This is a genomic window from Streptomyces sp. NPDC056987 (genome assembly GCF_042673865.1).
Lineage (GTDB): Bacteria > Actinomycetota > Actinomycetes > Streptomycetales > Streptomycetaceae > Streptomyces.
Window position 1 is genome coordinate 90,739 of record NZ_JBHURV010000005.1, and the last position, 113,111, is coordinate 203,849.

A 113,111-nucleotide genomic window follows, 5' to 3' on the forward strand; every position below is an offset into this window, starting at 1 on the left:
AGGTGTTCGGTGCGAACAGCGCGGGGCAGATCTGGACGCGTACGCAGGTGTCGATCGGTGGGGACTGGTCGGCCTGGACTCAGCTCGACGGCGGGTTGTCGCAGGTGGCGGCGGAGACGAACGCGGACGGCCGGATCGAGTTGTTCGGCGTGAACAGCGCCGGCCAGGTGTGGCACCGCTCGCAGTCCGCCCCGGGTGGATCGTGGTCGCCGTGGGTCCAGTTCGACGGTGCGCTGGCGTCGATCGCGGCGGCGCGTAACGCGGATGGCCGGTTGCAGGTGTTCGGTGCGAACAGCGCGGGGCAGATCTGGACGCGTACGCAGGTGTCGATCGGTGGGGACTGGTCGGCCTGGACTCAGCTCGACGGCGGGCTGTCGCAGGTGGCGGCGGAGACGAACGCGGACGGCCGGATCGAGCTGTTCGGCGTGAACAGCGCCGGCCAGGTGTGGCACCGCTCGCAGTCCGCCCCCGGTGGCGCCTGGTCGCCCTGGGTCCAGTTCGACGGAGCCCTGAGGCCGTAACCCGGCCCGGAACCGCACGGAACCGCACGGAACCGCACCGTGCGCGCCGGCCGCGGCGGGGCCCCGGCCGGCGTGCGACGGTACCTCCCACCGTCAGGGAGAGCGCTGGAGACCCGCCGCGGCCGTCAGCGCCTCCAGCGCGCTCGCCTGGGTGCGCCAGTCGGTCTGGTTGGGGCTCGTGCCGGACCAGCGCTGGCCGAGCTGGTTGAGGGGGTCCCGGTCGGTGGTCCAGATCGAATCGGCCTGTTTCCTGATGTACGCCCGGTACGAGGCCGAACCGGTGGCGTCCGCCAGATCGGCGAGGTGCCGCATGAAGATGCCCTTGAACTGCTTCTGGTTGTCGTCGCAGGACCGCGTGCCGGTGTCGCAGGACTCGGTCAGCACCCCGCCGCTGGTCAGCACCGGAGAGGTCGTCGCGGCGTCGGCCAGCCGCCGGGCCGTGTCCAGGTACCGGGCGCTCCCGGTCGAGCGCCACAGCTGGGTGAAGGCGCCGATCGCGAGGCCCTGGTTGTAACTCCACACGGTCTGGCCGTTGTTGCCGCAGCCGCCGGTCAGCCCGTCGTTGACCAGCCCCGAGGAGTTGATCATCCCGCTGGCGAGGTACCAGTCCGCCACCGTGGCCGCGCGGGCGCCCCACACGGTGTCGCCGCCGATCCGGTCGTGCAGCGAGGTGGTCAGCCACAGGTACAGCCCGTTGGTCACGGCGTTCTTGTAGGTGTGTTCCCGGTCCCACCACACCCCGCCGCCGCACGTTCCGGTGTCCCAGTGCTGCCGGACATACTCGGTGATCGTGACCGCCTCGTCGAGGTAGCGCCGCTCGCCCGTGTAGTCGTACGCCGTCAGCCAGGCCACCGCCCACCAGGCCGCGTCGTCGACGGCGCGGCTGATGAAGTGGCCCTCGACCGGGTCCGAACCGCGCCCGCCCGCCGGGAAGACACCACGGTTCTGCTCGAAGGTACGGGCGATCACCCAGTCGTAGTCGCGCCGCCCGGTGCGGTCGGCGAAGTCGACGACCGAGGTGAGCGCGACCGCCGAGTTCCACCAACTGCTCCGCCACCAGCCCTCGTCGGTGTGGTACGAAGCCATCAGCGCGTCCGCCGCCGCGCGCTCCCGGGTCGGCGCGGGCCTGACCCAGGCCGTGCAGCCGCCCTCCTGATGGGCCGCCTCCCGGCCACAGGCACGGACCGCGCCGCCGTACAGGAGACCACGGGGGTCCCGGGTGGCGAACATGACGGTCCGGGCCGAGGCCGCTCCGGCCCGCACGCTCGTCCGGCCGAGGGAGGAGCCCTCGGGCCAGCTCCCGCCGCCGTCCCAGGAGCGGTCGAGCCAGATCTCGTCGCCCGGGCCGCCGTTCTCGACGACACCCCAGGCCATGCCTGTTCGCTGGTCGACATGGAGGCTGACGGCGCGCCCGAAGAGGGTGGCCGGCGGCACGGGGGTGTCGTCGCCCGACGCGGTGGCCGGATCGGCGCCGTCGCACGAGGAGCCGTCGCACACCGTCGGGTACACCCAGTCGGTACAGGCGACGGCGGCGGCGTCGCCGCAGGCGCGGATCCAGCCGCGCCGGTGGCCCACCGGATCGGTGAGGTTGTACATCAGGGTGCGGGTGCCGGTCCAAGTACCGGGGATGCTCGCCCTGCCGAGCAGCGGCTCCCAGGTGGCGCCCCGGTCCCAGGACCGGTCCAGCCAGACCGAGTCGCCGCTCGCACCGTTGTCGATGCTCGCCCAGGCCATGCTGTCCGGGTCGGAGACGTGCAGCCGCAGGATCCGGCCGTTGATGTTCCGCTCCGGCACCGGGAAGGTGTCCTGCCGTGCCTTCGAGGGGTCCAGGGTGTCGCACGCCAGGGCACAGACCGGCGTCGCGGCGCGGGAGACGGCAGGGAGGGCGACGAGGCCGGTCAGGGCCAGGATCAGGGCCAGGAGACCGCCGAGGAGGGGACGGGTCCGCGCTGACATGACGTACCGCCTTTCCGAGAAAGCCGTACGTGGAAGGGAAGGGGCGGCTCTGCACTCCCCAACTCCCCCGAACACCACAGCACCGACCCGGTCGCTTGTCCAGACCTGACGCGGACAACGTTGTCCTCCGCGCGGGAGGCGTGAGCGGCCGGTCCGCCCCTCGGCGGGCCGCCACCGCCCTTCGGCGGCCGGGTACCCTACGGGCCCGTACCGATGAGGTCGGCCCCCAACTCATCGTCCACGCACGCCCCGACCGGCTCCGGCGTCCGCGCGCCGCACGGCCGGCCCCGCCCGAACCGAAGGACATCATGGCTCTCACCGGCACCGGAGACACCGTGGCCGCCGCAGCGGCGGCCGGCCACGCGGCCGCCGCGTTCAACATCATCCAGATCGAGCACGCCGAGGCCGTCATCACCGGCGCCGAGGCGGCGAACGCGCCGGTCATCCTCCAGATCAGCGAGAACGCCGTGCGCTACCACGGCGCCCTCGCCCCGCTGGCCCGCGCCGCCCTGGCCGCCGGGGAGCGGGCCGGGGTCCCGGTCTCCGTCCACCTCGACCATGTGACGGACCACGCGCTGGTCGGGGAAGCCCTCGAACTCGGCCTGCACTCGGTGATGTTCGACGCCTCCACCCTCGACTACGCCGACAACGTCAAGGCCACCGCCGACGTGGTCGCCCGGTGCCACGCGGCGCGCGTGTGGGTCGAGGCCGAACTCGGCGAGGTGGGCGGCAAGGACGGCGTGCACGCCCCCGGTGTACGCACCGACCCGGAGGAGGCCGCCGCCTATGTCGCCGCCACCGGCGTGGACGCGCTCGCCGTGGCGGTCGGCACGTCGCACGCCATGCTCACCCGCGACGCCGAACTGGACTACGGGCTGATCGGCGCGCTGCGCCGGGCCGTTCCCGTCCCCCTGGTCCTGCACGGTTCCTCGGGGGTGTCCGACCCTGGTCTCGTCGAAGCGGTCGGCCGCGGCATGACGAAGATCAACATCTCGACCCACCTCAACAACGCCTTCACCACCGCCCTGCGCGACCACCTCGCCGCCCACCCCGCCGCCGTGGACCCCCGCGGCTACCTCGGGGCGGGCCGGGCGGCCGTTGCCACCGAGGTCACCCGACTGCTCGGCATCCTGCGTCAGGACCGCCCCGCCTGAGAACCCCGATCCGAGAACCCCGGTCCGGTCTTCCCACGGGAGGGCGCCGCCGCCTAGCGTGTGACACATGGAACCGCGGCAGGAGTTGCCCGTACAGCACTTCGACCACTGTCCGTGGCTCTTCGGGAACGAGGCGACCGGGGAACAGCGCCTCGCGCAGAAGGAGCGGCAACGGTCGGTCGGCGGGGACAGCGAGGTCGGCGAGCGGTGCTACGTCGCCGGGTCGGCGGCCGTGTTCCCCGACCGGCTGCGGCTCGGCGACGACTCGTACATCGCCGCCCACGCCTACGTCACCGGCGAGTTGACCACGGGCACCGACTGCACGCTCAACCCGTTCAGCGTCGTCCGCGGCACCGTCACGCTGGGGAACGGGGTGCGGATCGGCGCGCACACCTCGCTGCTCGGCTTCAACCACTCCACCGCTCCCGACCGGCCGGTCTTCCGGCAGCCCCACACCAGCCGGGGCATCGTCGTCGGGGACGACGTGTGGATCGGCTCGCACGTGGTCGTGGTGGACGGCGTGACCATCGGCGACCACTGTGTGATCGGTGCGGGAGCGGTGGTCACCAAGGACGTGCCGACATGGACGGTGGCCGCCGGCAATCCCGCCCGGCCGCTCCGCGACCGGCGGGGCACCGGGGCGGCCTCCCCGGCCCGCGCGCACGGCGCCGATGTCCTGGCCCGGTTCGCCGAAACGGCCCGGGGCCAGGCCGCGGACGTCATCGCCCGGTGCTGGGACGGCGAGCGGTACGCCGACCGGCCCGGGGCCGCCCCCACCGTACGGGCACACTGCGACGCGGTGGAGATCTCCGACCTGCTGCTGGCCGCCGCTCCCGGGCAGCTCGACCGGGGTGAGCACGCCCGGCGGCTGGAGGCGCTGCAGGACCCGGGGACCGGTCTGGTGCCCGAGTTCGGCGCACCGCTCGGCGCACCGCTCGGTGGACCGCTCGGCGCACCGCCGTCCGCGCCGGACGACGACGGCTTCCCCGCCGAAGGGCCCGCGCTCTACCACGTCCTGTCCGTCGGCTACGCCCTCGACCTGCTCGGTTCCTCGTTCCCGCATCCGGTGCGCGGCGCCCGGGAGATGACGGCCGAGCAGCTCGTCGGCCGCCTGGAGCGGCTGCCGTGGCGTGACGGGGCGTGGGGAGCGGGGGCGTGGATCGACAGCTGGGCCACGGCCGCCCACTGGAACCTGCGCCGCCCGGACGCCGACGCCATCCGGCCGGGCGGCCTGGAGGCGCTCTTCGGCTGGCTGCTGACCCGGGCCGATCCGAGGACCGGCATGTGGGGCAGCCCCTCGCCCGCGGACGGATGGCTGCAGGTCGTCAACGGCCACTACCGGCTGACACGCGGCTCGTTCGCGCAGTTCGGGGTGGAGGTGCCGCACCCGCGGCGGGTCGTGGACGCGGTGCTGGAACACGCCCGCGACCTCCGTCACTTCGGCGCGGGCCGGGAGAACGCCTGCAATGTGCTGGACGTCGCCCACCCGCTGTGGCTGTGCACCCGGCAGCTCGGCGGGGACACCAGTGGCGACGACGGCTACCGCTCGGCCGAGATACGGGCCTGGGCCGAGCGGCAGCTGACCGCCGCCCTGCCGCGCTGGCAGGACGGCCGGGGCTTCGGCTTCGGCCCGGGAACGTCCGGGCCGGGACCCGAACCGGGGCTCCAGGGCACCGAGATGTGGCTCGCGATCATCTGGCTCCTCGCCGACCTGCTCGGCCGCTCCGACGCCCTCGGCTACCGCCCCCGTGGTGTCCACCGTCCCGAACCGGTCCACGACGGCCCGCCACGGAGATGACCCGCGCGGTGCGTGGTGTCCGACCGCCCGGGTGAGGGATCCGGGCGGCCGGACACCCTGCGCACCCTCACGCGGCCGAACCCGTCTTCGTGCCTCGTCGTGCCTCGTCGTATCCACGGGTGGTCCGTACATCCCCCACGTGGTCGGGCCATCGGGGGCCTCCCATCGCCACGGGACATGTGACATAGTACTGATGTGCCCGCTCCTCATCGGCCGCTTCGGCCTCTCCGGATCGTCGTCGTGGGCGCCGGCATCGTCGGCGCGGCGACCGCCCGCGCCCTGGCCCGCGCCGGCTGCGACGTGACCGTCGTCGACCGCGGCGCCACGGCCGGGGGCACCTCGGCCGGTGGCGAGGGCAATCTGCTCGTCTCCGACAAGGAACCCGGCCCCGAGCTGCGGCTGGCGCAGCGTTCGCTCGCCGCCTGGGCGCGGATCGAGGACGAGCTGCGCGACGAACTGCCCGCCGGATTCCCCGGTCTCGAACTGGAGCGCAAGGGCGGCCTGGTGGTCGCCACGACCGAGGCCGGCGCGGCGGCCCTGCTGGCGTTCGCGGACACCCAGCGGGGCGCCGGGGTGGTGGCCGAGACGGTGGACGACGCCGGGGCCCATGAGCTGGAGCCCGATCTGACACCGCACAGCACCGCCGCGGTGTTCTACCCCGAGGACCTCCAGGTGCAGCCGGTGGTCGCGACCGAGGCGCTGCTGGCCGCCGCCCGCCGCCACGGCGCCCGGGTGCGGCAGGGCGTCGAGGTGACGGGGCCGGTGCTGTCGTCGGGCCGGCTCGCCGGCGTACGGCTGGCCTCCGGAACCCTGCCCGCCGACGCCGTGGTGCTCGCCGCCGGGCCCTGGTCCGGCCTGGTCGCCGAGCGGCTCGGCGTCTCCCTCCCCGTGCGTCCGCGGCGCGGCACGGTGCTGGTCACCTCGCGGATGCCGGCCCGCGTACGGCACAAGGTGTACGACGCCGACTACGTGGGCGCGGTCGGTTCGGGCTCGGCCGACCTTCAGGTCTCCAGCGTGGTCGAGTCGACCGCCGCCGGGACCGTCCTGATCGGCTCCTCCCGCGAACGCCGCGGCTTCGACGAGCGGATCGAGGCCCGGGTGCTCACCGCGCTGGCCGCCAAGGCACTGCTGCTCTTCCCCTTCCTGGCCGACGCGCAGGCGATGCGCGCGTACGGAGGGTTCCGGCCCTTCGTCCCCGACCACCTGCCGGTGATCGGCGCCGACCACCGGCTGCCCGGCCTGTGGCACGCGACCGGGCACGAGGGCGCGGGCATCGGCCTGAGTCTGGCCACCGCCGACCTGCTGCGCGACCAGCTCCTCGGCGGCGCCGACGGTGCCGCGGAGGAGCTGGCCGCCGAGTTCCGGCTGGACCGTCCCACCCTGCTGCCGCACCTCGAAGGGGCCACCCGATGACGGGGATTCACATCGAGGTCGACGGGGACCGGATCGCCGGCCTCGCCGGCCAGACCATCGCCGGAGTGCTGCTGGCCGACGGGCGGGTGGCCTGGCGGCGTACCCGCGCCGGCCGCCCCCGCGGGGTCTTCTGCGGGATCGGCGCCTGCTTCGACTGCCTGGTGACCGTCAACGGCCTGCGCGACGTACGGGCCTGCCAGCGGCGGGCCGTGGACGGCGACAGGATCGACTTGCAGGAGGACGACCGTGACTGAGGTACTCGTCGTGGGCGGCGGACCGGCCGGCATGGCCGCGGCGCTGGCCGCCCGCCGCCACGGCGCCCGGGTCGTGCTGCTCGAAGCCGGTGACGACGTCGGCGGGCAGTACTGGCGGCATCTGCCGGACGGGCGGCGAGACACAGACGGGCGGGGGGACACGGACGAGCGGCTCTGGCAGCACGGCTGGGACCGCTTCGTCGCGATGCGCGCCGCACTGCTCGGCGACGCCGGCTGCGAGGTCGTGACCGGCGCGCACGTCTGGTCCGTCGACCGGCGTGACGACGCCCCGCCCCTGGTGCACGTGCTCGTCGGCGAACCGGACGGGCAGGGCCGTGAACCCCGTACCTACGACCCCTCGGCCCTGGTGCTCGCCACCGGGGCGTACGAGCGCACCCTGCCGTTCCCCGGCTGGGACCTGCCCGGGGTCTACACCGCCGGAGCGGCGCAGGCACTGGCCAAGGGCGAGCGGGTGGCCGTCGGCCGCCGCGTCCTGGTGGCCGGCGCCGGGCCCTTCCTGCTGCCCGTGGTCGCCGGCCTGTTGCGGATCGGCGCCGAGGTCGCGGGCGTGGTCGAGGCGGCGGGCCCGGCGCAGCTCGCCGGAGGCTGGGCGGCCCGGCCCTGGCGGCTGTTCCCCGCCCGGCGCAAGGTCGGTGAACTGACGGGTTACGCAAGGCAGTTGGCCGCCCACCGGATTCCGTACCGGACCGGCGCGGCGGTCGTCGCGGCGCACGGCACCGAGCGCGTGGCGGCGGTCACCGTGGCGCGCCTGACCCGGGACTGGACACCGGTCCCCGGCACCGCACGCCGGATCGAGGTCGACGCCGTCTGCGTGAGCCACGGCTTCGTCCCGCGCACCGAACTCGCCACCGCCGCCGGCTGCGCGGTCGGCGCGGACGGCGCGGTCACCGTCGACGAACGGCAGCGCACCTCGGTGCCCGGGGTGCTGACGGCCGGTGAGCTGACCGGTATCGGCGGCGTCGACCTGGCGCTGGCCGAGGGCGCGATCGCCGGGAGCGTCGCCGCCGGGGGCGCGCCCGCACCGGGCGCGGTCCGCGAGCGGGCGGCCTTCCGGGAGGTCGCCGCGCGGCTCGCCGCCGCGCACGGTATCCGCCCCGGCTGGCGCTCCTGGGTGGACGACGACACCGTGGTGTGCCGCTGCGAGGACGTCACCGCGGGCACCCTGCGTCGGACCGCGGAGCTGACCGGATCCCGCGGGCTGCGCTCGCTCAAACTGACCACCCGGGCCGGCCTCGGCCTGTGCCAGGGCCGCACCTGCGGCCGCGCGGTCGAGGACCTGCTCACCGGCGCGCACGGCCCCGGCCTGCTCGACCCGGGCCGTACCGCGCACCGGCCGATCGCGACCCCCGTACGCCTGGGCGAACTCGCCGCTTCCCCCAGGACCAGCAACCGAGAGGACCTCCCATGAGTTCCGCACCGACCGACCTGCGCGGGGTGATCGTCGCCACCGCGCTGCCCTTCAAGGAGAACCCCTCCGCCCCCTCCGGGCTGGAGGTCGACTACGACCGCTACGCGGAACACTGCGACTGGCTCATCGGCAACGGCTGCCACGGCGTCGGTCCGAACGGATCGCTCGGCGAGTACTCGGCGCTGACCGACGCGGAGCGCCGCAAGGTCGTCCAGGTGGCCGTCGAGACGGTCGGCGGGCGCGGTGTCGTGGTGGCCGGGGTGCACGGGCCCGGCTGGCACCAGGCCAGACACTGGGCCGAACTGGCCGCCGAGGACGGCGCCGACGGCGTGCTGGCGCTGCCGCCGACGATGTACCGGGCCAGCCGTGAACAGGTCGTCGAGCACTACACGAAGATCGACGAGGTCGGGCTGCCGATCATGATCTACAACAACCCGGTCGACACCAAGGTCGACCTGGTCCCGGACCTGGTGGCCGAGATCGCCGCGCTGCCCCACGTGACCGCGATCAAGGAGTTCAGCGGGGACGTACGCCGGCTCTTCGAGATCACCGAACTCTGCGACATCGACGTGGTGGCCGGCGCCGACGACGTGCTGTTCGAGCTGATGGCCGACGGGGCGGTCGGCTGGTTCGCCGGCTTCCCCAACACCTTCCCCGCCGAGTCGGTGGCGATCTACGACCACATGCTGGCCGGGCGATTCGAGCAGGCCAGGGAGCTCTACCGGCACCTCGTCGCGGTGTTCCGGTGGGACTCGCGCACCGAGTTCGTCCAGGCCATCAAGCTCGGCATGGAGATGGTCGGCCGGTACGGCGGCCCGTGCCGCCCGCCGCGCGGCCCCCTCTCCGCCGAGCACGACGCCCGGGTGCGGGCCGACATGCGGCGGGCCATCGCCGCGGTCGAGGCGCACCGCGCGACGGCGGCCTGAGATGCGTACGTCGCGGCTGTACTCCGCGGTCGACTCGCACACCGAGGGCATGCCGACCCGGGTCGTGACCGGCGGCGTCGGGGTGATTCCCGGCGCCACCATGAACGAGCGGCGGCTGTACTTCGCCGAACACCTCGACCACGTACGGCGGCTGCTGGTGAACGAGCCGCGCGGCCACGCGGCGATGAGCGGCGCCGTCCTGCAACCGCCGACCCGTCCCGACGCGGAGTTCGGCGTGCTGTTCATCGAGGTGTCCGGGTGCCTGCCGATGTGCGGCCACGGCACGATCGGGGTGGCCACGGTGCTGGTCGAGACCGGGATGGTCGAGGTCGTCGAGCCGGTGACCACCATCCGTCTCGACACGCCGGCCGGGCTGGTGGTGGCCAATGTCGCCGTCAAGGACGGGCACGCCGACAGCGTCACACTGGAGAACGTGCCCGCGTACTGCGACCGGCTCGACGAGACCGTCGAGGTGCCCGGCCTCGGTGAGGTCCGATACAGCTTGGCGTTCGGCGGGAACTTCTACGCCATGGTGGACCTCGACGACGTGGGGCTGCCGTTCGACCGCGCGCGCAAGGGCGAGATCCTGAGCGCCGGGCTGGCGATCATGGAGGCGATCAACACGTCGGCGCCCCCCGCACACCCGCTGATCGACGGGGTCGGCCACTGCCACCACGTGGAGTTCATCGCCCCCGGTTCGGACGCCGCGCACTCGCGGCACGCCATGGCCATCCACCCCGGATGGTTCGACCGGTCGCCCTGCGGAACCGGTACGTCGGCCAGGATGGCGGAGCTGCACGCACGCGGCGAGCTGGCGCTGCACCGGGATTTCGTCAACGAGTCCTTCATCGGGAGCCGGTTCACCGGCCGCCTGGTGGGGGAGACGACCGTCGGCGGCCTGCCCGCGGTGCTGCCGACCATCACCGGCCGGGCCTGGGTGACCGGGATCGGCCAGTACATGCTGGACCCGACCGATCCCTACCCGGACGGCTTCGAGTTCTGAGCCCCGGGTGCGGCCGGTCCGTACACGACCACATGCTCCGGCGGTCGGTGACATAGCGGGGGACGTCGGTATCGGTGTCGGCGTCGGGTGGCGTCGGTCTCGACGGGCCCCCGTATCGACGCCGCACCCCCGCACCTGCGACGACCGGTGAATGGGATACTCGGCACTGCGCCGGCCGACGGCGGTCGGCGGGATGTGACATTTTAGTGGTGGGAGGACGGCGCGGATGAGCTCATCAATCATCGGCCCGGTGTCGGTGGGGACGAGCCTGCGCGGCACGGTGGAGGACGCGGTGGCCGCGGCCATCGTCTCGGGTGAACTGGCCCCGGGGACCCTGGTCACCGCGCCGACACTGGCCGCGCGGTTCGGAATCTCCGCCACCCCGGTCCGTGAGGCCCTGCTCAACCTCCAGGGGCGCGGATTCGTCGACGTGGTGCGCAACAAGGGCTTCCGGATCACCGAGGTCAGCGAGCAGGACCTCTGGGAGATCGTGCGGCTGCGCCAGCTCCTGGAGGCGCCGCCGATGCGGGAGATCGCGCGGACGCTGCAGCCGGAGGCCGCCGCCGACCTGCGGCGCCGGGCCCAGGTGATCGTCGACTCGGCCGCCGCCGCCGATCTGGCGGCCTACCTCGCCGCCGACATGGCCTTCCATCTGCGGCTCCTGGAGCTGCATGGCAACCGCCGGCTGGTCGCGATGGTGAAGGACCTGCGGCAGCAGACCCGCATGGTGGGCCTGGCCGACATGATCGGCACCGCCGAGCTGGCCCGTTCGGCGGCCGAACACCACAGCCTGGTGGACCTGTTGGAGGCGCGCGACGGGCGGGGTGCGGAAACGCTGCTCACCGCCCACATCGGCCATGTGCTCGGCTGGTGGAACGGCCGCTCGGAGGAGTGAGACACCGGTGTGACGAGCCCGCCCGGCCGAGCCGGGCGGGCTCGTCGGCGTGCGCCGGAACCGGAATGTCACCCCGGTAAATTCTCGCGGAACCTCTTCTCCCGGGAGGTGTCACATACTACTGTCTCCTCAAGTGACCGGGCTCGCAGTGATCCCGGCCTCTCCGTGGGACCGGTCGTGGGCGCTCCGCTCTGCCCACCGGCCCACCGGATTCGCAGCGCATCTGCCCACCGTTTCCGCACGTAGTCGCTGGTCCGCCGGCCCGTCTCCCGTCCCGCTCCGCCGGACGGCCGGGCTGCCCGCACCCGACCGGAAGGTAGGACCCCTTGAAGAGAACCTCGTCTTCAGCGGCGCTCGCTGGGCTGGCGGCCGGCGCACTCGCCCTTTCGGCATGCACCGGCGGCGGCACCTCGTCCGAAGCCACCGGCGGTGGGAGCGGCGGGACCGCGGTCAAGGGCGGGACCGTACAGGTCCTGCAGTCGACCGACTTCTCCTATCTCGACCCGGCCCGCGGCTGGGACGGCGGCGTCAACGCGTTCTACCGCCTGATATACCGCCAGCTCATCACCAAGGCACCCAACGACGCCAAGGACCCCAACGCGATGGTCCCCGACCTCGCGGAGAGCCTCGGCAAGGTCTCCGCCGACGGTCTGACCTGGACCTACAAGCTCAAGGACGGGATCAAGTTCGACACCGGCGCGCCGATCACCTCCAAGGAGGTCAAGTTCGGCGTCAGCCGTAGCTGGGACCCGGAGATCGGCATCGGCTCGCCGTACCTCAAACAGCTGGTCGACGCCCCGAAGGGCTACCAGGGGCCGTACCGCTCGGGCGACCTGCCGACGATCGAGACACCCGACGACAAAACCATCGTCTTCCATCTCAAGGCTCCCTTCCCCGAGTTCGACGCGGCGCTCTCCCAGCCGGCGGGCACCCCCTTCCCGGTCGGCACCGGCGGGGGCGACTCGTTCATCAAGGACGTCGTCTCCTCCGGCCCGTACGACCTGGAGAAGCTCACCCCGGGCAGCCTGATCCAGCTCAAACGCAACCCGCACTGGGACGCGAAGGGCGACACGGTCCGCAAGGCCTACCCCGACGCGTGGCGCTTCACCGTCGGCGTCGAGGGCGCCACCATCGACGAGCGGCTCATCGCCGGCCAGGGCACGGACGTCAACGCGCTCTCCGGCAGTGTGCAGACGGCCACCGTGGCCCGCCTGCAGACACCGCAGCTCAAGGCACGGACGGTCAAGGCGCCGTCGACCTGTCTCACGTACATGGGTCTCAACACGACGAAGAAGCCCCTCGACAACGTGAAGGTGCGACAGGCCGTCAACTACGCGGTGGACAAGGGCTCGGTGCTCAATGCCAGCGGCGGCAGGCAGTTCGCCACGCTCTCCACCGGCCTCCTGCCGCAGACGGTCTCCGGGTACGTCGACCACAACGCCTATCCGAGCGCGGACAACGCCGGTGACCCGGCCAAGGCCAAGCAACTGCTCACCGAGGCCGGTTACCCGAACGGCTTCACGATGACCCTGGACGTACGCGCGAAAGAGGTCGAACAGCGCAAGGGCGAAGCGATCCAGCAGGCGCTCAAGCGGGCCGGTATCGAGGTCAAGCTGAACGTGATCGACGCGGCGACCTACTACGAGACGATCGGCACCCCGTCGCAGCAGCACGACGCGGCGATCACCGGCTGGTGCCCGGACTGGGCGTCGAGCGCGTCGACGTTCCTGCCGCCCCTGTTCGACGGCCGGAAGATCACCGCCAAGGGCAACCAGAACCTCTCCCAGCTCGACGACGACGCCGTCAACGCCGAGATCGACCGGATCGGCGCGATGACCGACCTGGCCGCGGCGAACAAGGCCTGGGGAGAGCTGGACAAGAAGATCATGGCGCTGGCTCCCTTCGTCCCGCTGAACGTCGAGAACCGCATCTACCTGCCGGGCACCAACGTGGCTGGAGTGATCGCCCCCAGCGGCGACGTCGACTACGGGATCATCGGTCTCAAGGACCCGGCGAAGGACTGACATGACGATCCCGTCAACGGGGGTGCAGGTGCCGGAGGTGTCGGTATCAGGCACAGACGGCACCCCCGGCACCGCCCCCGACCCCCGCCGGAGCGTGGCCCGGAACCTGCTGCGCGACCCGGTGGCCGTGGCCTGCCTCGGCTACATCGCGCTGATCGTGCTCATGGCGGTGTTCGCACCGCTCATCGTCCGGGTCAGCGGCTGGGACCCGTACGAGTTCGACCAGAGCGCCATCGACCCCGACCTCGGCGGCATGCCCGTCGGGTCCTGGGGAGGCATCTCCGGGTCGCACTGGCTCGGCGTCGAGCCCGGCAGCGGCCGGGACATCTTCGCCCGGATCGTGTACGGAGCCCGCTCCTCGATGCTCATCGCCCTCGGCGCGACACTGCTCACCACGGTGCTCGGCATGGTGTTCGGCCTGCTCGCCGGCTACTTCGGCGGCCGGACCGACATGCTGATCTCGCGGGTCATGGAGTTCCTGATGGCCTTCCCCGCGCTCATCTTCATGATCGCCGTGCTCTCCGCGCTGCCCGCGGACGACCGCCAGTACCTGCTGGTCGTGGTGATCTCGCTGTTCGGCTGGCCGTACCTGGCCCGCATCGTGCGCGGGCAGACCATGTCGCTCAAGGAACGCGAGTTCGTCGAGGCGGCCCGCGCGTCCGGAGCCTCCCGCACCACCATCGTGTTCACCGAGATCCTGCCCAACCTGCGCTCGACCATCCTGGTCATGGTGACCCTGGCGATCCCCGGTTACATCGGTACCGAGGCCGGACTGTCCTTCCTCGGTGTCGGTCTGGTGCCGCCCACGCCGTCCTGGGGACAGATGATCTCCAGTTCGGTGGGCTGGTACGCGGTGGTCCCCACGTACTTCCTGGTCCCGGGCGTCTTCCTGGCGCTGCTGGTGCTGTCCTTCATGGTCCTCGGCGACCGCATCAGGACCGCCGCCGAGCCGGGAGGCCGCTCATGACCCGCTACGTCGTGCACCGCGTGCTGGGCATGCTGCTGGTGCTGTTCCTGGTCTGCCTGTTCACCTATGTCATCTTCTTCGCCCTGTCGCCCGACCCCGCCGTACAGATCTGCGGCAAGAACTGCACCCCGGAGCGCATCGACCAGATCCGTGCCAACCTCGGCCTGACCGACCCGTTCCTCAGCCAGTTCCTGCACTTCCTGCAAGGGCTGTTCGCGGGCCGCGACTACGGCAGCGGCCCGTCCGCGGTGCACTGCCCGGCCCCCTGCCTCGGCTACTCGTTCCAGACCTCACAGCTCGTCACCGACATGGTCGTGCAGCGGCTGCCGGTCACTGCGGTGGTCGCCCTCGGCGCGGCCGTGCTCTGGCTGGTCATGGGCGTGATCGGCGGTCTGCTCAGCGCCGTGCGCGAAGGACGGTTCACCGACCGGTTCATCGCCGGACTCACCCTGGCCGGCATGTCGGTCCCGAACTACGTGCTCGCCCTGGCCCTCCAGTACGTGCTCGTGGTGTGGCTGCAGTGGCTGCCGTTCCCGCAGGCCGTCCAGTTCGCCGACGACCCGGGGCAGTGGTTCCTCAACTTCATCATGCCGTGGACGGTGCTGGCCATCGGCTACGCCTCGTCGTACACCCGCCTCACCCGGGCCAACGTCATCGACACTCTGGACGAGAACTTCGTGCGCACCGCGCGGGCCAAGGGCCTGCGACCGGACCTGGTGTGGCGGCGGCACGCGCTGCGCCCGGCGCTCACCCCGATCGTCACCATCGCCGGCATGGACTTCGCCGGCCTCCTCGGCGGCGCGCTGATCACCGAGACGGTCTTCGGGATCAACGGCGTCGGCAAACTCGCGGCGGACTCCATCACCAAGAACGACCAGCCGGTGATCATGGCGGTGACGCTGCTCGCGGCCTTCTTCGTCGTGGTCGGCAACATGGCCGTCGACCTGGTCTACTCGGCGATCGACCCGCGGGTCGGAAGAGGAGCGGCGTCATGAGCGACCTGCTGCGTGTGCGGGGCCTGACCGTCGCCTTCCAGGGTGCCCCGGTGGTCGACGCCGTCGACTTCGCCGTGCCGCCCGGCGGCGCCCTCGGCATCGTCGGCGAGTCCGGCTCGGGCAAGTCGATGACCAGCCTCGCGATCATGGGGCTGCTCCCGAAGGGCGCCACCCGCTCCGGCCGCGTCGAGTTCGACGGCGGCGACCTCACCGCACTGACCGAACGCGGGATGCGCGCCGTGCGCGGCGACCGGATCGCGATGGTGTTCCAGGACCCGCTCTCCTCGCTCAACCCGTACTACACCGTGGGCACACAGATCGCCGAGGCCTACCGCTCGCACCGTTCCGGCGTCAGCCGCCGCGCCGCCCGCGCCGCGGCGATCGAGGCGATGGAACGCGTGCACATCCGCGACGCGGCCCGCCGCGTCGACGAATACCCGCACCAGTTCTCCGGCGGCATGCGCCAGCGCGTGATGATCGCCATGGCGCTCAGCACCGAGCCCAGCCTGATCATCGCCGACGAGCCGACCACCGCGCTCGACGTCACCGTCCAGGCCCAGATCCTCGACCTGCTCGCCGAGGTACGCCGCGACACCGGCGCGGCGCTCATCCTCATCACCCACGACCTCGCCGTGGTCAGCGAGGTCGCCGACACACTGATCGTCATGCGGCACGGCAAGGTCGTCGAGTCCGGCACCGCCGAGCAGATCTTCTGCGACCCGCGGCACCCGTACACCCGGGCACTGCTCGAAGCGGTCCCGCGGATCGACGACGAGATCGGCGAGCTGCAGACCCTGGGAGGCGACACATGAGCTCCGAACCACTGCTGCGGGCCCGGGACCTGGTCAAGGAATTCCCCGTCGCCGGTACGGCCGGACTGCTGCGCCCCGCGCGCAGGTTCACCGCCGTCGACTCCGTCTCCTTCGACCTGCACGCGGGCCGGACCCTCGCCCTGGTAGGCGAGTCCGGCTCGGGCAAGTCGACCACCGCACGGCTCGCGGCCCGGCTGATCGACGTCACGTCGGGCACCGTCCACCTCGACGGCCGCGACATCACCGCCCTGCACGGGCAGGACCTGCTGGAGGTACGCCGCCAGATCCAGGTCGTGTTCCAGGACCCGTTCTCCTCGCTCAACCCCCGGCACACCGTCGAACGGATCGTCACCGCCCCCCTGCGCTACCAGAAACGGCCGATACCCGGCGGCCCCCGGACGGTCGCCCGCGCGCTCATGGAACGGGTGGGGCTCGACCCCGACCACGTCGACCGCTACCCCGCGCAGTTCTCCGGCGGGCAGGCGCAGCGCATCGGCATCGCCCGCGCCCTCGCCGTGAGCCCGCGCGTCCTGGTCTGCGACGAGGCGGTCTCGGCCCTCGACGTCTCGGTGCAGGCCCAGATCATCAACCTGCTGCGCGAACTCCAGCGCGAGGAGGGGTTCGGCTGCCTGTTCATCGCCCATGACCTCGCCGTGGTCCGGCAGATCGCCACCCGCGTGGCGGTGATGACCGGCGGCCGGGTGGTGGAATCCGGTGAGCGGGACGCGGTGTTCGACGACCCGCGCCACGCGTACACCCGTACCCTGCTCGCCGCCGTGCCCCGGATCCGCCCCGAGTGGGACGCGCGCCGGCGCGCCAACACGAGCGGAGCCACCGCGTGAACCCGGTGGAGTACCCCCTGCCCGGCGCCTGGGTCCGCGAGTTCACCGTGGCCGCGCCGCTCGACTGGTCCGATCCCGGCGGAGCGGCCATCGAGCTGTTCGTCCGGGAGTTCACCGACCCCGACCGCCGCCACGACGACCTGCCGCTGCTCACCTATCTGCAGGGCGGCCCCGGCGGCGCCAACCCCCGGCCCGCCCCGCTGGGCGGCTGGCTGCCCGAGGCCCTGACGCACTACCGGGTCGTTCTGGTCGACCAGCGCGGCACCGGGCGCAGTACCCCGGTCGACGGAGCCGACATCGCGGGCTTCCCCGACGCCCGTGCGGCCGCCGACCACCTGCTGTGCTTCCGCGCCGACTCGATCGTGCGCGACCTCGAACTCGTCCGTACCCGGTGCTACGACGGCAGGCGCTGGGCCACCCTCGGACAGAGCTTCGGCGGGTGGATCACCCTGACCTATCTGTCGCACGCGCCCGAGGCACTGACCGCCTGTTACGTCTGCGGCGGGATCCCCGGCACACCGCCCGATCCGGACGAGGTCTACCGGCGTACGTTCGACCGGGTGGCCGGCAAGACCGCCGACTTCTACCGGCGCTACCCGCGGGACGCCGCCGCGGTGGCCGCGATCGCCGACCGGCTCGCCGCCGGTGACGTGACGCTCCCCGACGGCTCGCCGCTGTCGGTACGCCGGTTCCAGACCCTGGGCGGGGAACTCGGCTTCGGAGCCGGCCATCAGCGCCTGCACTGGCTGGTCTCCGAGGCGGTCCGCCGGGACGGCCGCCTCGACGACGCGTTCCTGGAGACCGTGCTGGTCAAGACGTCGAACGCGGGCAACCCGCTGTTCTGGACCCTCCAGGAGTCGATCTACGGCGACGGACCGAACGGCCCCTTCCGCTGGTCCGCCCAGCGTGAACGGGACCGGCGGCCGGAGTTCGCCGGGGACCGCCGCCCGCTGCTGTTCACCTCGGAGATGACGTTTCCGTGGATGTTCGAGGAGATCCGGGCGCTGCGGCCGTTCGCGCCCGCGATGGCCGAACTCGCCGAGCAGCGGGACTGGAGCCCGCTCTACGACCCGGCCCGGCTCGCCGCCAACGACGTTCCGCTGGCCGCCGCCGTCTACGCCGACGACGTGTTCGTCGACGCCGGGCTGCAGCGCGACACCCTGAGCCGGGTCGGCAACGCGGCGACCTGGGTGACCAACGAGTACGAACACGACGGCATCGCCGACGGCCGGGTACTGCGCCGGCTGCGGGAGATGGTCCGCGACCGAGGAGGCGAAAAGCGTTGACCGAGACGACCACCCCGCAGGCCGGCGGAACGGCCGGCCCGCCGTATGCCGGGGGGACCAACCCGCCCAGGGCCGCGGGGACCACTCCGCCGTACGCCGGTACGAAACCGCCGCGGCTGGCCGACGAGAGCCCCGGCTTCCTGGCCCGCATCGGACAGGGCTGGGCCGCACGCGACATCCCGGCACCGGTGAGCCCGGCCGCGGCACGCGCGGCGGCCGGGCACCGGACCCGGCTGAGCGCCCGCCTGCCGGACCGGACCCTCGTCCTGGCCGCGGGCCGCGCGCCCCGCCGTAACGGCGACGCCGACTACCCGTTCCGCGCGGACAGCGACTTCGTCTGGGCCACCTCGTGCGCGACCGAGGGCGCGGTCCTGGTGATGACGCCGCGGCCGGGCGGCCACGACGCCGTGCTGTACCTGCCGGCTCCCGCCCGGCCCGGCGAACGCGACTTCCACGCCAGCGCGGCGTACGGGGAACTGTGGGTCGGCCCCTCGGCGGGGCTCGCCGCCTGGTCGGCCGCGCTGGACCTGCCGGTGCGGCCGATCGGCGACCTCGGCGAGCGGCCCGGCGGCCCGGCGGACGACGTCCGCGCGGTGCTCTCCGACCTTCGCATGATCAAGGACGACTGGGAGATCGGCCAGCTGCGGGAGGCCGTGGACCACACCGTCACCGGATTCGCCGCCGTCGCCGACGAGATCCCGCGGGCCGTCGCCGACGCCCTGGGGGAGCGCTGGCTCCAGGGCACCTTCGACCGGCACGCCCGCACCGTCGGCAACGGACCCGGCTACAACACCATCGTCGGCTCCGGCGAACACGCCCCGATCCTGCACTGGGTCCGCTGCGACGGCCCGGTCCGCCCCGGCGAGACCCTGCTGCTCGACATGGGCGTCGAGGCGAACTCGCTGTACACCGCCGACGTGACCCGGACGCTCCCGGTGGGCGGCACCTTCACACCGGTCCAGCGCCGGGTGCACGACCTGGTCGAGGCCGCGCACCGGGCCGGCATGGACCAGGTACGCCCCGGCGCCACCTACACCGACTTCCACTTCGCCGCCATGGAGGTGCTGGCGCGCGGACTCCACGACTGGGGGCTCCTGCCGGTCTCGGTCGACGAGGCGCTCGCCCCCGAGGGCCAGCAGCACCGCCGCTATCTCGTCTGCGGCATCGGCCACCACCTGGGCCTGGACGTGCACGACTGCGCCTCCTCGACGTACGAGCGCTACCAGGGCGCGCCGCTGCGGCCCGGCATGGTGCTGACGGTCGAACCCGGCCTGTACTTCCACGCCCACGACGAGACCCTGCCCCCCGAACTGCGCGGAATCGGCGTACGCCTGGAGGACGACCTCCTGGTCACCGGGACCGGGCACGAGGTGCTGTCGGGCGCGCTGCCGATCGACGCCGCCGGGATCGAGAAATGGGCGGCCCGATGACCCGCGCGCGTCCCTTCGCCCTGCGCGACGTCGACCTTCTCGACGGGGTGCACTCCCGGACCAGGGACCAGATGCTGCATCTCGCCCGGGTGTTCCCGGTGGACCGGGTGCTCGCCGTCTTCCGGGCCAACGCGGGGCTCGACACCCGCGGGGCGCTGCCCCCGGGCACCTGGGAGGACTTCGGCCATCCCGACGAGCGGGCCTGGTCCGAGGCCGACTACCCGGGACCGGGCGTAGCACCCACGGCGAGCCTGCTGCGCGGGCACTACGCGGGGCACTTCCTGTCCATGCTGTCGCTGTCGTACGCCTCGACCGGCGAGGAACTCCTGCGGGACAAGGCGGACGAGACGGTCGCGGGCCTGGCCGAGGTACGCGACGCGCTGGCGGCGACCGGGCGTTACAGCCATCCGGGGTTCCTGGCGGCGTACGGCGAATGGCAGTTCTCGCGGCTGGAAGACATGGCACCGTACGGGGAGATCTGGGCGCCGTACTACACCTGCCACAAGATCATGGCGGGGCTGCTCGACGCGTACGAGCAGACCGGCTCCCGGCAGGCGCTGGAGATCGCCACCGGCATGGGCCACTGGGTGGCCGGCCGGATCCTGCGGCTCGACCGGGCGCGGTTGCAGCGCATGTGGTCCCTCTACATCGCCGGCGAGTTCGGCGGCATGAACGAGACCATGACGCGGCTGCACCGGATCACCGGAGAGGCGTCGTTCCTGCGCGCCGCCGGGGCCTTCGAGGTCGACCGCGTGCTGGACGCCGCGGTGGCGGGCCGGGACGTGCTCGACGGCATGCACGCCAACCAGCACCTCCCCATGCTCGTCGGACACCTCGACCAGTACGACGCCACGGGCGAGCGCCGCTACCTCGACGCGGTCGTCGCCCTCTGGGACCAGATCGTGCCCGGCCGGACCTTCGCGCACGGCGGCACCGGCGAGGGCGAACTGTGGGGCCCCGCCGACACCGTGGCCGGGTTCGTCAAACGGCGCAACGCCGAGACCTGCGCCACCTACAACCTGCTGAAGATCGCCCGTTCGCTGTTCGGGCACACCCTCGACCGCCGGTACGCCGACTACGCCGAGCGCGCCTCGCTCAACCACATCGTGGGCTCCCGCGCGGACGTCACCTCGGACACCAGCCCCGAGGTCCTGTACATGTACCCGGTGGACCCGGGCGCGCTGCGCGAGTACGACAACGTCGGCACCTGCTGCGGCGGCACCGGCCTGGAGAGCCATGTCAAACACCAGGAATCTGTGTGGTTCCACGCGCCCGGGCAGCTGTACGTGACGAGTTACGTACCCTCGCGGCTGCGCCACGCCGACGGTGAAGTGACCCTGCGGACCCGCTACCCCCGCGACGGGAAGGTGGCGGTCGAGTTCGGCCTCGCCTTCTCCGGCGCACTGCACCTGCGCATCCCGCCCTGGGCCGCCGCCCCCCGGATCGACGGCGTGGAGACACCCGTGCCGGCCGCCGGATTCGTGACACTGCGCCGCGACTTCCGCCCCGGCGACATCGTCGAACTCGACCTGCCGATGCCGCTGCGGCTGGTGCCCACCCCCGACGATCCCACCCTGGTCAGCGTGGAACTCGGCCCCACCGTGCTGCTCGCGCGCGACGACGCCACCACCACCCTGCCGGTCGCGGCGGCCGCCCACCGGCGTCTCGACGGCACCATCGCCGGGCACACCACCGACGGGGACCTGGTCTCGGTGCTCGGCCGGACCTTCGAACCCGCCTGGTCCGGCGGCGCCCACCGGCACCACATGTACCTGCGCCTGGCCGACCCGGAGATCGCCTTCCTGGGCAGCGCGCCCGGGGTGCCCGACCGTCAGGACGCCGACGGCTGGTCGTTCCTCACCGGTCTGTGGGCGGACGGTGGTTACGCCGACGTCGCCGCGTTCTTCACCGCGGTCCACCGGGGGGTGGTGCGGGCGGCCCGCTCCGGGCTGCTGAGCCGGGACGAGGCGGCCCTGGTGCTCCTGGCGGCCGCCGCGAGCACCCTCGACGGCCCGGCCGTGCCGCGCCGCGGGGTCGTCGGCCCGGACGGGGCGGACCCGGTGCGCGTGACCCGGACGGTCCCCGCGGACGGGCGGTCCGCCGAGGACGTCGTCGCCTGGTCGCTCCCGGCCGACATCGGCGCGGGGGATCCGCTGCCGGTGGTCCGGTTGGAGGTGACCGGCGACCGTGCCCCGTCCGGCTGGTACACCCGGGAACCGGGCTTCGCGGTGACCTCGCTCTCGCCCGCCACCCTGGAAGCCGCGGTGGGCGAGGGCGTCTGGCGGCCCGCGACCGGGGTGATCGCCCTGGACCGCGAGGGCCACCACGTGCTCCGGGGCCGGGCCACCGACCCCTCCGGCCGGACCGTCCACGCCACGCGCGAGGTCGCCGTGGACACGCGGCCCCCGTCGGTGCGTGCCGAGGTCCGTCCGCTCGGACCGAGCAACGTCGAGGTGACCCTCCACGCCGACGACGAAGTGTCCGGCGTGGACCGCGTCCAGTGGCGTACCCCGGAGACGTTCTGGGGCGTCTACCAGGAGCCGTTCACCAGGGCGCTGCGCGAGGAGCCGCAGATCCTTGAGTTCATCGCCACCGACCGCGCCGGGAACACCACACCGGTCCAGCGGGTGGCGCTGCCCCCGCTGCCCTGAGAATCCCGGGTGATTTTCCCGAACCGAAGGTTGCCGAAAGGGTTTTCGTACGTCAGTGTCAACAGTAATAGATGCCCCGTCCATCAGTGTCGGCCTGCACGCGCGCACCGGAGTCCTCTGCGTCCACCGCCCTTGTCCGGTGCCCGGGAAAAGGCCCGAAAGGTCGGCGTGGCGCCCATCATCGGCCCCCAACGGGATGGTGTTTCCGTCGTGACGCTTCTGCATGCTCGATTACGGCCACTGTGGCTCGCTGTCGTACTGACCCTCACGCTGGTGACCGGTGCCTCGGTCGCGCCGTCGGCGACGGCCCGCGCGTCGGCGCCCGCCGCGAAGTCCGTCTACATCCCCGCGAGATGGACCCAGACGGGCGAGGTGCCCTGGGCGGCGGACCGGAGCCGGGAGTCCGACAACTTCATCCTGCTGTGGGGCGAGAAGTCGGGCACCAACCCGGTGTCGGCGCCCTCGCCGTACAACTTCGACCCGAACAGCGTCATCACCCAGTTGGAGAACCTCTACCGGTTCTACGTCAGCACGATGGCCTTCACCCCGGAGACCGGGCTGCTGGCACAGCACAAGATCATCGTGATCGTCACCCGGACCTGGAACCGCACCGCGCTGGACGCCTGGGCCAGTGGCGGATCGGTGGACAACAGGGTCGGCGTCATCAACGTCGCCCCGGGCGCCGCGCTGCCCGGTTCGTGGGGGCTGGCGCACGAACTCGCCCATGTCTTCCAGAACTACACGTTCCTGGGCCGCTCCGGCGCCGGCTTCGTCGACCCGAGCGCGGGCACGTTCTGGGAGACCAGTGCCGAGTTCATGGCGATGCAGGCGCTGCCCACCACCGCGGCCGGGGACCTCACCCGCTGGCTGCGCTCGGAGAACCTGTACTTCAGTTCCAGCCGGCACCACTACGGCAACTGGATGCTGGCGCAGTACATCAAGGACCGGGACGGTCTCGCGATGTTCAACCGGATCTGGAACGAGGCGCGCAGCACCGAGCACCCGCTGGAGACGTACCGCCGGATCGCCGGGATCAGCCAGTCCGAACTGAACCGGCGGGTCGGCGAGTACGCCACCCGTACCGTCAACTACGACTTCGGCAACCGCTCGACGCTGATGCCGTTCCTCAACAACGTGTACGGCGCGGGCTTCCTCAACGCGTACAACGGGGGCAACGTCGAGGCCGTCGACCAGGGCCTGGGCCACTACCGGATCAACGCGCGGGTGGCGCCCTCGGACTACGGCTTCAACAAGATCAAGCTCGTGCCCGCGCAGGCCGGGGGGCTCGTGAAGATCCGGCTGAAGGGGCACGCGGAGACCGGCGCGAGCGGCTGGACGTTCGGACTGGTCGCGATGCGGGGCGGCGCGGCACGCTACTCGCCGCTGACCTCGGGCACCGACGGGCAGATCAGCTTCCAGCTGCAGTCCGGCGAGAGCGAGGTCTGGCTGGTCGTCACCGCCACCCCGACCGCGGTGCCGCACTACGGCTTCCTGGACGGCTACACCAAGGCCCGGCGCTTCCCGTACGAGTTCCGCCTCTCCGGCGCCACCCCGTCCGGCTTCGAGCCCGGCCACGTCAAGCCCGCCGCGACCGGCGGCGGACACTGGCACGCCAACGGCGGCGGCTGGGTCTCCAACAGCGCCAATGTCGCCGCCACGGCCTATGTCGGCCCGAAGGCCGCGGTCTACGCCGGTACGGTCACCGGCAACGCCCGCATCGAGGGGCTCGGCTGGGTCAACGGCGGTACCGTCGGCGGCAACGCCGTGGTCAAGGACAACGCCCTGATCCAGGGCGGCGCCAACCTGTCCGGGAACGTCGTCGTCGGCGGGGACGCCGAACTCGCCCTCACCTGCGGCGCGGGCACCTATCTGATGTTCAACCCGGACCGGGGCTGCGACGGCCGCGGCGGCGAGACCGACATCAACCCGTCGTTCACCGCCTTCCCCAGCGCCGACCTGGCGATTTCTTAGGGCGGACCGCCGCCTCGGCGGACCGCGGGAACCGGTGAAGTCCCCGCCGAGGAAAGGCTCTTGATCTGGTGACCGCCGGAATTCCCCCGCTCCCGGCCCGTCCTGCCTCCCCGGGCCGGGAGCGTGTTCCGCCCGCCGTACCCCGGCGGGCCTTTCCGGCGCCGCCGGTCGATATCGGCACCGAAAACGTTTCGGAAAAGCATTGCGATGCCGTCCATGAGCGAAGAAATCCTTTACCGACTCGGACCGGGAGTGAATGCAGATATGACGCACAACGCGATGTCCCGTCGCCGGCTGCTGCGGTACGGAGCGGGGGCCGCCGGTGCGACCCTGGCCGGCGTGGCCGAAGCCGGACCGGTGGCCGCGGCCCCGGCCGGCCCGGTGGGGCCGGTCGGCGTCGGTGGCCGGCCGCGGGTCGACCGCCTCCCGGTTCCCGCGTCGTGGCGGGCGGCCCCGTTCTCCCTCGACCAGGTCGACCTCGGGGCGAGCCTGTTCACCGAGAAACGCGACCGTATCCTCGCCTACGCCCGCGCCTACCCCGTCGACCGCATCCTCAGCAATTTCCGCGCCGCGGCGGGGCTGGACACCGGGGGCGCCGAGCCGCCGGGCGGCTGGGACGACGCGACGGGCAACCTGCGCGGTCACTACAGCGGGCACTTCCTGTCGATGCTCGCCCAGGCGTGGGCGGGCACCGGGGAGGCCGTGTTCAAGGAGAAGCTCGACGCCGTCGTCGCCGGGCTCAAGGAGTGCCAGGACGCCTGGACCGCCCAGGTCGGCCGGCCCGGCACCCCGCTGCCACCGGCCGTATGGTCGACCGGCCGGGCCGGCGGCGGGCTCGAACTCACCGGCGACGGACAGTACGTCGGGCTGCCCGACGCCACAGTGGACGGCCTCGGCACGTTCACCATCGCCGTGTGGGTACGGCTCGCCGAGAAGCGGACCTGGTCGCGGGTGTTCGACTTCGGCACCGGCACCGGTACCTACATGTTCCTGACCGCCGACGACGGCGCGGGCCCCCGCTTCGCCATCACCACCGGCGGCAGCTCCGCCGAGCAGCGGATCCGCGGCGCCGCGCCCGTGCCGGCCGGACGGTGGGTCCATCTCGCGGTCACCCTCACGGGCGGCACGGGGACCCTCTACGTCGACGGCGCGGTGGCCGGCACGAACCCGGCGATGACGCTCTCGCCGGCCGACCTGGGCGCCCCGAAGAACAACTGGATCGGCCGTTCCCAGTTCGGGGACGCGCACCTGGCCGGCACCGTCGACGAGTTCCACCTCTACGACCGTGCCCTCGGCGCGGCGGAGATCGCCACGCTCGCCGCCGCCGAGGGCGGCACGCACGGCAACCTCGCCTGGTACCGGTTCGACGAGACGTCCGGCTCGGCGGTCGCCGACTCCTCGGGCCGCGGCCGGCACGCGGCGGTCGTCACCGGTCCCGGCGGCGCCCCCGGCCCGAGCCATGCCGGTTTCCTCGCGGCCTACCCCGAGACGCAGTTCATCCAGCTGGAGTCGTACGCGACGTACCCGGCGATCTGGGCGCCGTACTACACCTGCCACAAGATCATGCGGGGGCTGCTCGACGCGTACACCCTCGCCGGCAACACCACGGCGCTCGCCGTCGCGACCGGGATGGGGGAGTGGGCGCACAGTCGGCTCGGCGCGCTGCCCCGCGAGCAGCTCGACCGGATGTGGTCGCTGTACATCGCCGGGGAGTACGGCGGCATGAACGAGGTCATGGCCGACCTGTACGCGCTGACCGGCGACACGACGTTCCTGGCCACGGCGCGCTGCTTCGACAACACCGCGCTGCTCGCCGACTGCGTGGCCGGCACCGACAGTCTCGACGGCAAGCACGCGAACCAGCACATCCCGCAGTTCCTCGGCTATCTCCGCCTCTTCGAGAACGGCGGCGGCGAGGACTACCGGAAGGCCGCCGCCCACTTCTTCGACATGGTCGTGCCGCACCGCACGTACGTGCACGGGGGCACCGGCCAGGGCGAGGTCTTCCGCGGACGGGACGTCATCGCGGGCAGCATCGTCACGACGACCAACGCCGAGTCGTGCGCGGCGTACAACATGCTCAAGGTGGCACGGGGGCTGTTCCTGCACACGCCGGACGCCCGGTTCTTCGACTACTACGAGAAGACACTGGTCAACCAGATCCTCGCCTCCCGGCAGGACACCGACAGCACCGACGACCCGCTGGTCACGTACATGGTGCCGGTCGGCCCGGGCGTGCGACGGGGATACGGCAACACCGGCACGTGCTGCGGCGGCACCGGGCTGGAGAACCACACCAAGTACCAGGACTCCATCTACCTCCGCTCACCGCGCGGCGACGTGCTCTACGTCAACCTGTACCTCCCGTCGACCCTGCGGTGGGCGGAGCGGGGACTGACCGTGACCCAGCGCGGCGACTACCCCAGGTCGGACACCACCACCCTGACGATCACCGGCGGCGGCCGGCTCGACCTGCGCCTGCGGGTGCCGTCGTGGGCCCGCTCCGGCTTCACGATCACGGTCAACGACCGGAAGCAGACCGTACGGGTGGGCAGCGACGGGTACGCGAGCCTCGCCAGGACCTGGCGGAGCGGCGACCGGGTCGAGGCCCGCTTCCCGTTCCGGCTGCGGGTCGAGCGGGCCCTCGACGACCCCGGTCTGCAGGCCCTGCTCCACGGGCCCGTCGCACTCGTCGCCAAGTCGGCGAGCCCGGGGGCCCTGCCGATGTCGTGGTACGGGTCCCTGACGCTCTCCGGCGATCTCGCCGCCGTCGCGGAGGCGGGGGAGCGGCCGATGACGTTCACGGCGGGCGGGGTGCCGTTCGAGCCGTTCTACCTGGGCGACACCGACCCGTACCACGCCTACTTCCGCCGGGAGGAGCCGCGGATCGTGTTCGCCGGCACCGACGCGGGCGTCGCGAACCGTGCCGACGCGAGCGGCACGACCTTCCTCGACCGGCTGTGGGCGGGCGCCCCGTTCGCCGACCGCCGGGCGTTCCTGCGGGCGGTGACCGCCGCCGTCCGTGCGGGGGAGGCCGCCGGGCTGCTGAGCCGGGCGGAGGGCGCCGCCGTCACCGAGGCCGCGGCCGCGGCACCGATGAAACCCTGACGTCCGGCGGCCGGCGGGCCGTGAGGTATGAAGAGTGTTCCCGACCGACCGTTCTCCAGGGAGTTTCCGCGTGACGGCAGAGCTCGACGACTACCTCGCCTCCTTCGCGGAGCCGACCGGATATCTCAACTTCGGCAGCTACGGGCCACCGTCGCGCGCCGTCGTGGAGACGATCGGCCGGCTCACGGCGGAGGCGAGCGCCGGTGTCCCCTCGGCGGGACTGCACGCGCGGGACGAGCACGCGCTCGCGGCGGTCGCGCGCCTCACCGGGTTCGACCGCGGCGCGGTGGCGCTGACGCCCAGCACGTCGTTCGGTCTCCTCCAGATCGCCTTCGGCATGCCGCGCGGCGCGGTGCTCGTCAGCAGCGCGGAGTTCCCCTCGAACCTGTACGCCTGGTGGCGGGCGCGGGACGCCGGGCTCATCACCGTCCGTACGCTGCCCGCCGTGCCCGGGGACGGGCTCGCGCCGGTGACGCCCGAACGCGTGGCGGCCTCCCTCACGCCGGACACCGTCGCGGTGGCGGTCAGCGCGGTGGACTTCCGCACCGGGGTCCGCGCCGACCTGGCCGGCCTCCGCGCGGCGATCGGGGACCGCCTACTCGTGGTCGACGGCATCCAGGGGTTCGGTGTCGTCGACCAGGACTGGACCGTGGCCGACGCACTCGTCGTCGGCGGTCAGAAGTGGCTCAGAGCGGGGTGGGGCACGGGCTTCGTGGCACTGTCCCCGCGGGGCCTCGCCCGCCTCCGGCCGGTTCTCGGCGGCTGGACCGGTGTCGAAGACCCCTCCCACTACGACGGCGTGCCCCACGAACCGCTCCCCGGCGCGCAGCGCTTCTCGACGACCAACGGATCACCGTTCGCCTCCGGGGCGCTCGCGACGGCGCTCGCCCAGCTGGAGTCGGTCGGGGTCGCCACCGTGCGGCGTCGTATCGAGGAGACGGCGACCGCCTTCATCGACCGGCTCCTCGCCGCGGACCTGCCGGTGCTGTCCCCCGTCGCACCGCACGAGCGCGCGGGCCTCGTCGTGGTGGGCATCGCGGACGGCGCCGCCCAGGCCGTCCACCAACGGCTCGACGCGGCGAGCGTGACCGCGACCGTGCACGGGGACGACCGCATCCGCTTCAGCATCCACGCGACCACCGCACCGGCCGCGCTCGACGCGGCCCTGACCGTGCTGGGAGCGCCCTCCTGACCACTCCGGGCCGGGTATCCATCAGGAACGCACAGATTCCGACAGGATCATTGATTCGTTTGTGATCGAGTCCTAGGGTGAGGCTGACCCGGTGACCTCACCGTCATCTCCCGTGTCATCTGACGCAGCGTCAAGTTCCTTACGCACACGCCGTATTCGCGCCTTGATCAGGAACGTGGTTTCCCGTTCGCTCCGAGGAAGGTCACGGACATGCCGCACCCGCACGTGTCTCCCACGGCGGTCAGCCGCCGTCGTCTCCTTGAGGGCGGAGCCGCCGTCCTCGGCGCGCTCGCCCTGTCCACGCCGCCCGTACCGGCCTACGCGGCCGGCCGGCGCGAGGCGGTCGCCGGGGCCCCGGAGTGGAACGGCCGCATCAACGTCTTCCGGCTGGGAGCCGAGCCGGCGCACACCACCCTGATGCCGTACGCGACCCTCGGCCAGGCGCTGGCCGCCGATCGCACCCGCTCGCCGTACCGGCTCACGCTGGACGGCACGTGGAAGTTCGCCTACGCCGACCGCCCCGACGACCGGGACACCGACTTCCACCGCACCGACCTCGACGACACCTCCTGGGACAGCATCCCCGTCCCCTCCGCGTGGCAGCTGCACGGCTACGACTTCCCGATCTACGTGAACATCACCTATCCGTGGTGGGGCGCCAACGGCCAGGGCGAGGAGGCGCAGCCGCCGGCCGCCCCCACCCGCTACAACCCCGTCGGCCAGTACCGCCGCACCTTCACGGTCCCGCGCGACTGGGCGGGGCGGCGGACCTTCCTGCACTTCGAGGGAGTGAAGTCCGCCCACTACGTCTGGATCAACGGCGAACTGGTCGGCTACCACGAGGACTCCTACGATCCCGCCGAGTACGACATCACCCGGCACCTCAAGCCGGGCACCAACCAGATCGCCGTCGAGGTCTACCGCTACTCCGACGGCGACTGGCTGGAGGACCAGGACATGATCCGGCTGAGCGGCATCTTCCGCTCGGTCCACCTGTACTCCACACCGGCCGTGCATCTGCGCGACTTCAAACTCGACACCCCGCTGAGCGACGACTACACGGCGGCCGAACTGTCGGTCACCGCCAGTGTGCGCGACTACGGAGGCCAGGGCGCCGGCCGGTACGCGGTCGAGACCCAGCTGTACGACGTCGGCGGGCACCCGGTGTGGAGCCGGCCGCTCCAGCAGACCCTCACGCTCGACGCCGGCGAGGAGACGACCGTACAGGCCGCGAAGGCCGTGCCCGCGCCGCGCCTCTGGTCGGCCGAGCATCCGCACCTCTACACCGCCGTGCTGCGCCTGCGCGATCCGGCGGGCAAGGTGGTCGAGACCCTCTCCCACCGGGTCGGCCTGCGCGAGTTCGCGCTCAAGGACGGGCTGATGCGCATCAACGGCAGGCCGGTCTCCTTCCGGGGCACCAACCGGCACGAGATGCACCCGGTCCACGGCTCGGCGCTCACCCGCGCCGACATGGTCGAGGACATCGGTGTCATCAAGCGGCTGAACATCAACACCGTCCGCACCTCGCACTACCCCAACAACCCGCTGTGGCTGGAACTCGCCGACGAGTACGGCCTGTACCTCGTCGACGAGACCAACCTGGAGACCCACGGCATCCGCGGCGACTACCCCGGCAGCCACGCCGAATGGACCGAGGCATGCGTGGCCCGCGCCCAGAACATGGTCCACCGCGACAAGAACCACGCGTCCGTGGTCATCTGGTCGCTCGGCAACGAGGCGGGCGGCGGCAGCACCTTCAACGCCATGTACGACTGGATCCGCTCCTACGACACCACCCGCGTCATCCAGTACGAGGGCGACGACCGCCCGGGCATCAGTGACATCCGCTCCGAGATGTACGACAGTCCCTCCCGTGTCGAGGCGCGGGCGAAGGACACGGGCGACACCCGGCCGTACGTCATGATCGAGTACTCCCACGCGATGGGGAACTCCAGCGGCAACTTCAAGAAGTACTGGGACCTCGTCCGCCGCTACGACGTGCTCCAGGGCGGCTGGATCTGGGACTTCGTCGACCAGGCCCTGACCTGGCCCACCCCGGTGCGCAAGCTGCTCACCGAGTCCGGGCCCGCCGCCCTGAACGGCGAGGTCATCGCCCCCAGCGGCACCTTCGCCCGCGCCACCGGAGTCTCGGGCGGCACCGTCTTCGCCCGGGACGCGAGCCTCGACCTGACGGGCTCGTTCACGCTGGAGGCATGGGTCACCCCGGGCGTCACCGGCTATCACCAGCCGATCATCGCCAAGGGCGACACCCACTACGCCCTGAAGCAGTCCGGCAGGACCATGGAGTTCTTCATCCACGACGGCGGCCAGTGGGTCACCGCGAGCTGGCCGCTGCCGGACGACTGGACCGGCCGCGAGCACCATGTGGCGGGCGTCTACGACGCCGGGGCCGGCACGCTGACCCTCCACGTCGACGGCTCGGTCCGGGCCACCCGGACCACCCCCCGGGGCCCCGCCGTCAACACCGCGCCGCTGGCCCTGGCCACGGACGTCGACAACCCGACCCGCGAGTTCAGCGGCACCATCCGCCGGGCGCGTGTGTACGCCCGGGCGCTGAGCGCCACCGAACTGGCCTCGGGCAGCCGCGGCCCCCGTGACGAGGGCGTACGGTTCTGGTTCGACGCCGCCACCGTCGGCCTCACCGAGAAGCGGCCCCGCGACAGGACGTTCCTCGCCTACGGCGGCGACTGGGGCGACAACCCCAACGACGGGGCGTTCTCCGGGGACGGCATCGTCACCGCCGACCGCGGCAGCACCGGCAAGGCCGTCGAGGTCAAGCAGATCTACCAGGCGATCAACGCTGCGCCCGTCGGCGGCGACACCGTCACCTCGGGCCGGGTCACCCTCACCAACGAGTACCTCTTCACCAACCTCCGCGAGTTCGACGGCCGTTGGTCACTCCTCGCCGACGGCAAGGTCGTCCAGCGCGGCAGACTGAGCCGCGACCAGCTGGACGTCGCCCCGCTCACCAGCAAGGACATCACGGTCCCCGTCAAGGTCCCGGCGAGGCCGGCGCCCGGCACGGAGTACTTCCTGCAGCTCTCCTTCACCACCAAGGAGCCGGCCAAGTGGGCCGAGGCCGGTTTCGAGACGGCCAAGCAGCAACTGCCCGTCGCCGCGGGCAGTCCGGCCGTGACACCGGTGGCGCTGGAGACCGTACCGGCGCTGCGCCACGAGGACGGCGAGAAGGCCGTCACCGTCACGGGAAGAGGCTTCTCCGTCACCGTCGACAAGGGCACCGGCACCATCACCTCGTACGAGGCCCGGGGCGTCCGGCTGATCACCTCGGGCCCCGTGCCGAACTTCTGGCGGGCGCCCACCGACAATGACCGGGGCAACGGCCAGCACACCCGCAACCAGACCTGGCGTGACGCCGGCGCCCTGCGCGAGGTCACGGCGGTCGGCGTCCGCACGCTGCGGGACAAGGCCGTCGAGATCAAGGTCAGCGGCACACTGCCGACAACCGTGGAGTCGGCGTACACCACCACGTACACGGTCTTCGGCAACGGCGAGATCAAGGTCGACCACACCCTCCACCCGGGCGCGTCGAGCCTGCCCTACCTCCCCGAGGTCGGCACCCTGTTGTTCCTGCCGAGGCACCTGGACCGCCTCCACTACTACGGGCGCGGTCCCGAGGAGAACATGTGGGACCGCAACAACGGCACCGATGTGGGCCTGTACGCGGGCACCGTCGCCGGGCAGTGGACCTCCTACCTGCGCCCGCAGGAGAACGGCAACAAGACCGACGTCCGCTGGGCCGCGCTGACCGGCCGTGACGGGGCCGGCCTGCTCGTCTCCGGCGAACCGCTCCTGGAGGTCAACGCCTCGCACTTCACCCCGGAGGACCTGTCGGGCGGAGTGCGCCACGACTACCAGCTCACCCCGCGCGACGCGGTCGTCCTACGCCTGAACCACCGTCAGATGGGTGTGGGCGGCGACAACAGCTGGGGCGCCCATACCCACGACGAGTACAAGCTCCTCGCCGACCGCGACTACTCCTACACCTACCGGCTGCGCCCCCTCACCGACGTCGGCGAGGCGACGGATGCGACGCGCCGACCGACGGCAGGGGAGTTCTCGTAGGGGCCGGATACGTCGGATACATCGGTCGACTGGCGGCCTCCTGGTCGGAGGGAAATTGAGGGATCCCGTTTCACCTGCGAATTTGTCGACGCCGGAATTCCGATACGTCGGAGGTCTTCCCCTGTCGCCGTAAGGGCCTGCACCATGCCAGGAGGTTCACCACCTGACATGGGAGGCATATACGTGACCCCGACGACAGGGAACGGGATCTCTCGAAGAGGCGCGATCGGCACGGCGGCCGCCGTCGCGGCCGCCGGCTGGTCGGCCGGGTCCGGTGCCGTCCTGGCGGCGCCCCGGGACTCCGCCGGAGCGCGGAGCCTGCACGAACGGGTGGTCAGGGCCGCCGCCCTGCGGTGGCGGCGGATGCCCGGCGACTGGAAGGACGGCCCCTTCCTCGGCAACGGCCTGCTCGGCGCCCAGGTCTACCGGGGCGCGACGCCCAACTCGGTGAAAGTCATGGTCAGTCACGGCCAGGTGCAGGACCAGCGGCCGCAGTGGCGCGCCCCCTACGGCTTCTCCCGCCTGCCCATCGGCCACTTCGACCTCACGCTGGCCGGCGAGGTGACCGGTGTCGACTGGACCCTGGACCTCTGGGACGCCGAACTGCGCGGCACCATCACCACGACCCGGGGCAGCGTCCGCTTCTCGATGCTGGTGCACAACACCCGTACCGCGCTGCTGATCTCCACCCGGCCCAGCGCGGGCGAGGAGGCCGCGGCCTGGTCGTTCACCTGGCTGCCCGCGACCTCGCCGCGCACCAAGGACAAACCCGCCGACTACACCGGCAACCCCGACCCCCGCACCGGCTCCGCGCGGGGGACCGGATACGTGGAACAGCCGCTGATCGCGGGCGGCGGCTGGACCACAGCCTGGCGTGAACGGCGCTCCGGCACCGCCAGGCTGCTTGCCGCACACATCGTCTACCGCTTCCCCGACGACCTGTCGGGCACGACGGAGTCGGCCCTCTCCGAAGTGTCCCGCACCCTGGCCGCGGACCCGGACCGGCTGGTGCGCGAACACCGCGACTGGTGGCACCGCTTCTACCGGCGCAGCCTGCTGTCGTTACCCGACAAACGCATTCAGGACTTCTACTGGATCCAGCTCTACAAGGCCGCCTGCGCCACCCGGGCCGGCGGGCCCTCGATGTCCGAGTGGGGGCCCTGGTACCCGGAGACCGGCGGCAGCTGGACCGCGGTCTGGTGGAACCTCAACGTGCAGATCGCCACTTGGCTGATCCAGGGCTCCAACCACCCCGAACTCGACTCCGTCACCTCCACGTTCAAGGACTTCGAGAAGCACCTGCCGGTCTCCGTCCCGCCGGAGTACCGGGACGGCCGCACCTACGCCCTGGCCCACCCCTCGGACTGGACGCTGCGGCCCGGCGCCAAGACCGTCGGTATCCCCGGCACCTCCACCAAGACCGACAACAACGGCAACCTCATCTGGGCCCTGCACAACATCTGGCTCAGCCACCGCCACACCATGGACATCGGGATCGTGCGCGACGTCCTCTACCCGATCCTCGTCAACGCGGTGAACTTCTACGACCACTTCCTGTACGAGGGCGGCGACGGACGCCTCCACCTGCCGCTCACCCGGTCGCCCGAGTGGGCGGACGCCACCGACTGCACCTACGATCTCTCCCTGCTCCGCTGGGGCTGCGCCACCCTCCTCGACTGCCTGACCGTCCTCCGTACGGACCACCCGCGCGCCGGCCGCTGGCGCGAGATCCTCACCCGGCTGGTCGACTACCCGCGTGACACGACGGGCATCATCATCGGCGCCGGAAAGCCGCTCACCGAATCCCACCGGCACTTCTCGCACATGCTGTGGCTGTACCCCCTCCACGAGCTGACCTGGGACCGGCCCGCCGACCGGGACATCATGCGGACCACGTTCGACCACTGGGTCAAGGACCGTGGCCTGTGGGCGGGTTACAGCTACGCCGTCGCCTCGGTCATGGCCTCCCTCATGGAACGGCCCGAGGAGGCCCTGGACTTCCTGACGTTCTTCACCGACGGCAATGTCGTCCACCAGAACTGGGGCGCCCGGCTTACCCCGAACACCATGTACGTCGAGGACGGCAACCTCGGCACGGAAAGCCCGCTGGCGGCGGCCCAGTCGGTCCTGGAGATGGCCGTGCAGAGCCATGGCGGCGTCGTCCGGGTCCTCCCCTCGGTGTCGTCACGCTGGCCCGACCTCTCCTTCCAGTCCCTGCGCACCCAGGGCGCGTTCCTCGTCGACGCGGACCGGTCGGGCGGCCGGACCCGGTGGGTACGGGTCCACAGCGAGGCCGGCGCACCCCTCGTCCTCGACCACGGCATCGACGGCGCGGTCGACGTACGGGACGAGCGGGGCCGGCGGCTGCGCCACCGGGAGACGGCGCCCGGCCGGATCGAGATCGCGCTCGGACGGGAGGGGACCGCCGTCGTCAGCCCCCGCGGCACCCGCCCGGACCTGAGTCCGCGTGAGGTACCCGCCGTCGGTGAGGCACGGCCCTGGGGGCTGCCGGACTGAACCCCCGGCGCCCGCGACGGCTCGTACGGCCCCGGTACGGCCCCTCCGCCGAAAGGACCCCGCACCCCATGTCGCGCATCACCGCGGTCGACGTCTTCCCCGTGGCCGTACCCTTCGCCCGGCGGTTCGTGCTCGGCAGTGGCACCGTCGGCACCCCGGACCGGGCGGAGCCGGTGATCTTCGTCCGGCTGACCACCGAGGACGGGGTCGTCGGCTGGGGCGAGCAGCGGGCCCTGCCGAGTTGGAGCTATGAGACCGCCGAGACGATCGCCGTGGTCATCAAGCGGCATCTCGCCCCCATCCTGCTCCAACTCAGCCCTTTCGACGTGGAGTTGTTCCACGCGCGGGCGAACCGCCGACTGGCCCCCTCGGTCTCCGGCGGCTTTCCGTTCGCCCGGGCCGCCGTCGACATCGCCCTGCACGACGCGGCGGGCAAACTGGCGGGGCTGCCCGTGCACGCCCTGTTGGGCGGCAGGGTGCGCGACACCGTGCCGCTCTGCTCGGCGATCGGGGTGGGGGAGCCGTCCGCGGTGCGCGAGCACGCGCGGGCCTCCGCCCACTACCCGGCGTTCAAGGTGAAGATCGGCGGCGACCCGGCCGCCGACGCCGCGGCCGTCAGGGCCGTCGCGGAGGTCGCCGGGGGCAAGCCCATCTGGCTGGACGCCAACCAGTCCTACCGGCCGAGCGTACTCAGGCACCTGCTGAGCGCGCTGCGCGGCATACCCGGGATCCACTGTGTGGAACAGCCCGTGCCGAGTACCGACCTCCTCGGCCTGCGGCGGCTGCGGAGCATGATCGACCTTCCGGTCGCCGTCGACGAGGGCAGCTTCACCGCCCAGGACCTGGCGCGCGCCATACGCCTCGACGCCGCGGACCTCGTGGTCCTGAAGATCTGCAAGTCCGGCGGCATCCGCAACGCCCTGAAGACCGCCCAGGTCGCCCTGGCCGGCGGCCTGGAGGTGCTCGGCAGCGGCCTGACCGACTGCGGCATCGGCTTCGCGGCGGCGCTGCACCTGTTCAGTCAGTTGGAACTGGCCCTGCCGGCCGAACTGAACGGACCCGAGCTGCTGTCCGGCCTCTACGTCGACAAGCTGGACATCGTCTCGGCCGTCGCGACCGTCCCCACCGCTCCCGGCCTCGGTGTCGAGGTCGACGAGGAACGCATCCGCGCCGAGTCGACGGACCTGTCCTTCGCCTGACTCCGTGCCTCTCCGCGGTTGGTGCGGGGAGGCACGGCCCTACGCCGGTGCGCCGAGGAACCCGGTCACCAGACGGCGGGCGTAGGCGGCGTCGAGCTGGTCGGGGCGGAAGAGAACGCGGTACATGACGGGGGCGACGACGCGGTCGAGGACCGTCCCGACATCGGGTGTGTCCTCCCCGCGCCCGGCCGCGCGGGCGAGGATGACATCGATCTGCTCGGCCGCGTAGGCCGAGCACTGACCGGCGTTGCCGCCGTCCGGGTCGCCGAGCAGGGCGTCACGGATGTAGGCGCGGCCCGAGGGGGAGGCCATCTCCTCCAGGAACTGCTCGGCCCAGGCTTCGAGATCGGAGCCCAGGTCCCCCGTGTCCTCGGGCGGGGCCTCGGGCCGCAGACGTTCGACCGCGACGTCCGACAGCAACTCCTGCAGATCGCCCCAGCGGCGGTAGACCGTGGAGGGGGTGACACCGGCGCGGCCGGCGATCAGGGGCACCGTCAGCGACTCCCGGCCCACCTCCGACTCCAGTTCCCGCACGGCGGCGTGCACCGACGCCTGCACCCGGGCGCTGCGCCCGCCGGGGCGCGCCATTGGTCTGGGACTCATACAGTCAGCTTAACGCAATTTCATTGCGTCAAGAGGTCGTGGCGCCGAGGCGTGCCTGCTCGTACGCGTGACCCGCCCGCAGCAGCGCGGCCTCACCGAGGGGCCGGCCGAGCAGTTGCATGCCGATCGGCAGGCTCGCCGTGTCATGGCCGACGGGAAGGGACAGCGCGGGCACGCCGGTGATGTTGGCGGGGGCCGAGAGGCGTACGTAGGCGTCGGAGACGCCCTCGGTGGTGCCGTCGGGCCAGGTGATGGTGGACTGGCCGGTCTCCACCGCGGTCGCCGGGACCGTCGGGGCGGCGATCATGTCGACCTCCCTCAGCAGCTCCGCCCACGCCTGCCGCATGAGGGTGCGGGCGCGCTGGGCGCGCAGGTAGTCCCCGGTGGGCAGGAGTTCGCCGGCTTCGAGGAGGACGCGTACGTCCGCCTGGTAGAGCTCGGGGACCGCGCGCAGGGTGCGCTCGTGGTAGGCGGTGGCCTCGGGGACCATCAGGCCCCAGTGGGTGGCCCGGAGATAGCGCGTCATGGGGATCTCGACCTCGACGAGGCGTGCGCCGAGGCTCCGGAGCTGGTCGACGGCGCTCCGGACGGCGGCCTCGACCTCGGGGTCGATGTGGTCGAAGTAGAAGGTGCGCGGCACGCCGATCCGCAGCCCGGTCAGGTCCGTCCCCGCGCCCGGCCGGTAGGCGGAGGTGTCGGGCGTGGCCAGGGAGGCGGGGTCGCGGGGGTCGTGGCCGGCCAGGGCGGTGAGGACCAGGGCCGCGTCCTCGACGGTGCGGGTGATCGGCCCGACGTGGTCCAGCGACCAGGACAGGGACGTGATGCCGTGGCGGGGGACGAGGCCGTAGGTCGGCTTGAGGCCGACGACGCCGTTGAGCGCGGCGGGCACCCGGATCGATCCGCCGGTGTCGGTGCCGAGGGCGAAGGTCGCGCCGCCCGTGGCGACGGCGACGGCGGACCCGCCGCTGGAGCCGCCGGCGATCCGGTTCCGGTCCCGGGCGTTGCTGGTCTGCGGGGTGATCAGACCGTAGGCGAACTCGTGTGTGTGGGTCTTGCCGACCAGGATCGCGCCGGCCGCGGCCAGCCGGGTGGCGACCGTGCTGTCGGCCCGCGCGCGGTGCTCCGCGCGGACCCGGGAGCTGGCCGTGGTGGCCATGCCGGCGACGTCGATCAGGTCCTTCAGCCCCATGGGGATGCCGTGCAGCGGGCCACGCGCGCGGCCCGCCGTGATCTCGCGTTCGGCCGCGCGCGCGGCCGTGCGGGCCTGCTCCGCGGTGACGGTGACATAGGCCCCCAGGAGTGGCTCCACCTCCTCGACGCGGTCGAGGACGGAGTCCACCAGCTCGACGGGGGAGAGCCTCCGCTCCCGGATCGCGTCGGCGGCCGCGGCGAGGGACAGTTCATACGGTTGCATCGGGCTCCTCCGCTTCCGTCTCTTCCACGCGGTAGGCGGCGGCCGGTGGTGTGTCGGCGAAGTCCAGTTCGCGCAGGACCGCGACGACGGAGTGGATGTGGTTGACGGTGGCGGCCACCGCGGCGTGGCGGTCGGCCGGCAGGGGGAGCCCGGCACGGCCGGCCCAGCGGGCCGCTTCCGGTGGTGTGAGGTCATCGGCGGACATGAGCGCCCTCTCCTGTAGCTGCCGGGGGTGAGGCAGTTCCGCTGCAAAAGCTAACAGTTTGCGTTAATGCACTCTAGGTTCTACGGTGACTTAACGCAAACAGGTTGCGTTTGGTGAAGGGTCCCTTGCCCGGCGGCACACCGGGCCGCCCCTCACCACAGCCGGGCGCGCCCCTCACACCGCGCATCGGACGGCGCACTTCGTCCCCACCCCCAGGAAACGAGCGACCATGAACCCTCCACCGGTCCACGGGACCACCGCCCTCCCTTCCTGGACGGTGGGTGACGTCACCGTCCACCGCATCGACGAAGTCCTCCTGCCGCCCGCCGTAGGCACCTGGCTGCTGCCCGACGCCACCAGGGACGTCGTCGACCGGCACGACTGGCTGCGCCCCGACTTCGCCGACCGGGACGGCGCCCTGCGCATCGACAGCCACAGTTTCGCCTTCACCGTCGGCGGGCTGCGGGTGCTGGTCGACACCGGTATCGGCAACGGCAAGACACGGGCCAACCCCGCCTGGCACGACCTGCGGACCGACTACGTCGAGCGCCTCACGGCCGCCGGGTACGACCCGGAGAGCGTCGACCTGGTGATCCTCACCCACCTGCACACCGACCACGTCGGCTGGAACACACGGCGGGTGGACGGCGCCTGGGTCCCCACCTTCCCCCACGCCCGCTACGTAACCTCCCGCGCCGAGCGCGAGTTCTGGGCCGCCCACGCCATGGACGAGCCGCGCGAGCAGATGTTCCGCGACTCCGTGATCCCGGTCGAGGAAGCGGGCCTGCTCGACCTCGTCGACGTACCCGCCGAGGGTGTCGAGGCGGCCCCCGGCCTGCGCCTGATCAGCACCCCCGGACACACTCCCGGTCACCTCTCCGTCCAGCTGATCAGCCGAGGGGAGACCCTGCTGATTACCGGGGACTGCGTCCACCACCCGGTCCAGCTCGCCCACCCCTCCATCGGCGCGTGCGTCGACATCGACCCGGAGCGGTCCGAGGCCTCGCGCCGCGCCCTGCTCGGCTCGCTCGCCGACACCGGCACCCTCGTGCTGGGCACCCACTTCCCGCCGCCCACCGCCGGCCGCGTGATCACGTACGGGGACGCCTACCGGCTCGTACCCGTCCCACCGGCTCCCCGGACGGTCACCCGCTGACCCCACCCGCCACGGACGCGGACAACCCCCGATCACACCGCGGGGTCTCAGGGGTGTGGAGTCCGGCTGTCCGCCCTGACCGTGTCCGTGCCCCAGCTCGCCAGGAGGCGCAGCGCCTCCGCCGCCGCGGAGCCCGGCTCCGCGTGGTACACGCACAGGAACTGTTCCTGGTCGTCCGCGAGATGCATCGTCTCGTACGCGAGGGTGAGGTCGCCGACCAGCGGATGCCGCATCCGCTTCACGCCGTGGCCCTTCTCCTTCACGTCGTGCGTGGCCCACAGCCGCCGGAACTCCTCGCTCTTGACGGAGAGTTCACCCACGAGCGCCGACAGGTCCGGGTCCTGCGGATGCTGGCCCGCGTACAGCCGCAGATAGCTGACGATGTCGGACGCCTTCGAGTCCCAGTCCAGGAACAGCTCGCGGTAGTCGGGGGAGAGGAAGGTGAGCCGAGCCCAGTTGCGCTCCCCGGGCGGCAGCTTGCCCCAGTCGCCGAACAGCGCCGCCGCGGTGCGGTTCCAGGCGAGGATGTCCGAGCGCGCCCCGCTGACGTACGCGGGCACGCCCTCCAGCGACTCCAGCAGCTGCTGCAGCGCCACCCGCACCGGCTGCCGCCTGGCCACCCGGTACTTCCTGCGCTGCTGCTTCGGCTTGGCGAGGTGGGTGAGGTGTGCGTGCTCGGCGTCGGTCAGGCGCAGGGCGCGCGCGATGGCGTCGAGCACCTCCGCCGACACATTCCGCCCGTTGCCCTGCTCCAGGCGTGTGTAGTACGCCACCGAGACCCCGGCCAGCTGGGCCAGCTCCTCGCGTCGCAGCCCCGGCACCCGCCGGTGCCGCCCGTGCGAGGGGATTCCCACGTCCTCAGGCTTGAGCCGGGCCCGCCGGGTGCGCAGGAACTCGCTGAGCTCGGCCCGGCCGTCGAGGCCGTCGGGGAGGGCGGCCGGTCCGTCGGCCGTGGCGGGGATGTCGTCCATGCCTTCCAGTATTCCCCTTCGTACGACCAGGTTCCTGACCCCGCCAGTAGTAGGACCACTGGACGTACGCAAAGCGGTGACCTGGGTGAACAGAGTGCGTGGAGGCACTCTGGGGACATGAACACATCTGTTGCCGCATACGCAGCTCCCAGCGCCAAGGCCCCGCTGGAGCGCACCACCGTCGAGCGCCGCGCGGTCGGCGAGTTCGACGTTCTGATCGACATCAAGTTCGCCGGCATCTGCCACTCCGACATCCACCAGGCCCGTGAGGGCTGGGGCGAGGCCATCTTCCCGATGGTGCCCGGTCACGAGATCGCCGGTGTCGTCGCCGAGGTCGGCCCCGGCGTGACGAAGTTCAAGGCCGGCGACCGGGTCGGCGTCGGCTGCATGGTCGACTCCTGCCGTCGTTGCGAGAACTGCCTGGCCGGGCGGGAGCAGCACTGCGTGGCCGGGAACGTCGGCACGTACAACGCCGTCGGCCGCGACGGCGAGCCCACCTACGGCGGGTACTCGCAGAAGATCGTCGTCGACGAGAACTTCACGGTCCGTATCCCGGACGGGCTGTCGCTGGACGTGGCCGCGCCGCTGCTCTGCGCGGGCATCACCACGTACTCCCCGCTGAAGCACTGGGGCGCCGCTCCCGGCAAGAAGGTCGCCGTGGTCGGTCTGGGCGGCCTCGGACACATGGCCGTCAAGATCGCGCACGCCCTCGGTGCCGAGGTGACGGTGCTGTCCCAGTCGCTGCGCAAGAAGGACGACGGCCTGAAGCTGGGTGCCGATCACTACTACGCCACCAGCGACCCGGCCACCTTCGAGAACCTGGCTGGCACCTTCGACATCATTCTCTCCACGGTGTCCGCACCCCTGGACTTCGGCGCGTACCTGGGCCTGCTGAGGACGGGCGGCGCGCTGGTGAACGTCGGCGCCCCCGAGGAGCCCGTGGCCCTCAACCTGTTTGCCCTGATCAGCGGGAACAAGACCCTCGCGGGTTCGGCGATCGGCGGTATCGCCGAGACCCAGGAGATGCTCGACTTCTGTGCCGGGCACGGTCTCGGTGCCGAGATCGAGCTGATCGAGGCGAGCCGGATCAACGAGGCGTACGAGCGCGTGCTCGCCTCGGACGTCCGCTACCGCTTCGTGATCGACACGGCCACGATCTGAGCCGAGCGGCTGTGCCCACCGGTCCGCGACCGCCCCTGGGCCGGTCAACCGCCGATGATGTCGGTGAACCGCCGGATGTCGATGTTTCCCCCGGAGGCGATGACACCGATCCGCCGGGGGCGGCTCCCGACGCGTCCGGCGAGAAGCGCGGCCAGGGCGGTCGCGCCGCTGGGTTCGAGGACGATCTTCAGCCGTTCGAAGGCGAAGCGCATGGCGCCGCGGATCTCGTCGTCGCTCACGAGGGCGATGCCGTCCACGAGCCGTCGGTTGACGGCGAAGGTGATCTCGCCGGGGGTGGGCAGGGCCTGCCCGTCGGCGAGGGTCCGGGGTACGGGGATGGTGACGCGTTCGCCGGCCTCCAGGGAGCGTTTGGTGTCGTCGCCGCTGTCGGGTTCGACACCGACGGTGTGCGTACCGGGGTACAGGGCCTTGGCGGTGAGGGCGCTGCCGGCCATGAGACCCCCGCCTCCGACGGGTACGACGAGTGTGTCCAGTTCCCCGGTCTCCTCGAAGAGTTCGAGGGCCGCGGTGCCCTGCCCGGCGATGACGTGCGGGTGGTCGTAGGGAGGGATGAGCGCGAGGCCGCGCCCGGCGGCGAGCGCCTCGCCCAGCGCCGTGCGGTCCTGGGTGTAGCGGTCGTACGTGACGATCTCCGCGCCGTATCCGGCGGTGGCCTCCCGCTTCGACGCGGGGGCGTCCTCGGGCATCAGGACGACGGCGCCGGTGCCCAGTTCCCGGGCGGCCAGCGCGACGGCCTGGGCGTGGTTGCCGGAGGAGTACGCGGCGATGCCCCGGGCCAGCTGCCCGGGTGACAACTGCGCGGCGGCGTTGTAGGCGCCGCGGAACTTGAAGGCGCCGACGCGCTGGAAGTTCTCGCACTTGATGAACACCTCCGCACCGACGAGGGCGTCGAGGGTGCGGGAGGTCAGCACCGGTGTGCGGTGGGCGATGCCGTCGAGGCGTACGGCGGCCTCGCGGACGTCGTCGAAGGTCACGGGCAGGTCGGCGGTCATGGGGGCCTCTCGTCCTCTGGTCCTCTGGGCGGGTCGGGGCGGGTGAGCGCGTCAGGCGGCCGGGGCGGGGCGGCCGTACGCCCGACGGCGCACGCCCGGACCCCGCGGGAGCGCCCTCAGGCCCGCTCGACGGGATTGTGCCGGGTCCGCGCGGCGGGACCGGCCTTCTCCGCGCCCCCGTCCTCGGGGAGCAGGCTGGAGATCGGAACCTCGCTCACCCCGCGCTCGGCCAGCGCCCGGGCCCGTACCTCGGCCAGGTGGGTCACATGGTCGAGCAGGCGGGCGCGGGCGCGCTCCGGCCGCTGATCGCGGATCGCCTCGAAGAGCGCCGTGTGCTGCGCCTGGATGAGATCGCGGTCGAGGAGGTCCACGAAGACCGTCGCCCTCGACCCGATCGTGGCGGGCGGAGCCGAACTCGTCGACGTCGAGGTCCCTGATCTGGACCACTACGTGGCCTATACGTCGGTGTACTTCTCCCGTTCCCGCGCCGACATGGACGCGTTCCTGGCGACCCGTCCCGGGATCAAGGCCACCTCCGTCGCCCAGGTGTACGCCGACGGCCTCGCCCACCCCAACCTTGACCTGTTCGCCGGAATCGCCACCGGCCCGGCCCGCCCGGCCGACGACCCTGAGTACTACCAGCGGCTGGAGGCCCGCGAGCGGTTCCAGCGCGACATCATCGGCGTCATGGCCGCGCACCGTCTCGACGCGCTGTGTTTCCCCGATGTGCGCATCGCGGCGCCGACCCACGCCGATGTGCTCGCCTCGCGCTGGACCTGCCTGGAGTTCCCGACCAACACGGTGATCGCGTCCCAGCTCTGGATGCCTTCCATCACCGTCCCGGCCGGATTCACCGAGGACGGTCTGCCCGTCGGTCTGGAGCTCATGGCCCTCCCGTACCACGAGGCGGAGATGCTGGCACTGGCGGGCGACCGGCTCCCGGCGCGCGCCCGACCTGGGGTGAGCGCGGCCCGGGTGACCGCGGCCCGTGCCCCGGGGCCGCCGCGCGCTCCTTCCGGCACGCGGCGCCCGGGGGCGGTACCGGATCACCGTGCTTCGTAGTGGTCGATCTCGGCGACCTTCGCGTGCGACGGGCCGGCCGTGTCGAACCGGTGGCCGAGCCACTCCCTGGCCAGCCGGCGGGCGACCTCGATGCCCACCACCCGCTGTCCCATGCAGAGGATCTGCGCGTTGTTGGAGAGGACCGACCGCTCGACGGAGTAGCTGTCATGGGCGGTGACCGCGCGCACTCCCTTGACCTTGTTGGCCGCTATGGCCACCCCGAGTCCCGTCCCGCAGACGAGGATCGCCCGGTCGGCCTCGCCTCGCGCGATCATCTCGGCGGCCTCGATGGCCACGGTCGGGTAAGGGGTGTGCCCGTCGGCGTTCACACCGATGTCCAGCACCTGGGCCACTTCGGGATCGTCCTGGAGATCGGCCTTGATGCGCTGCTTGTACTCGAATCCTGCGTCGTCCGAGCCGACGACGAGGCGCCAGGCGTTCATGAGGGGGAGTCCGTTCGTCGTGGGCCTGAGCCCCTGGGGCCCTGAGGGCCGGGAGTGTGCGGAGCGGGCAGTTGCCGGGCCGTCGGGTCCCGGTGCCGAGGGGAGGTCATCCGGCCGAGGGGAAGAATCCCGCCACGACCCCGGCGAGCGTGGCGAGGGAGACGGCGCCCGGATCCGGGGTGCCGAGGGACCGTTCGCCGTGGACGCGGGCCCGGCCGAGGCGGGGGAGCAGGCCGGCGGTGGCGTCCGCGGCGGCGGTGGCCGCGGCCGTCGCCTTCGCCCAGGCGGTGGCGGGATCGGCGCCGGACGCGACGGCCGCGGCGAAGGTGTCGGCCAGCGGTACGAGCGCGTCGACCAGGGTCTTGTCGCCCGGCACCGCCTTGCCGTAGGACGTGACCTGCTCGACGGCGCGGTTGAGCCCGCGCACGAGGTCCGCCGCCACGGGGGCGCGGCCGTCGCCCAGTTCACGGCCCACCGCGCGCAGGATGACCGCCCAGATGGCGCCGGAGGTGCCGCCCGCCCTGTCCGACCAGGCGCTCGCCGCCGCGTCGAGCGTGGTCAGCGCGCCCGCGCCCTGCCCGGCCGCCGCGGTGGCGGCGCGGGCCGCGGCGCGGGTCCCGCGGCGCATGCCGATGCCGTGGTCGCCGTCCCCGGCCACCGCGTCGATACGGCCCAGCTCCTCGGCGGTGGCGTCGATCGCGGTGTGCGCGGCGTCGAGGATGTCGGCGATGCGGGCCGCGAGCCGGCGCGACTCCTCACTCGCCTCCGGCGGCGGCCCGGATCCGGTCCCGGCCACCGCGGCTCCGCCGGCCGCCCCGGCCCCCTCCGCGGCCGGAATCCGTACGGACCGCGGCAGCGGGGCGTCGACGCTTCCGGTGCGGAACGCCGGGGTGTCGGCCGCCGCGAACCACAGCCGCTCCAACTCGTCGTCGAGCCACAGCAGGGTCAGCGAGACCCCCGCCATGTCGAAGCTGGTGCAGAACTCGCCCACCTGCGGGTCGGCCACGAACACACCGGCGGTGTCGAGGAGTTCGGCGACGCGCCGGTAGACGACGTACAACTCCTCGTACTTCACCGAGCCGAGGCCGTTGAGCAGGGCGACGACCCGGGCACCACGCGGCCCGTCCGGCAGGGGCGTCTCCTCCCCGGACAGCAGCCGCTCCACGAGGAGTTCGGCGAGCCCGTCGGCCGTCGGCAGGTCCACCTCCGCGATGCCCGGCTCACCGTGGATGCCCAGTCCGATGGCCATCCGGCCCTCCGGGACGGTGAACAGCGGCCGGCCGGCCCCGGGGAGGGTGCAGCCGGAGAAGGCGACGCCCATCGAGCGGGTGCGTTCGTTGGCCCTGCGTGCCAGGGCCTCCACGGCGTCGAGATCGTGTCCGGCGGCGGCCGCCGCCCCGGCGATCTTGAAGACGACGAGGTCCCCGGCTATTCCGCGCCGCTGGTCGGCGCGGTCGGCGGGGGCGCTGAACACGTCGTCGGTGACCCGTACCGTACGGCAGTCGATGCCGTCGGCACGCAGGGCGGCCTCGGCCTCGCCGAAGTGCAGGACATCGCCCGCGTAGTTGCCGTAGGACAGCAGAACCCCCTTGCCCTGCTCGGCGGTTCGCGCCACCGACTCCACCTGGTGCGCCGAGGGGGAGGAGAAGGGATTGCCCACCGCGGCGCCGTGCGCCAGGCCGGGGCCGACGAGTCCCGCGAAGGCCGGGTAGTGGCCCGATCCTCCTCCGACGACCACCGACACCGTCGGCCGCTCGTCCCGCGTCGAGCGCACGACACCGCCCGGCACCCGCCGCACCCACCGGCCGTTCGCCGCGGCGAACCCGGCGAGCATCTCGTCGGGAAAGTCGTCCGGTGTGTTCCACAGTCGCGTCACGTACTCCCCATCCTTCCGTTCGTCCTGTGTTGTGTTTCCCCAACGTAACTGTTGACAAAAAAATGTCAACAAGTACGGTTCTGGCCATGACGAACGGTGTCCCCACCGCGCTCAGCCGCGGCACACTGCGCGAGCGCTGCACCACTTACGTGCGAGAACAGATCATTTCCGGGATGCTCCGCCCCGGCGAACACATCGTGGAGGTGAACCTCAGCGGCGAACTGGGTGTGAGCCGCGGGACCCTGCGCGAATCCCTGCGCCCCCTGGAGGCGGAGGGCCTGGTCGTCGGCGACGGCCGCGGCCACATGCACGTGAGGGAGCTGTCCCCGCAGGAGATCCGCGAGGTCTTCGAGGTCCGCGAAACACTGGAGGTGCTGGCCGCGACCAAGCTGGCCCGGCGCCCCGACCGGCACGAGACCGCGGCCGAACTGCGCGAGCTGCTCCAGCCGCTGAACGAGGCCGGTCTGTCGTTCGGCCGGCAGATCGAGCTGGACCTCGCCTTCCACGCGAGGCTCTGCCGGCTGACGGGCAGCGACACCCTCAACACCGTATGGGGCCGTCTGATCGGCCAGATCGAGATGATCATCATCGCCGCCGGGCCCGCCCGGGCGAGCGGCCGGATGCGCTACGCCGACCACATCGCCATCGTCGACGCGATCGCCACCGGGGACCCCGCGCACGCGGCCTCCGTCGTCTCCGCGCACATGGGCGACTTCTCCCGCCGCTACGCGGGCGACGCCCGGGCCACCCCGTTAGGCCCTGTCTGACAAATCCCGCCTGGCTCGCGACGCCTGGCACGCACACTCGCTGCGTTGTCGGAGTCGCCCGAGTACGTCCTACACGGGCGATCCTCCGCCCTGCGATTGCGCTCGGCGTCCACAGGACGAATCAATGTGCCGAGACGGAGCGAGCGGAGCGAGTGCAGTGCACCAGACGCCGCGAGCCCCGCCCCAAGGGGCGGACGGCGCTATTTGTCAGACAGGGCCCAGCCGGAGAGCAGATCCCTTCCCCCCCCCGAGGCTGAGAGACCGGATACGCCATGCCGACGCTGCCACCCCTGTCCTGTTCCACCATCACCTTCCGCGACCGCGCACTGCCCCGTGCGCTCGACACCATCGCCGGCCTCGGCTTCCACCAGGCCGACCTGGGCGCCCTGGCGGGGCTGTGCGAGCACGTTCCGCCGCGTGGCACCGCCGCCGAGCTGGCCGCCGTCGCGGACCAGGTCCGGGCCACGTCCCTGACCGTCACCGGGGTCAACGCCGATCCCGGCTCCTTCACCACCCGGGCCGACCACACGGCCGTACGGGAGGCGATGTACCGGCTGCTCGACTTCTGCGCCGATGTCGCGAGCCCGCGGCTGGTCCTCACCTGCGGTGAACCCGAGGACCGCACCATCCCGGCCGGGGAACAACTGCGCCGGGTCGCCGACGGACTGGAGCCCGTGCTCGGCCACGCCCGCGAGACGGGCGTGGAACTGACCGTCGAGGCACCCCACTACCTGCGCCTGGTCAACACCATGGCGCGCACCACGGAACTCCTCGCCATACTGGCACCCGGCATCACCCAGGCCTGGGACGTCTCTCACGTCAGGGCCTCCGGCGAAGACCCGGCCGAACTGTTCCCGCACTTCGCCGGGCGGGTGTCGACCGTCCACCTGCGCGACGCCCTGCCCGGGGACATCCGCCGGCCGATGGGCCTGGGCGACATCGACTTCGGCCGGGTGCTGGCCGTCGCCGAGTCGGCCGGCTACCGAGGTCCGCTCGTCCTGGAGCTGGAAACACACGACAGCCCGTTCGCCTCGAAGGAGGAGGAAGTGCGATCCGCGCTGAGCCACCTGGCCACCGCCTGTTCCGAGTCCACCGACCGCACCGCGCCTGCCGCGCCCACCGCGCCTTCCGCGCCCACTACGCGGGCCGAATCCGTCATCCGTACCGTGCCCGGTGCTCCGGCCGTGTCCGCCCGGCCCGGTGGGGAGGTCCGATGAAGGTCGCGTTCGTCGGAGCGGGCGCCATGGGCCTGCCGATGGCCCGGCTCGTGCTGCGCAGACATCCGGTGACCGTGTTCGACCCGGACTCCGCCCGTACCGCCCAGCTCGCCGCCGAAGGCGCACGGGCCGTCGGCAGCGCGGCCCGGGCGGCCCGCGGGGCCGAGGCGGTCGTGGTCATGGTGGCCACACCGGCCCAACTCGAACGGGCCCTGTTCGGCGACGACGGTGTGCACGCCGGTATCGCCGCCGGTGCCACCGTGATCCTGATGAGCTCGGTCGGTATCGACTGCGTGGCCGAGGCGGGGCGCCGGCTGGAGGCCCTGGGCGTCCGGGTGGTGGACGCACCGGTCACCGGGGGAGCGGTGCGGGCCGCGACCGGCGAGCTGACCGTACTGGCCGGTGCCGACCCCGGCGTACTCGACCGCGTACGGCCGGTGCTGGACCTCGTGGCCTCACGGATCGCCCACTGCGGGGACCGGGTCGGCGACGGCCAGGCGGTGAAGCTCGTCAACCAGCTGCTGTGTTCCGTGCACCTCGCGGCCGCGGGCGAGGCGCTGCAGTTCGCGCGTACCCTCGGACTCGACCCGGCACAGGTCCTCGCCACCATCGAGTCCGGTGCCGCGTCCTCGTTCATGCTGAGCGACCGTGGACCGCGGATGCTCGACACCGGCACCCCACCGGTCCTCAGCGCGATCGACATCTTCGTCAAGGACTCCTCCCTCGTCCTCGCCGCGGCGCGGGAAGCGGGCGCCGTGACCCCGCTGACCGAGCAGGCGGCGGCCCTGTTCTCCCGCGCCCGCCGCCAGGGGCTGGGCCGGAACGACGACTCCAGTGTCATCCGCATGTTCCAGAACGCCGCCCAGAACCCGTAAGGAGTCACACCGACATGAAGTACCGGAAGATAGGCGCCAGTGGGCTCGAAGTCTCCGCCGTCACCCTCGGCTGCATGAGCTACGGCGCACCCGACCGGGGCGCGCACGGCTGGAGCCTGCCCGAGGAGCCCAGCCGCGAGTTCGTCAAGCGGGCCCTGGAACTCGGCATCACCACCTTCGACACCGCCAACATCTACTCCCTCGGCCACAGCGAGGAGATCCTCGGCCGCTGCGTCCGCGACTTCACGCGCCGCGAGGAGGTCGTCATCGCCACCAAGGTCCACGGCGTCATGCGGCCGGGTCCGAACGGCGGCGGGCTCTCCCGGGGGCACATCATGGAACAGATCGACGCCAGCCTGCGCCGTCTGGGCACGGACTACGTCGACCTCTACCAGATCCACCGGTGGGACGACACCGTCCCGATCGAGGAGACGATGGAGGCCCTGCACGATGTCGTCAAGGCCGGCAAGGCCCGCTACATCGGCGCCTCGTCGATGCACGCCTGGCAGTTCGCCAAGGCCCAGTACACCGCCCGGCTCGGCGGCTGGACGGGCTTCGTCTCCATGCAGTCGCAGTACAACCTGCTGACCCGGGAGGACGAGCGCGAACTGCACCCGTTCTGTCTGGACCAGGGCGTCGGCCTGCTGCCGTGGAGCCCGCTGGCCCGCGGCAAGCTCACCCGAGCCTGGGACGACACCAGCGACCGGATCAGGACCGACCCCCTCGGCAAGACGCTCTACCAGCAGGCCGAGGCCGAGGACCGCAAGATCGTCGACCAGGTCGCGGCGATCGCCGAGGCCCGGGGGGTCACCAGGGCCCAGGTCGCCCTCGCCTGGACGATGCACCGCCCGGTCGTCTCCTCGCCGATCGTCGGAGCCACCAAACCGCACCACCTCGACGACGCCGTGGCGGCCGTCGGTCTCTCGCTCGACGCGGACGAGATGAGCCTGCTCGAAACCCACTACGTTCCCCACCGGATGGAGGGTTTCTGACCCTCGGCCCACGGAGGAGTCCCCTCCCGGTGCCCCCGGTCACCCCTTCCGGCGCCTTCGGCCATGCTTCCCGGCGGACCCTCCCGGCGTCCGCCTCCCCACCTCCCCCTCGCGTCCGGCTCCTCGACTCCCCGACCCGACGCTCCGTCTTCCCGTCTCTCCCCTTCACCTTTCAACGGAGAAAGGCACGCACCATGCACCACATCGGCAGAGGTCCCTCCCGCCGCTCCTTCCTCGGACTCGGTCTCGCCGCCGCCGGGGCGACCACCCTCTCCCTGGCCGGCTGCGGCACCTCCGGCAGCCCGGGGTCCGCCTCGGTCACACCCCAGGGCAACGTCCCGCTGAAGATGTCCGCCTACGGCTCGAACGTCCGGCAGCAGAAGCTCCAGCGGGTCTTCGAGCTGTACGCCAAGAAGCACGGCGGCACGGTCGGCCTGCAACTGCTCTCCAACGAGGCCTACGCGCAGAAGCTGGCCACCGAGATAGCCGGTGGCGCCGCCGCCGACGTCCTGGCGCTCTTCCAGAACATCGTCGCGCAGTACGCCACGAAGAACGCCCTCGCGCCCCTCGACCGCTACAGCGCGAAGGTCCTGGACCTGTCGCCCCTCGACAAGGAGGCCTCCTCCGGCGGCGTCATCGGCGGCAAGCGCGTGGCCCTGCCGCTCGGCGACAACGCCTACGGTGTGATCTGGGACCGGTCGGCGCTGACCGGCCTGGGCCTGTCGGTCCCCGAACCCGGCCAGACCTGGGACCAGTTCATCTCCTTCGCCAACGACGTGCGGAAGAAGTCCGGCGGCCGCCTCTACGGCACCATGGACGACAGCACCGACTTCAACGGCTTCGAGATCTTCGTGCGCCAGCGCGGCAAGGAACTGTACAAGGACGGCAAGCTCGGCTTCTCCAAGGCCGACATGCAGGCCTGGTTCGAGATCTGGGCGGACCTGCGCAAGAGCGGCGCCGCCCCGCCCGGGGACCTCACCGTGCAGACCTCCACCGGCGGCTTCGGCAACTCACTGCTGGTCACGGGCAAGGTGCCCAACTTCTTCATCTATCCGAACGTCCTGAGCAGCTTCCAGGCCCTGACGAAGAACGAGCTGGCCGTCAGCACCATGCCGATGCCCAGCGCCTCGAACTCCGGTCACTTCGTCAGGGCCTCCAACTGGGTCGCGGTCAACGCCCGTTCGAGCCACCCCGCGGACGCCGTCGCGCTGGTCGACTTCATGCTCAACGACGAACAGGCCGCGAGCGTCCTCCAGGCCGAGTTCGCCGCCCCGCCCAACCTGGAACTGCGCAGGACGATCACGTACGGCAAGAGCGACCGGCTGTTCGTCGACTACGTCGAACTCGTCGCCAAGGAGTTCGCCCGTCCCGTTCCGCCCCTCGACGAGGAGTTCCCCAGCGGTTCCCCGCAGGTGATGACCGCGTTCGTCACGACGAGCCAGGGAATCGCCACCGGGCAGCAGTCCATCGCCGCGGGGACCGACGGCTTCTTCTCGCAGGCCGAGGGATATCTGTCGTGACCATCACCTCCGGGCTTCCCCGCGCGGCCCCGGCCACCGGGGCGAAGCCGGCTCCCACGAGCCGGCGGCGCTCCCAGGGCGCATGGGCACTGCTGTTCCTCAGCCCCTGGATCGTGGGTCTCGTCGTGCTGACGGCGGGCCCCCTCCTGGCCTCCCTCTACCTGTCGTTCACCCACTACGACCTGCTCTCGTCGCCCCGGTGGGCCGGGCTGGAGAACTACACGCGGATGTTCACCGCGGACCCGTTGTGGCGGAAGTCCGCCGTCGTCACCCTCGTGTACGTGGCCGTCGCGGTGCCGCTGCAACTCGCCTTCGCGCTGCTGCTGGCCACCATCCTCAACCGCGGCGTCAAGGCCCTGGGCCTGTGGCGTGCGCTGTACTACCTGCCCAGCCTCTTCGGCTCCAGCGTCGCCATCGCCATCCTGTGGCGCGAGATCTTCGGCGCCGACGGGCTCCTCAACAACCTGCTCGGCCTGATCGGCATCGAGTCCACGACCAGCTGGATCGGCGACCCGACCTGGTCGCTGGGCACCCTCGTCCTGCTCCGGGTCTGGGAGTTCGGCTCGCCGATGATCATCTTCCTGGCCGGGCTCCGGCAGATCCCCGCGGAGCTGTACGAGTCCGCCTCCCTCGACGGGGCGGGCACCGTACGGAAGTTCTTCTCCGTCACCCTGCCGATGCTCACCCCCATCATCCTGTTCAACCTGATCCTCCAGGTGATCAGCGCCTTCCAGGTCTTCAACTCCGCCTTCATCATCGGCGGCGGCCAGGGCGGCCCCGGCAACTCGATGCTCGTCTACACGCTGTACCTCTACCAGGCCGCGTTCAACAACTTCGAGATGGGCTACGCCGCCGCCATGGCCTGGGTCCTGCTCACCATCATCGCGGCGGTGACAGCGGTCAACTTCTGGCTCAGCCGGTACTGGGTTCACTACGCCGACGAACAGTGAGAACGCACCATGACAACCACCACCGAACCCGTCGGCGGGAGCGCACCCCCGGGCGCACCCGCGCCCCGTGCCGCCACCGCCGGCCGACGCACCGTCCGGGCCCTGCTCTACCTCGTCCTCGCCGCGGGCGCCGTCGCGATGCTCTACCCCCTGGTGTGGCTGCTGTCGGCGTCCCTGAAGCCCGCCGACGAGATCTTCGGCTCGGCCGGCCTGCTCCCGCACAGCTGGGACTTCGGCAACTACGTCCGAGGCTGGACCAGCGCCGACGGCAGCACTTTCGGACGGCCGCTGCTGAACTCCGTCGTCGTGAGCCTCGGGGCCGTCGTCGGCAACATCTTCGCCTGCTCGCTGGCCGCGTTCGCCTTCGCCCGGCTGGAGTTCCGGTTCAAGGGCGTCGCCTTCGCGCTCATGATGATCACCATCATGCTGCCCGCACAGGTGACGATCATCCCGCAGTACGTCCTGTACCACGACCTCGGCTGGGTGAACACCTACCTCCCGCTGGTGCTGCCCAAGTTCTTCGCCGTCGACGCCTTCTTCATCTTCCTGATGGTGCAGTTCATCCGCGGCATCCCCCGCGACCTGGACGACGCCGCCGCGCTGGACGGCTGCAACCCCGGCATGATCTACCTCAGGGTCATCCTCCCGCTGCTGACGCCCGCGCTCGTCACCACGGCCATCTTCACCTTCCTGTGGACGTACAACGACTTCTTCTCCCAGCTGATCTACATCTCCCAGTCGCAGCTGTACACGGTCCCCCTGGCGCTGCGGCAGTTCGTCGACGGCACCGGCCAGTCGCAGTTCGGCCCCATGTTCGCGATGAGTGTGCTCTCGCTGCTGCCCACCCTCGCCCTGTTCCTGATCTTCCAGCGGCTGATCGTGGACGGCATCTCCACCTCCGGGATGAAGGGATGACCCGCCCGCCCCGCGGCGCCTGGTGGTCCGGCCGCTGCTACGCGGCGCTCGACACGGCCTGCCGGTACCTGTACCTGAGCCTGCTGTGGACGGTCACCGCCGCGCCTCTGGTCACCGCTCCGGCGGCCGCCGCCGCGCTCGTGGCGACCGTACGGGCCTGGGCCCAGGGCGACGAGGGCCCCGTCGCCACCGCCTATCTCGGCCACCTGCGGCGCTCGGCACGTACCGGCACCGCCGCCTTCGCCATTCTCTTCCCGGTCGCCGCGGTGCTGACCGCGAACGCGCTGATCGTCCCGCACATGGCAGGGCAGCGGCCGTACGCCGCCGTCGCGTCGGCGGCGGTCGCGATCCCCTTCCTGGTGTTCACGGCGAACCTCGTACCCACCCTCGCGGACGGCGCCTCCGGGGTCCGTGACGCCTTCCGCCGCACGGTGGAGCGCGTTGTCGGGCACCCGGTCGCCGCCGCCCTCACCGCCGCCGTCGCCCTGCTCGCCGTCTGCTGCGTCTACGTCCAGCCGTTCGCCGCCCTGCTCATCGCCGCGCCGGCCGCCCGCCTGGTCGTCGCGGCCCACGACCGCCCCGCCGCCCGGACGGCCACCACCTCGTCACCACGTCACCCCGTCACCCCGTAAGGAGAACGACCCGCATGACCTCGATCGACATCCGGGGAACCCACTTCGTCGTCGACGGACGGACCGCCAATCAGGGCCGTACCCTCGACGGCATCCCGCTCGACGGTCTGCTGCTCAACAGCCGCATGATCAACGGTGTGTTCGACGACGCCAATCCCGACACCGTCCACCAGTGGGCGTACCCCGACACCGGGGTGTGGGACGCCGAACGCAACACCCGCGAATTCCTCGCCGCCATGCCGCAGTGGAAGGCGGACGGCCTCGACGCCTTCACCCTCGGCGTCCAGGGCGGCAGCCCCCAGGGCTACAGCGTCGAACAGCCCTGGGACAACGCCGCGTTCACCCCCGAGGGCGAACTGTCGACGGCCTACCGCGGACGCCTGGGAAGGATCATCGAGGAGGCCGACCGGCTCGGCCTCGTCGTCATCCTGGACATCTTCTACCACGGCCAGGACCACCGGCTTCGCGACGAACCGGCCATCCGGCGGGCCGTCACCGAGGTCTGCACCTGGGTGCTCCGGTCCGGCTGGCGGCACGTACTGATCGAGATCGCCAACGAGGTGAACTGGCACCGCCACTACACGCACAGCCTGATCAAGGCCGAACGTGTCCATGAACTGATCGCCCTCGCCAAGTCGATCACCCATGAGGGCCGCAGGCTGCTGGTCAGCACCAGCTTCCTCGCCCACCCGCCCATCATCACCGAACGGGTGCTCGCCGAGGCCGACTTCGTTCTGCTGCACGGAAACGGGACCCCCGCCCCGGACCGGCTGCGGGAGATGACCGAGGAGGTCAGGGCCGCACCGGGGTACACCCCGAAGCCCATCATGTTCAACGAGGACGACCACTTCGACTTCGACCAGCCGCACAACCACATGAAGGCCGCCCTCGCCGCGGGCGCCTCCTGGGGCTACTTCGACCCGGGCTCGGTCACCACCGACCCGCCGCGGCCGACGATCGGCGACTACCACCACGGCTATCAGGCCGTACCGGTCGACTGGGCTGCCGGCACCGAGACGAAGCGGGGCTTCTTCGACACACTCCGCAGGGTCCGCTGACCCCGCCCCGTCACGGCGTGTCCGCGGGCTCCGTCTCCTCGGCGAGCGCGTCACCGACATACCGGCGGGTGAAGTCCGCCATGTGCTCGGTGAGGGTCTCCCGGACGGCGTCCACGTCACCGGTGCGGATGGCCTCGATGATCGGCAGGTGCGCCTCGTAGCGCATCCTGCCGATCGCCCGTTCCTGCCCCGCCGCGATGATCATCATCCGGATCTGGCTGCTCAGCTGGAGCCAGGAACGGCTGAGCGTGCCGTTGCCGGTCAGCTCGCACATCAGGGCGTGGAACCCCAGGTCGGTGTCGATCCGTTCGCCGAACCCGAGACCGGGCTCCCGCAGTTGCCCGACCTTCCGCTCCAGCGCGTCCGCGAACTCCGCACGCCGGGCGCTCCCCGCGAGTTTCGAGGCGGCCAGGATCTCCAGGGCCGTCCGCACCTCGAAGACGTCGCCGATCTCCTGCGCGCTGAGCTTCCTGACCCGCATCCGCCCCTTCCCGTCATTGACGAGCAGACCGTCGGCCTCCAGCGGACGCAGAGCCTCCCGCAAGGTCCCCCGGCTGACCCCGAGCGTGTCGCTGAGCGGTACCTCCCGGACGTGCTCGCCGGGTCGCAGCGCCCCCGAGACGATCTGTTCACGCAGATAGGCGATGGTCCGCTCGCGCAGACTCCGACGATCGAAAGGACCGGCTTCACTCACACTCATGACCAAAGGCTATAACCGCCCCCGTCCGCCACCACCCGGCAGCCACCCGATCCGGCTCCGCTCCCGCACGGCGGACGACCGGGGGAGTCGTCGCGGAAGGGCGAGGCACCCGGTGCACCGAGATCTCACCGCCCCAGGCCCGCGGCCTTGGCCGCGCGTCGGGCGAAGACGCCCTCACGGCGGTCTGCCATCTGCCGCAGCGCCTCCGCGCGATCCCGCTTGGAGAGCCGGTCGAGATACGTGTGACCGAGGAGGTGATCGGTCTCGTGTTGCAGACACCGGGCGAAGTAGCCCGTCCCCTCGATGACGACGGGCTCGCCGTCCTGGTCGAGCCCGCGGACGACGGCGTGATCGGTGCGGGGAACCGCCATGCCCGCACCGGGCACGGACAGGCACCCCTCGACGTCGTCGACGAGCCGGCGGCTGCCCGGATCGGGCGGATCCAGAACCGGGTTGACGAGGTGGCCGACATGCCGGATCCCGTGGTCGTCCAGACAGTCGTAGACGAACAGCCGCAGGCCGATGTCCACCTGGTTGGCAGCCAGCCCGGCGCCGTCGGCCACGTACATCGTCAGGAACATGTCGTCGATCAGCGCCGACAACCCGGGGGAGCCGAACCGGGTCACCTCCTGGCACGAGCGGCTGAGGATCTCCTCACCTACCACCGTGACCCGGCGCACCGAACCCCGTTCCGCCTCCGGCGCCAGAGCCGGATACGAGTCGACGGGGCGGCCTTGCAGACGGACGCGCCGGTCGGCAGGGCGGGACCGTTCATGACGCACAGACACAAGTTGCCTCCCCTTCGGCGCGTGCCGCGGACGCCACGGACGTCACGGCGCCGTGATGCTCCCGCGCACGCACTGCTTGCCAAGTCCTTTGCAAAGTAGCAGACTTTGCAAAGTGACTGAAGATGACGTCAACACCCCGAACGACCGGACACGCGGCACGGGCGGAGAACTGCGCGGAGAACTGCGCGAGCATGAGGTCCGGACGGCCCTGCTGGGCCTGCTCGCCGAAGTCGGCGCGGTCACGGCCACCGAAGCCGCCTCCCGGCTGGGCTACAGCTCCGGCCTCTGCTCGTTTCACCTACGGCAGCTCGCCCGCCACGACTACATCGAGGAAGCCCCGCACCGCGGGGGACGCGCCCGCCCCTGGCGTCTGAAGCGGCCCACGGCCACCGCCGACGGGCCCGCGGAGGGGCGGTTCGACGACCTGGCCCGAGGCCTGGAGGACGAGAGCTGGCAGCGATGGCTGGCCCAGCGGGACGAGGCGCCGTCCGCATGGCGCCACGACGAAGCCTTCAGCGCCGTCGCCTATCTGACACCTGAGGAGATGAGCCGGGTCGCGGACGTGATCCGACGGACCCTCGCGCCCTACCGGGACCGCGAGCAACGCCCCCTGGCCCGGCCGGACAGCGCTCGACCGGTGGCCCTCATCACCCGGCTGTTCCCGCTGCTTCCCCACGCACCGGGCGACGCGGCCCAGGACTGAGGTACCGCCTGCTCTCGGCCTCGGCCTCGGACCCGGCCCCGGTCCTGCCCGTCCCGGTCCCGGTGGCGCACCGGGCGACGCCACCCCATGGTCGCTACCCCATGTTCTCCGGCCCGGCGTCGACGGTGTGATCGAACACGAACATGTGGCCGGGGTAGTGCGTGATCGCGTACTCGGCCTTGACCTGGGGCAGCGCCAGTTGCGGGGTCACCCCGCAGGCCCAGAACACCGGTACGTCACCGGGCATGACGACGGGGGACGGCCCGAAGTCCGGCCGGGTGAGATCGGTGATGCCGAGCACCGCCGGATCGCCGATGTGCACCGGTGCGCCGTGCCCGGCCGGGTAGCGGGAGGTGATCTCGACGGCGCGCGGGACCAGCCCGGCGGGGATCGCCCGCAGACTGACCACCAGGGGCCCGGACAGCCTCCCCGCCGGCCTCGTCGGCACGTTCGTGACGTAGACGGGCGGCGCCGCCGAGTCCTCGGCGTAGCGGACGGGGACCCCCGCCGCACGCAGCGGTCCCTCGAAGGTGTGGCTGCAGCCCAGCAGGAAACCGACGGAGTCCGCGCGCCAGTGGTCCGTGATGTCGCACGGTTCGTCCGTCAGTTCGCCGTGCCGCCACACCCGGTAGCGGGGCAGAGCGGTACGGAGATCCGCCTCGGTGCCGCCGAGGCGGACGACCGGGTCACCGGGCTCGGTGACGGCGATGACCGGGCAGGGTTTCGGGTTCCGGGTGCAGAACAGCAGGAAGTCGAAGGCGAGTTCCTGCGGCACGATCACGAGGTTGGCCTGCTGGTATCCGTCCAGGATCCCGGCGGTGGGCCCGGTCCACCGGCCGTCCGCCACGAGACGGCGGAGCGCTGCCGGGGTGGACGGTACGGCGTCGCGGTGGGTGGGCCCGCGCCCGGTGGCGGTCATGCGAGTGTCTCCTGACTGGATTCCCGGACGGTGCGCAGGGTGAGCAGGGCGATCACCACGGCCACCATCAGCAGGAACCCCGGGGCGAGCAGGTTGCCGGTGGCGGAGATGAGCCAGGTCGCCAGGTAGGGGCTGAGCCCACCGCCGACGATGGTGCCGATGTTGAAGCTGAACGAGAGACCCGTGTAGCGCACCCGCGTGGGGAACATCTCGGCGTACGTCGGGTAGGTGACGGACTGGACGATCGGCATCGGCAGGGCGAGGACCACCATGGCGGCGACCGCGAGCGGGAAGCTTCCCAGGCCCATGACGAGCATGGCGGGGATGACCAGGACCGCGTATCCGGCGAAGCCGACCGTGAGGAGGCGTTTGCGGCCCCACCGGTCGGAGAGCGCTCCGCAGACCGGCATGAGAGCGGCCACGAACAGGCTGATCCCGCCCATGATCCAGAACGTGGAGGACTTGGCGTAACCGAGCTCGGTGGTGAGGTAGATGTTCATGAAGATCAGGCCGACCCAGTAGCCGCAGTTGGAACCGATGGCCAGCAGGGTCACCTTGAGCACCGGACCGCGGTGCCGGGTGAGCACCTCGGTCAGCGGCGCCTTCGGCGTGGCCTGTTCCGACTTCTGCGCGAGGAAGGCCTCGGAGTCCTCAAGACGCTTGCGCGCAAACAGCGCGAGGGCGACCAGCGGGAGCGAGAGCAGGAAGGGGATGCGCCAGCCGTACGCGTCGAGCTGACGCTCGCTCAGTACGGTCGTGGTGAGGCCCGCCACCAGCGCCGCCGTTCCGCCTCCGAGGGCCACGCCGACGGGGGTGAAGGCTCCGAAGAGTCCGCGCTTGCCGTGCGGGGCCGATTCGGCGAGATACGTGGCGGAGCCGGTCACCTCGCCGCCCGCGAAGAACCCTTGCGCCAGCCGTATCAGGAGGAGCGCCACGGGCGCGGCCACACCGATGGTGCCGGCCGTGGGCAGCAGCCCGATGGCGGCGGTGGCGCTGCCCATCCCCACCACGGTGAGGATCAGCACGGGTTTGCGCCCGACCCGGTCGCCGAGCCTGCCGAGGACGATGCCGCCGAGCGGCCGCATCAGGAACGCGCTGCCGAACACCGCCAGGGTGGCCAGCAGGGTGGCCGTGGGGTCGTCGCCGGGAAAGAAGTGCGGGCCGATGACGACGGCCAGGTAGCTGTAGACGCCGAACTCGTAGTACTCGATGGCGGTACCGGCCGCCGCCGCCATCGCCGCCCTGCGGGGCGCCGAGGCCGACGGGCCTGCCCCGGCCCCGGGGTCCGAGGTGTTCCCGGGTGCGCTGGAAACCGTTGATACGCTCGTCATGGGGGTCCTCCGGATCTGACATGTCCTATGGCTGGGATGTGGTGTCAGTCGTGCGGGTCGTACGGATGCGGTGCGTACCGCGGACGGACGGGCCGTACGGCACGGGGGCCCGCACGACGGTCGTCAGCGGGACCAGTCCTCCTGCTGATGACCGTCGTCCGATGCCGGGCCCCGGTCCGTCCCGGTCCGTCCCTGTGACGGATCAGACGGCGAAGAGCTGGTTGATGTCGGCGAACGCCTTGAACTCCATCGCGTTGCCGGCCGGGTCGAGGAAGAACATCGTCCACTGCTCGCCCGGCTCACCCTGGAACCGGATATAGGGCTCGATCACGAAGTCGGTGCCCGCGGCGGTGAGCCGGTCGGCGAGTTCCTTGAACTCGGCGACGGGGAGTACCAGCCCGAAGTGCGGTACCGGTACCTGGTGGCCGTCCACGGGGTTGGTCCCGGCGATGGCGTCCCGGTCGGTCCCGGAGGACCCGTCACCGACCTGATGAGTGACCACCTGGTGGCCGGCGAAGTTCCAGTCGATCCACTTGGTGTCCGAGCGGCCCTCGCTGAAGCCGAGCACCGTGCCGTAGAACACCCGGGCGGCTTCGATGTCGTCGACCGGGACGGCCAGGTGGAAGGGGGGGAGGGCGGTGGGCTGAACGGTCATGTCTCTTCCTTGGTTGACGTGTGACAGTGGTGGTGTGCGGTCGGTCCGAACGTGCGGTGTGCGGTCGGTCGGAACGTGCGGTGTGTGACGGCTGCCGGTGATCTCCTCTCTCTTCGCCTCAGTACACCGGGGTGAGCCGGAGCTCGTCCCCGGGCAGGGTCTGGCCGACGAGGTCGATGTCCGCGTCGGTGACGACTCCGATGACCGGGTAGCCGCCGGTGACCGGATGGTCCGAGAGGAACACGATCGGCTCGCCGGAGGGGGGTACCTGGATGGCGCCGCGCACGGTTCCCTCGCTGGCCAGGTCGACCGGGCCGACGGAGAGCGGCGGACCGGTCAGACGGGCGCCCACCCGGTCGCACTGGGCGGAGATCCGCCACGGCGTCGTGGTCAGCGCGTGCCGGTCGGCGGCGCTGAACAGGTCGTGCCGCGGGCCCCAGCGGAACCGGGCGGTGACCCGGCCTCCGCAGGGGACGACGCTGAACGCCAGCTCCAGTGGAACCGCCGGGACCGGGGCCGCCGGGCCGAGTCCGTACTCCGTGCCGGCGGTGACCGGCGCGGGGCCCAGGCCGGTGAGCGAGTCACGCGAGGCCGACCCCAGCACCCGGTCCGTCTCGATCCCCCCGGAGACGGCCAGATAGCTGCGGCAGGCGGCCCAGGGGCGTCCGATCCGCAGTACGGATCCGGCGGGCAGCCGCACCAGCGGGCCGTCGAGGGCCGGTACGCCGTCCACCGTCACGGGCGCCGGTGCTCCGGTGATGGCCACGTACCGGGGCGCCGACAGGGTCACCGCCAGGCCGCCGACGGTGACTTCGAGCGCGGGTGTGTTCTCCGGGTTGCCGGCCAGCCGGTTCGCGAGCCGGAAGCTGCGCCGGTCGGTGGGGCCCGACGCCGGGACGCCCAGATGCGCGAGACCGGGCCGGCCGAGGTCCTGGACACTGGTGGCGACACCCGCCTCGACCACGGTCAGTACCGCGGCGTCGTCCGGGGCCGTCGGGCCGCCGCCGAGGGTGTCCCGCGCGGTGCCGGGCTCCGGGACCGCGCCGGTCCGGACGGGCGCGCCGGAGCTTCGGCCGGGGCGGAGAGCCGTGCTCATGACGCGACCGCCTCGAAGACGACCCGGTCGCCGACCGCGAGCCGGTTCGGCGGTTCGGCCGCCACGTCCCACAGCCGCGCGGTGGTGACACCGATCTGGTGCCAGCCCCCGGGCGTTCCCCCCGGGTATACGACCGTCTGGTTGCCGGCGATCGCCACCACCCCCGCGGCCACCCTGGGCCGGGGGCTGGACAGCCGCGGCAGCCGCAGGCTCTCCGGTACGCCGTCCAGGTAGGCGAATCCGGGAGCGAAGCCGAAGAACCCGACCGCATGCTCGCCGGCGGTGTGCAGGCGCGCGATCTCGTCCGGAGTCATGCCGACGAGCTCGGCGACCGCGGCGAGATCCGCTCCGTCGTACCGGACGGGGATCACCACCGTTTTCCCGGCGGCCGGCCGGGTCCGCCGGGCGCCGGTCGCGTCGAGCACACCGTGCAGCCCGTCGGCGAGCCGCCCCATCCCGGAGGCGGTCTCGGCCACCACGAGGACGGTCGTCGCCGCGGGCACCACCTCGCGAAGTTCCGAGGCCCAGGACTGACCGCGGATCGCGGTGGCGACGTCCGCGGGGCGGCGCCCCGCGCACTCGATCAGCCAGCCGCGGTCGCCCGCACGCCTGAGGACCGGCCGGGCGGGCGTCACGGCCGTGCCTCCGCGCGCTCGGGGACGAGGTCTCCCGGCGTACCGACCGTGATCCCGCCCGAGGCCAGGCTCGTCCGTACCGCGGCGGTGAGGGCGACGGCGCCCGGGGTGTCGCTGTGCACGCACAGCGCCGACAGCCCCTCGCCGTCCGGGGCGATCCGTACGGCCTTGCCGGTCACCGAGACCACCGTGCCGGTCTGCGCCATCCGCAGCGCCCGCCGGGCCGCCTCCGCGGGGTCCGTCACGAGGGCGCCCGGCGCGGAGCGCGCCACGAGAAGTCCCTCGTCGGTGTAGCCGCGGTCGATGAACCCCTCGGCCAGCGGCCGCAGTCCGGCCGCCACGGCCCGCTCCCAGAGGACCGTACGCGGCTGGCAGAGCAGCGGCAGTCCGGGGTCGTACAGGGCGACCGCGTCCACGAGGGCCGTCGCGTGCCCGGTGTGCCGGGCCGCCGCGTTGTACAGCGCGCCGTGGGCCTTCACATAGCTGATCCGGCTGCCCGCCAGACGCGCGAAGACTTCCAACGCGCCTATCTGGTAAAGGATTTCGTTGACCAGTGTGGCCGGCGGCACGTCGATGAAGCGCCTGCCGAAGCCCGCCAGGTCGCGGTAGGAGACCTGTGCGCCGATCGCCACGCCCCGCGCGGCGCTCGCCTCGCAGGTCCGGCGCAGGATGTCGGGGTCGCCGGCGTGGAACCCGCAGGCGACATTGGCGGCCGTGACCTGGTCGAGCAGGTCTCCCTCGTCGGCCGGGCCCCAGATCCCGAACCCCTCGCCCACGTCCGTGTTGATCGCCAGCGCGGTCACCGGGCCGACTCCGCCCAATAGGTCTGCATGTCCGAGCCGCTGTTCTCCCAGGCCGCGTGCAGGCCCTGCTGCCCCCCGTCGATGTGCGCGACGATCTGCCGGGAGAGTTCCTCCGCGTCGCCGTCGGCCAGCGCCTGGACCATCGCCGCGTGCTCCTGCTGGACGCGGCCGTAGGCGCACGTGCCGTGCACGTAGAACCGTGAGTACGGCTCCAGGCGGTGGTACATCCCCGAGATGATCTCGTAGCGCAGGGGCAGCCGGGACAGCCGGTACATGTCGAGGTGGAACGCCAGGTTGGTCCGCGACCAGGAATCCGCGCCGGTTTCGGCCACCCGTTCCATCGCGTGGGCCATCTCGTCGAACCGGCTGATGTCACGCCGGGACACCCGTTCGGTGACGTGCTCGGCGAAGCTCGGCTCGACCAGCCGCCGCAGGTTGTAGATCTCGTCGATCTCGTCCAGGTCCAGGGCCGTGACGAAGGTGCCACGGCCCGGCGTGGTGCGCAGCAGCCCCTCGCTGGCGAGGGTGCGCATGGCCTCCCGGAGCGGGATCCGGCTGACTCCGAAACGGTCGGCGAGTTCATCCTGGACAAGGCGGTGCCCCGGCGGATAGACACCCTCGACAATCAGCTGCCGCAGCTTGCCGGTGAGAGCGTCGGCGCCGTTCACATCGGCGCGCAGGGCTCGGTCATCTCGACTCATATGCTGTGTATACAGTGGATGCACAGCAGGGGGAAGAGCTTCGACCAGAGGCAATCCCGGTTTTACCCAACGGAAACTCGCCACCCGCATGAGGGCGCGGGCCCCCGCTCTGTGCCGCCCCGCCGCCGGGCCGCGGTGCCGGAGCCGGCACCACCGGTGCCGATGCCGGCCCGGGCGGAACGTCAGTAGTAGCGGAACGTCAGTAGAACTCGACCGTGTTCACCACGTTCTTGAGCGGATGGCCGTCGAGGAGCCGGGTGGCGTTGTCGGCGAAGAGGTCGGCAACGCCTTCCTCCTGGTCAGCCGAGAGAGCGGCGGTGTGCGGACTGATCAACACGTTGGGCAGGGACCACAGAGGGCTCGTACGCGGCAACGGCTCGACCTCGAACACGTCGAGCGCGGCGAAACCGATCCGCCCGTCCCGCAGGCCCGCGACGAGGGCCGACTCGTCGACGACGCTGCCCCGGCCCACATTCACGAAGGTGACACCGGGTTTGACCCCTGCCAGGAACCGTTCGTCGACCAAGTGTGTCGTCAGGTCGGTGCCCGGCAGCGCACACACGATGGCGTCCATCTCACCGATGACATCACCCAGCGCGTCCGGGGCGACGAACCGTTCGACGTCCGGATGCGCGGCACCGGCCTTCCGCGACATGACGGTCACGCTCGCGCCGAGCAGCGAGAGGCATCGGGACACTTCCCGGCCGATTCCGCCGAAGCCGAGGACGAGCACCTTGTAGCGGGAGATCGGGTGGGAGATCCACCGGTCGCTCCATTCGCGTCGCTCCTTCAGCCGCTGCAGCCGGGGGAGGTCCTTCGCTCCGGAGAGGATGCCGAGCAGGGCGAACTCGGACAGGGGCGATCCGTGCACGCCCGCCGAGGTGGTGAAGGCGACCCGCTGGAGGTCGTGCGGGCCGAGGCCCGCCGCCCCGACCTGCTGACCGCCCCCCGCCGATGTCGCGTGCACCCAACGGAGCCCCGGGTTCGCTCGCACGGCACGGGCGAGCTCCCCCGGATCGCCGCCCGGGATCCCCAGCAGCGCGTCGGCCGAATCGAGCAGGGCGTGGAATCTCTCGCGCTGTTCGGCGGTTCTCAGGTACCCGGGATCACCCGAGAAATCGGCTCGGTGCCGCATGCGGGGGAGCAGCGCGGGATCGACCAGCAGGGTCACGCGTGGCTCGCGCTCCACGATGCGCCGGCAGGACTCCTCGTGGAGAGGGTTCGCGACAGCTACGCGAAGGCGCTTGTGGCCGGGCGCGATCCGCTCCGTGGCCGACGTTGTGTGTTCGTTCACGAGCCGTTTCACTTTTCGCTGAAGAGTCGCTGCGCGCGCTTCCACGCCTCGACAGAGGTTTGCATATGGACTTTCATGGCGTGCCGGGCCCTCTCCGGGTCGCGCTGTTCGACCGCCCGCGCGATGTCCGCGTGCTCCTCGGCCGCGAGCGACACCGCTCCGGGGAGGTGGTCGGTCAACTGGCGTGCGTTCAACAGGAGATCGCCCACACCCTCCAGCACGTTGCGGAACGCCACGTTGTGACTGGCCACCGCCACCGCCGAGTGGAAGGCCACGTCGGCCCGGTAGGCCCCTCGGCCGTCCCGGTGGGCACGGTTGTAGTCCTCCAGGGCCGCCGCGATCGCCTCAAGGTCCTCCGGTGTGGCCTCGATCGCCGCGCGCTCCGCGATCTCGGTCTCCAGTACACGCCGAAGCTCGTAGATGTCCCCGACGGCCTCGCCGGCCAGGAGCGCCGAGATGGTCGTCGCCTCGACGGCCTCGTCGATCGGCACCGAGGTCACCCGTGCCCCGACGCGGGGGCGGACATCGAGGTAGCCCATCGTCACCAAGGACTGGACGGCTTCCCGGACGGTGTTCCGCCCCACTCCGTAGTGCGCCATCAGGTCTTTTTCCCCCGGTACCTTCGAGCCCGGTGGCAGCTGACCACTCTTGATCTGGAACAGCAGATCGTCGGCGATGGATGTCGAGAGATTGCGTCGGGTTGCCTTGACGCGAGGTTCGGCCACGTGCTCTACTCCCTCTCATTCATCCTACAAATAGGATTGTTCGGCTCAGTGTAGCGGAGCGCCGCAGAGGCAAACCAGAGGGACGCCTGGTGGGTGGGGAGCCACCCAAGTGATCGAGAGGTGCAAGACAATGATGTCGACACGTGAACGACGTACCTTCCGTGTGCTGGCGGCGATCGGAGTGGTCACGGCGCTGACCGCCGGGGCCACGGCCTGCTCCGGCTCGGAGGAGACCGGTGCCGGCGCCACGCAACTCGACCCGTCGCTGGGCAAGTCGGCCACGGGGGACGTGACGGTCTGCGGACCCACGGACGCGTCCGGTGTCTGGAAGGCGACGATGGAGGCGTTCAACAAGGCGCACTCCACGATGACGGCCCGTTATGTGGAGCTCGGTTCCTCGGCCGACGACCAGCTGCAGCAGATCAATCAGCGCATGCAGACCAAGTCGACCCAGTGTGATGTCCTGCGCCTGGATGTCGTCTGGACCGCCCAACTGGCAGCTCAGGGCGGGCTGGCCGACATGAGCAAGGTGATGGAGCCCAAGCTGGACAAGCTCATCCCCTCCACCGCCAGCACACTGCGCTACAAGGACACGTACTGGGGCGTCCCCTTCTACTCGAACGCTGGTCTGCTCTACTACCGCACCGACGAGGCGAAGGCCCCGCGGACCTGGCAGGAGCTCTACGGGTACGGGGAGAAGGACGCCGCGAAGGGGTTCCTCTACCAGGCGGCGCAGAGCGAATCACTCACCGTCAGCTTCCTGGAGCTGCTCTACAGCGCGGGCGGCGACGTGCTGGACAAGGACGGCAAGGTGGCCGTCGATTCGCCGAAGACCGTCGACGTACTGAAGTTCATGCGGGACGGCATGGACAAGAGTGCCTCCCCGAAGTCGGTGCTGACCTACGACGAGGACGCGACGCGCCTCGCGTTCGAATCCGGCGCCGGGGCGACGATGCGCAACTACCCCTACGCCTACGCGGCCGGTCAGAAGTCGGGCATCGCCGGCAAGTTCGCCGTGACGCCCCTGCCGGGATGGAACAAGCCGGGCGCCGGGGTCGGTGTGCTCGGCGGCAGCAACCTCGGCGTCAGCGCCTTCTCCAAGAACGAGGCCGGCGCCGTGGCGATCATCGACTTCATGACCAGCGAGAAGTGGCAGGAGAGCATCGCCGTCAACAACGCGCTCGCTCCCGTCACCGAGGCGGCCTACCGGTCCGCCCGGGTCCAGAAGGCCATGCCGTTCTCGCAGGAGTTGCTGCAGGCGCTGAAGAGCGCGAAGAGCCGACCGGTGTCACCCGTCTACCCGCAGATGTCGCAGGCGATCTACGAGGCGGTGGGGAAGGTGCTCTCGGGATCCTTGTCCCCCGAGGACGCGGCATCCACGATGGCGAAAGAGATCGACGCGGCAACGAGGACCTTCTGATACACCATGCAATTCCTCAGATCCTCCAAGCACTGGGCCGCGGATTCCACCGAACGGCGGCTCGCCGGCCGTATGGTGGCGCCGGCTCTGATCCTCATGGCGGCCATCGCGGGATACCCCATCCTCTACGCGATATGGCTCTCCCTGCACCAGTACAGCATCATCACACCGGGGCTCTCCCGGTTCGTCGGCCTGGCGAATTACACGGAGCAGCTCACCTCGCGCGCCTGGTGGGACGCGGTGGGCCACACGTTCCTCTTCACGGCGATCTCGGTCCCGCTCGAACTCGTCATCGGAACGGGAATCGCCCTCCTGCTCAACATCGCGTTCCGGCTCAGAACACTCCTGCGCAGCGTCGTCCTGCTTCCCTACGCGATCCTGACCGTCGTGAGCGCCATCACGTGGCGGACCATCTTCGATCCGAACCTCGGCCTCGTCTCCACACTGCTCAGCTCGATGGGCATCACGGGCAACAACGTGGTCTGGCTCGGGCAGGACGGATACGCGATGACCGTGGTGGTCCTGGCGGACGTCTGGAAGACGGCGCCCTTCGTCGCCCTGCTCGTGCTCGCCGGCCTTCAGGTCATCCCGGCCGAACTGCGCGAGGCGTCGCAACTCGACGGCGCGGGTGCCTTCCGGCACTTCTGGAGTGTGACGCTACCCCTGCTGTGGCCGGCGATCGCACTGGCGATGATCTTCCGAACGCTCGACGCCCTGCGCGTCTTCGATCTGCCGTTCGTCCTGACGCGTGGCGCGCACGGAACGGACACGATGTCCATTCTCGCGTATCAGACCCTGCGAGGAAAACAGCTGATCGGTGAGGGCTCCGCCGTATCGATCCTCACCTTCGTGATCGTCATGCTCGTCTCGTTCGTCTACATCCGTTTCGCCGGCGGCAACATCCGATCGGTCGTCAAGGGAGGTTCGCGATGACCCACGCGGTCGTGGACGGGCAGCCGCCCGTACGCCACAGGTCCCGGCGGCGCCGTGCCGAGCGCAACCCGTTGGTGTGGTGTGCCGTCGCGGCCGTCATGGTCTTCTCGCTGGTGCCCTTCTACTGGCTCATCAACACGTCACTGAAGACCGGCGCCGACCTCTCGACGGCGAGTCTCTTCCCTCCCCACCCGAGTTTCGACAATTTCACGTCGGTCCTCGGCGATTCCCAGTTCCTCAGGGCCCTCGCCAACTCGGGAATCGTGGCCACGGTCTCCACGGTCCTCGCGCTCGTCGTCGCGTCGTTCGCCGCGTACCCCCTCGCGCGTCTGAAGATGCGCGGCAAGTTCCTCATCCTGAGCGTCGTACTGTCCGTGACGGCGTTCCCCGGCATCGCGATCGCCGCCCCGATGTTCTCCCTGTGGAACGACCTCGGGCTCTACAACACCCTCGTAGGGCTGATCATCCCCTATCTGACCTTCACGCTGCCGTTGTCGATCTACACCCTCGTGACCTTCTTCAAGGAAATCCCGGTGGAACTGGAGGAGGCGGCCTACATCGACGGGGCCACGCCTTTCCAGGCGTACTACAAGGTCATCCTTCCCCTCGCGGTGCCCGGCATCGCGACGGTGGGAATCCTCGCGTTCATCTTCGCCTGGAACGAGTTCCTGCTCGCCGCCACACTGACCTACAGCCCCGAGGCGCGCACGGTTCCGGTCGCCATCGCCTTCTTCAGCGGATCGAGCGAGTACGAGCAGCCGCTCGGCACGATCAGCGCCGCCTCGCTGATCATATCGATCCCGCTCATCCTGCTGGTCCTCGTCTTCCAGAAGAAGATCGTGTCCGGCCTCACGTCGGGAGCGGTGAAAGGATGAACCCTCGGATGCACGAGGCGAACAGCAGCGGACAGTGGTGGCGGGAAGGGGTCCTCTACCAGGTGTACGTACCGTCGTTCCAGGACGGCAACGCCGACGGATTCGGCGATCTGTGGGGTGTGGAACAGCGCCTGGACCACATCGCGGCACTCGGCGTGACGGCCGTCTGGCTGAGCCCGGTCTACGGGTCGCCTCTGCTGGACTTCGGGTACGACGTCTCCGACCACACGCGGATCGGCGAGGTGTTCGGCGATCTGGCGGTCTTCGACCGGGTCGTCAAGGGTGCGCACGACCGCGGACTCCGCGTCGTTCTCGACTACGTACCCCAACACACCTCAAGTGAGCATCCGTGGTTCCGCGACGCCCTGTCGGGCCGTGACAGCGCACACCGGGACTACTACATCTGGCACGATCCGAGCCCCGACGGGGGCCCGCCCAACAACTGGGCCTCCGCCTTCGGCGGACCCGCCTGGACGCTGCACGAGCGGACCGGACAGTACTACTACCACGCGCATCTCCCGGAACAGCCGAGCCTCAACTGGCGCAACCCGGAGGTCAAAAGGTCGATGTTCGACGTCATGCGGTTCTGGCTGGACCGAGGCGTCGACGGATTCCGGGTGGACGCCGTGTGGCGCCTCATCAAGGACGCGCGACTCCGTGACAACCCGGCGGACGACGGCGGTGACTCGTTCGAGATCGGCGGGGCGGCCGCGCACACCACGGTCCGGCAGGTCCAGAAATACACCGCCGACCAGCCCGAACTACCGGGCCTGCTCGCGGAGATGCACGCGGTCACCGACGAGTACGACGACCGGATGCTGATGGGGGAGTTGCACCTCAAGCTCGAACGCGTGGCCGCGCTCGGCAGCCGCGGGCTGGACCTCGCGATGAACTTCTCCCTCATCGACGCCCCGTGGAACGGCCTGGACCTGGCGGACCTGATCCGGCGGTACTACGCCGCCCTCCCCGCCGGCTCGCAGCCCAACTGGGTGCTGAGCAACCACGACAGGTCCCGCCTCGCCAGCCGTATCGGGCCCGAACGCGTCCCCGGGGCGCTCGCTCTGCTGCTCACCCTCAAGGGAACACCGACCCTCTACTACGGTGACGAGCTCGGCCTGCCCGACGTCCACGTCGACAGTGGGCAGGCGCGCGACTGTGCCGAACTCCGCGCGCCCGGACTCGGACTCGGCCGGGACCCGCAGCGTATGCCCATGCCGTGGAGCGGGACCGCGGCGCACGCCGGATTCACCGCCGGTGACGTTGAACCGTGGCTGCCGATCGCCTCCTGGGCGCCCTCGCTCAGCGTCGAGCGGCAGGAAACCGACCCTCGCTCGGTCCTCACCCAGGTCAAGGAGCTTCTCGCGCTCCGGCGGGAGCTGGCCGCCCTGCGCCGGGGAGCCATCACCGTGCTCTCCTCCGACCCGGAGTATCTCGTCCACCTCCGCGGTGACGGCGACGCCTCGGTGCTGGTGGTGGTGAACCTCTCCGACCGCCGTCGAAGCGTCCCCTTCCCCGGCTCCAGGACCACCCGCTGGTCGTCCCACTCGGCCGTCGGAGAGCGGGACTTCCTGGACGGAGTGGTCGACCTCGCACCGTTCGAGGCGCGACTCCTCACCGTGGGCTCTCCCGTCACCGCGGCAGGGTGAGCGTGAAGACCGTTTCCGTGTCCGGAGTGCTGGCCACGGAGACCGTGCCGCCGTGGGCTTCGGTGAGCTGGCGGACGATGGCCAGGCCCAGGCCGCTGCCGCCGGTCCGGCGGCTGCGGGACTTGTCGGCACGCCAGAAGCGGTCGAAGACATGGGGCAGGTCGCCGGCGTCGATGCCGGTGCCGGTGTCGGCGACCTCGATCACCACGTGGTCGGAGGTGTGGCGGCAGCGCAGGGTGACACTGCCGCCGGGAGGGGTGTGCCGGACGGCGTTGGACAGCAGGTTGCCGATGGTCTGGCGCAGGCGCACGGGGTCCGCGGAGAGGACGGGGGCGCCCTCGGTGTGCGTGGTGCCGAGGTCTTCCGCAACGACCGCGCCGGCGCCGCCGGCTACGCGGGCCTGACCGTCCTGGCCGGCAACGCCGATCTGCTCCGGGCGATCAACGGAAAGGTGGCTTCGGGCCGATTCCTCAGCGCGGACACGGAGAAGTTCCCCACCGCCGTCCTCGGCTCGGCCGCCGCGTCCAGCCTCGGCATCCCGAAGATCACCGCCGGGCGGCCCGCCCCGCAGATCTACATCAACCGGCGCTGGTTCACGGTCATCGGCACCCTGGAGAAGACCCCGCTGTCGCCGGACATCGACCGCTCGGTCCTGGTGGGCTGGGATGCTGCGCGCAGCCTGCTCAGGTTCGACGGCCACCCCACCGTGATCTACCTCAAGGCCAGGGAGTCCGAGATCGAGGCCGTACGCGACGTGCTGCCCGCGACCATCAACCCCGAACTGCCCGGCCTGGTCCAGATCAGCCGCCCGTCCGACGCACTGGCCGCCAAGCGGGCCACCGAGAGCACCTTCTCCGCGCTCTTCCTCGGCCTCGCGGGGGTGGCCCTGCTCGTCGGCGGCATCGGCGTGGCCAACACCATGGTCATCTCCGTCCTCGAACGCCGCCGGGAGATCGGACCGCGCCGTGCCCTGGGCGCCAACCGCGGCCAGTTCCTCACCGAATCCGTTGTCCTGTCCGGGCTCGGCGGCCTGGCCACCGCCGCCTACGCCGCCCAGCAGGGCTGGGAGCCGGTCATCCCGCTCGGCTCGGTGACCGCCGGATTCGGCGGCGCGATCCTGATCGGCATGCTCGCCGGCGTCTACCCGTCCCTCCGCGCCGCCCGCCTGACCCCCACCGAGGCCCTCGCGACGGCGTAGCGGGCGGCTCGGGTGGGCCTGCTGTCAACGGCGCGGACCACGGCCGCGCCCGGACCCCCATCGGCCCGGCCGGCCAGGTGGAAAGCGTTTTCCTCCCCGTCGCCCCCTGTTTCCACATGAACTCGGCTTGGCTCCAGCGGTCGGCGGCGTCTGCGCCCCTACCTCCCCGACATGCGTCCGCACCGGAAACAGCCCTGTCGCCTCGGTGAATCCCTTTCTTTCCTTATGTGGTCCACACATGGATGCACGAGGGTAGCTGTACTGAGTTCAGTTCGACTACCCTCCCCGCACATCGGCAGGGATCGGTCCTTGCCGCAGGAAAGGAGAGCCGGATCATGAGTGCGACTCAGCGGTCCGCCGCGCCAGGGGCGGAGGCCGCGTCGTTCGATCCGCGGTCGGTACGCCGTGCGATGCTCGCCGGCAGTATCGGCACCCTGATCGAGTACTACGACTTCAGCGTCTACGGCTATCTCGCCGTGGTGATCGCTCCGCAGTTCTTTCCCAGCGACAACCCAGCGACCTCCCTGCTGGCGGCGCTTCTGGTGTTCGCCACCGGACTCGTGGTACGTCCCATCGGCGGGGTCTTCTTCGGCTGGGTGGGCGACCGGATGGGACGGCGCAAGGCTCTGGTCTCCTCGGTGCTGGCCATGGGGGTGGCCAGCAGTATCACGGGGCTGCTGCCGACGTACGAGCAGATCGGCGTCACCGCGGCGGTGCTGCTCTTCCTCATGCGCGTGGTGCAGGGCATCTCCTCCGGCGGCGAGTCCGTCGGCGCCTACACCTACATCTACGAGTCGGCGCCGCCGAAGCGCAGGTCGTTCCTCGGGGCGGTGACCCCCATCGGGTCCAACCTCGGGTTCATGTTCGCGGCCGCCACGGCCGGGGCGATCTCCGCGCTCACCACCACGGAACAGATGAACTCCTGGGGCTGGCGACTGCCCTTCCTGATGGCCATCCCGCTCACCCTGATCTGCCTCTGGGCCCGGCTGCGCATCGAGGACACCCCGGAGTTCCAGAAGGCCGCGGAGGCCGCAGACATCCCCACGGCGCCGATCCGCGAGGTTCTGGCCACGCACCGCACAGCGCTGCTGCAGTCCATCGGTCTCTCGATGGCGCAGGGCGGTGCCATCTTCCTCGGGCTGACGTACATCGGCATCTACATGACGACCGAACTCGGTTACGACTCCACACACGTGTACTGGGTGAGTGCGGGCGTCGTCCTCGTCACGGTCCTGCTCATGGTGCCCGCGGGCTGGCTGTCCGCGCGGTTCGGCTGCCGGCGCGTCCTGATGGTGGGGCTGATCGGGTTCGGGGTGACGGCCTATCCGGCGTTGATGCTGATGGGCCGGCACAGCCTGGTCCTGGCGGGCGCGGCGTACCTGCTCTACATGGCCAGCAGCGCCCTCGTACAGGTTCCCGCGGCGAGTCTGTGGCCACACCTGTTCGAGCGCCGGGTCCGCTACACCGGCATGGCCATCGGGTACAACGTCGGTACCGTCCTCGCGGGCGGAACGGCCCCCTACATCGCCGCCTACCTGGTCGACCGGACGGGCAACCTGCTCTCGCCGGCGTTCTTCGTCATGACGGTCTGCCTGATCGGCCTCGGAACCCTGCTCACCGTCCGCAAGGACCTGTAGCGGCTCCCGGCCCGCCGCGCCCGTTCCGGGCCGGCCTTCCGCGGTACGCCGGAATCCGTACACCGGCGTGCCAGGGAGGGCCGGCCCGATGCGTACGTCGGGCCGGTGGCGGCCGACGGGGGCAGGTCAGCCGGCCGCGGCCTCGCCGTGCCCGCCCACGCCGATGGTCTGTCCGCCGTCGATGAGGAACTCGCCCCCGGTGGTGAAGGAGGCGTCGTCGCAGGCGAGGAAGAGCACCATACGGGTGACCTCGGCGGACTCCCCGATGCGCGGCAGCGGCTGATGGGCGAAGAGCTGCGGCGAGGCGCTCTCGCCCATGGGCGTCCGTATGACGCCCGGGTGCACGGAGTTGATCCGTACCCCGCTGCCCGCCATGTCCAGGGCGGCCGCCTTCGTCATGCCCCGCACGCCCCACTTGCTCGCGACGTAGCCCACGGCGCCGGCGAACCCCGTCATTCCGGCCGCCGACGAGACATTGACGACGGCTCCCGCGCCGCGTTCGCGCATGCCCGGGAGGAGGGTGTGCATACCGAGGAAGGCGCCCACCAGGTTGACATCGAGGGTGCGCCGGAAGTGTTCCGGCGACTGCTCCTCCACACCGCCGAAGTGAACGATCCCCGCGTTGTTGATCAGCACGTCCACGGGGCCGAGGCTCTCCTCGGCGGTACGCAGGGCATGCTGCCAGGCGTCCTCACGGGTGACGTCGAGATGGACGTACCGCGCGCCGGGCACCTCCCTGGCCAGGGCTTCTCCCTCGCCGTCCAGTACGTCGCCGATGAGGACCCGGGCGCCTTCGGCGGCCAGGCCCCGAACATGGGACGCTCCCATGCCCCGGGCACCTCCGGTGACGATCGCGACCTTCCCCTGGAAGCGCATGACGGACTTCCCTTCTGCAGTGCGTGATCGGGTGAGCGGCGCAACAGAGTAACAGAGGTGAAGTAGATTCAATGAGGTCAATGAGCGAGATCTGCCTGGATGGACAGCGGGAAGAGGCCTGTTGCCCGGGGGCTGTTCGGTCGGTCTCGATGTCACCATCTGAATTAACTTCATTTTCAGACACTGTGCGCCGCGCCGCCCATGACGCCCACGCCGTCTGCACCGGCCCGCCGCTGTGTTATCGCCCGCGACCCGGCGGGGTCGCCCGCCTCAATTACTTAACCATCCGGATGGTACATTTACTGCGCTCGGGTCGCGCCCCGACACCTTGTCGCGCCACCGGAATGCCTACGTCAGGAAGATGTCCATGCCCACAGAAACGGATCCCGCCGCCGCGGCCCGCTGGACCACCCAGGTACTGCGCGCCACCGCGGCACTCGCCCTGCTCTCCACACTGACGCAAGGGCTGCTGGCCGGCTTGTTCGTCACCGGAGACGTCGGACTGCTGACGGTGCACAACGTGCTCGGCAGTGTCATTTCCGTCTTCGCTCTCGTCCAGTTCGCTCTGGCCCTCGTCGAGCGCCGGGTCCGAGGGCGGCGGGGCGAGGCGAACTCCTGGCGCCTGACCGTGCTGACCGGCCTGTTCCTCGTGCTGGTCTTCGCCCAGATCGGCCTCGGCATGTCCCGTCTCGTCGCCCCGCACATGTTCCTCGGGGTGACCGCGGCGGCGCTTGCGATGCTCGTACTGTTCGTCGCCCTCACCGAGGGCGGCCCGGCGCCCTCCCGGCGGACCGCCCTGACGGGGGAGACGCTGTGATGCGAGTACGCGCGTTGAGCCGGCGCGGCTTCCTCGGAGTGGCGGGCGGCACCGCTGCCGCGGCGGTGACCGGCAGCGCCGTCGGTACCCGGCTCGCGGGACGGGAGGAGGCCGGCAGCCTGCTCGTGAGCACGGCGGAACTCCCCGAGCCGTTCCAGGTGCCGCTGCCCGTACCCCGGCCGGCCCGCCCGGCGAGCACCACCGGCGGCGTGGACCGCTACGAGATGGTGCAGCGGAGCGCCGACGTGGAGATCCTTCCCGGGCTCCGCACCCGGGTGTGGGGGTACGACGGGCAGTTCCCCGGCCCGACGGTCGTCGGCCGGTCAGGGCGCGGGGTGCTGCTCACCGTACGCAATGAACTGCCGGTGCCGACCTCCACGCACCTGCACGGCGGCGTCACACCGCCTGGCTCCGACGGGTATCCCACCGACATCGTCGTACCCAGGGGGTGGCGGCAGCCCTCGGGGCACTCCGGGCACGCGGGGATGCGCATGCCGGCCGACGCCTGGCAGACCACCGAGCTGGCCAAGGACTACGACTACCCCATGGACCAGCAGGCGGCGACGCTCTGGTACCACGATCACCGGATGGACTTCAGTGCTCCGCAGGTCTGGCGCGGCCTCGCCGGCTTCTTCCTCGTCCACGACGACGAGGAGGAACGGCTGCCCTTGCCCGCAGGCGAGCGGGACATCCCCCTGATGATCTGCGACCGGGCCTTCGACCGGGACGGCTCCTTCCTCTACCCGTCGATCGATCCGTCCCTGAAGGGTGAACCTGGAGTCGAGGACGCCTACATGGACGGTGTGATGGGCGATGTCACCCTCGTCAACGGGGCCCCGTGGCCGGAACTGGAAGTGGACGCCGTCCGTTATCGCTTCCGTCTGCTGAACGCCTCCAACGCCCGGCGCTATCGGCTCGCACTGCGGCCCGGCGGGCCCCTCGTCCAGGTCGGGAGCGACACCGGACTGCTCGAAGCCCCCGTACCGCTGGACTCCGTCACGCTCGCTCCCGCCGAACGCGCCGAGATCGTCATCGACTTCTCGCGCTGGAAGCCCGGTACGGACGTACGCCTCGTCAACACCCTGGCCGACGGCCGGATGCGAGATGTTCTGCGCTTCCGGGTGACACGCACGGCGCGTGACACCACCCGGGTGCCTTCGCGGCTCGCCGAGATCGAACCCCTGGACCAGGCCCGGGTGGCGGCCTCCCGGACCTTCGACTTCCGTCTGACCCGTTCGGGAGGCTCCCACGCCTGGACGGTCAACGGGCACCGCTTCTCCACCGACCGCGTCCTGGCGGCTCCGAAGCTCGGCACGGTCGAACGATGGCGGTTCACCAGCGACTTCCACCACCCCGTCCACCTCCACCTGGCCCATTTCCAGATAGTGGCACGCGGAGGCCGGGCACCGGAGGCGCACGAGCGGGGCTGGAAGGACACCGTGGACGTCCGGCCCTACGAGACGGTGGACGTCCTCGCCCGCTTCAGCGGCTACCGGGGCCGCTACATGTTCCACTGCCACAACCTGGAACACGAGGACATGGCCATGATGGCGAACTTCCGCGTCATCTGATCACCGGCCCGGCGGTGAACCGTCCGGCTACGACTCGGCTCGCCGGCGCGACTGGTCGAAGAGCCAGTCGATGACGACGTCGTTCTCGTACGTCTGTGCCCAGGCCCCGTGGGGGCTCACCGGTGTCGTGCCGGCCGGGTAGCTGGTGAACAGCGTATGGCTGCCCGTGCGGCGGGCCTGGCGCAGCAGGGCCCGGGAGTGGGCCTCGAATTGCGCCTTGGGCAGGTCGTTGCCCCACTGCCCGCGGGTGACCTCGGCGCCCGCGTTCTCCAATGCGTTCATCAGCGTCCAGGTACCGGGCTTGCCGAAGCGCCCCTCCTTGTAGGGGACGACAGGGTCGTCGACGGAGTGGTCGGCCCACAGGGGGATGTGCGTGATCCTTTCCATGACGGAGGAGTCACCCCAGCCGGCGGTGGCGAGGGCCGCGGCGTACCTGCCGGGCTGTTTCGGGAGCAGGCTGAGGATTCCCCGCGCGCCCGACGACAGACCGACGAGGTAGAGCCGGTCCGCGTCGACCGGGTACGCGGCCGTCATGGCGTCGATGAGCTCGACCAGCGCGCCCTGCACCTTGGCATCGGTCCAGTCCGTGCCGTCCGGGCCGTCCATGGGGCGGGGCAGCGGGATCTGCGGGGCGAGCACGAATGCCGGGTTCCTGCGCCGGCGTTCAGGCTTGGCGAACGTGACCGCGATCCGGTTGGCGGTGAGCTGGGTCATGTTGTTGTCGGCGACCTCGCCGCCGCCGTGCAGGGTGACCACGAGCGGGTACCGGGTGCCCGCCCCGGGGCGCCGTAGGTACCCGGTCGGCTGATGGAGGCGGAAGTCCAGCTCGAACCCGGTCGAGTCGGTGAACGATCCGGCGGTGAAGTCGTCCACCACGGGGGTGCGCACTCCGTCGTTCCGGATGGCGAACGGATGCGCCGCGAGTACGGGGCCGCCGCCGCGCACCGTCACATCGGCCGCCTGCCTGACCGCGTAGGCGCGGTCGAGCGGAAGCGGATCGACCGCCCCGCCCGCCCGCGCGTTGGTGTCGCCGGGGTCGAGTTCGATGATCAGGTGGTCTCCCGGGCGCCCGGGGGCGGCCCGGTCGTCCACCTCGGCCGTGGTGTTCGGATAGACCCGGGTCACCGTCCGGGCCGCGGTCTTCCCGCCCACGGTGGCGGTGACCTGGAACGCGGAGGGCGGGATCACACCTCCGCGCGGATCGATGGGTGCCGCGTACCGGATGGCGACCGCTGTCACCAGCCAGTTGTGCCTCGGCGTCACCCGGGTCAGCAGATCGCACCGCAGAACCGGATTCAGCCCGGACGCCGTCGACCGGTCCGCCGCCGCGGCGTCGGCCGCCGCCGCGGCAGCCGCAGGAGGTACCGCAGCCGCCGTGACGGCGCCTGCGCCGATGGTGAGGGCCGTACGTCTGGTGAACCGTGGCATGAGTCCTCTTCTCGTCATCCGGTGGCCTGGGCTTTCCGCGCGGGGAGGCGCGATGGGCGGAAGGGCGGGGCGGATGTGCTACGCGAGAGTTTCCGAGTGACAGCGGATCGGCGTCCAGCATCAAACCGGCATATATTCATGCCGGATGCGTATCAAATCCGGCGCGAGCGGCGTGGCGGCCGGTGTCGGAACGGGCTCCGGCTGGGGCGTCGTACGGCCCGACGGCCGCCCGCCTGCGGGCAGTTGAGGAACGGTCGTCCGATCCGGCCCGTTGGACGGGTATGGAGCTGAGTGTGCGAGTGGGACATCAGGGGAGCGGGCCAGGAGCGATCACCCCGGACGGCTGCGCGGTCGAGCTGTACGCGCGGTTGCCGGTCGGGGCCGAGCCGGACGTCGTCGCGGCTGCCGTGCCGGCGGGTGCCCGCATCCTGGAACTGGGCTGCGGTGTGGGACGCGTGACCCACCCGCTTCTGGAGCGAGGGTTTGTGGTGACCGGGGTGGACGAGTCCCAGGAGATGCTCGACCGCGTCCGTGACGCGCGCACGATATGCAGCCCGATTGAGGACCTCGACCTGGGCGAGACGTTCGACGTCGTGATGCTCGCATCGTTCCTTGTGCACGCCGGAGACGTAGAAGTGCGGCGTGCGCTGCTGCGCTCCTGCGTCCGGCATGTCGCGGCGGACGGCTGCGTGCTCATCCAGCGAGAGGGTGACGATTGGCATACCAACCTGCCGCGTGAGCGCGTCGATCCCAGCGGTTTCACGGTACGGATCGTGTCGGCGGAACCGACCGGCGACGGGGCGAACTCGGTCCACGCGGAGTACGAGTTCCCGGACGCCACCTGGACACAGACGTTCCTGTCCCGACCGCTGACGACGCAGCAGTTCGAGGAAGCACTCGCGGAGGCGGGCCTGAAGGTGGACACGTACGTGACCGACGACCGGACATGGGTGCGGTCCCGCCTCTCGGACCGGAGGTAGTCAGCTGAGCTGGAGCACCGGGCCTGCCCCGGGCGGCCTCCGGTCACACTCGGGACGCGTTCTCTTCCGCGGCCACGGTGACGACGATCTTGCCGACCTGGGAGCCGGCTTCGAGGTAGCGGTGGGCGTCGACGATGGCGTCCAGGGGGAAGGTCCGGTCGATGACCGGGGTCAGCTCGCCTCTGGCGAGCCCGTCCCGGACGAATGCGACGGCGGAAGCCCGGCGCCGGGCATCGGTGGTGATCTCGAACAGTTCGAAACCGCGGATGGTCAGGTGCTTGAACAGCACGGTGCCCACGTCCAGTTGTACGGGCTCGCGGTCCAGAAGGCCGTAGACGACGATGACGGCCTCGTGGGCGGCTGCCTCGACGAGGTCGGCCAGTGCGGGGCCGCCGACCGGGTCGAAGATCACCCGGGCGCCCTCACCGCCGGTCAGCTCGCGCACGCGAGTGACGACGTTCTCCTCGGCGGTGGCGATGACCGCGTCGGCGCCGGCGTCCAGCAGCCGGCGGCGTTTGGCGCCGGTGCGGGTCAGCGCGATCGCGCGCGCCCCGGCCTTGTGCGCGATCTGGATCGCGGCCAGCCCCACACTGCTGGACGCGGCGGGGATCAGCACGGTGTCCCCGGGGCGCACGGCCGCCAGGTCGACCAGCCCGCCGTATGCGGTGATGAACTGCATCCATACCGAGGCCGCCTCCTCGAAGGACAGGTTCCCGGGGTGGGCGACGACGGCGTGGGCGGGGGCGAGGACGAGTTCACCGTGCACGGGGTAGTCGGTCATGGTGAACGAGGGCACCACGCTGACCGCGTCGCCCACGTGCAGGCCGGTGACACCAGGCCCGAGGGCCTCGACCACGCCGGCCGCCTCGTAGCCGAGACCTGACGGGAGGACCGGGTCGATGCCGTACCGGCCCAGTCGGAACATCGACTCCGCCCTGTTCAACCCCAGCGCCCGGGTGCGGATGAGGACCTCCTCTCCCGTGGGCACCGGGTCGGGTACCTCCTCCAGCCGCAGGACCTCGGGCCCGCCGGTCCGATGGAAGCGGACAGTACGGCTCATGATCTGACTCCTTGAAGATTCAGGTGGCATATCCGGGTTGCCCGCCGAGCTTCCGGGGGCACCTGCACGAACGGCAGGTGTTTCTCGGTGTCATGCGCGACGTCGGACCGGCCTCGGCCTGGCGCGTGGATTCTCTCGCGGTGGCGCGCTCCCGGGCTCAGGACGCGCCGTCGTGGCGAACGGTGACGACGATCTTGCCGACCTGCCCGTTGGCCTCCAGGTAGCGGTGGGCGTCGGCGATGTCGGCGAGGTCGAAGGTCCGGTCGATGACCGGGGCGAAGGATCCCGAGGCGAGCCCCGCGTTGACGAACGCGACCGCGCGACGCAGGCGCTCGGCGTCCGTGGTGATCTCGAAGAGCGTGTAGGTGCTGCTGGTCAGCGCGGGGAACGACTGCGCGTTGGGCAGCGGGGTGGGGCGAGCGTCCAGGGCGCCGTACACGACCAGGCTGCCGCCGGGGGCGATGCACTGGGCGAGGGTTTCGACGCCCGGGCCGGCGATCGGGTCGAAGGCCAGACGGACCCCCTCACCAGCGGTGATCTCCTTGATACGGGCGGGGAGGTCCTCGTCGTCGGTGACGATGACGTGGGCCGCGCCGGCGTCCAGCAGACGCTGCTTCTTGCCGGCGCCGCGGGTGGTGGCGATGGGGATCGCCCCGACATGACGGGCGACCTGGACAGCGGCGAGGCCGACGCTGCTGGAAGCCGCGGTGATCAGCACATGGTCGCCCGGACGCACCCGGCCGCTCTCGGCGAGGGGGCCGTAGGCGGTGATATAGGCCATCCACACCGCCGCTGCCTCGACGGGACCGACGTGCGCGGGGCGGGGCACGACGGCCGAGGCCGGGATGACGACGTGGTCGCCGTAGGTGCCGTACTCGCTCTGCAGGAACGCCGGCACGACGGAGACCGGGTCGCCCTCGGCGAAGCCGTCCACGCCCTCGCCGACCGCCTCCACCACGCCCGCGGCCTCGTAGCCGAGGGGGGGAGGGGAAGACCGGCTGGTAGAAGTAACCGCCCTCGCGGTACATGATCTCGGCGCGGTTCAGGCCGATCGCGTCGACGCGGATCCGCACCTCTCCCGCGCCGGGAGCGCCCACCTCGACCGTACGGAGGGTCAGGACCTCAGGGCCGCCGAGCCGGTCGAACTGTACGAGCGTTGCCATGGTGCGTCCATCCTGGGAGCGGGGATCAGAGACGGGCACCGGATCAGCCCGGCGCCACCACCCAGCCTGCACCTGAGTTCGACGTGCGTCAAATTTTGAGGACCATCGAAATAAGAGTGCCGGTCCGCCGTGCCGAGGGCCTTGTCTGTTCGACGGCTCAGGCCGGGCCCGCCGCCTCCTCCGCGGTGGAGGCGGTCACCACGGCCGAGAGCAGGCCGGGGAAGCGCTGCTCCATCTCGTCCGTGCGCAGTGTGTTCATCTTTGTCGTGCCCACGTAGTACTGGCGGATCACGCCCGCCTCGCGCAGTACGTTGAAGTGGTGCGTGAGCGTCGACAGCGACACCGGCGCGTCGAACGTGCCGCAACTCATGTCCGCGCCCGCTCGGGCCAGTTGGAACACCACCGTGCGCCGCACCGGATCCGCCAGCGCCTCCAGGGCCTGTTGCAGGGAGACGTCCGACAGGTCGGGGTGTTCCACCGTCCGGGCGGTGGTACGGGGGCGGGCCACGGCAACTCCTTGGGCAGGCGCATCGCGATACGGCCATAGTACGACCGGCGTCAAAGTCCCGGTGCCCGACTCCTCGGGACGCGTGACGGCCGCTCCGGTGGGTTCGCGCACCGTCGCGTCCCGGAGACGGAATCGGAGCTCCACGCGGTGTTCACCAGCTGATTCCGGCCGCCACGGGGCGGTGGTCGCTGCCGGTGGCCGGCAGGACCCACGAGCTCGTCGGCTCCACGCCGCGGACCAGGATCTGGTCGATCCGCGCCACCGGGAACGTCGCCGGCCAGCTGAAGCCGAAGCCGTCCCCTGCCGTGTCCTGGACCGAGTTCATCCGCGAGGTGATGCCGGCGAAGGCGCGGTCGTCCAGGGTGCCGTTCAGGTCGCCGAGCAGCACCACCCGCTCACTCCGATCTGCGGCGACGGCCTTGCCGAGCGCCTGCGCGCCGCGATCCCGGCTGTCCGTCCAGAAGCCGTTCCTGGGAAACACGCGTACGGAGCCCAGGTGGGCCACGTACACCGCCAGCGGACCCCGGTCCGTGGCCACCGTGGTGCGCAGCGCCCGGTTGTAGGTCATCTTGACGTCGGCCGGCTTGGTGTCCGCCAGTGGCCCGTAGTCCATGCTGATGTCGACCGGTTGGGTGTCCGACAGCGGCAGCTTGCTCCACAGCCCGACCGTGCCCCGCACCGTGTGGTACGGGTACGCCTTCTCCAGCTCCTTCTCGTACAGCGGCTTCGCCTGCGGGGTGATCTCTTCCAGGGCCAGCAGCTCCGCTTCGGAGGCGGCCAGGTCGCGGGCTGTGCCGGCCGGGTCCGGGTTGCCGGCGCCGACGTTGTGGCTGACCACGGTGAGGTCGCTGCCCGGCCGGGACTTGTCGTCGAGCAGCCCGCCGAAGAGGCTCAGCCACACCGTGACCGGCAGCAGCAGCGCGGCCACCGCGGCGGCGGAGCGACGCCACAGTGCCCCGGCCAGCAGCACCGGGATGAACAGGCCGAACCACGGCAGGCAGGTCTCCACCAGGCTGCCGAGGCCCCCGCGGTCCGTGATCCGCGCGTGCAGCAGCATGACCAGGCCGAGCAGCAGCGCCAGCGCCGCGAGCACCGGGCCGCGCTTCCAGGGCCCCGGCCGGAATGCGAGGCGGAGCGCCCGGCGGACGCCCGTGCGCCGGGTCCCGCCGCCGGCGTCTCGTATCCCGGCGCCGCCCTGTCCGGTCTCCGCCGTGTCCACTCGCGCCATCGTCTGTCCTCGTTCACTGCCGGTCACTGCTGCGTCCTCGGGGCCTGGGGAAGTCGGTATACATACGCGGGCAACGACGATCGCTCGCAGCGGTGCGCGATCCGCCGGCGATCACGGTCGTGACGATCACCAGGCCGACGGCAAGGCGCGACCGGATCCGGTGGGCCGTTGTTCGCGCCGGTGGTGGGGGCCGAGTCATGCCGCCAGTCAAGGCAGTACGGTGTTGCGGGCACGTATGCGGTTCTCGATATGCCGACGATATGGACCGGCTCGTAGCATCGACACCATGCGTGTGTTGATCGTCGAGGACGAGCCCTATCTGGCGGAAGCCATCCGTGATGGTCTGCGCCTGGAAGCGATCGCGGCGGACATCGCGGGTGACGGCGACACCGCTCTGGAACTGCTGAGCACCAACACCTACGACATCGCCGTCCTCGACCGCGACATCCCCGGACCGTCCGGTGACGAGATCGCCACACGCATCGTCGCCTCCGGCAGCGGCATGCCGATCCTCATGCTCACCGCAGCCGACCGTCTCGACGACAAGGCCTCCGGGTTCGAACTCGGCGCCGACGACTACCTCACGAAACCCTTCGAGCTCCGAGAACTCGCGCTCAGGCTCAGGGCGCTCGACCGCAGACGGGCCCACAACAGGCCTCCCGTACGAGAGATCGCGGGCCTGCGGCTGGACCCGTTCCGCAGAGAGGTCTACCGGGACGGCCGCTATGTCGCGCTGACCAGGAAGCAGTTCGCGGTGCTCGAAGTTCTCGTCGCTGCCGAAGGCGGTGTCGTCAGCGCGGAAGAACTCCTGGAACGCGCGTGGGACGAGAACGCCGACCCGTTCACCAACGCCGTACGCATCACCGTCTCGGCACTGCGCAAGCGTCTCGGCGAACCCTGGATCATCGCCACCGTGCCGGGTGTCGGCTACCGCATCGCCACCGTACCCGGCACCGGACGCGAGGGAGGAGACCGTGGATAGGGCCCCTGGAGTGAGCGTTCGCCTCAAACTCACCCTCAGCTACGCCGGATTCCTCACGATTGCCGGCGTCCTCCTGCTCGCCGCGGTGTGGGTGTTCCTCCTGCGTTACGTCCCCGAGCGCGCGCTCATGGTCTCCGCCGACACCCCCACGCACGGTGTATTTCCCATCCGGTCCAACCTCCTGCGCGTTTTCGCTCCGAGAGCAGCCGCGGTGTTGGCATTCCTGCTCGCGTTCGGTCTCGTGGGAGGGTGGCTTCTCGCCGGCCGTATGCTCGCCCCCCTGACGCGCATCACCGGCGCCGCACGCGGAGCCGCTACCGGATCGCTCTCCCACCGAATCCGGCTTCAGGGTCGCAAAGACGAGTTCCGTGAACTCGCCGACGCCTTCGACACGATGCTCGCACGGCTCGAAGCGCACGTCACCGAACAGCGGAGATTCGCAGCCAACGCCTCTCACGAGTTGCGCACCCCGCTGGCGATCTCCAAGGCACTTCTCGACGTGGCCCGCACCGATCCGAACCGCGACGCCGACGAACTCATCGACCGTCTCCACGCCGTCAACACCCGAGCGATCGACCTTACGGAGGCGTTGCTCCTCGTCAGCCGCGCCGAGCAGCGGTCATTCACCCGGGAACCCGTCGACCTGTCCCTCGTGGCGGAAGAGGCCACCGAAACACTTCTCCCCCTCGCGGAGAAGCACGGCGTCACCATCGAGACCCGCGGCGACATCACCCCCACGATCGGATCGCAAGCGCTCCTGCTGCAGCTGGCCATGAACCTCGTGCACAACGCGATCGCCCACAACCTGCCTGAACGGGGCACCGTATGGGTGGACACCAGCAACCGCCCCGGAACAGTGGTGCTCGCTGTCGAGAACACCGGTGAGAAGCTCACCCCGCAGCTGGTCTCGACACTCACCGAACCGTTCCGGCGCGGCACCGAGCGTATACACACCGATCACGCGGGCGTCGGCCTCGGCCTGGCCATCGTCAAAACCATCACCCGGGCACACGACGGAACACTCACCCTCACCCCGCGCCCTGCCGGCGGGATCCGCGTCACCGTGGAACTGCCCGCGGCGGCGGCCGGGCGACCGCCGGGCGGCCTCGCCCGCTGACGTGCGGCGGGCGTCACGCGTCGGGGACGAGTCCGGCGAGATCGAGGACGGTCTTTCCGCGGCGCGGGCCCGTCGCCGCGGCGCTGTGTGCCTCGGCCGCCTGGCCGGCCGGAAAGACCGCGTGGACCGGTACACGGAACAGTTCCCGTACAGCGAGGTCCGCGGCGATCGCGAGCCCGTGGCACCCGTCCGGCTGACCGCCGTACCGACCGAGAGAGAGGCGCACCCCATGGTCGGGGCCCGTGAAGTCAGCGAGCGTGACCACCGACTCCGCTCCGCCGGTGAGTGTGACGAGTTCGTCGAGTGAGCCGGCCCCGGCCACGTCCAGGGCGTGGTCGACGCGCGGGATGCCCAATGCGCGGACCCGTCCGGCCAGCCCAGGTCCGTAGGGGACGGGGACCGCACCGAGGCCGGTGAGGAAGTCGTGACCGCTCGGGTGGCCGGTTCCGAGTACGCGGGCCCCTCGCGCCACCGCCAACTGGACGGCGATACTTCCGACGCCGCCCGTCGCGCCGTCGATCAGCAGCGTCGTGTCCGTTCCCTCGGCCAAGCCCAGCAGGTCCAGGGCGCGGGTCGCCGTCTCGATGCCCGTCGCCGCGGCGCCCGCTTCTTCCCAGGACAGAGCGGTCGGCTTCGCCGCCCAGAACGACAGCACCGCACACTGCGCGCTCGCCCCGCCCAGCCGGGCGACATCGACGGCGCCGAACACCTCGTCACCGACTGCGTAGCCCTCGACGCCCGCGCCGACCTCGTCGATCACCCCGGCGGCGTCCACCCCCGGTATGTGAGGCAGAGCCAGACCGTCGCGCGAGGGCGAGTCACCCGCCCGCAGCGCGAGGTCGACCGGTGACACCCCGGCGGTGCGGACCGCGATGCGCACCTCTCCCGGACCCGCGTGCGGCTCGGACGCGGACCCGATGCCGAGCACGTGAGGGGGACCGAACCGGTCGAACTGCACTGCGCGCATGATCACCTCTCCGGCCCGGACCTTCCGAGCGCCGCTCCACGGTAGACATGGATACGGAACAGGTGCTCCGGATCGGTCCGAAGCGAGAGACAGGGGAAACACAGTGACTCGGAAAACACGAACGGACGCGGAGCACAACCGCCGGCGCATCATCACGGCCGCCCGAGCCGCCTTCGCCGACAAGGGGCTCGACGTGCCGATGCGAGAGATCGCCCGCCGCGTCGGCCTCGGCATCGCCACGGTCCACCGCCACTTCCCCACACGTGCCGACCTCATCACCGCGGCGCTGGCCGAGCACGTCGCCGCGTGCCGCGCGGACATGCGGACCGCCCTCGACGAGCCGGACGCCTGGCGCGCGTTCAGCGGTACCGTCCGCCGCTTCGCGGAGCACCGGTTGCAGGACCGCGGGCTGAACGAGGCTCTGTTCGGCTCCCACCCGGCGGCCGCCGCCTTCGCCTCCGACCGCCGCGAGCAGGCACAGGCGCTGCACCAGCTCGTCGATCGCGCCCGCGCGGCCGGCGTCGTCCGCCCCGACATCCGCATGGACGACGTGCGCGTCTGCCTCGCCGCCATAGCCTCCTTCCGCCCCACACACCCTGCCACCGGCCTCCACCGCCTCGTCGATCTCCTCCTGACCAGCCTGACGCCGGACGGGCACCATCCCTCGGCCACAGCGCGCACGCCGCAGCCGGCGCCCCCGGCCACCTCACCCGCCGCAACGCCCTCCGGCACGGAGCCTCTCCCCACATATTGATCAGTCGTAGCGGCGTGCGTGACCACACTGTGCACGCCGGAACCGTTCAGTTGGCAGGGTTTTCGAGTGCCGGCCCGGCGATTTCCTGGGTGCCGATGATCGAGAGCAGGCTGAGGAGGTCGGCGCTGTCCGTGCCGAAGGCGGGGGTGAACCAGAGCAGTCGCTGCCGGCCGTCCTCGCTGAACAGATTGAGGCAGTTGACCTCGATCAGGCCGATTACGGGGTGGTTGAGGCGCTTGCGGTCGTCCCGCCTGAACGCCACGTCGTGGTCGGCCCACAGTGTGGCGAATTCGGCGGAGGCGTCGAGCAGCAAACTGACCATGGAGCTGGCTTCGGTGTCCTTGGCGTCCCGCCGGGCGGCGGCAGCGCGTAGATCGGCGACGAAGGCGCGGGACTGGGCCCCGTGATCGGCTTCGGGGTAGAGGCGCCGGGCGTCGGGATCGGTGAACCACCGGTGGACGAAGCTGGCCCGAGCGCCCCGGAACCCGGATTGATCTCCGAGCAGGGCCACCGCGAGCGGGTTCTGCACGAGAGTGACATGCAGGTCGGTGATCACCTGCGCCGGTGTCGATGTCAGGCGATCGAGGAGATCGAGCATGCCGGGGTGCACGTGCGAGGCGGCTCCGCCCCGTACGGGCATCGGGCGCTCCGCAAGGCGGAACAGATAGTCGCGTTCGTCGGCGCTCAGGCGCAGGGCCCTGGCGAGCGCCGCGAGCATCTGCTCGGAGGGCTGGGATCCGGCTCCGCGTTCGAGTTCGTTGTAGTAGTCGACCGACGCCCCCGCGAGCTGGGCGACCTCGTCACGGCGCAGCCCGGGTACGCGGCGCCGGGGCCCGGCCGGCAGCCCGACGTCGCCCGGGCGGAGGCGATCACGCCGCGACCGCAGAAAGGTGCCCAGTTCGGTGTACTTCGCAGAACCCATGCACCCCATTCTGCGCTCGGCCAGGTCACGGACCCAGGGGATGACATCCCCTGGTTGCCCTGGTCAGGACCGCGCATCGTGGAGGACATGACTACGAACCACCAAGCTCACGCGTCGGCAGCAGCATCGGCAGCCTCCCGGGTTGCCGTAGTGACCGGCGGATCGCGCGGCATCGGCCGGGCCGTCTGCGAAAGGCTCGCCAGGGACGGGCTGGCCGTCGTGGTGAACTACGCCCGCGACGCGGCGGCCGCCGAGGAGACGGTGGCAGCGATCACCGCCGCCGGTGGCCGGGCAGTGTCCGTACGGGCGGACGTGGCGGACGAGAACGCCGTCACCGCACTGTTCGACCGGGCGGAGCAGGAATTCGGCGGCGTCGACGTCGTCGTGAACGCGGCCGGCCGACTCGCCCTGTCACCCATCGCCGACCTCGACCTCGCGGTACTCGACGCCGTGCTGCGCACCAACCTCCGTGGCACGTTCGTCGTGGCCCGGAGTGCCGCCCGGCGACTGCGTGCGGGTGGCTCGTTCGTGGCGTTCTCGACCTCCGTGGTGGCCACCCAGTTCCCCGCTTACGGCGCGTACGCGGCGAGCAAGGGCGCTGTCGAGTCGATCACGCTGATCCTCGCCCGTGAGCTGCGCGGCCGGGACATCACCGTGAACACCGTCGCGCCCGGCCCCACGGCCACGGATCTGTTCCTCGACGGCAAGACACCCGAACAGATCGAGCAGCTCGCCAAGACCCCGCCCCTGGAGCGGCTGGGCACCCCGCAGGACATCGCCCGCGTCGTCGCCTTCCTCAGCAGCGCCGAGGGGCACTGGATCAACGGCCAGATCCTGCGGGCCAACGGAGGCATGGTGTGAGCGGGCAGCCGCAAGCGTGGCGCGATCCCCCCCCCCGGCCGTCCTACGACCACCGACACCGGCACCAACAGATACGTCCGCGCCCGCAAAGAGCCCACTCCCAGGAGAGACCACTATGCCTTTCGCCAACTTCAAGGTCCCCGCAGGCACCCTCACCGCCGAGGACAAGAAGAAGATCGTCGAGCGCACCACCGACCTGTATGCGGAGATCTACGGTGAGCGGGCCCGCCCCACCACCGTCGTGCTCGTCGACGAAGTCGTCGACGGCGGCTGGGGCGTCGCCGGCGACATCCTGACGGCAGCCATGCTCAACGGCGACGTCTGACCCCGGGCACCGCAGGATCCCGTGATCCGCACGGGGCGCCCGTGGTCATCACCGCAGCACAACGGATATCGCTGACCGGTGCTGATACGCCTCGGCGATGTCCCGTGACGCAGGCTCTTGGGGCCGGCCGGGGACTCTGCTGAGAGGGCGGCAGATGGTGGGGCCGCTCGTCAAGCTCTCGCGTGTGCCCGGCTGTTCCCTCTACGCCCGGGACGGGGGACCCTGGTCGGTGGGGAGGTGAGCGTCTCATGGTCGACGACGGACAGCGGCTCCTGGTGATCAACGTGCCCGAGGTGAGGTTCTACCCCGAGCCGCTGGGCCGGACGGGGTGCTCGTACCACCCCGTCGGCCGCTCGCACCAGGGCATGCTCGGCTGGACCGCCGTCCGGGGCACCCGGGCCGAGCAGGACGAGTGGCGGGCGGCCGCGGACCAGTTCTCCGCCGCGGTCCGGGAGGCGGACGGTGCGTACCGGGCGGTCGTCCGGGGAAGAGGCCGCCACCTACCGGGCGCGGCGCGGCGGAAGGAGCGGGCGGCGGAGCGGTTCCGTGAAGCGGCGGCAGGTGCCGAGGAGCGCTACGCGCCGGTACGCGCGGAGATCGAGCGGCGCCTGGCCACCGAGGCGGAGCAGGCGCGGCGGGAGCGGGAGGAGAGCGAGCGCCGCTGGGCTGGCGAACGGGCGGAAGCGGAGGCGCGACGCCGGGTAGCCGAGGCCCGTGTGGTCCGCTGCTACGACCTGGCGCGGCGGCAGGTGTGGGGTTGGGCGGTCGCCGGTGACGAGGAGCGGGGTGGGACGGAGATCTTGGCGTACCGGCACGACGTACCTACCGGGCAGCCGTTGCCGGCTTCCTCGCGTCAGTCCGCGCAACCGCTGTCGGCGTGCTCTCTGGAGCGGGAACTGTACAGACTCCGGGAGGAGTTGGGCCTGACGAACGTGCGATGGGAGGAAGCGGCGATGGAGCGCGTGGAGGGGGAGTGCTCGACTCCGGACGACCCCATACCCTTCGAGGTCTGGTGGGCCACCGTCACCGTGCGCCACTGGCGCTCCCCGCAGCAGGTGCCGCCCCCGCCGCCCCCGCCGGCTCCGCGCCGTGCGTACGGCTCCCACGGCAGCGACTACGGAGGCATCGGAGGGGACCACGGCGGTGGTGGATACATTGGAGGCTTCGGCGGCTACTGAGCCTCCGGTCCGCCGGAGCTGCCACCCCGAGCTCGCGCAACTCCGCGCGGTGAGATCCGTCCCCGCGTCATCGGCGTCCCCGTACGAGTCCCTCCGCCCGGCGCACTCACTCTCACGCTCAGCCCCAACGTCTGGCCCCGCCCCGTCCACCTTCCCCTCTCGCCGACAGCCGCTCCCAGCGCAAGCGAGCCCGGAAGTCCCGACGACGAGGCTCGCACACCGCACCCTGAGGAGCAGGATGATTTCAGAGAGTTCCCGCGAGACGCGGAACGGTACTGGGCCCGCCGGGTTGCCGCAGCAGACGGGAACCCGCCGGATCGCGTGGAACGCGGTGCCGCAGGATGTCGCGGCCGGCATCGAGCGCCTGCTCGGTGCCGAGGTCGTCGCGGCGGCCGGGCAGCCCGGTGGATTCTCGGAAGGCGTGACTTCGCTGCTGACGCTGACCGACGGTCGCCGGGTGTTCGTGAAGGCGGCGAGTGCGGAGCATGCTCCGGCGGTGTCCGCCTTCCACCGCAGGGAGATCGCCGTCACGCGGCAGCTCGCCACCGCGTGGACGCCCAGGCTGCTGGACGCCTACGACGATGGTGTCTGGGTTGCGGGGGTCTACGAGGAGATCCGAGGACGGCTGCCCGCGCAGCCCTGGCGCGCCGCCGAACTCGACCGGGTCCTCGCCGCACTCGCCGAGCTGACCGAAGCCTTGACCCCGTCGCCGGTCGACCGCACGCTGCTGTCCGAGCCGCGACTCGGTGGCTGGCAGGCACTGGCCGAGAAGGGCGGCCCGCCGGTCGACCAGCTGCGCAGGATGGCCCCCTGGGCGGCCGATCACCTCACCGACCTGGCCGACCTGGAGGCACAAGCCCCACAGGCCCTGGCGGGCGGAACGCTGCAACACGGTGACCTGTACCCGTTCAACATCATGGTCCACGACCAGCAGGTCTACGTCGTCGACTGGCCGCACGCATGGATCGGCGCGCCGTTCTGCGACACGGTGACGCTGCTGTCGAGCGCCTCGCTCAGCGGCGCGGACCCCCAGGAACTCGCCGCACGCCATCCCCTCACCCGCACCGCGGACAGGGAGCGGATCGACGTCATGCTGGCCGCGCACTCCGGCTTCCTGCTCCGGATCGTCGCATCTGCAGGAGCGGAGGCGGACCGGAACCTGGTGGAGATGATGAGCGCGCTGGGACTGGCTTCCCTCCGCTGGCTGCAGAGGCGGAGATGAGAGCCGACATGAGGAGTTCGGGTCCCACCGTCGGCTGACTGCCGTGTTCCGGACCCGGCAGGACGAGCCCCGCTGCGGGTGATGGCTGAGCCGGGCAGATCAAGAGCACTTGCTCAGGATGTCAGGGCCCTTCGCAACAGGGAAGCGCGGGCAAGCCGAGCGTCGCGCGGTGCTTCGGACACTCCGGGATCGGGCATCTGGAAGGCATCTCCGTCGAAGCGTGGGATGACGTGGACGTGCAGGTGGTGAAGCACCTGACCGGGTATGTCGTTGTTCTGCGTGATCGTGGTTCCGACAGCTCGGTAGGCGTCTTTCATCGCGGTCGACACTCTCGCGACGACTTCAAAGACTTCCTGCAGAAGGTCACTTCGGGCCTTATGCAGGCCGGTCACGTGAGTGAGCGGCAGCACCAGGGTGTGACCTGGGTTGTTCGCCCGCTGCATGAGGGTGGGGATGACGAAGACGTTCTTCGACCGGTAGGCGACCAGGTCCGCGTCGATCTCGCCTTGGCCGATCAAGCAGAAGGGGCAGTCACTCACTCGGAAACCTTCCGTCCTCGCCTCGTTCGAACGCGGCTGCTGCGACAAGCCGTATCGCGGAGTCTGGCAGGTCACTCCAGGCTCGGGCATACCGTTTTCCTGGTCCTCGGCCAACTCCTCGCAAGAGCTGCGCGTGGGGGGGCATGCCGCCTCCGGGGCCCGGACCGGTTGGTCCGTTGCCACGTGTTCCGGGCCGTGGCGGGGGATTCATCAGGGTTTTTCCATGGTTCGTGCGAAGGACATCCTGTTCACCCCGGCCGGAGTATGAGCCGGCGTTGATTCCCATGAGGGGTACTTCGAGCACGAGAAAGGTCACATCATCGTGGAGCGACGTAAGTTCACCGCCGCGCTGTCCGCGGCGGCGGGCGCACCGGTCCTGTTCGGGGCCACGCCGGCCTACGCCCGGGACGCCGCGCACCACCCGGGCGTTGGCGGGACCCGCCTTGAGCGGGACATGGTGACCGCGCTGGCCGGGGAGCTGGAGGACGGGGCCACGGCGCGGCGTGTGGCACCCTGGAGTTACGACATCGGCTTCGACTGGTCCCCGCCCACCGCGCGGGTCGAGACGTTCGACTTCCTTGTCGGCTACGCGTTCGGTAACCGTGCGCCCGCGGGCGGCGGGGATCCGGCCAAGGTGCTCTACGAGCCGGGTCCGGTGAACGAGCAGCTTGCCGATACGATCGCCCGTATCAGGGCGAGGCGTACCGTGCCGGTGTTCGCGCAGTGGGAGATCGCGCGGTTCCTGGAGTCGAAGTACCGGATGTCCCAGGTTGTTTCCATCGAGCCGGAGATCGCGGCGGACGGCACGATCACGTATCTGAGCACCGACGGGGTCGCCGCGCAGATCGAGCAGGCGCGCAAGGGGAACCCTGGTGGTCTCGGGAGGGCCGGCGTTGTCGGATTCCGTGACCACGTCAAGCGCTGTGTGCTGACCACGCGGGGGCGCAACATGGAGGCGTTCGCGCCGGAGGGCTTCGAGATGCCGGGCACCTACGATCCCGAGTCCGGGCAGATCTGGACGAGGCGCCGTGACCTCTATCTGGTGCACGACATGACCGCGCAGTGGACGATGCTGAAGACGAGGCTGGGGGCGGAGCTGTATCCGAACGGCTGACGGGCCCAGCTCACAGGGGGAGTGTTCTTCACCTGGTGATGCATTCCCGCGGTAGTTGCTGGACCTGTCACCAGATGAATGGTCCGCCTCCCATCACACCCGCGCGCCTGGCGGCGTCTTCGATGATCGTCAACCGGTCCAGGTGGCCCGGAGCGGGCGGGCGGCATTACCTCGTACGTAATCGACGCTTCCGGTGTGGCCGGGCACTCTTACGGAACGGGAACTCGGGCGGCGCACTCCGTCCGAGTTCCACTTCCTCGACCAGCCCGTGTGACCTCGATGGAGGCCGATTCGCCATGTCCGTAACCCTGCTCGCCGGAATTTCCCGCACCACTGAGCCACAGGCGATGCTGCGCCGTTTTCTCGCTCTCGACGCCACGGTCACCGGGGTCAACGGACTGGCGTACGTCACGGCGTCCGGGCCGCTCGGCCGGCTGCTCGGGATCGACGGCACTTTCCTGTTCGGAGTGGGCGTTTTTCTCACTCTGTTCGCGGCTGGGGTCGGTTTTCTCGCGAACCGTCGGCAGGCCCCGCGGCTACCGGTGAAGGTCGTCGTCGAGGCGAATCTGCTCTGGGCCGTCCTCAGTGTCGCGGCGCTGCTGCTCTGGTTCGAACCGACCACGGCCGGTGCGGTCTGGATCCCGGTGCAGGCGCTGACCGTCGCCGGTTTCGCCGTCCTGCAGTGGTCCGCGCTGCGCCGGATCTGACACCGGCCAGGTCATGGACCGTACGGAATCCCGCGCTTCGGAGACGGGCAGTTCGCGCAGGCTCCTGTTGCGCAGCGACGTGGTCCACCGCAACGCGCTGACAGGGCCGGCCAGCGACAGCTCCGGAAACCGGCGAACCAGACTGGTCACGGCGATCTCGTTCTCCAGCCGTGCGAGGGAAGCACCGGGGCAGTAGTGGGGGCCGTGGCCGAAGGCAAGGTGCCCACGAGTGTCACGCGTGGGAGCAAAGGTCTCGGGCGTGACGAACCGGTCCGGATCGCGGTTGGCCGAGGCCCAGGCCAGCCAGACGCGTTCCCCCTTGCAGATGGCCGCCTCGCCGATCCGTGTGTCCTGGGTGGCGAACCGCCGGACGGCCAGCATCGCGGGGGAGTTCCAGCGCAGCGCCTCTTCCGTGACCCGGTCCATGGCCAGTTCCCCGCTGCGCAGAGCAGCGAGGTGAACGGGGTGGGAGAGGAGGGCCAGCACGGTGGTGGAGATCAGGCCGGCGGAGTTGTGGTAGCCGCCGAAGAGGAGAAGGAAGGCCATGGAGACCAGCTCTGCCCTGCTCAGGCCGGGGCCGCCCGGGTGGGTGTGTTCGTCGATGAGCGCGGACAGCAGGTCGTCACCGGGAGCATCCTGTTCGCGCTGGATTTTGCGCTCGATGAGATCGGCGAGGAAATGGTGCATCTCCCTCATGGCCTCACGCGACCGCACAGCGGCGTCGGGCGCCGGACTGAGCAGTGTGTCCGTCCAGCTCCGGAAATCCGTGCGGTCGTTCTCCGGGATGCCGAGCAGGTTGCTCATCACAGTGAGTGACAGTGGTGTGGCCAGGTCGGCCACGATGTCCGCATGGCCGCCGCGTGCGGCCATGCGGTCCAGGAGCTGATCGGTGACTGCCTGAATGGACTGCCTGAACTGCTCGGTTCGTTGTCCGGTGAACGCGCTGTTGACCAGAGAGCGGAGCCGGGTGTGGGTCGGCGGGTCGGTGTTGAGCAGATGCGTGTCCAACTCGGATGGCATGGAATCACCGTGGCGGCCGGCGGTCCCCGCGTGGACCTTGTTGAGCGAGAGCCTCGGGTCCGCTGCCGAAGCGCGTACGTCGTGGTAGCCGGTGACCAGCCACACCGGTGCTCCGTCCGGGGCAAGAGCCCGCAGGGGCGCGGGTGTACCGCGTAAAGCAGCGTACGAGGCGTGGGGATCTGCCTGGAAGGACTCGTCGAGGAGCACCGGGGGCCGGGCGTCGGGCATAGGAGTGATCCCTCGTCAACTCGAAGGTGATGTCATGGGTGAGGGCACTGCGCTGACGCCAGGACGGTGGAGTGGAGAAGGACTACGTCCCCTCCTCCGCTTCACCAGCGCGTAGCTCGTGACTCAGCGCGTCACGCGGTAGCGGAGGTAGGCCACTCCCGAGTCGAAGGTGCGGGTCTCGACGAGTTCGAGATCCACCCGGCGCTCGCTCCGGGGAAAGAACGGGATGCCACCGCCGACCAGCACCGGGTAGACCCTGAGCCGGTACTCGTCGATGAGCCCCGACGCCGCGGCCTCGGCGGCGAGCCCCGCGCCGCCGATCGCGATGTCGCCCGCCCCCGGCTCGGCTCGCAACCGCTCGATCTCCTCCGCCGGACCGCCGAAGGCCAGGCGGGCATGGCCCTGCACCGCCGACAGCGTGGTGGAGAACACCACCTTGGGCAGCGGCTTCCAGAGCGCGGCCCACTCAAGCCTTGAGTCGTCGAGCGACGGATCCTGGTCGGCGGTCTCCCAGTACAGCATCGTCTCGTACAGTCGCCGTCCCAGCAGGTGGACGCCGACCTGCCGGATCTCGTCGATCCAGGAGCGGAAGACCTCCTCGTCGGGTGTCGTCCAGTTGAAGCCGCCGTCCGGCCCGACGATGTAGCCGTCAAGTGAGACGTTCATCGAATAGGTCACGCTGCGCATCAGAAGTCCTCCTCGGTAACTGGTTCGAGAGTACGACCGTCGGACGCCGCAGGACTCATCGCGGCTCGCGGGATTCCCCGAGCTCGGACGCGGTGGGATGTCCGCGGGCATGGCCCGCCACTTGACGCCTTTGCCGACCAGGTAGGGGATCGCATCGAGTATCGCCCGGTGGCAGTACATCTCCGGCGGGCTGGACGCCGGAGCGCCCGGCTCATCAGATGGCCGGCCGCCTCTGGGACAGCGACTGTGACGTGATCGCGAGCGAAGGCCTCAAGAACCGCAGCCTGGTCTGGTCAAGGCTCCCGCACCCGAGCCCGGCCCTGACCAGGGGATGAGGCCGCCGACGTCATCGGTGGCCTGATCACCGCGGCTGGCTCGTTGTGCAGGCCAAGCACACGCGCGGTGGAGGGAAAGTGGGGTCATCAGTGATGTACGCGGTGACAGAGACAGCAGGCCCGGCGCACCGAGCCGACCACGCCGCCGTCGTCGTCAACAGGCAGTTTCCCCTCCGACGTCAATGTCCTGGAGACGTGGTGTTCGACGAAGACGGGTCGCTCGTCCCGCTGCTGAAGTTCCTTGTCCATGTCTCGTGCCTGATGCTGTTCGGGGGATTGCGGCGAGTCGTCGCCGATCTCGCAGCGCGGCACGGAACGGCGCAGGAGCCGTAAGGCCACCGGTCGTTCCGCATGCCGGGCTGAATCGGTGACGATCTCGCTGCCGGGCTCAACAGTGCAGTTCGGTTGGGTGGTTCGGGACTGCGAAAGCAGCATCCGGAACCGACCGGAATGCCGCGAGCCTGGGCTTGCTCACGTCGCGGCAGTGATGGTCGCGCGGGTGGTGCACGGGCGACTTGATGGTGTTCAGGGGGTGTTCACCAGGTTACGGGTAGCTCGGTGACGCCACCGGTGAGGGTGGTGCGGACCTCCAGTTCGTCGATGTCCTTGGCGAGGCGGAGGTCGGGCATGCGGCGGGCGAGGGTGGCGAAGACGATGCGCAGTTCCACGCGGGCCAGGCTGGCGCCGATGCAGAAGTGCATGCCGTGGCCGAAGCCGAGGTGGGTGTGTTCGGCGCGGTCGGGGTCGAACGTCTCGGCGGCGGTGTAGACGGACGGGTCGCGGTTGGCGGAGTTGACCGACAGGATCACGGCGTCACCGCGGCGGATGGTGACGCCGGCGACGTCGACATCGGTGTGGGCGTAGCGGAGCAGGCCGAGGTCGCCGGGCGCGCCCATGCGCATGATCTCCTCGACGGTGGCGTTCACCCTGCCGGCCGGGTCGGCGGTCAGCGCCCGCCACTGGTCGGGGCGGGTGAGCAGGAACAGCGTGCCCAGGCCGATGCGGTTGACGGTGGTCTCGTGCCCGGCGAACAGAAGCCCGACGCAGAGCCGGACCATCTCGTCGTACTCGTAGTCCGGGTCGGTGCTCTGCGCGCGGACGAGGTCGGAGATGACGTCCTCGCCGGGATGTGTGCGCTTGGTCTCCGCGAGAGCGGTCATGTAGGCGTTGAACTCGTCCCGCGCGCGGTGAGCCTCCTCGCCGATGGCGTAATTGGCCATGCGCTCCGACAGTGAGGCGAAGTACGGGTGCTCGCTCTCGGGCACCCCGAGCAGCCGGCAGATGACCGCGACCGGGAGCGGGAAGGCGAGTCCGGCATGCAGGTCGACGACGCCGTCAGGGGCGGCGGCGTGCTCGGCGAGCAGTTGGTCGACACAGCCGTCGACCAGGTCTTGGACATGCTCGGAGAGCATGGTCATCCGCTTGGCCGAGAATGCGGGGGTGAGCAGTCGGCGCATCCGGGTGTGGTCGGCCTCCTCGGTGTCGTGGTTGCCCGAGGGGCCTTCCTGGACCGCGGCGCTGGTGATGCGTGACGCCCGTTCCGGTTCGGGGTGGGAGCGGCCGAGCCGCTTGTCGCCGAGTAGGTCGCGGACCTCCGCGAAGCGGGTGACCAGCCAGGCGGGATCTCCGGCCGGTGTGGTGACCGGTGCGATGGGCGCCTCCCGACGGAGCACCTCGTACAGGGGAGCGAGATCGAGGACGTTGGGGCGGGTGAAAGGCAGCTGCGGACGCTCGGCGGCAACGCTCATGGCTCTCCTTCGGTGATCTTCCCGTAGCCCGACCGTAACATTTTGTTGGCAGTCACTGCCAATAAAGTTCAGGCCAATCCCCACGCCGACAGGCGTGTCTAAGATCGCCCGATGGAGGAATTCAGACAGAGCGGCGGCCACGCACCTCGCCGAGGGCGACCGCCGGTGAGCGACGAGCAACGCAAAGCGCAGCGCCTCGATATCTCCCGCCACGCGGTTCGGCTTTTCGCCGAGCAGGGCGTGGCCGCCACCTCGGGCGAACAGATCGCGCGGGCGGCCGGAGTCTCCGAACGCACGCTGTGGCGCCACTTCCGCGCCAAGGAAAGCTGCGTGGAGCCGCTGCTGACGAAGGTGGTCGACGCCTTCCGTGAGGTGTTGCACGCTTGGCCGGCCGAGACGGACCTCACAGAGCACCTGCGAGCGGCGTACCGGCCCCTCTTCGAATCTTCGTCCAGCGCGGACATCGAGGCAGTTCACGCCGTGGTGCGGCTGACCCGTGACGAACCTGCGCTGCGTGCCGCCTACCTCATGCTCCGGGAGCGCGCGGAGGACACATTCGCCGAGGTGCTGGCGGAACGGTTGGCTATGCCTGCCGAATCGTTTGAGGTCCGCGCGCGGGCCGCGGCCGTGGACGCCGTACTCAAAGTGGCGGCCGACCGGCTCGCCGACGACACGGCGGACACCGGTATCACTCCCGAAATCCTGCGTCGGCACCGTGAACAACTCGCCGGCGCACTCAGTCTCATCACCCATGGGATGTCGAACAGGCAGGGCAACTGACACAGGCCAACGGGCACGCAGGGACGCCACCACCACGCTCACCGACGGCCGCGGCCAGTAGTAATGCTCATCCGGCCGCCCCCTGCGGACTGCTGCTCATGCACGAGCCGTCACACCCCTGCCCCGACGCCCCCTCCCCGCTGACCGGCTTGCCCACGACGCCTACCGGAGGGCAACGCGTACGGCGTCTGCGGAGGGCGGCGTCGCGGCTGCTGCCTGACCGCATCGCTGGCACCGTGGCTCACCCGGCCCGTGGCGCCTTCCGGCTGGTTACGGCTTGGCGTCGGCTCCCTGGCGGCGGGCCCTGACGTGCTCGGGGAGGAAGCGGTTGAGGAACGCCTGCCGTTTGGTGGCTTTGTCGCCTCCGACGGCGTGGTCCTTGCCGACGTGGGCATGGCGGCGGAGATGGAAGAGGTGATCAGGATGCGTCCCTTGCCCCGGACAGCATGCCGGGCACCACGTGCTTGGCGAGGTGGACGACGGCGTTGACGTCCAGGACGACGAGCTTGAGTTCGGCGTCGATGTCGGTGGCGAAGGCGCCGCCGATGTTCATCCCGGCGTTGAGGAGGGCGACGTCCAGGGGTCGGCCGATCTCCTCGACCTGCTTCCACAGGTTCTCGACGCCGTCGTAGGCGCTCAGGTCGGCGCGGAGCGGGTGGACGGTGGCGCCCAGGGCGCGCAGTTGTTCGGCGACGGTGTCGACGGAGTCGCTGCGGCCGGTGCTGATGATGTCGTAGCAGCGGGTGGCGAGCGGCGACCATTCCGTTCAACCTGACCGGGCCCCCAGCCCTGTCCATGCGGTTCGGCACGCGCAGCGACGGCATGCCGATCGGTGTGCAGCCGGCAGCCAACTGGCACTCGGAGTCGACGATCCTGCACATGGCATCGCTGCTCGAGTCGCTCAGACCGGTCCGTGACCAGCACCCCACCATCTGACAGTCACGAAAGGCCACACCCGGGCGCCTCCAGGGACGCGACAACCATCCTGCCCCTCGAAGCGCCCGGACCGGCGGCGGCTTAGTGATCGTCGCGTGGCCGGGCAGTTCGCTGGAGGGTCGGTCGTTCTCCGAGCGTCCCGGCGGTGCCGGTGGGCGTCGAGGTATGCGTGTTCGTCCCGGTGCGGATCGAGGCTGAGCCACCTCTCGCCCGGCTGACGCCGTCTGAGTACGGTGCGCATCTGCTGGTGAGTAGCAGGGCGGCTGTGCCGGACCTGCAGACCGTGTTCGATCAGGGCATGAACGCAACCACTGCTCCTTCTGCGACGCCTCCGGCCCCGGCGACGGCCACGGGAAGGGACCGCTCCCGCCTCTGGGCCGGTCTGTCGGCCGCGCTTTTCGTCCCGGCCGTCCTGGCGGCAGGCCTGCTGCTCTTGTCATCTGAGCGGGTGTCGGGCTGCGTGACGTACGGGGTGCAGTGCGCCAAGGGGCTGCCCGGGTGGCTGTTCGTCTGGAGCGCCTGCATCGGTGCCGTGGCGTTCGTCGTCGCCCTGGCCGCGCCTGCCCTGCGGGTACGGCAGGTCGCGCTCGCTGCTCAACTCTGCGCGGAATGCACGGCGTTGCTGGTGATCCTTAGCTACTACGCATGAGCGGCTGTCCACATCCGTACTGCTCTGGGGGAGGGCCGGCAACTCAGAAGCGGACCGGATCGACCATGCGCGTCTGGAGGCGGGCGAGGATCCGGCGTCGGCGCGGCGGTCGAGGGGGGGCTGGGCAGGCCGGACCGCCGGTGTCGGCGATCCCGGGCTTGATACTGGTGAGCCTTCCTGCGCGTCGCACCACAACTGCTCCGCCTCCCTTGCATGTCGCGGCCGTTCCCGAACTCTGGAACGGCGTGCCCTCGCACGGGTGCCGCCGTGTACCGGCACGGGGCGGAGCCGCTCGGGGTGTCACCCCGGAACGGCCGAGGCGGCGTGGTCGCGGGCCTGATTTCCAGGACATCCGCACGGAGTGTTGAGCTGGGCGAGCGCTGATGGTGACGCCCGCACTGGTCCTCGGCAGCAGGCAAGGAGGCCTCCCACCGGTGTTCTCGGCCCGGAGGCTCCACACACGGGTTCGTCGGCTCTCGTACGCTTGCTTCACTCCGCGGAGTGAAGTCGGCCCAGAGGAGGCGTACTTCGGCCCCGTCATCTTCGGTGTCGTCGTGGTCCACCTCGACGAGGAGCGCATGCCACTGCTCAGTCTGCGTCCGCCGGCCGCGGTTCGGTCATCGTCGCCCCTGTCTCCCCGGGGCCCCGGCCCCTGCACCAGCCCGGAACCGGTCGTCTGTCTGATCCGGAGCGAGACTCCGCAGGAACGCGAGGTCGCCCGCGACCAGCGGATGCCCTACCACCAGCTCCTTGAGGACATGGAGCGCAAGGAGTGCGCCATGCGTGCCGAAGGGCGCTCGGAGGAGGACATCGCTCGCACCTTGGTCCAGATGCGCAACGGTGCCAAGGGCGTCGTACGCGCCGGCATGACCCGGGAACAGGTCGCGGAACTGGAGGCACGTAACCAGAAGAAGTACGGCAACCCGCTCGGCCCGACGGCGGGCCAGCTCTACGTGAAGTACGGCTCCTGGGAGAAGGTCACCGAAGCCGCCACCCGTTCGAGCAGGGCCGTGGACCACGAACTCGTGTGGAATTCTGCCACTGCCCCTGCGAGGTACTCCAGGCGGCCTGACTGGGCGGGAGCTGACGGAGTGCCGCTTCACCAGAGCGTGGGCCCGGGGCGGGGCCGGGGAACTCTGGATGGCGGGCGAGCTCACCGACGACGCGTTCGAGGGTCACTTCATCGACGACGTCATCGTGCAGGACTTTTCGATTACTGAAAAGGTGTCATCGTGCAGCGCGGACATCCTGTGCCGCGGCGGTACCGAGATATCTCACTTCCGGGCCCGGTGCGTACCCCTGCCCTTGCCGGGGCGCTGGTCAGGCCTGGGAGGTTGGGCGGTCCGGATGGGCCGGAACTTGTAATTCTCTGTCCCGCCGAGTGGTCACGGAAGGGCATTTTCCGTCGGAGGAGAGCGAACCGCGGCACGAACCGACCGCGGGTTTATCAAAGTTCGGTCCGGAGCCGGGCATTCTGATTCTTTCGGGAGCGGGTGTGCGACTTTCCGCGGTACAAGGGAGAGATGACGCCGGTCGAAGAAGTACGGGACGAGTTGAAGCACCTGCTGGGCCGTTGTGAGCGCTGGCTGCGCGCGGAGGAGGGTGTCCGCGACCTCCTCCCCGACCGGGAGGGACTGGCCGGGGACATCGCCCGACTGGAAGCCCTGCGTACCCGCGCCCTGTCGACCATGCTCAACGTGGCCCTGCTCGGCCGACAGTCATCCGGTAAGAGTTTCCTGATCAGCGGCGTGCAGGGCGGACTGGAGTACGTTCCGATCACCGACGAGGACGGCATGCCCTCGGCCGAGTACCTCGGAGTCCTTCCGTCGTCGGCGCGTCCGACCACCGCCTGCCCCAGCACCGTCATCCCTGTCGGTGAGGGCCGGTCGGACGGGTTCGAGGGCAGGGCTCTGCTGCGGGTGCGCTTCGCGGGGGGTGAGGTGGAGGAGATCGGCGTTGACCTGCCTCCCGCCGTGGTGGGCGCTTACGGAGCGGCCGACGGCGACGTCACCAACCGCATGCGCGAGCACATCAACCGCCGTGTGGAGGCGATCGAGGTGCTCCTCTCCGAGTGCCGTCTGCCCGTCAAGCTCTTCGACCTGCCGGGCTCGGAATCGCCGATCGAGGAGCACGAGTTCATCATGCGCGAGGCGTGGGGGGAGGCCGACTGCTTCGTCTACGTGAGCCACGCGACCTCGGCCCTGACCTCCAACGAACTCCAGCTCATCAGGGACCTTTACGCTCACCACATGCACGGCAACGCCGCGAAGCGGGTGCTGTGGGTCCTCACGGGGATCGACCTGGCCACCCAGCGGGAGCAGGGCCGGGCTGCCTGGAAGAGTGTGCTGGCCACCAACAACGAGTATCTGAGCACGCACTTTGGGGGCGAGGGCGGACGGTTCATCGGAGAAGGCTTCCTGCCGGTCTCGGCCGCCTGGGAGGTCGAGGCTGACTACAAGGACGCCCACGGCGAGGACGGAGGCTCTCTCAGGCGCCTCAGCGGCATGGAAACGCTGCGCGACCGTCTCCGGGAACTGATGGAGTCCGGCGCCGGGAACGTGCACCTGCTCAAGGTGGCCGACGAGGCGCGCTGGCTGGTCCGCCGCCGTCAGCGCGATGTCGCCGACACGCTCGACACTCACCAGGTGGCCGTGGGGGACCTGGAGGCGCAGCGGGACGGACTCCGCGACCGTGTGGAGGGCGCGGAGCGTTCCCTGGAAGGCATTCGGACAGAACTCGACCGTGAGATGCAGCGCAGGATCCGCGCGGCGCAGAAGCCGTTCGGCGAACTCGCCGACGAACTCCACCGGCAACTCGACCCGTTGATCGACGAGGGCAATCTGAGCGCCGAGCACGTCAACGAGATCGATGTGCGTCAGGTCCAGGTGTTCAGCCGCTGGATGACCGCGCCCGAGGGCCCCGCGACGCTCTGGGAGATCGAGTTGCGGAGCCTCGACGGCAACGCCCGCCGGCTGCTGCGGGCGGACCTCGGACTGGAGACCGACGCACACCTGGTCACACCCGAACCGCTGGACACCAGCCACTTCCCGATGCGGACGGACGGTCGCCGGCCCCTGACCGTCTACGGCCTGGTGCAGACCGTGGCCAACACCGTCAGCGTCGCCGGTCCCATCGCGGGCGGCGCCGTATGGCTGACGACCAGCCTCAGCCTCGCCACCATCGCCGTTCCGGCGGGAGCGGCCGTGGTCGCGGCCATCGCCATCGCCAAGGTCACGGACCTGGTCAAGGACCGCGAGTCCAAGGTCCACAAGGCGCGCCAGGAACGCAAAGACATGATCGACGAGCAGGTGAAGCAGGCGCGCGTCGCCTTCGAGGACGTCGCGCGAAGCCAGGGACGGCTCCTGGTCGACGCGGTCGAGAGCCATCACGTACGCCACCAGGCCCGGCTGAGGTCGACACTGGCCCAGATCATGGAACGTATCAACGCGGACGACACTGCCCGCAGCCGGGCCGTGATCGACCGCCTGGCACCCGTCAACGAGGACGGCCGGAACCTGGTCACCGCGTTGCAGGACCTGAGTGACGGCCTCAGGACCGCCCCGGGCACCGGTCGCTCATGACTCGCCCAGGATCTGTCGGGCCCGTACGCGAGAGCGGCCGACACCGTGGGGGAGGGGTTGTCCACGGGCCCCGGGACCACTGCTCGGGCTCGGCCCTGGCGCTCATCGCGAGGTCGATCCGAGCGCCGGGGTTCGGGTGAGCCAGGATCACCACCACGACGGCCGGCTCGGGAAGTCCGGCCCGCTGGAGGGCGTGCCGGGGCGGACCGTCACCGCCGCCGCCAACGGCGGGCAAACGCGGCGGCAACGGTGTCGGCAGGGCCGGGTTGCGGGCGACGCCGTCCAACGCGGACGCGTGGAACGCGACCATGATTCCCCCCATGCCTCAGTCGACCCGTCGGCTGCTCCGCGACCGTGATCCCCCTGAGGTGTTTGCCTGCCCCGGTGGGCGGCTGACGGGATATCGGCCGATGACAACGCCCTCGTCCGGGTGGCGCTGGTGGTCGTGTCTTCAGCTGTAGTCGTCGGGGTGGTCCTGCATCCAGACGTTGATCCGGTCGCGGACACCGATCAGTTGTGTACGGTGCGTCTCCAGGTTCTCCGTGGAGGTGTCGCCGTTGAGCGTCGTGCGGAGGCCCGCGATCCACTCGATGGGCTCGGGGAAGTGGCCCGGGCCTTTCGGGTCCGCCTTCATCGCCGCATCGAGACCCGTCACTTCTTCGTGGACCCTGCCCAGGAAGTACGCGCAGTCTCCCGAACCTGGTGTGCACGTGTCATTGAGCGTGGCCTGGAGGCCGGCGAAGGCATCACGGACCAGTTCCGGCCCCGGGGTGACGGCGGCGTTCTCCTGCGCCGTGGTGTCCGCCGGCGCCGGGGCGGATGAGGAACGGGCGGTCTCCCGCGTCCCGACGCCCTGGGCGGTGTCGTCCGCGCCCGCGGAACAGGACAGCAGACAGGCCGCGGTCACCGCGGTGAAGATCGCTGTACGCCGGACACGCCGAATCTGCATGAGGCCCCCCTCGTAGTGATCACAGCAACTCTACTGCGGGCAGGGGAGCCAGGTCTTGCGGGTGATCCGATGCATCCGCCACGGCGGCAGTATCCAGAGGACCAGGCCGGTCTGCTCGCCCGATTCTCCGAGGACTACGCCGGCGCGGTGCCCGGGATCCGGCACCGTGCGCCGCAGGTGTCGGTGGCCTGACGCGGGCCAGAGGCCATCGTCGATCCGGTCGGCCGTGCGGGGCCGGGCCTTTGGCCAGCTCCTCCTCGGGTACGGCGAACAGCGCGTCGCTCAGTTCGGACGGGCCGCCAGGCCACGGGGCCCGAACCGCGTCCTCGCCGGTCTCCCGCCACGCCCGCCGCCACCGCTGGACGGACCGCACGTTGACCCGTAACGCCTTCGCCATCTCCGTGCTGCCCCGCCTGGCAGCGAACATCCCGGCTGCTTCCGTCCGGGACCGCTCACGGAATGCCTGCTCCTCCGGGGTCGGGCCCCACCCTGCGGATGCCCCGTACAACCGGCACACCACGGCGATCAGCAACAGCCGGCCCCTACGGCACAACCTGCCTTCAAGGTCGGTAGGCATGAGGTGCGTGTGTCCGGTCGCCTGGACGGCAACGGAGGTTGCTTTAGGTTCCCACCAGAGCAGCCACGAGGCGGGTCATCTCGGTCCGCGGGTCGGGTGCGCCCGGCCAACTGGTCATCAGGAGATGGTGAGCGGTCCCGACGATGGCGAGGGCCGCGATGGACGGGGCGACCGTGTCCGCCAATCGGTCGAGTCGGTGCTCGGCTTCGAGGTAGCAGGTGATGGCCTCCTGGATTGTGGTGAAGCCGGGCGCCCCGGCTTTCAGGGCCTCGCGGATACGCAGGGCGGCGCCGGGGCGGGTCATGGCGAGGCTCGAGACGGCCGGGCCGCCGGAGTGGAGCAGCACGAGGACGACGGCGTTGAGGTTCGCTGCCACCGAGCCCTGCCCCGCGAGCCCCAGGAGTGCTTGTGCCTTCGCGGCTGTACGTGCGAACCGGTCGAGGCAGAGTTCGGCCACGAACTCGTCGAGCCCGGCGAAGTGCGTGTGCAGCAGCCCCTTGGCGCAGCCCGCCTCGGTAGTGATCGCCCGACTGGTCAGCGCGCCGGGCCCGTCCTTCGCAAGGACCCGCTCTGCAGCGTCGAACAACCGCTCGCGTACGTCCGGTGTCGCCACTCCGCGCGGTGACATGGGCCTCTCCCGTAACTACTACTGCCGTTGTCGGTGGGTGCATCCCCTCCGTAACCAAGTGCATCTTAGCGAGGATTGCGGGTTTGGGCATCTGCCCATACCGTATGGGCAGATGCCCATTCTCCGTCGCCGCATCAGGAGGCACCCATGCCGAACGTCGTCAACACCGAGCAGGCGCAAGCGTGGAACGGCCCCGAAGGAACCCACTGGGCCCGCAACCAGGACCGCTGGAACGCCGTGAACGAAGGTTTTAACGAGCCGCTGCTCGACGCCGCCAGGATCGCCGGGGACCACCAGCTCCTCGACATCGGCTGCGGTACCGGGCAGACGACGCGGCTCGCCGCGCTCAGGGCGTCCCGAGGGCGTGCGCTGGGCCTCGATCTGTCCGGCCCGATGCTGGACGAGGCACGCACCCGCGCGGAGCGCGAGAGTATACCCAATGCCGTCTTCGAACAGGGAGACGCCCAGGCGTATCCCTTCGAGACAGGCGCGTTCGACACCGTGCTCAGTCGCTACGGAGTGATGTTCTTCGCCGACCCTGTCGCGGCGTTCAGCAACATCGGCCGGGCGCTGCGACCTGGCGGGCGCCTGGCGTTCGTCTGCCCGGCCGATGCCGCGCTCAACGGCTGGGTCGGGGCGATGGAATCCCTGCGCGACCTGCTGCCGGTCGGCGACTTCGGCCGTCCGGGGCTGCCCGGCATGTTCTCGCTGGCCCTCCCGGACCGAGTCCGCCAAGTCCTCGCGGCGGCTGGATTCGCAGGCATCACCATCAACCAGGCACAGGCGTACGGGACGTGGGGGAGCGGAGCCGAGGACGCGGCGGAGTTCCTGCTGCGCACGGGCCCTGGCCGCCACCTGATGGAGCAGGTCGACGCGGCGACGCGGCTCCGCGCCCGCCGGACCCTGGAGGACCATTTGCGCACTCACGAGACAACGGACGGCACGGTCCGGCTGCGCAGCACGTCATGGCTGGTCACGGCGGACCGCCCGGCCTGAGTGAGGACCGCGACCAGCCCGGCGGCATCTGACCCCGCGCATACCCGGCCGGACGGATCCCAGGAAGAACCGGATCGGCCGAGATCACTGTTCGGCAAGGGGCCTCATGGGCCCCCAGGGGCCAGGATCCGGATCGCGGCCAGGCGCGGGCTCGGCTCCCGGGAATGCTGGAGGGCAGGAATCGGACCGGCGCGCAGCAGAGAGGACGTGCCGCTGCCGGACGGCCCGAACATCGCGGCGAACCGCCGACGGCCCACCAGGCGGTTCTGGGGGTGACGGTCGGTGAGTGTTGTGTGGTGCAAGTCCGGGCGCTGCGTGGTGTGGTGGAGGGGCCGGCTGGATCACATGCCTGGCGTGCCGGTGCTTCCGTCACCCTGGTACGACACCTGTCCCAGTCGCAGCGCCCACCGCGACTGTGGACCCTGCACCGCTGCGGTCAGACCCCGTTGTCCGCCGCGGCGCTGCGCGGACTGCTCCGAACGGCTGCCTACGAACATCCGGAACTGCGCGCAAGCAGTGTCGAATTCATCGAGGGCAGGACACCGTACGCCGACGTCGTCGCGGAACTCCTGGGGGGTCTGGGGCTGCTCACCGTCCCATGGCTCGCCCGCCACGGCGCCGGGCGGATCGTGACCATCGGCCGCTCGGCCCCCACGCCCGAGACCGAGAGGCGACTGAGTGAACTGGCCGCCACCGGCACCGACATCCTCGTCCTGCACGGTGACATCGCCGATCCGGGCCTGATCCGCCGGGCGCTTGCCATGGCCGGTGACGCAGGGTGCGCCGTGCGCGGGGTGATGCACGCGGCCGGTGTCATCGAGGACGCCACCCTCGCCACCCTCGATGACACCTTCTGGAACGCGTGTGGCGCGGCAAGGCAGAGGGAGCCTGGGCCCTGCAACGGGCCACCGAAGACCTCACCCTCGACTTCTTCGTCCTCTACTTCTCGGTCGCCTCCCTGATCGGCTCCCCGGGACAGGCCGCCTTACGCCACCGCCAACGCCTTCCTCGACGGCCTGGCCGCCCACCGTCGCGACCCTGGCCTGCCTGCGACCGGCATCCACCGGGGCGCCTGGAGGGACGTCGGCCGCGGTCAGCACCTGGCCGAGCGCGGCTTCCGCACCCTCTTGCCCACCGACGGCGTCGACGCACTGGAACGCATCCTCACAGCCGGCCACCACCAGGTCGCCTACTCCCCGCTGGACATCGCGCAGTGGACCGCTCCCTACCCGGCCCTGAGCACCTCGACCCTGCTCGCCCCACTCCTCACCGGTCAGGAAGCCACGCAGGACGAGACAGAGGTACGTGACCGACTCCTTGGCGCCGAGGGTCCGGCAGCCCGCCAGGACATCCTGGAGACTTTCTCCATCGACTTCGAAACCACGCAGGTACCCGAGACCGAACGAGGACTTCGCCGTATGGTGAGCCGTCTGAAACGGCAGCTCAAGGACCAGCGTGCCCTGATGGAGGAACTACGACGCCGGAACACCCGACTCGCGTTGGCGGCGGCAGTGCTCACCCAGGCAAGCCAAACCCTGCCTCCCCCCGCGCAGTGGGACAACGTCGTCACGCGGCGGCCGGATACCGCCCCCTCAACAGGGGCAGCGGGCAGGACATCGGACACGGTTACAGGTGTCGGCGAGTCGAAAGCATGGCGGGCGCGAGCGGGGACGGGCTTCTCTGCCGCACTGGACGGATACCGATCGCCGGTCCGTTCGGAGGAGGTCAGCCGGCTGCCATGAGCGCGCGTGAGGCGGCGACGACGCCGCCGTCGACGAGCAGGTCGGTGCCGGTGATGAAGTCGGCCTGCGGGCCGAGGAGGAACGCGGCTGCGGACGCGATGTCGTCCGGTGTGCCCGGGCGCTTGGCCGCGGACATGTCGATCATGGCACGTATCGTCTCGCCGCTCTCTCCGTCCAGTTCCTGCTGTCCCATCGGCGTGGAGATGGCGCCCGGGCTGATCGAGTTGATCCGCGCATGCCGCTCGCCCCAGACGGCCGCCGCCGCTTGGACACGCAGCGCGTTGGCCCGCTTGGCCAGGGTGTACGCCGCACCGGGGCTGCCGACCACGTCAGGGGCGAGGAACGGCAGGTCGAGCAGCTCTCGTGCCGCAGTGTCGGCCAGTGCCCGCTCCTGTCCGGCCGGAAGCGGGGACTGGAAGTGGCCGGCCATGCTGGCGATGACGACACCGGCACCCCCGGGAGCGACGACCCGGACGAACTCGTCGAGCATCAGAGCCACCCCGAGGAGGTCCACCCGCAAGATCGCCTCCGTCGGCGCCTGCGCCGGGGACAGCCCGGCGGTGTGGACGACGTGGGTGACCCGGCCGAGCGCGTCGGCCGCGCCGGCGAGCGCACGCACCGAACCGTGGTCGGAGACGTCGACCACCTCGGAGGTGACCTCGTGCCCCTCGCCGCGCAGCAGATCGGCGGCGGTGCGGAGCGTGGCCTCGTTGAAATCGGCGAGCAGTACTTTCCGGCCGCTGCCCACCCTGCGGGTGATCGCCTGTCCCATGCCGCCCACGCCGATGACGACCGCAACGTCCTTCTGCATCCGAAGCTCCTCGTGCCGCATTTTCGAGACGTTCCGTATTGTATTCATGGCGTGTCCGCCGTTGTCTATGCTCAGCGCTATGTCCGGACAGCAGCGGGGGCGCCCTCGTAGTTCCCATGCTCATCAGGCGGTGCTGACCGCGACCCTGGAGCTGCTCACCTCCGGCGGCTATCAGCGGCTCACCATGGAGGCCATCGCGGCTGAAGCGGGGGTGGGCAAGCAGACCGTTTACCGATGGTGGCCGTCGAAGGCCGCCATCGTCGCCGAGGCCGTCCTCTCCGGACACCTGGCCACGGACGCGAGCCCACTGGCCGAGACCGGGGATGTCCTGACCGACCTGCGCGACTGGCTGAGCGGACAGCTCGCCCGGCTGACCGACCCGAGCAGCACGGCACTCCTGCGTGGCCTGACCGCGGCCGCCGCGGAGAGCGACACCGACGCGGCGAAGCTGTACGAGCAGTTCACCGGCCCGTTCCGGCAGTACTTGGTGCAACGGCTGGCGATCGGTGTCCGGCAAGGTCAACTGCGGCCCGACGCCCGACTGGACGCGGCAGCCGATCTTGTCATCGGCGCCCTGATCTACCGGACACTCACCCACGGCAACCTCTCCGGACAGGGCGGCGCGGACGACCTCATCGAGGTTCTCTTCGCCGGCCTGGGGCTGCGGGCGGGAGTCACTCCGACGTCTCCGGGATGAGACATCGCAAGCTCACCGGTACAGAGCGAACAGGCCGTCCAAGACGCGGACGCGGTCAGGTCTGCGAGAGCGCGTCGGCACCCGCTGGGCAGATATGTCCGCACCGGGAGCCACCCGTCGCGCGGGTCGTGGCGGAAGAGGGTATCTCCCACGCCACGGCATACAAGTGGATCCGTCGCTGTCGAGCCCGGGCAGAGCCGGGGCTCTCCGGCTGATCCAGCATTCTCCGCACGGCGTCGGGGCGGAGCACCGGCTACTCCATCTGGAAACCGGCCGGCCCGCGCACCGCGGCTGCGGCGAGCTCCATGACCCGGGCGGCGGGCACGGGCATCGCCGGGTGCCTCCTTGATCCAGGCGGGGAGACGGCTTCGGCTTGCGCGACGCCGAAGGCATCGGCGCCGAGGATCACCTCAAGCACACGCGACCGCCCCAGGAGCCGCGGCAGGTACGGCGATCGCCCGCCTCCCGGAAAGATGCCAAGGCTCACCTCATTTTGCGAGAACAGCGCTTTTCAAGCGCCGCGAACCGCAGGTCGAGGGCCGCGATGAACTCGATGCGGCCGCCCCGTGCCCGTCCGGCGACCTTCGCGATGGTCACCTGCGGCAACGTCCGGTAGCTCTCGTGCAGCTCCTCGGTGAAGTTCAGCGTGCCGTCCTGGAGCACCTGCTCCAGGACGGTCGTGTCGGCCATCTCCACGTGGGCGGAGAAGTAGTCGGGATCGGCGCTGTCGAACACGATGACGCCCACAGTGTTTTCGGTCCGGACCTCGGCGCTGAAACCTGACGTCAATGTGAGGGGCAAGCGTTGCCGTCCTCGTTCGCCTGCGGGTCCGGTCGAAATGGACACCACCACTCCCGGCGGGCGCCTGATCTTCCACGTCTTCGCCGGTTCACCCGCGAACTCATCGCCGCCGGCACCCATGAGGGCCTCGCCGCCGCCCGCGGCAATACCGGCGGACTCTCCCCACTGTCGTTCCGCGCCAGGTGGCCCGTGCTGCGGGGCGGCCGAGCGGGACCTGGCCTACGGGTGGCGCGGCCTGCGGGGTGCACCGGGTGGCGCTTCGGCCGTGTCCGCGGGTGTCCGGTGGGTGCTCCAACTGGCCAGGATGCGGAGCTTGTCGAGGTCGTTGTCGGTCCGGCCGGCGTAGATGAACAGGACCTGGTCCTGGTCGCCGGGGAGAGTGAGGGCTTCGTAGGTGATGTCGAGGCGGCCGACGACGGGGTGATGGAACCGTTTGGTGCCCCAGGTGCGTTCCACCACACTGCGCTGGGCCCACCAGGTGACGAACTCGGGGCTGGTCGCCTTGAGCTCGGTGACGAACCGGGCTGTCTGCGCGTCGTTGGGGTAGCGGCCGGCTTCGGCGCGCAGGACACCGACGACTTCGGAGGTGACCTGCGCCCAGTCGAGGTAGAGCTCGCGGGCGGCGGGGTCCGTCAGCAGCCAGCGCAGGAGGTTGCGGTCGTCGGCAGGGCGCTGGTTGAACGGGGTCAGCAGCGCGTCCAGCAGGGCGTTGGACGCCAGGACCTCGTTGCGGCGGCCGAGGACGAAGGACGGCTGGTCGTGCAGGCCGTCCAGGATGCGCATCAGGTCCGGGCGCACCTGCTGGCGCGGCGCGGGCTCCCTGGCCGCGGTGTGCCGCGGCTGCGGGCGCAGCAGGTCGCGAAGGTACTGGGTCTCGGCCTGGGTCAGCCGCAGCGCCTCGGCGATGGACAGGATGACGCCCTCGGAGGCGCTGGTCAGCCGGCCCTGTTCGAGTCGGGTGTAGTAGTCGACGCTGACGCCGGCCAGCTGCGCGACCTCTTCGCGGCGCAGCCCCGGCACGCGTCGGCCGGTGTGATGGGGCAGTCCGACCTGTGAGGGCCGCACCGCGTCTCGCCGGGTGCGCAGGAACTCTTTGATCTCCTCGGCTTTCTTCGCCATACGTTCGAGTGTTCCCCGGCCCGTGCGGTGGATCCACCGGTGAAGGGGGGCAGGTCTTTCCCGGTCAGGAGCGGCCCCCGCTGTGGCCTTGGCCTGGTGCTTCGTGGCGTGTCTCAATGGCTGGGCGGTCACCCCGGCGGCACCGGCACCGCCCACGGCCTCCAGATCTCCACCATCAGCCCCGGCGTCATCGACACCGGGTGGACGGACAAGGTCACCAACGAGGAAGGCAAGCAGACGTCACCGTCAACGACATCGTCATCCACCCCACCCACCAGGACCGGTGACCACCGAGGCCGACTGGATACCCGCTCCAGGCCGGACCCGGCGGGCAACCCCTGCGGCCGCCCCGCCAACTACCCCACACCCGCCACACCACCACCGAACGGAGCACCCCGTGAACAGTCCCGTATCCGCCAAGCCGCTGGCCCTGGTGACCGGAGCCTCAGCCGGCATCGGCTACGAACTCGCCGCCCTCTTCGCGATCAACGGCTTCGACCTGATCGCCACCGGCCGCAGCGACACGACCGAGCAGGCAGCCGTCGATCTCGCCCGGCACGGTGTCCAGGTCACCCCCGTCCGCGCCGACCTCGCCCAGGCCGAGGGCGTCGAGACGGTATGGCAGGCCGTGGAGAAGACCGGCCGCCCCCTGGACGTGGCCGTCCTCAACGCCGGACGCAGCATCGGTGGCGCATTTCTCGACACCGACCTCGACGACGAGCTCGCCCTGATCGACCTGAACGTCACCTCCGTCGTCCACCTGGCCAAACACGTCGCCCGCCACATGGCCGCCAACGCCCGAGGACGGATCCTGATCACCTCGTCGCTGTCCGCCACCCTCCCCACTCCCTACGAAACCGTCTACGGGCCCTCACGCGCCTTCACCCGCATGTTCGCCCTCGGCCTGCGCGAAGAACTGAAGGAACACGGCGTCAGCGTCACCACCCTCATGCCCGGCGCCACCGACAGCGAATTCCACGCCCGCGCCGGAATGAACAACACCGCCTTCGGAACCGGTGCGAAGAAGAACAGCCGCAAGGACGTAGCCCGCCAGGGCTTCCTCGCCCTGATGGAAGGCAAGGCCGAGATCGTCGGAGGCGACGCCGCCACCAAGCGCACCGCCCTCAAACACCGCTTCATGCCCGAAACACTCAAGGCCGCACGACACGCGC

Annotated in this window: 100 protein-coding genes and 8 pseudogenes (1 of these 108 running past the window's edge); 65 read left to right on the plus strand and 43 right to left on the minus strand. The window is 70.8% G+C overall.

The annotated features are described in order from the left end of the window. Positions 1-521 (plus strand): tectonin domain-containing protein (locus ACFTZC_RS07950; protein ID WP_382887903.1); only part of this gene is annotated, 521 nt, incomplete at its 5' end. A gap of 93 nt (positions 522-614) precedes the next feature. On the opposite strand, the gene ACFTZC_RS07955 is transcribed toward ACFTZC_RS07950, so the two are convergent. Beyond that, positions 615-2,477, minus strand: coding sequence for a glycoside hydrolase family 76 protein (locus ACFTZC_RS07955; protein ID WP_382887904.1), 1,863 nt, complete (start codon positions 2,475-2,477; stop codon positions 615-617). Between the two features lie 308 nt (positions 2,478-2,785). On the opposite strand from ACFTZC_RS07955, the gene ACFTZC_RS07960 reads away from it, so the two are divergent. The 22 genes from ACFTZC_RS07960 to ACFTZC_RS08065 all read left to right on the plus strand — a co-directional run bounded on the left by ACFTZC_RS07960 (position 2,786) and on the right by ACFTZC_RS08065 (position 36,447). Then, the gene (locus tag ACFTZC_RS07960; protein ID WP_382887905.1) at positions 2,786-3,631 is read left to right on the plus strand and encodes a ketose-bisphosphate aldolase; all 846 of its coding nucleotides are present in this window, start codon (positions 2,786-2,788) and stop codon (positions 3,629-3,631) included. Between the two features lie 67 nt (positions 3,632-3,698). Beyond that, positions 3,699-5,429, plus strand: coding sequence for an acyltransferase (locus tag ACFTZC_RS07965; protein WP_382887906.1), 1,731 nt, complete (start codon positions 3,699-3,701; stop codon positions 5,427-5,429). Positions 5,430-5,624: 195 nt separating this feature from the next. Next, positions 5,625-6,842 carry an NAD(P)/FAD-dependent oxidoreductase gene (locus tag ACFTZC_RS07970; protein WP_382887907.1) on the plus strand — a complete coding sequence of 406 codons (1,218 nt, stop codon included), beginning with the start codon at positions 5,625-5,627 and terminating at the stop codon, positions 6,840-6,842. After that, entirely contained in the window at positions 6,839-7,096 is a 258-nt protein-coding gene (locus ACFTZC_RS07975; RefSeq protein WP_382887908.1) for a (2Fe-2S)-binding protein, read from the plus strand. Before ACFTZC_RS07970 ends, ACFTZC_RS07975 begins: the two co-directional genes overlap by 4 nt. Then, positions 7,089-8,525, plus strand: a complete 1,437-nt coding sequence (locus tag ACFTZC_RS07980) for an NAD(P)/FAD-dependent oxidoreductase (RefSeq protein WP_382887910.1) — start codon at positions 7,089-7,091, stop codon at positions 8,523-8,525. Before ACFTZC_RS07975 ends, ACFTZC_RS07980 begins: the two co-directional genes overlap by 8 nt. After that, complete coding sequence (locus ACFTZC_RS07985) at positions 8,522-9,451, plus strand: dihydrodipicolinate synthase family protein (protein ID WP_382887911.1); 930 nt, start codon at positions 8,522-8,524, stop codon at positions 9,449-9,451. Before ACFTZC_RS07980 ends, ACFTZC_RS07985 begins: the two co-directional genes overlap by 4 nt. Before the next feature lies 1 nt (position 9,452). After that, a complete protein-coding gene (locus ACFTZC_RS07990; protein ID WP_382887912.1) occupies positions 9,453-10,454 on the plus strand; it encodes a proline racemase family protein in 1,002 nt (333 codons plus the stop codon). 226 nt (positions 10,455-10,680) lie between these two features. Then, entirely contained in the window at positions 10,681-11,349 is a 669-nt protein-coding gene (locus ACFTZC_RS07995) for a GntR family transcriptional regulator (RefSeq protein ID WP_382887913.1), read from the plus strand. Between the two features lie 326 nt (positions 11,350-11,675). Beyond that, positions 11,676-13,373 carry an ABC transporter substrate-binding protein gene (locus ACFTZC_RS08000; RefSeq protein WP_382887914.1) on the plus strand — a complete coding sequence of 566 codons (1,698 nt, stop codon included), beginning with the start codon at positions 11,676-11,678 and terminating at the stop codon, positions 13,371-13,373. A 1-nt stretch (position 13,374) separates the two neighbouring features. Continuing rightward, entirely contained in the window at positions 13,375-14,340 is a 966-nt protein-coding gene (locus ACFTZC_RS08005; RefSeq protein WP_382887915.1) for an ABC transporter permease, read from the plus strand. Continuing rightward, complete coding sequence (locus tag ACFTZC_RS08010) at positions 14,337-15,335, plus strand: ABC transporter permease (protein WP_382887916.1); 999 nt, start codon at positions 14,337-14,339, stop codon at positions 15,333-15,335. Before ACFTZC_RS08005 ends, ACFTZC_RS08010 begins: the two co-directional genes overlap by 4 nt. Continuing rightward, positions 15,332-16,147, plus strand: coding sequence for an ABC transporter ATP-binding protein (locus ACFTZC_RS08015; RefSeq protein WP_382887917.1), 816 nt, complete (start codon positions 15,332-15,334; stop codon positions 16,145-16,147). Before ACFTZC_RS08010 ends, ACFTZC_RS08015 begins: the two co-directional genes overlap by 4 nt. Beyond that, positions 16,144-16,989 carry an ATP-binding cassette domain-containing protein gene (locus ACFTZC_RS08020; protein ID WP_382887918.1) on the plus strand — a complete coding sequence of 282 codons (846 nt, stop codon included), beginning with the start codon at positions 16,144-16,146 and terminating at the stop codon, positions 16,987-16,989. Before ACFTZC_RS08015 ends, ACFTZC_RS08020 begins: the two co-directional genes overlap by 4 nt. Continuing rightward, positions 16,986-18,275, plus strand: a complete 1,290-nt coding sequence (locus ACFTZC_RS08025) for an alpha/beta fold hydrolase (protein WP_382887919.1) — start codon at positions 16,986-16,988, stop codon at positions 18,273-18,275. The genes ACFTZC_RS08020 and ACFTZC_RS08025 overlap by 4 nt, the downstream gene beginning before the upstream one ends. Beyond that, positions 18,272-19,705: an aminopeptidase P family protein gene (locus ACFTZC_RS08030; RefSeq protein ID WP_382887920.1), complete on the plus strand. Its 1,434-nt coding sequence runs from the start codon at positions 18,272-18,274 to the stop codon at positions 19,703-19,705. The genes ACFTZC_RS08025 and ACFTZC_RS08030 overlap by 4 nt, the downstream gene beginning before the upstream one ends. Then, positions 19,702-22,356, plus strand: a complete 2,655-nt coding sequence (locus ACFTZC_RS08035; protein ID WP_382887921.1) for a beta-L-arabinofuranosidase domain-containing protein — start codon at positions 19,702-19,704, stop codon at positions 22,354-22,356. Before ACFTZC_RS08030 ends, ACFTZC_RS08035 begins: the two co-directional genes overlap by 4 nt. Before the next feature lie 210 nt (positions 22,357-22,566). Then, entirely contained in the window at positions 22,567-24,327 is a 1,761-nt protein-coding gene (locus ACFTZC_RS08040) for a DUF6055 domain-containing protein (RefSeq protein ID WP_382887922.1), read from the plus strand. Positions 24,328-24,591: 264 nt separating this feature from the next. Then, positions 24,592-27,435, plus strand: a complete 2,844-nt coding sequence (locus tag ACFTZC_RS08045; RefSeq protein ID WP_382887923.1) for a beta-L-arabinofuranosidase domain-containing protein — start codon at positions 24,592-24,594, stop codon at positions 27,433-27,435. Between the two features lie 70 nt (positions 27,436-27,505). Continuing rightward, a complete protein-coding gene (locus ACFTZC_RS08050) occupies positions 27,506-28,627 on the plus strand; it encodes an aminotransferase class V-fold PLP-dependent enzyme (RefSeq protein ID WP_382887924.1) in 1,122 nt (373 codons plus the stop codon). Positions 28,628-28,837: 210 nt separating this feature from the next. Beyond that, positions 28,838-32,731, plus strand: a complete 3,894-nt coding sequence (locus ACFTZC_RS08055) for a glycoside hydrolase family 2 TIM barrel-domain containing protein (RefSeq protein WP_382887925.1) — start codon at positions 28,838-28,840, stop codon at positions 32,729-32,731. 183 nt (positions 32,732-32,914) lie between these two features. Further along, positions 32,915-35,248 (plus strand): glycoside hydrolase family 95-like protein, encoded by a 2,334-nt coding sequence (locus ACFTZC_RS08060; RefSeq protein ID WP_382887926.1) that lies wholly within the window; start codon positions 32,915-32,917, stop codon positions 35,246-35,248. Positions 35,249-35,316: 68 nt separating this feature from the next. Beyond that, entirely contained in the window at positions 35,317-36,447 is a 1,131-nt protein-coding gene (locus tag ACFTZC_RS08065; protein ID WP_382887927.1) for a mandelate racemase/muconate lactonizing enzyme family protein, read from the plus strand. A 39-nt stretch (positions 36,448-36,486) separates the two neighbouring features. Here the strand turns inward: ACFTZC_RS08065 and ACFTZC_RS08070 are convergent, their stop codons facing one another. The 3 genes from ACFTZC_RS08070 to ACFTZC_RS08080 are packed head-to-tail and all read right to left on the minus strand — an operon-like array spanning position 36,487 to position 38,669. After that, positions 36,487-37,050, minus strand: a complete 564-nt coding sequence (locus ACFTZC_RS08070) for a TetR/AcrR family transcriptional regulator (RefSeq protein WP_382887928.1) — start codon at positions 37,048-37,050, stop codon at positions 36,487-36,489. 28 nt (positions 37,051-37,078) lie between these two features. Beyond that, positions 37,079-38,464, minus strand: coding sequence for an amidase (locus ACFTZC_RS08075; protein WP_382887929.1), 1,386 nt, complete (start codon positions 38,462-38,464; stop codon positions 37,079-37,081). Beyond that, positions 38,451-38,669: a hypothetical protein gene (locus tag ACFTZC_RS08080; RefSeq protein ID WP_382887930.1), complete on the minus strand. Its 219-nt coding sequence runs from the start codon at positions 38,667-38,669 to the stop codon at positions 38,451-38,453. The genes ACFTZC_RS08075 and ACFTZC_RS08080 overlap by 14 nt, the downstream gene beginning before the upstream one ends. A 229-nt stretch (positions 38,670-38,898) precedes the next feature. Here ACFTZC_RS08080 and ACFTZC_RS08085 point away from each other — a divergent pair, with 229 nt between their 5' ends. Then, positions 38,899-39,825, plus strand: coding sequence for an MBL fold metallo-hydrolase (locus tag ACFTZC_RS08085; protein WP_382887931.1), 927 nt, complete (start codon positions 38,899-38,901; stop codon positions 39,823-39,825). Between the two features lie 47 nt (positions 39,826-39,872). Here the strand turns inward: ACFTZC_RS08085 and ACFTZC_RS08090 are convergent, their stop codons facing one another. Next, positions 39,873-40,796, minus strand: coding sequence for a helix-turn-helix domain-containing protein (locus ACFTZC_RS08090; protein WP_382887932.1), 924 nt, complete (start codon positions 40,794-40,796; stop codon positions 39,873-39,875). 117 nt (positions 40,797-40,913) lie between these two features. Between ACFTZC_RS08090 and ACFTZC_RS08095 the strand changes: the two genes are divergently transcribed. Continuing rightward, the gene (locus ACFTZC_RS08095; protein ID WP_382887933.1) at positions 40,914-41,957 is read left to right on the plus strand and encodes an NAD(P)-dependent alcohol dehydrogenase; all 1,044 of its coding nucleotides are present in this window, start codon (positions 40,914-40,916) and stop codon (positions 41,955-41,957) included. Between the two features lie 44 nt (positions 41,958-42,001). Here the strand turns inward: ACFTZC_RS08095 and ACFTZC_RS08100 are convergent, their stop codons facing one another. Together ACFTZC_RS08100 and ACFTZC_RS08105 are read right to left on the minus strand one after the other, a co-directional pair. Continuing rightward, positions 42,002-42,970, minus strand: coding sequence for a threo-3-hydroxy-L-aspartate ammonia-lyase (locus ACFTZC_RS08100; protein WP_382887934.1), 969 nt, complete (start codon positions 42,968-42,970; stop codon positions 42,002-42,004). 116 nt (positions 42,971-43,086) lie between these two features. After that, positions 43,087-43,341, minus strand: coding sequence for a hypothetical protein (locus ACFTZC_RS08105; RefSeq protein WP_382887935.1), 255 nt, complete (start codon positions 43,339-43,341; stop codon positions 43,087-43,089). Between ACFTZC_RS08105 and ACFTZC_RS08110 the strand changes: the two genes are divergently transcribed. Further along, positions 43,316-44,032 (plus strand): amidase family protein, encoded by a 717-nt coding sequence (locus tag ACFTZC_RS08110; RefSeq protein WP_382887936.1) that lies wholly within the window; start codon positions 43,316-43,318, stop codon positions 44,030-44,032. The genes ACFTZC_RS08105 and ACFTZC_RS08110 overlap by 26 nt on opposite strands. Here the strand turns inward: ACFTZC_RS08110 and ACFTZC_RS08115 are convergent. Next, a complete protein-coding gene (locus tag ACFTZC_RS08115; RefSeq protein ID WP_382887937.1) occupies positions 44,017-44,475 on the minus strand; it encodes a ribose-5-phosphate isomerase in 459 nt (152 codons plus the stop codon). The genes ACFTZC_RS08110 and ACFTZC_RS08115 overlap by 16 nt on opposite strands. A gap of 106 nt (positions 44,476-44,581) precedes the next feature. Continuing rightward, positions 44,582-46,351 carry a dihydroxyacetone kinase family protein gene (locus tag ACFTZC_RS08120; protein ID WP_382887938.1) on the minus strand — a complete coding sequence of 590 codons (1,770 nt, stop codon included), beginning with the start codon at positions 46,349-46,351 and terminating at the stop codon, positions 44,582-44,584. An 86-nt stretch (positions 46,352-46,437) separates the two neighbouring features. Between ACFTZC_RS08120 and ACFTZC_RS08125 the strand changes: the two genes are divergently transcribed. The 9 genes from ACFTZC_RS08125 to ACFTZC_RS08165 all read left to right on the plus strand — a co-directional run bounded on the left by ACFTZC_RS08125 (position 46,438) and on the right by ACFTZC_RS08165 (position 55,277). After that, the gene (locus ACFTZC_RS08125) at positions 46,438-47,118 is read left to right on the plus strand and encodes a GntR family transcriptional regulator (RefSeq protein ID WP_382887939.1); all 681 of its coding nucleotides are present in this window, start codon (positions 46,438-46,440) and stop codon (positions 47,116-47,118) included. A 272-nt stretch (positions 47,119-47,390) separates the two neighbouring features. Next, a complete protein-coding gene (locus tag ACFTZC_RS08130) occupies positions 47,391-48,335 on the plus strand; it encodes a sugar phosphate isomerase/epimerase family protein (protein ID WP_382887940.1) in 945 nt (314 codons plus the stop codon). Beyond that, the gene (locus ACFTZC_RS08135; RefSeq protein WP_382887941.1) at positions 48,332-49,210 is read left to right on the plus strand and encodes an NAD(P)-dependent oxidoreductase; all 879 of its coding nucleotides are present in this window, start codon (positions 48,332-48,334) and stop codon (positions 49,208-49,210) included. Before ACFTZC_RS08130 ends, ACFTZC_RS08135 begins: the two co-directional genes overlap by 4 nt. Positions 49,211-49,224: 14 nt before the next feature. After that, positions 49,225-50,202, plus strand: a complete 978-nt coding sequence (locus ACFTZC_RS08140) for an aldo/keto reductase (protein WP_382887943.1) — start codon at positions 49,225-49,227, stop codon at positions 50,200-50,202. Positions 50,203-50,396: 194 nt separating this feature from the next. Continuing rightward, the gene (locus ACFTZC_RS08145) at positions 50,397-51,722 is read left to right on the plus strand and encodes an ABC transporter substrate-binding protein (protein ID WP_382887945.1); all 1,326 of its coding nucleotides are present in this window, start codon (positions 50,397-50,399) and stop codon (positions 51,720-51,722) included. Then, the gene (locus ACFTZC_RS08150; RefSeq protein ID WP_382887946.1) at positions 51,719-52,672 is read left to right on the plus strand and encodes a carbohydrate ABC transporter permease; all 954 of its coding nucleotides are present in this window, start codon (positions 51,719-51,721) and stop codon (positions 52,670-52,672) included. Before ACFTZC_RS08145 ends, ACFTZC_RS08150 begins: the two co-directional genes overlap by 4 nt. Positions 52,673-52,681: 9 nt before the next feature. Further along, positions 52,682-53,587: a carbohydrate ABC transporter permease gene (locus ACFTZC_RS08155; RefSeq protein ID WP_382887947.1), complete on the plus strand. Its 906-nt coding sequence runs from the start codon at positions 52,682-52,684 to the stop codon at positions 53,585-53,587. Further along, on the plus strand, positions 53,584-54,219 hold the full coding sequence (locus ACFTZC_RS08160; protein ID WP_382887948.1) for a DUF624 domain-containing protein: 636 nt from the start codon (positions 53,584-53,586) through the stop codon (positions 54,217-54,219). The genes ACFTZC_RS08155 and ACFTZC_RS08160 overlap by 4 nt, the downstream gene beginning before the upstream one ends. Before the next feature lie 14 nt (positions 54,220-54,233). Next, a complete protein-coding gene (locus ACFTZC_RS08165) occupies positions 54,234-55,277 on the plus strand; it encodes a hypothetical protein (RefSeq protein WP_382887949.1) in 1,044 nt (347 codons plus the stop codon). Between the two features lie 10 nt (positions 55,278-55,287). Here the strand turns inward: ACFTZC_RS08165 and ACFTZC_RS08170 are convergent, their stop codons facing one another. Next, a complete protein-coding gene (locus ACFTZC_RS08170) occupies positions 55,288-55,977 on the minus strand; it encodes a GntR family transcriptional regulator (RefSeq protein ID WP_382887950.1) in 690 nt (229 codons plus the stop codon). 125 nt (positions 55,978-56,102) lie between these two features. Continuing rightward, positions 56,103-56,765, minus strand: coding sequence for a peptide deformylase (gene def, locus ACFTZC_RS08175; protein WP_382887951.1), 663 nt, complete (start codon positions 56,763-56,765; stop codon positions 56,103-56,105). 112 nt (positions 56,766-56,877) lie between these two features. On the opposite strand from def, the gene ACFTZC_RS08180 reads away from it, so the two are divergent. Then, positions 56,878-57,468, plus strand: coding sequence for a helix-turn-helix domain-containing protein (locus tag ACFTZC_RS08180; protein ID WP_382887952.1), 591 nt, complete (start codon positions 56,878-56,880; stop codon positions 57,466-57,468). A gap of 94 nt (positions 57,469-57,562) precedes the next feature. Here ACFTZC_RS08180 and ACFTZC_RS08185 read toward each other — a convergent pair whose 3' ends face one another. The 9 genes from ACFTZC_RS08185 to ACFTZC_RS08225 form a co-directional block, all read right to left on the minus strand. Next, positions 57,563-58,387, minus strand: coding sequence for a putative hydro-lyase (locus ACFTZC_RS08185; protein ID WP_382887953.1), 825 nt, complete (start codon positions 58,385-58,387; stop codon positions 57,563-57,565). Beyond that, entirely contained in the window at positions 58,384-59,718 is a 1,335-nt protein-coding gene (locus ACFTZC_RS08190; protein WP_382887954.1) for an MFS transporter, read from the minus strand. Before ACFTZC_RS08190 ends, ACFTZC_RS08185 begins: the two co-directional genes overlap by 4 nt. A 202-nt stretch (positions 59,719-59,920) precedes the next feature. Then, positions 59,921-60,373: a VOC family protein gene (locus ACFTZC_RS08195; RefSeq protein WP_382887955.1), complete on the minus strand. Its 453-nt coding sequence runs from the start codon at positions 60,371-60,373 to the stop codon at positions 59,921-59,923. 118 nt (positions 60,374-60,491) lie between these two features. After that, positions 60,492-61,469 (minus strand): biotin-dependent carboxyltransferase family protein, encoded by a 978-nt coding sequence (locus ACFTZC_RS08200; RefSeq protein ID WP_382887956.1) that lies wholly within the window; start codon positions 61,467-61,469, stop codon positions 60,492-60,494. Beyond that, positions 61,466-62,104, minus strand: a complete 639-nt coding sequence (locus ACFTZC_RS08205; protein WP_382887957.1) for an allophanate hydrolase subunit 1 — start codon at positions 62,102-62,104, stop codon at positions 61,466-61,468. The genes ACFTZC_RS08200 and ACFTZC_RS08205 overlap by 4 nt, the downstream gene beginning before the upstream one ends. Further along, a complete protein-coding gene (locus ACFTZC_RS08210) occupies positions 62,101-62,907 on the minus strand; it encodes a LamB/YcsF family protein (protein ID WP_382887958.1) in 807 nt (268 codons plus the stop codon). Before ACFTZC_RS08210 ends, ACFTZC_RS08205 begins: the two co-directional genes overlap by 4 nt. Next, complete coding sequence (locus tag ACFTZC_RS08215; RefSeq protein WP_382887959.1) at positions 62,904-63,608, minus strand: GntR family transcriptional regulator; 705 nt, start codon at positions 63,606-63,608, stop codon at positions 62,904-62,906. The genes ACFTZC_RS08210 and ACFTZC_RS08215 overlap by 4 nt, the downstream gene beginning before the upstream one ends. A gap of 199 nt (positions 63,609-63,807) precedes the next feature. Then, positions 63,808-64,902 carry a D-2-hydroxyacid dehydrogenase gene (locus tag ACFTZC_RS08220; protein WP_382887960.1) on the minus strand — a complete coding sequence of 365 codons (1,095 nt, stop codon included), beginning with the start codon at positions 64,900-64,902 and terminating at the stop codon, positions 63,808-63,810. Between the two features lie 8 nt (positions 64,903-64,910). Further along, positions 64,911-65,627: a FadR/GntR family transcriptional regulator gene (locus ACFTZC_RS08225; protein ID WP_382887961.1), complete on the minus strand. Its 717-nt coding sequence runs from the start codon at positions 65,625-65,627 to the stop codon at positions 64,911-64,913. A 130-nt stretch (positions 65,628-65,757) separates the two neighbouring features. Here ACFTZC_RS08225 and ACFTZC_RS08230 point away from each other — a divergent pair, with 130 nt between their 5' ends. Genes ACFTZC_RS08230 through ACFTZC_RS08245 form a run of 4 tightly spaced genes read left to right on the plus strand, consistent with a single transcriptional unit; the run spans position 65,758 to position 70,501 of the window. After that, positions 65,758-67,047: an ABC transporter substrate-binding protein gene (locus ACFTZC_RS08230; RefSeq protein ID WP_382887962.1), complete on the plus strand. Its 1,290-nt coding sequence runs from the start codon at positions 65,758-65,760 to the stop codon at positions 67,045-67,047. Positions 67,048-67,053: 6 nt separating this feature from the next. Then, a complete protein-coding gene (locus tag ACFTZC_RS08235; protein ID WP_382887963.1) occupies positions 67,054-67,980 on the plus strand; it encodes a carbohydrate ABC transporter permease in 927 nt (308 codons plus the stop codon). Continuing rightward, positions 67,977-68,855, plus strand: a complete 879-nt coding sequence (locus ACFTZC_RS08240) for a carbohydrate ABC transporter permease (RefSeq protein WP_382887964.1) — start codon at positions 67,977-67,979, stop codon at positions 68,853-68,855. Before ACFTZC_RS08235 ends, ACFTZC_RS08240 begins: the two co-directional genes overlap by 4 nt. Before the next feature lie 8 nt (positions 68,856-68,863). Beyond that, positions 68,864-70,501, plus strand: coding sequence for an alpha-amylase family glycosyl hydrolase (locus ACFTZC_RS08245; protein WP_382887965.1), 1,638 nt, complete (start codon positions 68,864-68,866; stop codon positions 70,499-70,501). On the opposite strand, the pseudogene ACFTZC_RS08250 reads toward ACFTZC_RS08245, so the two are convergent. After that, positions 70,485-70,853: pseudogene (locus ACFTZC_RS08250) on the minus strand (sensor histidine kinase); the annotation flags it as partial. The gene ACFTZC_RS08245 and the pseudogene ACFTZC_RS08250 overlap by 17 nt on opposite strands. On the opposite strand from ACFTZC_RS08250, the gene ACFTZC_RS08255 reads away from it, so the two are divergent. Then, positions 70,845-71,699, plus strand: a complete 855-nt coding sequence (locus tag ACFTZC_RS08255; protein ID WP_382888109.1) for an ABC transporter permease — start codon at positions 70,845-70,847, stop codon at positions 71,697-71,699. The pseudogene ACFTZC_RS08250 and the gene ACFTZC_RS08255 overlap by 9 nt on opposite strands. A 335-nt stretch (positions 71,700-72,034) precedes the next feature. After that, positions 72,035-73,336 carry an MFS transporter gene (locus tag ACFTZC_RS08260; protein WP_382887966.1) on the plus strand — a complete coding sequence of 434 codons (1,302 nt, stop codon included), beginning with the start codon at positions 72,035-72,037 and terminating at the stop codon, positions 73,334-73,336. 126 nt (positions 73,337-73,462) lie between these two features. Here the strand turns inward: ACFTZC_RS08260 and ACFTZC_RS08265 are convergent, their stop codons facing one another. Beyond that, complete coding sequence (locus ACFTZC_RS08265) at positions 73,463-74,212, minus strand: SDR family NAD(P)-dependent oxidoreductase (RefSeq protein WP_382887967.1); 750 nt, start codon at positions 74,210-74,212, stop codon at positions 73,463-73,465. Positions 74,213-74,579: 367 nt separating this feature from the next. Here ACFTZC_RS08265 and ACFTZC_RS08270 point away from each other — a divergent pair, with 367 nt between their 5' ends. Then, the gene (locus ACFTZC_RS08270) at positions 74,580-75,029 is read left to right on the plus strand and encodes a hypothetical protein (protein WP_382887968.1); all 450 of its coding nucleotides are present in this window, start codon (positions 74,580-74,582) and stop codon (positions 75,027-75,029) included. Next, complete coding sequence (locus tag ACFTZC_RS08275) at positions 75,029-76,600, plus strand: multicopper oxidase family protein (RefSeq protein WP_382887969.1); 1,572 nt, start codon at positions 75,029-75,031, stop codon at positions 76,598-76,600. The genes ACFTZC_RS08270 and ACFTZC_RS08275 overlap by 1 nt, the downstream gene beginning before the upstream one ends. A 27-nt stretch (positions 76,601-76,627) precedes the next feature. Here the strand turns inward: ACFTZC_RS08275 and ACFTZC_RS08280 are convergent, their stop codons facing one another. Continuing rightward, entirely contained in the window at positions 76,628-78,028 is a 1,401-nt protein-coding gene (locus ACFTZC_RS08280) for a phospholipase (protein WP_382887970.1), read from the minus strand. Positions 78,029-78,309: 281 nt separating this feature from the next. On the opposite strand from ACFTZC_RS08280, the gene ACFTZC_RS08285 reads away from it, so the two are divergent. Next, the gene (locus ACFTZC_RS08285; protein WP_382887971.1) at positions 78,310-79,008 is read left to right on the plus strand and encodes a class I SAM-dependent methyltransferase; all 699 of its coding nucleotides are present in this window, start codon (positions 78,310-78,312) and stop codon (positions 79,006-79,008) included. 43 nt (positions 79,009-79,051) lie between these two features. Here ACFTZC_RS08285 and ACFTZC_RS08290 read toward each other — a convergent pair whose 3' ends face one another. From ACFTZC_RS08290 to ACFTZC_RS08305, 4 genes and pseudogenes are all read right to left on the minus strand, one after another. Next, positions 79,052-80,068 carry a zinc-dependent alcohol dehydrogenase family protein gene (locus ACFTZC_RS08290; RefSeq protein ID WP_382887972.1) on the minus strand — a complete coding sequence of 339 codons (1,017 nt, stop codon included), beginning with the start codon at positions 80,066-80,068 and terminating at the stop codon, positions 79,052-79,054. A gap of 157 nt (positions 80,069-80,225) precedes the next feature. After that, positions 80,226-81,231: pseudogene (locus tag ACFTZC_RS08295) on the minus strand (zinc-dependent alcohol dehydrogenase family protein). Between the two features lie 157 nt (positions 81,232-81,388). Beyond that, a complete protein-coding gene (locus tag ACFTZC_RS08300; protein ID WP_382887973.1) occupies positions 81,389-81,739 on the minus strand; it encodes an ArsR/SmtB family transcription factor in 351 nt (116 codons plus the stop codon). A gap of 151 nt (positions 81,740-81,890) precedes the next feature. Beyond that, entirely contained in the window at positions 81,891-82,967 is a 1,077-nt protein-coding gene (locus tag ACFTZC_RS08305) for an endonuclease/exonuclease/phosphatase family protein (RefSeq protein ID WP_382887974.1), read from the minus strand. A 286-nt stretch (positions 82,968-83,253) separates the two neighbouring features. Between ACFTZC_RS08305 and ACFTZC_RS08310 the strand changes: the two genes are divergently transcribed. Together ACFTZC_RS08310 and ACFTZC_RS08315 are read left to right on the plus strand one after the other, a co-directional pair. Continuing rightward, entirely contained in the window at positions 83,254-83,949 is a 696-nt protein-coding gene (locus tag ACFTZC_RS08310) for a response regulator transcription factor (RefSeq protein WP_382887975.1), read from the plus strand. Continuing rightward, positions 83,942-85,066 (plus strand): sensor histidine kinase, encoded by a 1,125-nt coding sequence (locus ACFTZC_RS08315; RefSeq protein WP_382887976.1) that lies wholly within the window; start codon positions 83,942-83,944, stop codon positions 85,064-85,066. The genes ACFTZC_RS08310 and ACFTZC_RS08315 overlap by 8 nt, the downstream gene beginning before the upstream one ends. Before the next feature lie 13 nt (positions 85,067-85,079). Here the strand turns inward: ACFTZC_RS08315 and ACFTZC_RS08320 are convergent, their stop codons facing one another. After that, entirely contained in the window at positions 85,080-86,033 is a 954-nt protein-coding gene (locus ACFTZC_RS08320; RefSeq protein ID WP_382887977.1) for an NADP-dependent oxidoreductase, read from the minus strand. 103 nt (positions 86,034-86,136) lie between these two features. Between ACFTZC_RS08320 and ACFTZC_RS08325 the strand changes: the two genes are divergently transcribed. Then, positions 86,137-86,787, plus strand: a complete 651-nt coding sequence (locus ACFTZC_RS08325) for a TetR/AcrR family transcriptional regulator (protein WP_382887978.1) — start codon at positions 86,137-86,139, stop codon at positions 86,785-86,787. Between the two features lie 46 nt (positions 86,788-86,833). On the opposite strand, the gene ACFTZC_RS08330 is transcribed toward ACFTZC_RS08325, so the two are convergent. Continuing rightward, positions 86,834-87,718, minus strand: coding sequence for a helix-turn-helix transcriptional regulator (locus ACFTZC_RS08330; RefSeq protein WP_382887979.1), 885 nt, complete (start codon positions 87,716-87,718; stop codon positions 86,834-86,836). 78 nt (positions 87,719-87,796) lie between these two features. On the opposite strand from ACFTZC_RS08330, the gene ACFTZC_RS08335 reads away from it, so the two are divergent. The 4 genes from ACFTZC_RS08335 (at position 87,797) to ACFTZC_RS08350 (ending at position 91,295) form a co-directional block, all read left to right on the plus strand. Beyond that, on the plus strand, positions 87,797-88,570 hold the full coding sequence (locus ACFTZC_RS08335; protein WP_382887980.1) for an SDR family oxidoreductase: 774 nt from the start codon (positions 87,797-87,799) through the stop codon (positions 88,568-88,570). 115 nt (positions 88,571-88,685) lie between these two features. Further along, positions 88,686-88,895 carry a tautomerase family protein gene (locus ACFTZC_RS08340; protein WP_382887981.1) on the plus strand — a complete coding sequence of 70 codons (210 nt, stop codon included), beginning with the start codon at positions 88,686-88,688 and terminating at the stop codon, positions 88,893-88,895. A 248-nt stretch (positions 88,896-89,143) separates the two neighbouring features. After that, positions 89,144-90,073 (plus strand): hypothetical protein, encoded by a 930-nt coding sequence (locus ACFTZC_RS08345; RefSeq protein WP_382887982.1) that lies wholly within the window; start codon positions 89,144-89,146, stop codon positions 90,071-90,073. A gap of 238 nt (positions 90,074-90,311) precedes the next feature. Further along, on the plus strand, positions 90,312-91,295 hold the full coding sequence (locus ACFTZC_RS08350) for a phosphotransferase family protein (protein ID WP_382887983.1): 984 nt from the start codon (positions 90,312-90,314) through the stop codon (positions 91,293-91,295). A 113-nt stretch (positions 91,296-91,408) separates the two neighbouring features. Here ACFTZC_RS08350 and ACFTZC_RS08355 read toward each other — a convergent pair whose 3' ends face one another. Next, positions 91,409-91,948: an HIT family protein gene (locus ACFTZC_RS08355; protein WP_382887984.1), complete on the minus strand. Its 540-nt coding sequence runs from the start codon at positions 91,946-91,948 to the stop codon at positions 91,409-91,411. Positions 91,949-92,156: 208 nt separating this feature from the next. On the opposite strand from ACFTZC_RS08355, the gene ACFTZC_RS08360 reads away from it, so the two are divergent. Next, positions 92,157-92,948 carry a hypothetical protein gene (locus ACFTZC_RS08360; RefSeq protein WP_382887985.1) on the plus strand — a complete coding sequence of 264 codons (792 nt, stop codon included), beginning with the start codon at positions 92,157-92,159 and terminating at the stop codon, positions 92,946-92,948. Between the two features lie 296 nt (positions 92,949-93,244). Then, positions 93,245-93,655: a hypothetical protein gene (locus ACFTZC_RS08365; RefSeq protein WP_382887986.1), complete on the plus strand. Its 411-nt coding sequence runs from the start codon at positions 93,245-93,247 to the stop codon at positions 93,653-93,655. 138 nt (positions 93,656-93,793) lie between these two features. On the opposite strand, the pseudogene ACFTZC_RS08370 reads toward ACFTZC_RS08365, so the two are convergent. Further along, positions 93,794-94,903, minus strand: a pseudogene (locus tag ACFTZC_RS08370) (cytochrome P450); the annotation flags it as partial. Positions 94,904-95,026: 123 nt separating this feature from the next. Next, positions 95,027-95,590, minus strand: coding sequence for a dihydrofolate reductase family protein (locus ACFTZC_RS08375; RefSeq protein ID WP_382887987.1), 564 nt, complete (start codon positions 95,588-95,590; stop codon positions 95,027-95,029). Between the two features lie 327 nt (positions 95,591-95,917). Here ACFTZC_RS08375 and ACFTZC_RS08380 point away from each other — a divergent pair. Beyond that, positions 95,918-96,120 (plus strand): annotated as a pseudogene (locus ACFTZC_RS08380) (restriction endonuclease); the annotation flags it as partial. A 341-nt stretch (positions 96,121-96,461) separates the two neighbouring features. Here the strand turns inward: ACFTZC_RS08380 and ACFTZC_RS08385 are convergent. Next, the gene (locus tag ACFTZC_RS08385) at positions 96,462-97,673 is read right to left on the minus strand and encodes a cytochrome P450 (protein WP_382887988.1); all 1,212 of its coding nucleotides are present in this window, start codon (positions 97,671-97,673) and stop codon (positions 96,462-96,464) included. A gap of 165 nt (positions 97,674-97,838) precedes the next feature. Between ACFTZC_RS08385 and ACFTZC_RS08390 the strand changes: the two genes are divergently transcribed. Then, positions 97,839-98,453, plus strand: a complete 615-nt coding sequence (locus tag ACFTZC_RS08390; RefSeq protein WP_382887989.1) for a TetR/AcrR family transcriptional regulator — start codon at positions 97,839-97,841, stop codon at positions 98,451-98,453. Positions 98,454-98,871: 418 nt separating this feature from the next. Here ACFTZC_RS08390 and ACFTZC_RS08395 read toward each other — a convergent pair whose 3' ends face one another. Continuing rightward, positions 98,872-99,183, minus strand: a complete 312-nt coding sequence (locus tag ACFTZC_RS08395; RefSeq protein WP_382888110.1) for an SDR family NAD(P)-dependent oxidoreductase — start codon at positions 99,181-99,183, stop codon at positions 98,872-98,874. A gap of 26 nt (positions 99,184-99,209) precedes the next feature. On the opposite strand from ACFTZC_RS08395, the pseudogene ACFTZC_RS08400 reads away from it, so the two are divergent. The 3 genes and pseudogenes from ACFTZC_RS08400 to ACFTZC_RS08410 form a co-directional block, all read left to right on the plus strand. Next, a pseudogene (locus ACFTZC_RS08400) lies at positions 99,210-99,389 on the plus strand (amidase); the annotation flags it as partial. A gap of 298 nt (positions 99,390-99,687) precedes the next feature. After that, positions 99,688-100,038, plus strand: a complete 351-nt coding sequence (locus ACFTZC_RS08405; protein WP_382887990.1) for a hypothetical protein — start codon at positions 99,688-99,690, stop codon at positions 100,036-100,038. 1,523 nt (positions 100,039-101,561) lie between these two features. Continuing rightward, positions 101,562-103,619 (plus strand): hypothetical protein, encoded by a 2,058-nt coding sequence (locus ACFTZC_RS08410; protein WP_382887991.1) that lies wholly within the window; start codon positions 101,562-101,564, stop codon positions 103,617-103,619. A 451-nt stretch (positions 103,620-104,070) separates the two neighbouring features. Here the strand turns inward: ACFTZC_RS08410 and ACFTZC_RS08415 are convergent, their stop codons facing one another. Genes ACFTZC_RS08415 through ACFTZC_RS08425 form a run of 3 tightly spaced genes read right to left on the minus strand, consistent with a single transcriptional unit; the run spans position 104,071 to position 105,773 of the window. Beyond that, a complete protein-coding gene (locus ACFTZC_RS08415; protein WP_382887992.1) occupies positions 104,071-104,568 on the minus strand; it encodes a hypothetical protein in 498 nt (165 codons plus the stop codon). A gap of 19 nt (positions 104,569-104,587) precedes the next feature. After that, positions 104,588-105,145, minus strand: a complete 558-nt coding sequence (locus ACFTZC_RS08420) for a helix-turn-helix domain-containing protein (protein WP_382887993.1) — start codon at positions 105,143-105,145, stop codon at positions 104,588-104,590. 43 nt (positions 105,146-105,188) lie between these two features. Next, positions 105,189-105,773 (minus strand): TetR family transcriptional regulator, encoded by a 585-nt coding sequence (locus ACFTZC_RS08425; protein WP_382887994.1) that lies wholly within the window; start codon positions 105,771-105,773, stop codon positions 105,189-105,191. 147 nt (positions 105,774-105,920) lie between these two features. On the opposite strand from ACFTZC_RS08425, the gene ACFTZC_RS08430 reads away from it, so the two are divergent. Then, positions 105,921-106,769: a class I SAM-dependent methyltransferase gene (locus ACFTZC_RS08430; protein WP_382887995.1), complete on the plus strand. Its 849-nt coding sequence runs from the start codon at positions 105,921-105,923 to the stop codon at positions 106,767-106,769. Between the two features lie 104 nt (positions 106,770-106,873). On the opposite strand, the gene ACFTZC_RS08435 is transcribed toward ACFTZC_RS08430, so the two are convergent. Then, positions 106,874-107,002 carry a hypothetical protein gene (locus tag ACFTZC_RS08435; protein WP_382888111.1) on the minus strand — a complete coding sequence of 43 codons (129 nt, stop codon included), beginning with the start codon at positions 107,000-107,002 and terminating at the stop codon, positions 106,874-106,876. Positions 107,003-107,398: 396 nt separating this feature from the next. Between ACFTZC_RS08435 and ACFTZC_RS08440 the strand changes: the two are divergent. The 3 genes and pseudogenes from ACFTZC_RS08440 to ACFTZC_RS08450 form a co-directional block, all read left to right on the plus strand. Further along, a pseudogene (locus ACFTZC_RS08440) lies at positions 107,399-107,691 on the plus strand (KR domain-containing protein); the annotation flags it as partial. 73 nt (positions 107,692-107,764) lie between these two features. Next, positions 107,765-107,839: pseudogene (locus ACFTZC_RS08445) on the plus strand (hypothetical protein); the annotation flags it as partial. A 57-nt stretch (positions 107,840-107,896) separates the two neighbouring features. Next, a complete protein-coding gene (locus tag ACFTZC_RS08450; RefSeq protein ID WP_382888116.1) occupies positions 107,897-108,511 on the plus strand; it encodes a hypothetical protein in 615 nt (204 codons plus the stop codon). On the opposite strand, the gene ACFTZC_RS08455 is transcribed toward ACFTZC_RS08450, so the two are convergent. Next, positions 108,495-109,322 carry an SDR family oxidoreductase gene (locus ACFTZC_RS08455; RefSeq protein ID WP_382887996.1) on the minus strand — a complete coding sequence of 276 codons (828 nt, stop codon included), beginning with the start codon at positions 109,320-109,322 and terminating at the stop codon, positions 108,495-108,497. The two genes, ACFTZC_RS08450 and ACFTZC_RS08455, sit on opposite strands and share 17 nt — an antisense overlap. A 79-nt stretch (positions 109,323-109,401) precedes the next feature. On the opposite strand from ACFTZC_RS08455, the gene ACFTZC_RS08460 reads away from it, so the two are divergent. Then, positions 109,402-110,019 (plus strand): TetR/AcrR family transcriptional regulator, encoded by a 618-nt coding sequence (locus tag ACFTZC_RS08460; RefSeq protein WP_382887998.1) that lies wholly within the window; start codon positions 109,402-109,404, stop codon positions 110,017-110,019. Between the two features lie 253 nt (positions 110,020-110,272). Here the strand turns inward: ACFTZC_RS08460 and ACFTZC_RS08465 are convergent, their stop codons facing one another. The 4 genes and pseudogenes from ACFTZC_RS08465 to ACFTZC_RS08480 form a co-directional block, all read right to left on the minus strand. Continuing rightward, positions 110,273-110,437 carry a hypothetical protein gene (locus ACFTZC_RS08465; RefSeq protein ID WP_382888117.1) on the minus strand — a complete coding sequence of 55 codons (165 nt, stop codon included), beginning with the start codon at positions 110,435-110,437 and terminating at the stop codon, positions 110,273-110,275. Positions 110,438-110,443: 6 nt separating this feature from the next. Continuing rightward, positions 110,444-110,506, minus strand: a pseudogene (locus ACFTZC_RS08470) (hypothetical protein); the annotation flags it as partial. Next, positions 110,503-110,940, minus strand: coding sequence for an enoyl-CoA hydratase-related protein (locus tag ACFTZC_RS08475; protein WP_382887999.1), 438 nt, complete (start codon positions 110,938-110,940; stop codon positions 110,503-110,505). The pseudogene ACFTZC_RS08470 and the gene ACFTZC_RS08475, both read right to left, overlap by 4 nt. 99 nt (positions 110,941-111,039) lie before the next feature. Further along, complete coding sequence (locus ACFTZC_RS08480) at positions 111,040-111,939, minus strand: helix-turn-helix transcriptional regulator (RefSeq protein WP_382888000.1); 900 nt, start codon at positions 111,937-111,939, stop codon at positions 111,040-111,042. A gap of 397 nt (positions 111,940-112,336) precedes the next feature. Between ACFTZC_RS08480 and ACFTZC_RS08485 the strand changes: the two genes are divergently transcribed. Then, positions 112,337-113,111, plus strand: partial view of an SDR family NAD(P)-dependent oxidoreductase gene (locus ACFTZC_RS08485; RefSeq protein ID WP_382888001.1) — the 5' portion only. The gene runs 23 nt beyond the window's last position; the window shows 775 of its 798 coding nt (coding positions 1-775); its start codon is at positions 112,337-112,339; its stop codon lies beyond the right edge, outside the window.

Coding starts and splice junctions, on each gene's coding strand:
- ACFTZC_RS08160 (WP_382887948.1), top strand. CDS start 53,584: ATGACCCGCCCGCCCCGCGGCGCCTGGTGGTCCGGCCGCTGCTACGCG.
- ACFTZC_RS08335 (WP_382887980.1), top strand. CDS start 87,797: ATGACTACGAACCACCAAGCTCACGCGTCGGCAGCAGCATCGGCAGCC.
- ACFTZC_RS08230 (WP_382887962.1), top strand. CDS start 65,758: ATGATGTCGACACGTGAACGACGTACCTTCCGTGTGCTGGCGGCGATC.
- ACFTZC_RS08010 (WP_382887916.1), top strand. CDS start 14,337: ATGACCCGCTACGTCGTGCACCGCGTGCTGGGCATGCTGCTGGTGCTG.
- ACFTZC_RS08075 (WP_382887929.1), bottom strand. CDS start 38,464: ATGCAACCGTATGAACTGTCCCTCGCCGCGGCCGCCGACGCGATCCGG.
- ACFTZC_RS08405 (WP_382887990.1), top strand. CDS start 99,688: ATGAACGCAACCACTGCTCCTTCTGCGACGCCTCCGGCCCCGGCGACG.
- ACFTZC_RS08385 (WP_382887988.1), bottom strand. CDS start 97,673: ATGAGCGTTGCCGCCGAGCGTCCGCAGCTGCCTTTCACCCGCCCCAAC.
- ACFTZC_RS08045 (WP_382887923.1), top strand. CDS start 24,592: ATGACGCACAACGCGATGTCCCGTCGCCGGCTGCTGCGGTACGGAGCG.
- ACFTZC_RS08310 (WP_382887975.1), top strand. CDS start 83,254: ATGCGTGTGTTGATCGTCGAGGACGAGCCCTATCTGGCGGAAGCCATC.
- ACFTZC_RS08110 (WP_382887936.1), top strand. CDS start 43,316: ATGAGATCGCGGTCGAGGAGGTCCACGAAGACCGTCGCCCTCGACCCG.
- ACFTZC_RS07995 (WP_382887913.1), top strand. CDS start 10,681: ATGAGCTCATCAATCATCGGCCCGGTGTCGGTGGGGACGAGCCTGCGC.
- ACFTZC_RS08475 (WP_382887999.1), bottom strand. CDS start 110,940: ATGGGTGCCGGCGGCGATGAGTTCGCGGGTGAACCGGCGAAGACGTGG.
- ACFTZC_RS08435 (WP_382888111.1), bottom strand. CDS start 107,002: ATGTTCGGGCCGTCCGGCAGCGGCACGTCCTCTCTGCTGCGCGCCGGT.
- ACFTZC_RS08020 (WP_382887918.1), top strand. CDS start 16,144: ATGAGCTCCGAACCACTGCTGCGGGCCCGGGACCTGGTCAAGGAATTC.
- ACFTZC_RS08140 (WP_382887943.1), top strand. CDS start 49,225: ATGAAGTACCGGAAGATAGGCGCCAGTGGGCTCGAAGTCTCCGCCGTC.
- ACFTZC_RS08085 (WP_382887931.1), top strand. CDS start 38,899: ATGAACCCTCCACCGGTCCACGGGACCACCGCCCTCCCTTCCTGGACG.
- ACFTZC_RS08155 (WP_382887947.1), top strand. CDS start 52,682: ATGACAACCACCACCGAACCCGTCGGCGGGAGCGCACCCCCGGGCGCA.
- ACFTZC_RS08460 (WP_382887998.1), top strand. CDS start 109,402: ATGTCCGGACAGCAGCGGGGGCGCCCTCGTAGTTCCCATGCTCATCAG.
- ACFTZC_RS08280 (WP_382887970.1), bottom strand. CDS start 78,028: ATGCCACGGTTCACCAGACGTACGGCCCTCACCATCGGCGCAGGCGCC.
- ACFTZC_RS08420 (WP_382887993.1), bottom strand. CDS start 105,145: ATGCCTACCGACCTTGAAGGCAGGTTGTGCCGTAGGGGCCGGCTGTTG.
- ACFTZC_RS08415 (WP_382887992.1), bottom strand. CDS start 104,568: ATGCAGATTCGGCGTGTCCGGCGTACAGCGATCTTCACCGCGGTGACC.
- ACFTZC_RS08425 (WP_382887994.1), bottom strand. CDS start 105,773: ATGTCACCGCGCGGAGTGGCGACACCGGACGTACGCGAGCGGTTGTTC.
- ACFTZC_RS08455 (WP_382887996.1), bottom strand. CDS start 109,322: ATGCAGAAGGACGTTGCGGTCGTCATCGGCGTGGGCGGCATGGGACAG.
- ACFTZC_RS08080 (WP_382887930.1), bottom strand. CDS start 38,669: ATGTCCGCCGATGACCTCACACCACCGGAAGCGGCCCGCTGGGCCGGC.
- ACFTZC_RS08130 (WP_382887940.1), top strand. CDS start 47,391: ATGCCGACGCTGCCACCCCTGTCCTGTTCCACCATCACCTTCCGCGAC.
- ACFTZC_RS07965 (WP_382887906.1), top strand. CDS start 3,699: ATGGAACCGCGGCAGGAGTTGCCCGTACAGCACTTCGACCACTGTCCG.
- ACFTZC_RS08235 (WP_382887963.1), top strand. CDS start 67,054: ATGCAATTCCTCAGATCCTCCAAGCACTGGGCCGCGGATTCCACCGAA.
- ACFTZC_RS08240 (WP_382887964.1), top strand. CDS start 67,977: ATGACCCACGCGGTCGTGGACGGGCAGCCGCCCGTACGCCACAGGTCC.
- ACFTZC_RS08065 (WP_382887927.1), top strand. CDS start 35,317: ATGTCGCGCATCACCGCGGTCGACGTCTTCCCCGTGGCCGTACCCTTC.
- ACFTZC_RS08320 (WP_382887977.1), bottom strand. CDS start 86,033: ATGCGCGCAGTGCAGTTCGACCGGTTCGGTCCCCCTCACGTGCTCGGC.
- ACFTZC_RS08135 (WP_382887941.1), top strand. CDS start 48,332: ATGAAGGTCGCGTTCGTCGGAGCGGGCGCCATGGGCCTGCCGATGGCC.
- ACFTZC_RS08305 (WP_382887974.1), bottom strand. CDS start 82,967: ATGGCGCGAGTGGACACGGCGGAGACCGGACAGGGCGGCGCCGGGATA.
- ACFTZC_RS08350 (WP_382887983.1), top strand. CDS start 90,312: ATGATTTCAGAGAGTTCCCGCGAGACGCGGAACGGTACTGGGCCCGCC.
- ACFTZC_RS08345 (WP_382887982.1), top strand. CDS start 89,144: ATGGTCGACGACGGACAGCGGCTCCTGGTGATCAACGTGCCCGAGGTG.
- ACFTZC_RS08480 (WP_382888000.1), bottom strand. CDS start 111,939: ATGGCGAAGAAAGCCGAGGAGATCAAAGAGTTCCTGCGCACCCGGCGA.
- ACFTZC_RS08365 (WP_382887986.1), top strand. CDS start 93,245: ATGTCCGTAACCCTGCTCGCCGGAATTTCCCGCACCACTGAGCCACAG.
- ACFTZC_RS08125 (WP_382887939.1), top strand. CDS start 46,438: ATGACGAACGGTGTCCCCACCGCGCTCAGCCGCGGCACACTGCGCGAG.
- ACFTZC_RS08185 (WP_382887953.1), bottom strand. CDS start 58,387: ATGACCGCCACCGGGCGCGGGCCCACCCACCGCGACGCCGTACCGTCC.
- ACFTZC_RS08005 (WP_382887915.1), top strand. CDS start 13,375: ATGACGATCCCGTCAACGGGGGTGCAGGTGCCGGAGGTGTCGGTATCA.
- ACFTZC_RS08190 (WP_382887954.1), bottom strand. CDS start 59,718: ATGACGAGCGTATCAACGGTTTCCAGCGCACCCGGGAACACCTCGGAC.
- ACFTZC_RS08245 (WP_382887965.1), top strand. CDS start 68,864: ATGCACGAGGCGAACAGCAGCGGACAGTGGTGGCGGGAAGGGGTCCTC.
- ACFTZC_RS08200 (WP_382887956.1), bottom strand. CDS start 61,469: ATGAGCACGGCTCTCCGCCCCGGCCGAAGCTCCGGCGCGCCCGTCCGG.
- ACFTZC_RS08330 (WP_382887979.1), bottom strand. CDS start 87,718: ATGGGGTGCATGGGTTCTGCGAAGTACACCGAACTGGGCACCTTTCTG.
- ACFTZC_RS08035 (WP_382887921.1), top strand. CDS start 19,702: ATGACCCGCGCGCGTCCCTTCGCCCTGCGCGACGTCGACCTTCTCGAC.
- ACFTZC_RS08055 (WP_382887925.1), top strand. CDS start 28,838: ATGCCGCACCCGCACGTGTCTCCCACGGCGGTCAGCCGCCGTCGTCTC.
- ACFTZC_RS08340 (WP_382887981.1), top strand. CDS start 88,686: ATGCCTTTCGCCAACTTCAAGGTCCCCGCAGGCACCCTCACCGCCGAG.
- ACFTZC_RS08270 (WP_382887968.1), top strand. CDS start 74,580: ATGCCCACAGAAACGGATCCCGCCGCCGCGGCCCGCTGGACCACCCAG.
- ACFTZC_RS08070 (WP_382887928.1), bottom strand. CDS start 37,050: ATGAGTCCCAGACCAATGGCGCGCCCCGGCGGGCGCAGCGCCCGGGTG.
- ACFTZC_RS07985 (WP_382887911.1), top strand. CDS start 8,522: ATGAGTTCCGCACCGACCGACCTGCGCGGGGTGATCGTCGCCACCGCG.
- ACFTZC_RS08285 (WP_382887971.1), top strand. CDS start 78,310: ATGGAGCTGAGTGTGCGAGTGGGACATCAGGGGAGCGGGCCAGGAGCG.
- ACFTZC_RS08115 (WP_382887937.1), bottom strand. CDS start 44,475: ATGAACGCCTGGCGCCTCGTCGTCGGCTCGGACGACGCAGGATTCGAG.
- ACFTZC_RS08165 (WP_382887949.1), top strand. CDS start 54,234: ATGACCTCGATCGACATCCGGGGAACCCACTTCGTCGTCGACGGACGG.
- ACFTZC_RS08145 (WP_382887945.1), top strand. CDS start 50,397: ATGCACCACATCGGCAGAGGTCCCTCCCGCCGCTCCTTCCTCGGACTC.
- ACFTZC_RS08195 (WP_382887955.1), bottom strand. CDS start 60,373: ATGACCGTTCAGCCCACCGCCCTCCCCCCCTTCCACCTGGCCGTCCCG.
- ACFTZC_RS08265 (WP_382887967.1), bottom strand. CDS start 74,212: ATGCGCTTCCAGGGGAAGGTCGCGATCGTCACCGGAGGTGCCCGGGGC.
- ACFTZC_RS08090 (WP_382887932.1), bottom strand. CDS start 40,796: ATGGACGACATCCCCGCCACGGCCGACGGACCGGCCGCCCTCCCCGAC.
- ACFTZC_RS08375 (WP_382887987.1), bottom strand. CDS start 95,590: ATGCGCAGCGTGACCTATTCGATGAACGTCTCACTTGACGGCTACATC.
- ACFTZC_RS08095 (WP_382887933.1), top strand. CDS start 40,914: ATGAACACATCTGTTGCCGCATACGCAGCTCCCAGCGCCAAGGCCCCG.
- ACFTZC_RS08215 (WP_382887959.1), bottom strand. CDS start 63,608: ATGAGTCGAGATGACCGAGCCCTGCGCGCCGATGTGAACGGCGCCGAC.
- ACFTZC_RS08275 (WP_382887969.1), top strand. CDS start 75,029: ATGCGAGTACGCGCGTTGAGCCGGCGCGGCTTCCTCGGAGTGGCGGGC.
- ACFTZC_RS07990 (WP_382887912.1), top strand. CDS start 9,453: ATGCGTACGTCGCGGCTGTACTCCGCGGTCGACTCGCACACCGAGGGC.
- ACFTZC_RS07960 (WP_382887905.1), top strand. CDS start 2,786: ATGGCTCTCACCGGCACCGGAGACACCGTGGCCGCCGCAGCGGCGGCC.
- ACFTZC_RS08015 (WP_382887917.1), top strand. CDS start 15,332: ATGAGCGACCTGCTGCGTGTGCGGGGCCTGACCGTCGCCTTCCAGGGT.
- ACFTZC_RS08100 (WP_382887934.1), bottom strand. CDS start 42,970: ATGACCGCCGACCTGCCCGTGACCTTCGACGACGTCCGCGAGGCCGCC.
- ACFTZC_RS08170 (WP_382887950.1), bottom strand. CDS start 55,977: ATGAGTGTGAGTGAAGCCGGTCCTTTCGATCGTCGGAGTCTGCGCGAG.
- ACFTZC_RS07975 (WP_382887908.1), top strand. CDS start 6,839: ATGACGGGGATTCACATCGAGGTCGACGGGGACCGGATCGCCGGCCTC.
- ACFTZC_RS08290 (WP_382887972.1), bottom strand. CDS start 80,068: ATGAGCCGTACTGTCCGCTTCCATCGGACCGGCGGGCCCGAGGTCCTG.
- ACFTZC_RS07955 (WP_382887904.1), bottom strand. CDS start 2,477: ATGTCAGCGCGGACCCGTCCCCTCCTCGGCGGTCTCCTGGCCCTGATC.
- ACFTZC_RS08430 (WP_382887995.1), top strand. CDS start 105,921: ATGCCGAACGTCGTCAACACCGAGCAGGCGCAAGCGTGGAACGGCCCC.
- ACFTZC_RS08410 (WP_382887991.1), top strand. CDS start 101,562: ATGACGCCGGTCGAAGAAGTACGGGACGAGTTGAAGCACCTGCTGGGC.
- ACFTZC_RS08260 (WP_382887966.1), top strand. CDS start 72,035: ATGAGTGCGACTCAGCGGTCCGCCGCGCCAGGGGCGGAGGCCGCGTCG.